98 protein-coding genes, 1 other RNA gene and 3 riboswitches (1 of these 102 cut by a window edge) are annotated in these 94,788 nt (G+C 32.8%); of the genes, 85 read left to right on the forward strand and 14 right to left on the reverse strand.

Annotated features, from left to right (window positions below; translation table 11 throughout):
• Positions 1-146, forward strand: an RNA gene (rnpB, locus tag J418_RS15870) — RNase P RNA component class A (it extends 198 nt beyond the left edge of the window).
• Positions 147-516: 370 nt separating this feature from the next.
• Here the strand turns inward: rnpB and J418_RS0104115 are convergent.
• Positions 517-1,125 carry a helix-turn-helix domain-containing protein gene (locus J418_RS0104115; RefSeq protein WP_017751301.1) on the reverse strand — a complete coding sequence of 203 codons (609 nt, stop codon included), beginning with the start codon at positions 1,123-1,125 and terminating at the stop codon, positions 517-519.
• Positions 1,126-1,281: 156 nt separating this feature from the next.
• On the opposite strand from J418_RS0104115, the gene J418_RS0104120 reads away from it, so the two are divergent.
• Together J418_RS0104120 and lgt are read left to right on the forward strand one after the other, a co-directional pair.
• Positions 1,282-2,589: an NRAMP family divalent metal transporter gene (locus J418_RS0104120; protein ID WP_023625426.1), complete on the forward strand. Its 1,308-nt coding sequence runs from the start codon at positions 1,282-1,284 to the stop codon at positions 2,587-2,589.
• 76 nt (positions 2,590-2,665) lie between these two features.
• Positions 2,666-3,448, forward strand: a complete 783-nt coding sequence (gene lgt / locus J418_RS0104125; RefSeq protein WP_017894849.1) for a prolipoprotein diacylglyceryl transferase — start codon at positions 2,666-2,668, stop codon at positions 3,446-3,448.
• Positions 3,449-3,470: 22 nt separating this feature from the next.
• Here the strand turns inward: lgt and J418_RS0104130 are convergent, their stop codons facing one another.
• Positions 3,471-4,664, reverse strand: a complete 1,194-nt coding sequence (locus tag J418_RS0104130; protein WP_017751304.1) for a S1C family serine protease — start codon at positions 4,662-4,664, stop codon at positions 3,471-3,473.
• A gap of 211 nt (positions 4,665-4,875) precedes the next feature.
• On the opposite strand from J418_RS0104130, the gene J418_RS0104135 reads away from it, so the two are divergent.
• The 5 genes from J418_RS0104135 to J418_RS0104155 all read left to right on the forward strand — a co-directional run bounded on the left by J418_RS0104135 (position 4,876) and on the right by J418_RS0104155 (position 11,507).
• The gene (locus J418_RS0104135) at positions 4,876-6,222 is read left to right on the forward strand and encodes an MATE family efflux transporter (RefSeq protein ID WP_023625427.1); all 1,347 of its coding nucleotides are present in this window, start codon (positions 4,876-4,878) and stop codon (positions 6,220-6,222) included.
• Between the two features lie 9 nt (positions 6,223-6,231).
• Positions 6,232-7,359: a metallophosphoesterase gene (locus J418_RS0104140; protein ID WP_017751306.1), complete on the forward strand. Its 1,128-nt coding sequence runs from the start codon at positions 6,232-6,234 to the stop codon at positions 7,357-7,359.
• Positions 7,360-7,383: 24 nt separating this feature from the next.
• Positions 7,384-9,039 (forward strand): TaqI-like C-terminal specificity domain-containing protein, encoded by a 1,656-nt coding sequence (locus J418_RS0104145; protein WP_017894851.1) that lies wholly within the window; start codon positions 7,384-7,386, stop codon positions 9,037-9,039.
• Between the two features lie 139 nt (positions 9,040-9,178).
• A riboswitch (purine riboswitch) is annotated at positions 9,179-9,278 on the forward strand.
• Between the two features lie 59 nt (positions 9,279-9,337).
• Entirely contained in the window at positions 9,338-10,774 is a 1,437-nt protein-coding gene (locus tag J418_RS0104150; RefSeq protein WP_023625430.1) for an NCS2 family permease, read from the forward strand.
• Positions 10,775-10,925: 151 nt separating this feature from the next.
• Positions 10,926-11,507 carry a YdcF family protein gene (locus J418_RS0104155; RefSeq protein ID WP_017751309.1) on the forward strand — a complete coding sequence of 194 codons (582 nt, stop codon included), beginning with the start codon at positions 10,926-10,928 and terminating at the stop codon, positions 11,505-11,507.
• Here J418_RS0104155 and J418_RS0104160 read toward each other — a convergent pair.
• Complete coding sequence (locus tag J418_RS0104160; protein ID WP_017894852.1) at positions 11,497-12,084, reverse strand: GDSL-type esterase/lipase family protein; 588 nt, start codon at positions 12,082-12,084, stop codon at positions 11,497-11,499. The two genes, J418_RS0104155 and J418_RS0104160, sit on opposite strands and share 11 nt — an antisense overlap.
• Before the next feature lie 251 nt (positions 12,085-12,335).
• Positions 12,336-12,436, forward strand: a riboswitch (purine riboswitch).
• Positions 12,437-12,574: 138 nt separating this feature from the next.
• Here J418_RS0104160 and purE point away from each other — a divergent pair.
• From purE to J418_RS0104205, 9 genes are all read left to right on the forward strand, one after another.
• Entirely contained in the window at positions 12,575-13,054 is a 480-nt protein-coding gene (purE, locus tag J418_RS0104165) for a 5-(carboxyamino)imidazole ribonucleotide mutase (RefSeq protein ID WP_017751311.1), read from the forward strand.
• Positions 13,055-13,762 (forward strand): phosphoribosylaminoimidazolesuccinocarboxamide synthase, encoded by a 708-nt coding sequence (gene purC, locus J418_RS0104170; RefSeq protein WP_017751312.1) that lies wholly within the window; start codon positions 13,055-13,057, stop codon positions 13,760-13,762. It abuts the gene before it with no gap.
• A 25-nt stretch (positions 13,763-13,787) separates the two neighbouring features.
• Complete coding sequence (gene purF / locus J418_RS0104175) at positions 13,788-15,194, forward strand: amidophosphoribosyltransferase (protein WP_017751313.1); 1,407 nt, start codon at positions 13,788-13,790, stop codon at positions 15,192-15,194.
• Positions 15,195-15,236: 42 nt separating this feature from the next.
• Complete coding sequence (gene purM, locus J418_RS0104180) at positions 15,237-16,232, forward strand: phosphoribosylformylglycinamidine cyclo-ligase (RefSeq protein ID WP_017751314.1); 996 nt, start codon at positions 15,237-15,239, stop codon at positions 16,230-16,232.
• The gene (purN, locus tag J418_RS0104185) at positions 16,220-16,834 is read left to right on the forward strand and encodes a phosphoribosylglycinamide formyltransferase (protein WP_017751315.1); all 615 of its coding nucleotides are present in this window, start codon (positions 16,220-16,222) and stop codon (positions 16,832-16,834) included. Before purM ends, purN begins: the two co-directional genes overlap by 13 nt.
• Positions 16,835-16,873: 39 nt before the next feature.
• On the forward strand, positions 16,874-18,373 hold the full coding sequence (gene purH / locus J418_RS0104190; protein WP_017751316.1) for a bifunctional phosphoribosylaminoimidazolecarboxamide formyltransferase/IMP cyclohydrolase: 1,500 nt from the start codon (positions 16,874-16,876) through the stop codon (positions 18,371-18,373).
• Between the two features lie 22 nt (positions 18,374-18,395).
• Positions 18,396-19,643, forward strand: a complete 1,248-nt coding sequence (gene purD, locus J418_RS0104195; protein ID WP_017894853.1) for a phosphoribosylamine--glycine ligase — start codon at positions 18,396-18,398, stop codon at positions 19,641-19,643.
• A 129-nt stretch (positions 19,644-19,772) separates the two neighbouring features.
• The gene (locus J418_RS0104200; RefSeq protein ID WP_017751318.1) at positions 19,773-20,789 is read left to right on the forward strand and encodes a phosphodiester glycosidase family protein; all 1,017 of its coding nucleotides are present in this window, start codon (positions 19,773-19,775) and stop codon (positions 20,787-20,789) included.
• 15 nt (positions 20,790-20,804) lie between these two features.
• Entirely contained in the window at positions 20,805-21,854 is a 1,050-nt protein-coding gene (locus J418_RS0104205) for a hypothetical protein (protein WP_017751319.1), read from the forward strand.
• Positions 21,855-21,882: 28 nt separating this feature from the next.
• Here the strand turns inward: J418_RS0104205 and J418_RS0104210 are convergent, their stop codons facing one another.
• The gene (locus tag J418_RS0104210) at positions 21,883-22,776 is read right to left on the reverse strand and encodes an MBL fold metallo-hydrolase (RefSeq protein WP_017894854.1); all 894 of its coding nucleotides are present in this window, start codon (positions 22,774-22,776) and stop codon (positions 21,883-21,885) included.
• Between the two features lies 1 nt (position 22,777).
• Positions 22,778-23,416, reverse strand: a complete 639-nt coding sequence (locus J418_RS0104215; RefSeq protein WP_017894855.1) for a hypothetical protein — start codon at positions 23,414-23,416, stop codon at positions 22,778-22,780.
• Positions 23,417-23,617: 201 nt separating this feature from the next.
• Here J418_RS0104215 and J418_RS0104220 point away from each other — a divergent pair, with 201 nt between their 5' ends.
• The gene (locus J418_RS0104220; RefSeq protein ID WP_017894856.1) at positions 23,618-24,397 is read left to right on the forward strand and encodes a DeoR/GlpR family DNA-binding transcription regulator; all 780 of its coding nucleotides are present in this window, start codon (positions 23,618-23,620) and stop codon (positions 24,395-24,397) included.
• Positions 24,398-24,780: 383 nt separating this feature from the next.
• Here the strand turns inward: J418_RS0104220 and tkt are convergent, their stop codons facing one another.
• Genes tkt through rpiB form a run of 3 tightly spaced genes read right to left on the reverse strand, consistent with a single transcriptional unit; the run spans position 24,781 to position 27,917 of the window.
• Complete coding sequence (gene tkt / locus J418_RS0104230; protein ID WP_017894857.1) at positions 24,781-26,769, reverse strand: transketolase; 1,989 nt, start codon at positions 26,767-26,769, stop codon at positions 24,781-24,783.
• A gap of 16 nt (positions 26,770-26,785) precedes the next feature.
• A complete protein-coding gene (gene fsa, locus J418_RS0104235) occupies positions 26,786-27,433 on the reverse strand; it encodes a fructose-6-phosphate aldolase (RefSeq protein WP_017752452.1) in 648 nt (215 codons plus the stop codon).
• A gap of 25 nt (positions 27,434-27,458) precedes the next feature.
• Positions 27,459-27,917 carry a ribose 5-phosphate isomerase B gene (gene rpiB / locus J418_RS0104240; RefSeq protein ID WP_017752453.1) on the reverse strand — a complete coding sequence of 153 codons (459 nt, stop codon included), beginning with the start codon at positions 27,915-27,917 and terminating at the stop codon, positions 27,459-27,461.
• A 391-nt stretch (positions 27,918-28,308) separates the two neighbouring features.
• Here rpiB and J418_RS0104245 point away from each other — a divergent pair, with 391 nt between their 5' ends.
• From J418_RS0104245 to ribH, 14 genes are all read left to right on the forward strand, one after another.
• The gene (locus J418_RS0104245; RefSeq protein WP_017894858.1) at positions 28,309-29,361 is read left to right on the forward strand and encodes an NAD(P)H-dependent glycerol-3-phosphate dehydrogenase; all 1,053 of its coding nucleotides are present in this window, start codon (positions 28,309-28,311) and stop codon (positions 29,359-29,361) included.
• 123 nt (positions 29,362-29,484) lie between these two features.
• A complete protein-coding gene (tpiA, locus tag J418_RS0104250) occupies positions 29,485-30,258 on the forward strand; it encodes a triose-phosphate isomerase (RefSeq protein ID WP_017894859.1) in 774 nt (257 codons plus the stop codon).
• 18 nt (positions 30,259-30,276) lie between these two features.
• Positions 30,277-31,215: a sugar phosphate isomerase/epimerase family protein gene (locus J418_RS0104255; protein ID WP_017752456.1), complete on the forward strand. Its 939-nt coding sequence runs from the start codon at positions 30,277-30,279 to the stop codon at positions 31,213-31,215.
• A 76-nt stretch (positions 31,216-31,291) separates the two neighbouring features.
• Positions 31,292-31,936: a class II aldolase/adducin family protein gene (locus tag J418_RS0104260; RefSeq protein ID WP_017752457.1), complete on the forward strand. Its 645-nt coding sequence runs from the start codon at positions 31,292-31,294 to the stop codon at positions 31,934-31,936.
• A 4-nt stretch (positions 31,937-31,940) separates the two neighbouring features.
• Positions 31,941-32,405 (forward strand): PTS sugar transporter subunit IIA, encoded by a 465-nt coding sequence (locus J418_RS0104265; RefSeq protein ID WP_235807087.1) that lies wholly within the window; start codon positions 31,941-31,943, stop codon positions 32,403-32,405.
• A gap of 26 nt (positions 32,406-32,431) precedes the next feature.
• On the forward strand, positions 32,432-32,740 hold the full coding sequence (locus tag J418_RS0104270; RefSeq protein ID WP_017752459.1) for a PTS sugar transporter subunit IIB: 309 nt from the start codon (positions 32,432-32,434) through the stop codon (positions 32,738-32,740).
• Between the two features lie 11 nt (positions 32,741-32,751).
• Positions 32,752-34,164 (forward strand): PTS galactitol transporter subunit IIC, encoded by a 1,413-nt coding sequence (locus J418_RS0104275; protein WP_017894860.1) that lies wholly within the window; start codon positions 32,752-32,754, stop codon positions 34,162-34,164.
• Between the two features lie 97 nt (positions 34,165-34,261).
• Positions 34,262-35,704: an NAD(P)/FAD-dependent oxidoreductase gene (locus J418_RS0104280; RefSeq protein WP_017894861.1), complete on the forward strand. Its 1,443-nt coding sequence runs from the start codon at positions 34,262-34,264 to the stop codon at positions 35,702-35,704.
• Between the two features lie 14 nt (positions 35,705-35,718).
• Complete coding sequence (locus tag J418_RS0104285; RefSeq protein ID WP_017752462.1) at positions 35,719-36,972, forward strand: NAD(P)/FAD-dependent oxidoreductase; 1,254 nt, start codon at positions 35,719-35,721, stop codon at positions 36,970-36,972.
• On the forward strand, positions 36,973-37,335 hold the full coding sequence (locus J418_RS0104290) for a DUF1667 domain-containing protein (protein WP_017752463.1): 363 nt from the start codon (positions 36,973-36,975) through the stop codon (positions 37,333-37,335).
• Positions 37,336-37,395: 60 nt separating this feature from the next.
• A riboswitch (FMN riboswitch) is annotated at positions 37,396-37,512 on the forward strand.
• 172 nt (positions 37,513-37,684) lie between these two features.
• A complete protein-coding gene (gene ribD, locus J418_RS0104295; protein ID WP_017752464.1) occupies positions 37,685-38,800 on the forward strand; it encodes a bifunctional diaminohydroxyphosphoribosylaminopyrimidine deaminase/5-amino-6-(5-phosphoribosylamino)uracil reductase RibD in 1,116 nt (371 codons plus the stop codon).
• Between the two features lie 65 nt (positions 38,801-38,865).
• Positions 38,866-39,519, forward strand: coding sequence for a riboflavin synthase (gene ribE, locus J418_RS0104300; RefSeq protein WP_017894863.1), 654 nt, complete (start codon positions 38,866-38,868; stop codon positions 39,517-39,519).
• 26 nt (positions 39,520-39,545) lie between these two features.
• Entirely contained in the window at positions 39,546-40,745 is a 1,200-nt protein-coding gene (locus tag J418_RS0104305) for a bifunctional 3,4-dihydroxy-2-butanone-4-phosphate synthase/GTP cyclohydrolase II (RefSeq protein ID WP_017752466.1), read from the forward strand.
• Positions 40,746-40,776: 31 nt separating this feature from the next.
• The gene (ribH, locus tag J418_RS0104310; protein ID WP_017752467.1) at positions 40,777-41,241 is read left to right on the forward strand and encodes a 6,7-dimethyl-8-ribityllumazine synthase; all 465 of its coding nucleotides are present in this window, start codon (positions 40,777-40,779) and stop codon (positions 41,239-41,241) included.
• 23 nt (positions 41,242-41,264) lie between these two features.
• On the opposite strand, the gene J418_RS0104315 is transcribed toward ribH, so the two are convergent.
• The gene (locus tag J418_RS0104315) at positions 41,265-42,017 is read right to left on the reverse strand and encodes a sulfite exporter TauE/SafE family protein (protein ID WP_017894864.1); all 753 of its coding nucleotides are present in this window, start codon (positions 42,015-42,017) and stop codon (positions 41,265-41,267) included.
• 14 nt (positions 42,018-42,031) lie between these two features.
• On the reverse strand, positions 42,032-43,846 hold the full coding sequence (locus J418_RS0104320) for an LTA synthase family protein (RefSeq protein ID WP_017894865.1): 1,815 nt from the start codon (positions 43,844-43,846) through the stop codon (positions 42,032-42,034).
• A 230-nt stretch (positions 43,847-44,076) separates the two neighbouring features.
• Here J418_RS0104320 and J418_RS0104325 point away from each other — a divergent pair, with 230 nt between their 5' ends.
• The 5 genes from J418_RS0104325 to J418_RS0104345 all read left to right on the forward strand — a co-directional run bounded on the left by J418_RS0104325 (position 44,077) and on the right by J418_RS0104345 (position 48,531).
• Positions 44,077-44,727: a hypothetical protein gene (locus J418_RS0104325; RefSeq protein WP_017894866.1), complete on the forward strand. Its 651-nt coding sequence runs from the start codon at positions 44,077-44,079 to the stop codon at positions 44,725-44,727.
• A 26-nt stretch (positions 44,728-44,753) separates the two neighbouring features.
• The gene (gene rlmD / locus J418_RS0104330) at positions 44,754-46,115 is read left to right on the forward strand and encodes a 23S rRNA (uracil(1939)-C(5))-methyltransferase RlmD (protein WP_017894867.1); all 1,362 of its coding nucleotides are present in this window, start codon (positions 44,754-44,756) and stop codon (positions 46,113-46,115) included.
• 290 nt (positions 46,116-46,405) lie between these two features.
• Entirely contained in the window at positions 46,406-46,627 is a 222-nt protein-coding gene (locus J418_RS0104335) for a hypothetical protein (protein ID WP_017894868.1), read from the forward strand.
• Complete coding sequence (locus J418_RS0104340; RefSeq protein ID WP_017894869.1) at positions 46,596-47,684, forward strand: DNA adenine methylase; 1,089 nt, start codon at positions 46,596-46,598, stop codon at positions 47,682-47,684. The genes J418_RS0104335 and J418_RS0104340 overlap by 32 nt, the downstream gene beginning before the upstream one ends.
• Entirely contained in the window at positions 47,674-48,531 is an 858-nt protein-coding gene (locus J418_RS0104345; protein ID WP_017894870.1) for a DNA-methyltransferase, read from the forward strand. Before J418_RS0104340 ends, J418_RS0104345 begins: the two co-directional genes overlap by 11 nt.
• A 39-nt stretch (positions 48,532-48,570) precedes the next feature.
• On the opposite strand, the gene J418_RS0104350 is transcribed toward J418_RS0104345, so the two are convergent.
• The 4 genes from J418_RS0104350 to J418_RS0104365 are packed head-to-tail and all read right to left on the reverse strand — an operon-like array spanning position 48,571 to position 51,550.
• Entirely contained in the window at positions 48,571-49,458 is an 888-nt protein-coding gene (locus tag J418_RS0104350; RefSeq protein ID WP_017894871.1) for a hypothetical protein, read from the reverse strand.
• Entirely contained in the window at positions 49,458-50,660 is a 1,203-nt protein-coding gene (locus tag J418_RS0104355) for a hypothetical protein (protein ID WP_017894872.1), read from the reverse strand. The genes J418_RS0104350 and J418_RS0104355 overlap by 1 nt, the downstream gene beginning before the upstream one ends.
• Positions 50,660-51,310, reverse strand: a complete 651-nt coding sequence (locus J418_RS0104360) for a hypothetical protein (RefSeq protein ID WP_017894873.1) — start codon at positions 51,308-51,310, stop codon at positions 50,660-50,662. Before J418_RS0104360 ends, J418_RS0104355 begins: the two co-directional genes overlap by 1 nt.
• A gap of 30 nt (positions 51,311-51,340) precedes the next feature.
• Positions 51,341-51,550 (reverse strand): helix-turn-helix domain-containing protein, encoded by a 210-nt coding sequence (locus tag J418_RS0104365; protein ID WP_017894874.1) that lies wholly within the window; start codon positions 51,548-51,550, stop codon positions 51,341-51,343.
• 200 nt (positions 51,551-51,750) lie between these two features.
• On the opposite strand from J418_RS0104365, the gene J418_RS0104370 reads away from it, so the two are divergent.
• The 48 genes from J418_RS0104370 to tnpA form a co-directional block, all read left to right on the forward strand.
• A complete protein-coding gene (locus J418_RS0104370; RefSeq protein WP_017894875.1) occupies positions 51,751-53,619 on the forward strand; it encodes an ImmA/IrrE family metallo-endopeptidase in 1,869 nt (622 codons plus the stop codon).
• 414 nt (positions 53,620-54,033) lie between these two features.
• Entirely contained in the window at positions 54,034-54,570 is a 537-nt protein-coding gene (locus J418_RS0104375; protein WP_235807089.1) for a sigma-70 family RNA polymerase sigma factor, read from the forward strand.
• 115 nt (positions 54,571-54,685) lie between these two features.
• Positions 54,686-54,892 (forward strand): hypothetical protein, encoded by a 207-nt coding sequence (locus J418_RS0104380; RefSeq protein ID WP_023625436.1) that lies wholly within the window; start codon positions 54,686-54,688, stop codon positions 54,890-54,892.
• The gene (locus J418_RS0104385; protein ID WP_017894878.1) at positions 54,885-55,226 is read left to right on the forward strand and encodes a hypothetical protein; all 342 of its coding nucleotides are present in this window, start codon (positions 54,885-54,887) and stop codon (positions 55,224-55,226) included. Before J418_RS0104380 ends, J418_RS0104385 begins: the two co-directional genes overlap by 8 nt.
• Complete coding sequence (locus J418_RS0104390; RefSeq protein WP_017894879.1) at positions 55,219-56,388, forward strand: DUF2800 domain-containing protein; 1,170 nt, start codon at positions 55,219-55,221, stop codon at positions 56,386-56,388. Before J418_RS0104385 ends, J418_RS0104390 begins: the two co-directional genes overlap by 8 nt.
• On the forward strand, positions 56,366-56,914 hold the full coding sequence (locus J418_RS0104395) for a DUF2815 family protein (protein WP_017894880.1): 549 nt from the start codon (positions 56,366-56,368) through the stop codon (positions 56,912-56,914). Before J418_RS0104390 ends, J418_RS0104395 begins: the two co-directional genes overlap by 23 nt.
• A gap of 76 nt (positions 56,915-56,990) precedes the next feature.
• The gene (locus tag J418_RS0104400) at positions 56,991-58,940 is read left to right on the forward strand and encodes a DNA polymerase (protein WP_017894881.1); all 1,950 of its coding nucleotides are present in this window, start codon (positions 56,991-56,993) and stop codon (positions 58,938-58,940) included.
• Positions 58,941-59,048: 108 nt separating this feature from the next.
• Positions 59,049-59,822 (forward strand): phage repressor protein/antirepressor Ant, encoded by a 774-nt coding sequence (locus tag J418_RS0104405; protein WP_017894882.1) that lies wholly within the window; start codon positions 59,049-59,051, stop codon positions 59,820-59,822.
• A 1-nt stretch (position 59,823) separates the two neighbouring features.
• Positions 59,824-60,258 carry a DUF7768 domain-containing protein gene (locus J418_RS0104410; protein WP_017894883.1) on the forward strand — a complete coding sequence of 145 codons (435 nt, stop codon included), beginning with the start codon at positions 59,824-59,826 and terminating at the stop codon, positions 60,256-60,258.
• Positions 60,255-62,618 carry a virulence-associated E family protein gene (locus tag J418_RS0104415; RefSeq protein WP_017894884.1) on the forward strand — a complete coding sequence of 788 codons (2,364 nt, stop codon included), beginning with the start codon at positions 60,255-60,257 and terminating at the stop codon, positions 62,616-62,618. Before J418_RS0104410 ends, J418_RS0104415 begins: the two co-directional genes overlap by 4 nt.
• A gap of 220 nt (positions 62,619-62,838) precedes the next feature.
• On the forward strand, positions 62,839-63,123 hold the full coding sequence (locus J418_RS0104420; RefSeq protein ID WP_017894885.1) for a VRR-NUC domain-containing protein: 285 nt from the start codon (positions 62,839-62,841) through the stop codon (positions 63,121-63,123).
• Positions 63,101-63,568, forward strand: a complete 468-nt coding sequence (locus J418_RS0104425) for an HNH endonuclease (RefSeq protein WP_017894886.1) — start codon at positions 63,101-63,103, stop codon at positions 63,566-63,568. The genes J418_RS0104420 and J418_RS0104425 overlap by 23 nt, the downstream gene beginning before the upstream one ends.
• Positions 63,546-64,922, forward strand: coding sequence for a DEAD/DEAH box helicase (locus J418_RS0104430; RefSeq protein WP_017894887.1), 1,377 nt, complete (start codon positions 63,546-63,548; stop codon positions 64,920-64,922). Before J418_RS0104425 ends, J418_RS0104430 begins: the two co-directional genes overlap by 23 nt.
• The gene (locus tag J418_RS0104435; RefSeq protein ID WP_017894888.1) at positions 64,915-65,136 is read left to right on the forward strand and encodes a hypothetical protein; all 222 of its coding nucleotides are present in this window, start codon (positions 64,915-64,917) and stop codon (positions 65,134-65,136) included. Before J418_RS0104430 ends, J418_RS0104435 begins: the two co-directional genes overlap by 8 nt.
• A gap of 1 nt (position 65,137) precedes the next feature.
• Complete coding sequence (locus J418_RS0104440) at positions 65,138-65,566, forward strand: DUF1492 domain-containing protein (RefSeq protein ID WP_017894889.1); 429 nt, start codon at positions 65,138-65,140, stop codon at positions 65,564-65,566.
• Between the two features lie 114 nt (positions 65,567-65,680).
• Positions 65,681-66,067, forward strand: a complete 387-nt coding sequence (locus J418_RS0104445; RefSeq protein WP_017894890.1) for an HNH endonuclease — start codon at positions 65,681-65,683, stop codon at positions 66,065-66,067.
• Entirely contained in the window at positions 66,054-66,221 is a 168-nt protein-coding gene (locus J418_RS16470; protein WP_017894891.1) for a hypothetical protein, read from the forward strand. Before J418_RS0104445 ends, J418_RS16470 begins: the two co-directional genes overlap by 14 nt.
• Positions 66,222-66,356: 135 nt before the next feature.
• Positions 66,357-67,601, forward strand: a complete 1,245-nt coding sequence (locus J418_RS0104455) for a site-specific DNA-methyltransferase (protein ID WP_023625437.1) — start codon at positions 66,357-66,359, stop codon at positions 67,599-67,601.
• A gap of 68 nt (positions 67,602-67,669) precedes the next feature.
• Positions 67,670-67,981, forward strand: coding sequence for a DUF6329 domain-containing protein (locus J418_RS0104460; protein WP_017894892.1), 312 nt, complete (start codon positions 67,670-67,672; stop codon positions 67,979-67,981).
• A 239-nt stretch (positions 67,982-68,220) separates the two neighbouring features.
• The gene (locus J418_RS0104470) at positions 68,221-68,949 is read left to right on the forward strand and encodes a hypothetical protein (RefSeq protein WP_017894894.1); all 729 of its coding nucleotides are present in this window, start codon (positions 68,221-68,223) and stop codon (positions 68,947-68,949) included.
• A gap of 99 nt (positions 68,950-69,048) precedes the next feature.
• Positions 69,049-70,110 (forward strand): hypothetical protein, encoded by a 1,062-nt coding sequence (locus tag J418_RS0104475; RefSeq protein ID WP_017894895.1) that lies wholly within the window; start codon positions 69,049-69,051, stop codon positions 70,108-70,110.
• Positions 70,111-70,224: 114 nt separating this feature from the next.
• A complete protein-coding gene (locus J418_RS0104480; protein ID WP_017894896.1) occupies positions 70,225-70,695 on the forward strand; it encodes a phage terminase small subunit P27 family in 471 nt (156 codons plus the stop codon).
• Positions 70,696-70,697: 2 nt separating this feature from the next.
• Positions 70,698-72,248, forward strand: a complete 1,551-nt coding sequence (locus J418_RS0104485; protein ID WP_017894897.1) for a terminase large subunit — start codon at positions 70,698-70,700, stop codon at positions 72,246-72,248.
• A gap of 11 nt (positions 72,249-72,259) precedes the next feature.
• The gene (locus J418_RS0104490; protein WP_017894898.1) at positions 72,260-73,540 is read left to right on the forward strand and encodes a phage portal protein; all 1,281 of its coding nucleotides are present in this window, start codon (positions 72,260-72,262) and stop codon (positions 73,538-73,540) included.
• Positions 73,533-74,372, forward strand: a complete 840-nt coding sequence (locus J418_RS0104495; protein WP_017894899.1) for a head maturation protease, ClpP-related — start codon at positions 73,533-73,535, stop codon at positions 74,370-74,372. The genes J418_RS0104490 and J418_RS0104495 overlap by 8 nt, the downstream gene beginning before the upstream one ends.
• Positions 74,369-75,652, forward strand: coding sequence for a phage major capsid protein (locus tag J418_RS0104500; protein ID WP_017894900.1), 1,284 nt, complete (start codon positions 74,369-74,371; stop codon positions 75,650-75,652). Before J418_RS0104495 ends, J418_RS0104500 begins: the two co-directional genes overlap by 4 nt.
• Before the next feature lie 91 nt (positions 75,653-75,743).
• Positions 75,744-76,679 carry a hypothetical protein gene (locus J418_RS0104505; RefSeq protein WP_017894901.1) on the forward strand — a complete coding sequence of 312 codons (936 nt, stop codon included), beginning with the start codon at positions 75,744-75,746 and terminating at the stop codon, positions 76,677-76,679.
• A gap of 23 nt (positions 76,680-76,702) precedes the next feature.
• A complete protein-coding gene (locus J418_RS0104510; protein WP_017894902.1) occupies positions 76,703-77,164 on the forward strand; it encodes a hypothetical protein in 462 nt (153 codons plus the stop codon).
• 59 nt (positions 77,165-77,223) lie between these two features.
• A complete protein-coding gene (locus J418_RS0104515) occupies positions 77,224-77,796 on the forward strand; it encodes a head-tail connector protein (RefSeq protein WP_017894903.1) in 573 nt (190 codons plus the stop codon).
• Positions 77,793-78,119, forward strand: a complete 327-nt coding sequence (locus J418_RS0104520; protein WP_017894904.1) for a phage head closure protein — start codon at positions 77,793-77,795, stop codon at positions 78,117-78,119. Before J418_RS0104515 ends, J418_RS0104520 begins: the two co-directional genes overlap by 4 nt.
• Complete coding sequence (locus tag J418_RS0104525) at positions 78,112-78,492, forward strand: HK97-gp10 family putative phage morphogenesis protein (RefSeq protein WP_017894905.1); 381 nt, start codon at positions 78,112-78,114, stop codon at positions 78,490-78,492. Before J418_RS0104520 ends, J418_RS0104525 begins: the two co-directional genes overlap by 8 nt.
• Entirely contained in the window at positions 78,489-78,821 is a 333-nt protein-coding gene (locus J418_RS0104530; RefSeq protein WP_017894906.1) for a hypothetical protein, read from the forward strand. The genes J418_RS0104525 and J418_RS0104530 overlap by 4 nt, the downstream gene beginning before the upstream one ends.
• A gap of 3 nt (positions 78,822-78,824) precedes the next feature.
• Complete coding sequence (locus tag J418_RS0104535) at positions 78,825-79,655, forward strand: major tail protein (RefSeq protein ID WP_017894907.1); 831 nt, start codon at positions 78,825-78,827, stop codon at positions 79,653-79,655.
• 42 nt (positions 79,656-79,697) lie between these two features.
• Positions 79,698-79,982 carry a phage tail assembly chaperone G gene (gene gpG / locus J418_RS0104540; RefSeq protein WP_017894908.1) on the forward strand — a complete coding sequence of 95 codons (285 nt, stop codon included), beginning with the start codon at positions 79,698-79,700 and terminating at the stop codon, positions 79,980-79,982.
• Positions 79,983-80,183: 201 nt separating this feature from the next.
• The gene (locus J418_RS16765; RefSeq protein WP_017894909.1) at positions 80,184-82,634 is read left to right on the forward strand and encodes a phage tail tape measure protein; all 2,451 of its coding nucleotides are present in this window, start codon (positions 80,184-80,186) and stop codon (positions 82,632-82,634) included.
• Between the two features lies 1 nt (position 82,635).
• Positions 82,636-83,343 (forward strand): distal tail protein Dit, encoded by a 708-nt coding sequence (locus J418_RS0104550; protein WP_017894910.1) that lies wholly within the window; start codon positions 82,636-82,638, stop codon positions 83,341-83,343.
• Positions 83,343-85,199, forward strand: a complete 1,857-nt coding sequence (locus J418_RS0104555; RefSeq protein WP_017894911.1) for a phage tail spike protein — start codon at positions 83,343-83,345, stop codon at positions 85,197-85,199. Before J418_RS0104550 ends, J418_RS0104555 begins: the two co-directional genes overlap by 1 nt.
• Positions 85,200-86,327: a hypothetical protein gene (locus tag J418_RS0104560; RefSeq protein ID WP_017894912.1), complete on the forward strand. Its 1,128-nt coding sequence runs from the start codon at positions 85,200-85,202 to the stop codon at positions 86,325-86,327.
• Between the two features lie 343 nt (positions 86,328-86,670).
• Positions 86,671-87,021, forward strand: coding sequence for an ASCH domain-containing protein (locus J418_RS0104565; RefSeq protein ID WP_017894913.1), 351 nt, complete (start codon positions 86,671-86,673; stop codon positions 87,019-87,021).
• Positions 87,022-87,063: 42 nt separating this feature from the next.
• Positions 87,064-88,113 (forward strand): hypothetical protein, encoded by a 1,050-nt coding sequence (locus J418_RS0104570; RefSeq protein ID WP_017894914.1) that lies wholly within the window; start codon positions 87,064-87,066, stop codon positions 88,111-88,113.
• A complete protein-coding gene (locus J418_RS0104575) occupies positions 88,091-88,465 on the forward strand; it encodes an ASCH domain-containing protein (protein ID WP_017894915.1) in 375 nt (124 codons plus the stop codon). Before J418_RS0104570 ends, J418_RS0104575 begins: the two co-directional genes overlap by 23 nt.
• Before the next feature lie 19 nt (positions 88,466-88,484).
• Entirely contained in the window at positions 88,485-89,033 is a 549-nt protein-coding gene (locus tag J418_RS0104580) for an ATP-binding protein (RefSeq protein WP_017894916.1), read from the forward strand.
• Between the two features lie 246 nt (positions 89,034-89,279).
• Entirely contained in the window at positions 89,280-90,632 is a 1,353-nt protein-coding gene (locus tag J418_RS0104585) for a hypothetical protein (protein ID WP_017894917.1), read from the forward strand.
• A gap of 20 nt (positions 90,633-90,652) precedes the next feature.
• The gene (locus J418_RS0104590; RefSeq protein WP_017894918.1) at positions 90,653-91,057 is read left to right on the forward strand and encodes a phage holin family protein; all 405 of its coding nucleotides are present in this window, start codon (positions 90,653-90,655) and stop codon (positions 91,055-91,057) included.
• Positions 91,057-91,758, forward strand: a complete 702-nt coding sequence (locus J418_RS0104595; protein ID WP_017894919.1) for an N-acetylmuramoyl-L-alanine amidase — start codon at positions 91,057-91,059, stop codon at positions 91,756-91,758. Before J418_RS0104590 ends, J418_RS0104595 begins: the two co-directional genes overlap by 1 nt.
• 85 nt (positions 91,759-91,843) lie before the next feature.
• Positions 91,844-93,124, forward strand: a complete 1,281-nt coding sequence (locus J418_RS15435; protein ID WP_017894920.1) for a recombinase family protein — start codon at positions 91,844-91,846, stop codon at positions 93,122-93,124.
• Positions 93,069-94,400: a recombinase family protein gene (locus J418_RS0104605; RefSeq protein ID WP_145915630.1), complete on the forward strand. Its 1,332-nt coding sequence runs from the start codon at positions 93,069-93,071 to the stop codon at positions 94,398-94,400. The genes J418_RS15435 and J418_RS0104605 overlap by 56 nt, the downstream gene beginning before the upstream one ends.
• 184 nt (positions 94,401-94,584) lie before the next feature.
• A partial coding sequence (gene tnpA / locus J418_RS0104610; protein WP_017894922.1) for an IS200/IS605 family transposase occupies positions 94,585-94,788 on the forward strand: 204 nt, incomplete at its 3' end.

The following is a 94,788-nucleotide window of genomic DNA, read 5'->3' on the forward strand; positions in this document are numbered from 1 at the left end:
ACCCCATCTGGAGCAAGATCGAATAGGAAAGCATAAAGAGGTGGCCCGCTTCGCTTTCGGGTAGTATCGCTTGAATCTATTGGTAACAATAGGTCTAGATAGATGATTGTCTAATACAGAACTCGGCTTATAGGTTTGGTCGTACATTGAAAACACTGGCTTTATGGCTTAGTGTTTTTAATTTTGCCACCGATTTGCCATACCAATCAAAATCATCAATTGATTTTGATATGATTTCAGTGGCTTTTTTATTTATATATCTTAAATTGTGGAATCTTGTATTTTTCTATATACTTACTTTAAGATGAAATTGATCATGTCTGAAAAAAGAAAAATAAAAGAGAGACATAATTATACAATAAAATTTAAAGATCAAATAGAGGTAATAACCAAGTTATATATATAAATTTATCCTATATATTGAAGTAAATTACATAGTCGTATATAATGTAAACGTAGCAATAATTCTTCGCTGAAAAACTTTTTTAATAAAGGTTCTAGTTAGCTCTAGGACCTTTAATTTTTTAGCCGCTTTTCAACTAATTTTAAAGCAGTAATGTCATCTATATATCCAATGGGAAATACATAATCTGGTATGATATCTGTAGAAAGTATAAAATATAGGAGAACACTGCCAATTATTGGACGTGTTTCTTCAGAAACATCATCACTTAAAAATTGATTGTACATATTTTTTAGCTTTTCTACGAAAAATCCACTTCCATTGATACTGGCTATTTTTTTATTGAAATTTTTATATATTATGTTTTTGCCTTCGTCTGTAAGGGCGTATTGTTCATATTTATTTAATTCTTCTTTTATTTTTTTTATATCACATTTATAATTCAATGAATTTATGGTTTTTAATATTTGAGAGGTGTTTTCTTCATTATTACCTATATCATATCCAGCAGACCTTAGTAAAATTTCCATAGGTATATTAAGATACTTTGAAAATTTTTCAATATGATTTATATTCGCAGATTGTTTACCATTTATGATTCTTGAAATTGTTGCAGTATCTATACCTGTGAGTTTGCCTAGTTTTCTCATTGACATTGAATTATCCTTTAAAAACACCTTTAAAGTATCTCCTAATTGAGATTTTTTGAAATTTTCATCCATAATGAACATCTCCATAAAATGTTATCAATATATTATATGCTTTATATATAAGAATATTGAGATAATTTCAATATTAATTTGATATATAAGAAACAATTTTGATGTTTTTGTATAGTATATATTAGCGATAAAACAAAAAACTTTTACTGAATGGAGATGGCAAAAGTGAGTGAGTTACAGGAAAATTTGGAAAAGAAAAATATTAAATTTGATGATATTGTTGATAATGATACAAAGGGTATGAAAAACAAATTATTGTTTTTATGGGCACTTATTGGCCCTGGTTTTTTGGCAGCTATAGGTGATAATGATGCAGGAGGACTAATTTCATATTCTGTAACAGGTATGAAATTTGGAATAAGCCTTTTTATACCTCTTTCAATTTGTCTGGTAATAATTACTTATACTGTTCAAGAAATGTCAATGCGACTTAGTGTTGTAACACAAACAGGTTTTACAAGTCTTATTAAAAAGTATTATGGAAATTTATGGATAAAGTATCACATTACAACCATATGCATGGAAAATATACTTATGCTGACTACAGAATTCATAGGTATGTCTGCAGGATTGGTTGTACTTGGACTTCCTATGTGGGTCAGTGTTTTAATAAGTCTTGTACTTGTGCTGTCAGTTATTACTATGGCAGGATATTGGACCAAGGAAAGGCTTACATTGTTTATTGGATTTTTTAATATCGTTTTTATTATAATTGCATTCATGACTCATCCCAGCATTAAAAATATAGCATATACATTTATAGCGTGGAATTATCCAAAGGAAAGCCAAAATCTGTTTTGGTATATAGTAGCTATAATAGGTAATGCAGTAGCTCCATGGATGATATTCTTTCAGGGAAATGCGTGTATAGATAAAGGAATTGTTAAAGACCATATTAGATTGGGACGTATAGATACAACTATAGGATGTATAGTACAGGTAGTAATTGCAGCTTGCGTTATTATTTCTGGCGCAGCACTTTTTGGACAAGTAAATAATATAGAGACACTTGGCCCTGCACAACTTATACTTACCTTTAGCAGTCATATGGGTAGGACGGCAGGCATTTTGTTTGGAATAGGTCTATTTAATGCGGGATTTATGGCAGCTATTACTATATCATTATCCACTACATGGTGTGTATCTGAAGCTTTTGGATGGAAACAAAGTCTGAATTCAAAATTGTCCGAAGCCCCAAAGTTTTATGGAGTATATATAGGAAGCGTAGTTATAGCAGCCTGCATAGTTTTAATACCTAATTTGCACTTGAACTATATTACACTTCTGGCTCAGGTCATAAGTGGATTTCTTATGGCTCCAATTCTTATATTTTTAGTAATGCTAACTAATAAAAAAGAGCTGATGGGAGAATATAAAAATAATTTATTTATAAATATAAGGGCTTGTATAGTTGCAGCAATACTTATAGTGATGGCAGTTCTTCTCATATTCAACTCCATTTAATTTCCAATGATGAATTGTAAATTGAATTGTGAATTGATATAATAAGGCTATGCTTTTAGTAGAGGATGTGACATATATGAATCCAATAGCCTTTTCTATTGGTAATTTTCAAGTTAGATGGTATGGAATAATCATAGCTATAGGAGTCATGGCAGCTTTGATTCTAGCTAATTTTAATTGTAAAAAGAAGAACTATAGTTTTGATTTGATCGTAGATATTTTTTTAATAGCTTTCCCATTTGGAATAGTAGGAGCAAGGCTTTATTATGTTATATTTCAATTTAGGGATTACATGTATAATCCTATTGATATATTTAATATAAGGCAGGGAGGTCTTGCAATACATGGTGGAGTTATATTGGGCCTTGCAGCCGTGTATATATATACCTTCTGTAAAAACAAGGACTTTATAAAAGTAGCGGATTTGGTTGCACCATCTATAATACTTGCCCAATCTATTGGAAGATGGGGAAACTTTTTTAATGGGGAAGCTCATGGCAGACAAGTAAGTTATGAATTTATAAGTAAATTTCCTGCATTTATACAGGAAGGTATGCATATAGGAGGTATTTATTATCATCCTACTTTTTTGTATGAATCCATATGGGATATGATAGTATGTGTTATACTGGTATATGTTTTTAGAAGAAATCATCCAAGGGGAACTGTTATATTTGGATATATAGGATTGTATTCTCTTGGAAGATTCTTTATTGAAGGGCTTAGAACGGATAGTCTGATGCTGGGTCCAATAAGAGTTGCCCAGCTTGTAAGCTTATTGGGCATATTATGCAGTATAATATTTTTTATAATAGTTATAAGAAATATAAGAAAAAATAGGAACTGTTCTATTGAATGATTCAATAGAACAGTTCCTATTTTTATTCTGTTAGTGTTAAACTCAATGTTTTTGTAGAATTGTTTCTTGATACTACTATGGAAATAATATCCCCTGATTTATGTTTGGATTTCAATGTATTTATATCATTTACCGAGCTTATACTTTTTCCATCAAATTTTTGTATTATATCTCCAACTTTTATACCGGCCTTCTCAGCAGAGCTGAATTCTTCAACTTCTACTACATACACACCTTTTGGAATACCATATTGTTGTGATAGTGTAGAATCAATCTCTCTGCCTGCAATCCCTAATTTAAGAAACGGTTTTAAAAGACCGCTTAATTTTGATTTTACTGTATTTATTGGAATTGCAAAACCTATACCTTCAACACCGCTTCCACCTATTTTAGCAGAATTTATACCAATTACCTGCCCCATTGAATTAACTAGTGCACCACCACTGTTACCTGGATTTATAGCCGCATCAGTTTGTAAAAAGCTTTGTTTAGTATTTCCTACTGAAATGGCTCTATTTGTAGCACTTATGATTCCACTTGTTACAGAACCAAGCAGTTCTGTACCTAAAGGATTTCCAATAGCTACAACAGGATCTCCTACCTCAACCTTAGAGGAATCTCCCAGTTCTGCTATAGCAGGCATTGTAGTTTTGGATGTAACCTTTATTACAGCTAAATCCTGATTTGAATCATAATTTACTAATTTTGCTGACACCTGTTTTTTATTGGTTAATATTACATTTATACTTTGAGCATTTTGTACTACATGGTAATTTGTAAGTATATATCCATCAGAATTTATTATTATTCCTGACCCCATTCCATCCTGTTCACTTGTTCCACTGTCATTATCATCTGAATATCCAAAAGAATTACTGAAAGAATCATTTTGAACTATGGATTTAACTGATACACCTACAACTGCGGGACTGACTTTTTTTGCTATTTCTGCTGTAGTGAGACCAGTTCCATTAGAAGTAGATATTGGAGAGGCCTGCTGTGATGATTTTGTAGTAGCTTGATTTGAAATAGTATTAGCTCTTATACTTTCATAAAGTGGTGTATTCTTGAAAAAATTTGTATTGGGAACAATATATAAAAATGCAGATGCACATATACTTCCTCCGATTAAACTTGCAATTATGGCTACTGCAATATAGGATAAAAACTTCTTACCTTTGAATTTGCCATCTAAAATATTATTTTTTGATTCCATGTAATTACCTCCTTTTTGATTATTAATGCACTTTATAGTTATATAATATCCATGTTTTGTTACATTATCATGTCAGAAATGTTAATTAGTTATGACAATTTTGTTTATTAGATGCTGCTGGTTAAAATCTTTTTAATAAATAATTAAATCTTTATGTTATAATTATTTGATGTGAAAGTGCTTTTTATTTATGATTAGGGGGTGTTTTTTGTTGGAACGTTCAATTAAATTGAAAGATGGAAAAGTGGGCAAACTACTTTTGGAATTTTCTATACCAGCTATAGTTGGTATGTTGGTTAACTCTTTGTATATTGTTATAGACAGGATGTTTATAGGAAGAGTGGTAGGAGCCATGGCGATATCAGGGGTTAGTTTGACTTTTCCTATAGTAATACTTATAATGGCATTTTCTATGTTGGTTGGGATCGGATCAGCAGCTACTATTTCTATAAGACTTGGGCAGAATAAAAAAAGTGAAGCAGAAAATATATTGGGAAATGCACTTATTCTCTTAATTATAGTTGGAATAATAGTAACATTTTTGGGACTTGTATTTTTAGAGCCTATGCTCATATCATTTGGAGCAACTAATAATACTATAGAATATGCTAAACAGTTTATTGTAATACTGCTTGCTGGTTCAATATTTCAAGTTATAGGATTTGGATTGAACAATATAATACGATCAGAAGGAAATCCTAAAAAGGCAATGTCTACTATGCTAGTAGGTGCAGTTTCAAATATAATATTGGATTTTATATTTATATATATTTTAAAGTTTGGTATAAGAGGTGCAGCTGTAGCTACTGTTATATCACAAGCCATAAATATGCTATGGGTGCTTTATTATTTTTTTAAGGGAAACAGTATGCTTAAAATAAGAAAGCATAATTTATTCCTTAAAAAAGATTTGGTTATGAGTATATTCTCCATAGGAATGGCACCTTTTGCTATGCAGATTGCGGCAAGTCTTGTGAATATAATACTAAATAGAAGTTTAGGTATATATGGAGGAGATTTAGCTATAGGAGCCATGGGCATAATTAATGGTATAGCTACTATAGTGCTGATGCCTATATTTGGAATTAATCAAGGCTCACAGCCTATAATTGGATTTAATTATGGGGCGAAGTTATATAGCCGTGTAAAGGAAGCATTAAAACTTGCCATTATAGCAGGAACAGTTATAGCTACGGCAGGAGCAGTAAGTGTTCATATTTTTCCATATCCATTGGTCTCGCTTTTTAATAAATTTGATATGAATTTGACCAAAATAACTGTAAATGGGATAAAGATATTTATGCTTATGTATCCTATAGTAGGATTTCAAATAGTAAGTTCCAATTATTTTCAGGCAATAGGAAAGGCTAAAATATCTATGTTTTTAGCATTGTTAAGGCAGGTTATAGTTCTCATTCCACTAATAATGCTGCTTCCGAAAATATTTGGACTTAATGGAGTGTGGATAGCTGCACCAGTATCGGATACAGTATCGTCTGTACTTACAGCAGTATTTTTATTTATTGAAGTTAAAAAACTAAATTTAAAAAAGCAGTAAGGTGATTTTATGTTAAATAGGAATGTATTCTTTGCAGTATATACTATTGTTAACTTATATTTAGGATTTAGAATCTTAAACATTGTTAAATATTTCATGCCTAATATTAATTTGTATTTATACTGGTTTATATTTATTGTAGTTGCTTTTTCTTTCGTAGTTGAAAGATACAAACCCAATATACCATTTAAGAGAATTAACAAGACTATTTATTTTATAGGATCTTATTGGATGGCCATATTATTATATGCTGTAATGGCTTCAATTATAATTGGAATTTTAAGAATATTAATCTTGATCAATATTATAAAATATTATGATTGTATAATAATTTCAGATTTAATAGCTGTAGGTGTAATATCATTTATTTTAATATTGGGGACATTCAATGCAAGGCGTATAAAAGTCACTAAGTATAATATAAATTTAAATAAAAGTATTAAGGAATTTGACAAACTGAATATTGTGATGGTGTCAGACATTCATCTTGGAAGGTTAATGGGAAAAAACAGATTGAAAGCAATGGTTGACAGAATCAATTCTATGAATTCAGATGTTTTAGTTTTAGCTGGAGATATAATTGATGATGATATGAATATGGATGATTGTTATGATATTCTAAGATACTTTAAAAATATAAAGAGTAGATATGGAATATATGCTGTATATGGAAATCATGAATATATTGGATCAAATACATATGATATAAGGCCAATTTATAAAAAATTGAAAATAAACTTATTAGAAGATACTGCAAAGAACATAGATGATAAATTTTATATAGTTGGAAGAAATGACAAATATAGTGAGATATGCAAACAGACTTCAAGGAAAACAGTGGAGGAACTACTGGAAACTTTGGACTTGAAAAAACCTGTAGTACTTGTTGATCATCAGCCTTTAGATCTGGAAAATTGCAAGAAATACGGGGTGGATATTCAATTATCAGGACATACACATAAAGGACAAATGTATCCTAATAATTTAATAACAAAAAAAGTATTTAAAATAGATTATGGACATTTGAAAGATGGCAGTTTTAACTGCATAGTATCTTGTGGCTTCGGGACATGGGGTCCGCCTATAAGGCTTGGAAGTAAATCTGAGATTGTCCAGATTTTAGTAAAGTTCTTATAAAATATTTTTAGGGAAGAGTTAGTAATGGATATAGATGATGTGGATTTATTGGGATATGAATATGAAAATTCATTAGATAAAAAAGGACGTAAAATCAAGGGGGCCTTTTATACGCCTCCATTTATCATAGATTATATATTAAAGTATACAATGGGTAATTTGGATGTTTTAAAAAATCCATTTGTAAAAATATTGGATCCTGCATGTGGATGTGGATATTTTTTAATAGGTACATATAAATTTTTATTTTCCAAGTTTAGTATAAGTTTAGAAAAACTTAGATTGAAATTTTCAAATAGACCTTATGTAATAGATACCTCATTTGGACAAAAAATTGTATATGGAAATGAATATTGGAATATTTGCAATTTAGAATATCATATACTTAAAAATTGTATATATGGAGCAGATATAGATCCTAAAGCTGTAGAGCTTACTATATACAATTTGACTTTAGTATCTAAAACGAGGATGAATTTAGATAACAACATAGTTTGCTGCAATAGTCTCATAAAGTTGGATAAATATTTTAACATTAATAATTCTTTTAGAATAAATAAATTTTGGAGAAGGAAATATGACTATGTAATTGGAAATCCACCGTGGGTTTCTTTAAGCAGAAGATTCAGAAATAATATAAAAAAAGATTTAATTGATTATTATATGAAGGAATACCAGGGAGGCAGATATCTTCCTAATTTATATGAATATTTTATAAAAAGATCATTTGAAGTTGTAAGTTTAAAAGGAAGGATTGGATTTATAATTCCTGATAGATTTGCAAATAATCTTCAGTATGTAAATCTTAGAAAGTATATATTGAGAAACTATAATATAATTAGATTGGGATTTAAGATAAAGTTTCCAAATATAAATACAGATACCATGATATTTATAGCAGAAAATAGTTATACTCCTGATAATAAATGTACCATTGAAATTAATAATATACGCAGCTATTTTGTAAATCAGATTGATTATATGAAAAATCCCAATTTGGAATTTTCATATGATTTAGAACCTGTAAATGAGTATATAAAAAGTATTATAGAAGATAATAGTATTAAATTGGGAAACTTATGTATAACTTTTACAGGATTTATCGGTATTAAAAGTTTAATTACTAAAATCAGAAAAAATAAGAATCAGATTAAAATAATAAAAGGCGAAAATATAAAAAAATATAGGATATTGAGCAATTATTATTATGAGTTTGTTGATGTCAACATAAAAGGAGGAACTAAAGATATAAAAAAACTCAAGAATAACAACAAGGTAATTGTGAGAAAAACCGGCAAGAGTATAATAGCTGCCTTGGATAATACGGGATATGCAATAGAGCAGTCATTATATGGCATAATACCTGATAGAGAGGAAATTTCCAGTGAATATATATTGGGAATATTGAATTCAAAATTAATACAATGGTACTATATGAATTTTTTAATTACGAATTCTAATTCAATGCCTCATGTAAAAAAATATAACCTGGATAAGATACCCATTAAAATATGTAGTAAAGCTCAACAGACGAATATAGAAAATTTAATTCAAAATATGATTAAATGTAGTAAATATGATAAAAGGCTTAATATCGAAACACAAATAAATAATCAAGTGTTTAGCATATACGGAATTGATGAAACACATAAGAAAATTATAGAAAGTGTTGTGAAATAGGTAAGCAAAATTTCAACTGAAACGAATTATACTGTAGAATATATGGTAATAGTATGGTATATACAAGAATAATAACAACTTTTTTTACAGCAATGTATTGACTTATACATAATATGATATTATACTTGATATTAATTATTAATATTCATTGATTATCATCTATATAATCTTGATAGTATGCTCAAGAGTTTCTACCAGAGAGCGAAAAATCTCTGACTATAGGTGAATCCGTTAACATGGATTCTAAGGGAAATTTATTTTTAAATTTCAACTTAGAAATTTTTATTTGGAGGTAAAATTGTATATGGAAAAACCTAATGGAACTAATCAAGAGAAGAAATCATTTTTAGAATCTTTTTTTAAGCTCTCAGAAAACAATACTACAGTTAAAACGGAAATTATAGCGGGTATAACGACTTTTATAACTATGGCCTATATAATTTTTGTAAATCCAAGCATATTGATGCAAGCGGGAATGAATGCCAGGGGACTTATGGGAGAAGCAGCCGTCAAAGCAGGGCTTTCTGCAATTAATGATCCGGTAGTTGCATCGGTATTTGCAGCAACATGTATAGCAGCAGCAATAGGAACTTTTATTATGGCATTTAATGCAAACCTTCCTTTTGCACAAGCACCTGGAATGGGGTTAAATGCATTTTTTACTTACAGTGTATGCCTTGGAATGGGATACAGATGGCAGCAGGCATTGGCTGCAGTACTTGTTTCAGGAATAATCTTCATAATAATTACGGTAACATCTATAAGAGAAAAAATTGTAGATGCACTTCCACATAATCTAAAGCTTGCCATATCAGGTGGTATTGGATTGTTTATAGCTCTTATAGGATTGAAAAATGCAGGAATAGTAGTGTCAGATGCTTCGACATTGGTGGCTTTTGGAAAATTTACAAGTCCTCATGTATTATTGGCCATTATAGGAATCTTAATTACATCGATACTTATGGCGAGAAAGATTAAAGGGTCCATACTTATAGGAATAATTCTTACTACTATAATTGGAATACCTTTTGGAGTAACCCACCTTTCAGGAATACATATAATAAGCAGGCCACCTTCTTTGGCACCTACATTTATGGCCTTTGATTTTAAGGACCTTTTGGGTATTGGAAAGGCAGGGGCTTTAGGAGCTGTCAGCAGTTTGATTATGGTAATAATAACATTTACTTTGGTAGATTTGTTTGATACCATAGGAACTTTAGTTGGAACAGCTGAAAAAGCTGGAATGGTTGATAAAAATGGAAGAGTCAAGAATATGCATAAAGCTCTTTTTTCAGACGCCATTGCAACTACTGTAGGTTCAATGCTTGGTACAAGTACTGTTAATACCTATGTTGAATCAACATCAGGGGTATCAGCAGGAGGAAGAACCGGGCTTACTTCTTGTACGGTTGGAATACTATTCATACTTTCATTATTCTTTTCAGGATTAGTTGGAATAGTTCCTACAGAGGCTACAGCACCAGCACTTATAATAGTCGGAGTACTTATGATGGGTGCAGTTACCAAAATAAATTTTGATGATTTTACAGAAGCTTTACCTGCTTTCTTCGCTATAGCATTTATGCCGTTTAGTTATAGTATAGCAAATGGTATAGCAGCAGCAATAATCTTTTATCCAATAGTTAAAGTAGTTACAGGAAGATATAAAGAGGTTCATCCTATAATATATATACTGGCGGCACTCTTTGTATTTAGATTTGCCATGCTTGGATGATTATGAAGTTGCAAATAACCGGTTAGAATTCTAATCGGTTATTCTTATATCTTCAGTAAATTAATAGTTTATTAAATATATGAGCATATGGTTGAAATTATAATTTCAATAAATTATGCTATTAGTAAGAATAAAGATAGGTGGTTTTTATATGAAAAAAAGTTTGAAACTATTAATATGTCTTACTACCATAGTATTTGTTGTAGTTTTAATAACTGAATTTCAGGTAGTATTTTTTGGAGAAGATGCTCAACCTAAAAAATCTGATTGCATAATTGTTCTAGGATGTAAGGTCTATGGAAGCACACCCAGCCCATTTTTGGCATGGAGATTGAACAAAAGTTTTGAACTCTATAATAGAGGATATGGAAATTATATTATTGTTTCAGGTGGCAAGGGGCAGGGAGAAAATATATCTGAAGCCCAGGCAATGAAAAATTATCTAGTATCCAGAGGTGCTAATTCATCAAGGATTATAATGGAAGATAAATCAGCTTCAACTATGGCAAATTTAATAAATTCCAAAAAGATAATGGAGGAAAATAATTTTAAGACAGCTGTAATAGTTTCAAATAAGTATCATTTGAAAAGAGCTTCGCTGATGTCTGAAAAGCAGCATATAGATGCTAGTTATGCAGGTGTTTTTGTATCTCAATATAAGACACATGAAATTATAGGATATGTTAGAGAGATACCAGCTATCTGGAAGTACTATTTAATATCTAAAGGTTAAGAATTTTATTTAACCTTGATATTGCTAAATTTGACATAAGTTCATGCCCTAGTTTTGATGGATGAACTCCGTCTATGTACAAGCTTTCGGGTTTTAATGATTTAAGCTTGCTTGAAAATAATTTAAAAAAATCTATATATTCTATAGTGTTTTTATTACAAATATCAATTATCCATTTTCTATATAAAATCTGATTTTTATTTATCAAATCGTAATTTGAGTCAGTTCCCCAATATAAAATAGCTAGTTCACCAATTACAGGAGGTTCTATGCCTAATATTGGAATTATGTTGTGATTTAAAGATTCCTTTATTATTTCATACAAGTTGTCTTCCACTATATTTAAGGAATAGTTGTTCATTATATCATTGCATCCACCCATTATAAAAGAATGGGTGGGATTTTTTTCTACAACATCCCTAAAGGACCTTGACAACATTCCTGCTGTAGTATCTCCATTAATGCCTTTATTTATTATATTTATTTTAAGTGAATTTTTTACTATTGATATCCATGAAACATCCATGGATACTCCATATCCTGTAGTTAAACTGTCACCTATACATACAAGTTTCATGCAAAACACATCTCCCTGAATAATAAATCTATTTTAATGGTAAAATATGCTTGTAGTATATCAAATAGTTATGGATATATCAAATATATGAATTATCATAAAATTTGAAAATATTTTCATCACATTTAATGTTCACAATGGTACGAATATTAAATATGATATTAATCATATAACAGGAAAATATACGAATATTAAATAATAAATTTTTATTAACGTATTGAATATTATATTATGATATGTTAATATTATCGTATCAAAACACATAGAGTATCCATATAATCCTAATAATGTGGTTTAGGAGTTTCTACCGGAAGCCGTAAATTTCCAGTCTATGGATAAACTCATTTGAAACCATTATTATATTATTAATGGGTTTTTAAATTAGTTTGCCAATTTTAGGGTTTCGTATAGATTCATAGTTATGGATTTAGCGGAACTTTTTATATTTTTAGAATAAAAATTAGTTTTATAAATTTTAAGGAGGATACATATGAAGGTAGCAATTATATTTGGCAGTAGTTCTGACACGGAAAAAATGAAGGGGGCAGCTAAAGCTTTAAAGGAATTTGATATTGAGTATAAAGCTTATATTTTATCAGCACATAGAGTACCTGAAAAATTATTGGAGACTATAAAGAAGGTAGAAAGTGAAGGCTGCGAATGTATAATTTCTGGTGCAGGACTTGCAGCTCATCTTCCAGGAGTAATTGCAGCAAATACTACTGTTCCGGTTATAGGAGTTCCACTTAATGCAGCTATATCAGGACTTGACTCTCTCTTTTCAATAGTTCAGATGCCAAAGTCAATACCTGTAGCTACAGTGGGAATAAATAATAGTTATAATGCAGGTATGTTGGCTGTAGAGATTTTGGCTCTCAAATATCCTGAAATTAAAGAAAAATTAATTGAATTCAGAAAAAATATGAAAGAAAAATTTATTAAAGAAAATGGAAACGGAGTTGAATTATAAATGGAAAAGGGAAAAATGATTTATGAAGGAAAAGCAAAAAAAGTATATGAAACAGATGACAAAGATAGAGTTATAATTTATTATAAAGATGATGCTACAGCTTTCAACGGAGAAAAAAAGGGTCAGATTTCAGATAAGGGAGTACTTAACAATACTATTACTTCCATGTTGTTTGAGTTGCTGGAAAAGCATGGCGTTGAAACTCATTTTGAAAAGAAATTGAGTGAAAGAGAACAACTCTGCAAAAGGGTTGATATAATTCCTCTTGAAGTAATAGTTAGAAATGTTGCAGCTGGAAGTATGGCTAAGAGGCTTGGATTGAAAGAGGGTACAGAGCTTAAGACAACTGTATATGAACTTAGCTATAAAGATGATGCCCTTGGAGATCCTCTTATAAACGACTATCATGCAGTTGGAATAGGAGCTGCAACTTTTGATGAGCTTAAAATTATATACAAGATGACAGCTACTGTAAATGATGTATTGAAAGAATTTTTCTTGAAACAGGGAATAAAGTTGATAGATTTTAAATTGGAATTCGGAAAATTTAACGGAAAGATAGTATTGGCTGATGAAATTTCGCCAGATACATGTAGGTTCTGGGATGCAAAGACAAATGAAAAGCTGGATAAGGATAGATTCAGAAGAGATATGGGTAATGTAAAAGAGGCTTATGAAGAAATACTTAGCAGAATAAGTGGAAAATAATTATTTATAGAAAGGAAATAATCTAATGCACATTTCAGATGATAAGTTCAAGGAAGAATGCGGAGTGTTTGGAATATTATGTACCAACAAAGATATAGATGTAGCTTCTATAACTTACTATGGTTTATATGCCCTTCAGCATAGAGGTCAGGAAAGTGCCGGAATAGTAGTATCTGATGGACAGAATTTAAACTGCTATAAAAATATGGGACTTGTTGCAGATGTATTCAATGAAAGTATATTAGGTGATCTCAAAGGAACCAGTGCTATAGGCCATGTTAGATATTCCACTGCAGGATCAAGCAATGTAGAGAATGCACAACCACTAGTAAAAAGATATAAATCTGGGAATATAGCTATGGCTCATAATGGAAATTTGGTAAATGCAGTACAGGTAAAGGAAGAACTCTGTAAATGTGGAAGTTCCTTTAAATGTGATTCAGATACGGAAGTTATATTAAATCTTATTGTTGACAACAATGATTCTGAGCTTAAGGATGCTATTTCAGGTGCAATGAACAATATCAGAGGATCTTATGCTCTTGTTATATTAACAGAGGATAAATTGATCGGAGTTAGAGATCCAAATGGGATAAGGCCTCTTTGCATTGGAGAAATAGAAGGTAATTATATACTTGCTTCTGAAAGTTGTGCATTAGATGCAGTTGGAGCAAACTTTGTAAGGGATGTACTTCCAGGTGAAATTGTTACTATAGATAAAGATGGAATAAAGTCTGACAGGTATGATGGAAAAATAGAGAACAAAACTTGTGCATTTGAATATGTATATTTTGCCAGACCAGACAGTACTATAGATGGAATAAATGTTTATGAATCAAGAGTAAAGGCAGGAAAAATATTATATAGAGAAAGTCCTGTAGATGCCGATATTGTAATTGGAGTTCCGGATTCCGGTATTCCAGCTGCAGTTGGATTTGCAGAAGCATCTGGTATACCTTATGGTATTGGATTTATAAAAAATAAATATATAGCTAGAACATTTATAGCTCCATCAAAAGAAATGCGAGAAAGAGCGGTATCTGTTAAATTGAATCCTCTTAAAATAAATGTATCAGGAAAAAGAGTAGTAATTGTAGATGACTCTATTGTAAGAGGAACTACGAGCAAAAGATTGGTAGAGATATTGAGAAGAGCAGGTGCAAAAGAAGTACACTTCAGAGTATCTTCACCTGTAGTCCAATATCCATGCTATTTTGGAATAGATACACCTTATAGAAAAGATCTTATTGGAGCAAATTATTCTGTAGATGAGATAAGAGAAAAAATAGGAGCAGACAGCTTGGCATATATAGATGTTCCAGGGATGATTGAATCTTTTGGGAAAAATAGAAAAAAGGATTATTGTCTTGGTTGTTTTGGAGGAGCTTATCCAATGCCTACCCCCGACAAGGAATCTGAAAGTTTAGTATAATTAATCGTGTAGAAACTAAAAATGTATTTATGAGGTGATATAGTGGCAACCTATAGAGATTCTGGTGTTAATATTGAAGAAGGATATAAATCTGTAAAACTTATGAAAGAGTATTCAGCATCTACTTTTATTCCAGGAGTATTAAATGGTCTTGGAAGTTTTGCTGGAATGTTTGAACTTGGAAAATATAAAAATCCTGTATTGGTATCAGGTACAGATGGAGTAGGCACCAAATTGAAAATAGCTTTTCACGAGAAAAAATACGATACTGTAGGTATTGACTGTGTGGCTATGTGCGTAAATGATATACTATGTCATGGGGCAAAGCCTATATTTTTTCTTGATTATGTGGCATGTGGAAAATTGGATTCAAAAACAGCATCTGATTTGGTAAAGGGAGTTTCACAAGGCTGTATTCAGTCAGATTGTGCATTGATCGGAGGAGAAACAGCAGAAATGCCAGGGTTTTATTCTGAAGGTGAATATGATATGGCAGGTTTTGCAGTAGGTGTTGCAGAAAAAGATGAAATAATAGACGGAAGTAAAGTAAAAAATGGAGATGTTCTTGTAGGAATAGCTTCAAGTGGGGTACATAGTAATGGCTATTCTCTTGTTAGAAAACTTATAACAGATTTGGATGCGGATTTTTCAGGAAAAACTTTTGGGGCTGAATTACTGACTCCTACAAAGATATATGTAAAGCCTGTACTTGAGCTTGTACGAAATTTTGATATTAAGGCTATGGCTCATATAACAGGAGGAGGATTTTTTGAAAACATACCTAGGATGTTTAAAGAAGATTTTACTGCATTTGTAAATAAAGACAGTTTTCCAAAGCCTGAAATATTTAATCATATAATGAAGCTTGGAGTATCTGAGGAAGAAATGTATAATACATATAATATGGGAATAGGGTTTGTATTATGTGTATCATCTCAAGATGCCAATAGAATAATAAATAAGCTTTCTGAAATGGGAGAAAAGGCTTATTTAATAGGAGAAGTAAGAACGGGAGATAAAAAAGTATGTTTAAAATAGCTGTTCTTGCATCGGGCGGGGGAACAGACCTCCAATCCGTGATAGATGCTGTCAATGAAGGTTATATAGAAAATTGCTCTATAGAGGCAGTTATATGTGATAGACCAGGAATATATGCATTGGATAGAGCAAAAAAAAATAATATTCCCACTTATGTATTCGATAGAAAAATATATAAAGAGAAAGTTTCAAATTGTATATTGGATATTTTAGATGGAAAAGTTGATCTTATAGTCTGTGCAGGTTGGCTTTCTATATTGAAGGGTGACTTGATTTCAAGGTTTAAAAATAGGATGATAAATATACATCCATCCTTGATACCAAGTTTTTGCGGACGGGGAATGTATGGTATTAAAGTTCATGAATCAGCTATTGAATATGGAGTAAAAGTTTCTGGCTGTACTGTTCATTTTGTAGACGATGGAACAGATAGCGGACCTATAATAGTTCAAAAAGTAGTGCCTGTATTGTTTGGTGATACACCAAAAACTCTTCAAAGTAGAATATTAGAAGAGGAACACAAAGCACTTCCGGAAGTTGTAAGACTTATTTCACTTGGAAAAGTAAAGATTTCTGGAAGAAAGGTCAATATTTTAGATTAAATATTTTATCCAGGGTAAATATGGAGGTTGTAAAATAATATGATAAAACGTGCATTGATAAGTGTATATAATAAAGACGGACTTTTAGAACTGGCAAAGTTCTTGGTAAATAAAGATGTGGAGATAATATCCACAGGAGGTACATACAAGTACCTGCAAGACAACAACATACCTGCAGTTGAAATATCAAAAATTACAGGTTTCGATGAAATACTGGATGGAAGAGTAAAAACACTTCATCCTATAATTCATGCAGGTATACTGGCTAGACGTGACAGTGAACAACATATGAATACATTAAAGGAGAAGAATATTACTCCAATAGACATGGTAGTAGTAAATCTATATCCTTTTTTTGATAAAGTAGAAAGCAATATAAGTTTTGATGAAAAAGTTGAGTTCATAGATATAGGCGGTCCTACCATGATAAGGGCGGCAGCTAAGAATTTTAAAGATGTTTTGGTTCTTACAGATGTAAATGACTATGCTGATATTATAGAAAATCTAGATAATAATGAAGAAGTGAATTTTAACACTAGAAAGAAATTGGCAGGTAAAGTATTTAATTTGATGTCTGCCTATGATGCATCTATTGCAAATTTCCTTTTAGATGAAGAATATCCTGAGTATTTATCTCTTTCCTACAAAAAATCTTCAAGTCTCAGATATGGTGAAAATCCTCATCAAAGTGCAGCTTATTATGTTTCCACTTCGGGAAATGCTCCTATGAAAAATTTTGAACAGCTTAATGGAAAAGAACTTTCCTACAATAATATAAAAGACATGGATATTGCGTGGAAGGCAGTAAATGAATTTGAGGAAATATGCTGTGTGGCTGTAAAACACAACAGCCCATGTGGAGCTGCAATTGGTGAATCCTTATTTGATGCTTACACAAAAACTTTCAACTGTGATTCCACTTCTATATTTGGAGGAATTGTAGCTGTAAATAAAAAACTTGACTTTAAGACTGCAGAAGAGATAAGCAAGATATTTCTTGAAATAGTAATAGCTCCAGATTTTGAAAAGGAAGCATTGGCACTATTACAGAAAAAGAAGAACCTTAGAATAATCAAATGTGATGTAAAACCAACTAATGGTTTCGAAATTGCAAAAGTTGATGGTGGAATGCTTCTTCAATCTTCAGACAATAAGCTTACTGCAAAAACGGAAGTAGTAACTGATAAAAAACCGACTGAGAATGAAATGAATAATTTGATATTTGCCATGAAAATTTGTAAATATGTCAAATCAAATGCCATTGTAGTGGTAAAAGACTTTATGGCTAAAGGAATTGGTGGAGGTCAGGTTAATAGAATATGGCCTACATGCCAGGCGCTTGACAGAGCTGGTGATGGTGTAGTACTGGCATCTGATGCATTTTTCCCATTTGATGATGTAGCTAAAGAGGCGGCAAAGCATGGAATAAAAGCTATAATGCAGCCAGGAGGATCTATAAGGGATAAGGACTCCATAAAGGCATGTAATGAAAATGGAATATCCATGGTATTTACTGGTATAAGACATTTTAAACATTAGAAATATGTAGGGAGGAAGTTCTGTGAAAATACTTGTAATTGGATCAGGTGGAAGAGAACATGCTATAGCTTGGAAAGCAGTACAAAATAAAGATGTGAATACTGTATTTTGTGCACCTGGAAATGGTGGCACGGCTTTAGAGAAAAAATGTAAAAATGTAAATATAAAAGATAATGACATAGATAATTTGACTGCATTTGCAGAAAAGGAAAACATTACTCTTACAATTGTCGGGCCTGAAGTTCCATTGGTAGGTGGAATAGTTGATAGATTTAAAAGCAGGGGACTTGCAATCTTTGGACCTGACGCCAAGGCTGCCCAGCTTGAAGGAAGCAAAACCTTTGCCAAGGACTTTATGAAAAAATATGGAGTCAAAACTGCGGAATATGGCAGTTTCAAGGATGCAGACAGCGCATTGAAGTACATAGAGAAATGCAGTTATCCACTAGTTGTAAAGGCAGATGGATTGGCAGCAGGAAAAGGGGTTGCAATATGTCAGAATTATGAAGAGGCATCTTCTAAAATAAGGGAATTTATGATTGATGACATATTTGAAGGATCTGGGGAGACAGTTGTTATAGAAGAGTTTTTAGAAGGAGTAGAGGCATCAATACTTTCAATTACCGATGGTAAATGTATAATTCCATTTATATCTGCCAAAGACCACAAACAGATATATGATGGAGGTAAAGGTCCAAATACTGGTGGAATGGGTGCTATTGCGCCAAACCCATACTGTAATGAAGCTGTACTTAAAGATTTTGAAGAGAATATAATGGCACCTACTTTAGAAGGTATAAAAAGTGAAAATATGGACTATAAAGGCATAATATTTTTTGGAGTAATGATAACTAAAAAAGGCAACTATCTTCTAGAGTACAATGTTAGAATGGGTGATCCTGAAACTCAAGCTGTACTTCCCCTTATGGACAGTGATTTAGTAGAACTTATAGATTCTACACTTAACGGAGAACTGTCAAATTTTAATCTCAAGTGGAAAAATGGAGCTTCCTGCTGCGTGGTTGCAACCTCAAAAGGTTATCCACTAGGGTATGAAACAGGTTTTAAAGTAGATGGAATAAAAGAGGCAGGAAGTGTTTTTGCTTCAGGTCTTAAAAATGAAGATGGAGTATTTAAAACAAGTGGTGGAAGAGTGCTCTGCACTTATGGAATAGGAGATACTCTTGATTCTGCTGTTAAAACTGCCTATGATAAGTTGGATAAAATAAAATTTTCAGGGAAATATTTTAGAACTGATATTGGAGAATAGCAGACCTCAGGGTCTGCTTGTTTTTTTATTATAAAGTTACAATTCTCTTAAATATCATCATATTAGTAGAAAAAAATTGCAGATAATAGTAAAATATGATTTGTAGTATTTTTTATGGAGGTAAATTATATGGGCAATCCAAAGAGGACTGTTAGAAAGAACAAAAAGAGTAGAAAACGAAGGCGCAGAAGATTGATTGGCTTTTTTTTAGTATATGAACTTGTAGTTATTGCTATAACTACACCTTTGTTGGTGTTTTATGGTCCTTTTACAGATGTTAGGAATATGATAGTGAATTCAGCCATGTTGACTTTCAGCCACCAGTACATAGCTACAGCTTTCTTGTCTAAAGACAAGATAAATCAAATAATGGCAGAAAGTAAAAGTGGGGAGATATCTGGAGACGAGACTGAAAATCAGAGTGGAGTTACTATAGAGCACCGTAATGATAAAGGAATAGAAAGATATGACATACCGGGAAGTAAATTTGACGGATATATTTTGGAGATAAAGGATCCAACAAGAATAAAAATTGGGTATACCAAGAAATTAGGTCAGGTTGGTGAGAAAACTAGTGAAATAGCCCAGGATCATAATGCCATTGCAGCCATTAATGGTGGAGGTTTTACTGATAGGGCATCTAATGGCGCCCAATGGGTAGGAACAGGCGGCATTCCTGAAGGAATTGTTATATCAGATGGCAAAAGTATAAATTCTGTTAATTCATCTGAAAAGATGTCTAGTGTAGCTGCTTTTACTGCAAGTGGGAAACTTATAGTAGGGAAACATAGTTTGAATGACTTGTTGAATCAAGGTGTTACAGAAGCACTTTCTTTTCAAGATCCACTTATAATAAATAGCAAAACCGTATCAGTGGATGCAGTAGGGCTGAATCCTAGAACAGCAATAGGACAAAAGGCTGATGGAACTGTTGTAATGCTGGTAATTGATGGAAGAAGAGGACTCAAACTTGGAGCTACATTAAAGCAGGTTCAAACTATACTTCTTCAAAGGGGTGTGGTAAATGCTACCAGTTTGGATGGCGGTTCATCATCCACAATGTATTTTGACGGTGATGTAATAAACAATCCCTGCGACTGGAACGGTGAGAGAACTGTAGCTACCGCAATATATGTAAAACCTTAGAGGAGTGTAGTTTTAATGAAATTACTTAAGAGAATAATTGTCTGGTCTCTAATACCTATAATTTTAGAGTTAACTGGTTTGTTTTTTATAGATAAATTCTATTTAGGAGATAATATGGATTTTAATATAAAGAAGGTTGATATATCTTCAAAAAAATCTCATGCAAAAATAAAAGTAAAAGTTCCTGAGGATGCTAAAAATATAAAAATATCTCATAATGGAAATTATATATCCTATTATGAAAATGAAACTATATATGTAGTAAATACAGATACTAATGCTAAAAAAGAAGTGGATATAGATGATGGTGCAAAACTGTCATATTATAGATGGGATCTCGATAGTGATGTAATTCTCATGGCGGAAAAGTTTTCCAGAGCCGGTTCAAGCTATTTGAAATTTGTAGCCTATGATGCAAAACGGGACTCTATAACTGAACGTAAAAATGATGAAAATCAGGTACTTGAAATATTGCTTCCAAATAGCAATTATGAAGTTAGAAACATTACTTTTTCCGGAGCAAGCAATGTCACCTATGTGACATCAGGATCAGAAGGTGAAAGGAGCAGGATATATAGAATAGATCGTATGACGAAAATGAACCTTATAAAATTTGGTGGAATTCAACTTGGAAATATATCAGCAATAAATAATAGTGATGGAGATCAAATTGTATATGAAGATAGAAGCAGCAACAGGATAAGAATAGGCAATTATCAGGATGTTATAGCTACAGGAGAAAATGCAATGCATTATTTATTGGGAACTGATAATAACGAGCAGGTATACATAGGTAATGGAGAAAATGATAAAATAAACAAGATATTTATTGTTGACTCAAATAAGATTATAAGGAAGACATACCAACTTCCCAATTATGTAAATAAAAATAATATATATATATTGAGAGATGGAAGAATATATATAAATGATTCTCAGAATAATACTGTAACTGAATTGTCCACAAAAAAGTCTGTAAAATATGATGGAACTTTAGCTGGAGTATATAATTATGGCGTTATAGGTAGAGATGGCAATAAGATTTTGGGAAGCCTATTTGAATAATAGATAAATCCGCAGTAATGCGGATTTATTATTTCGCCTTAAAATAATATAATTTCCCGTCTTCTATAGAACAGTCAATTAATCTATTGTTGTACAGATAAGATATAAAGGCTGATACTCCTGAAAGGTTGAGATAGTATTCATTGAAATTTAATTTCAAATTATTCAATATTGTTATATTTTCTAAAATGTCCTCTTTAGTTAAAGGTTGATCCAAAAGCTCCAAAAGTTGATTCTTATAATTGTTTATATTTTTAATGTTTTTGTCAACTAATTCTATTATTTCTTCTTTTGTAACTGGTTTTTGTGAGTGACTTATGAGAAAATAATCTGCATCAATTTCCTTTATTGTTTTAAGAGAATTCAATGTATTTGAAATATTATATAAATATGGGAAAGAATACTTTTCAAGTATTTCAGAACTGAATATAGAATCTCCTAAAAAGCAAACTTTATCAGAAGTTGTTATTCCTATGTGTTCAATGGAATGTCCAGGAAGAGGAATTATATTGAATTTCTCATCTCCTATTTTATTTATGCCATAGTCTAGTATATAATCTACTTCAATGGGCTTATTGCTCTTATTTATTGATTTTAGTGGATAAGACGAACATAAAATAGATGCATGGAGATCTTCATTTTCCATAAATAATTTTTCCATTTTAGAAGTATAAACCAGTACCCCCGGATAATTTTTTTGGAAGTATATATTACCACCACAGTGATCCAGATGACTGTGAGTATTTATTATATATTTGGGATGTAGTTTGTTTTCTATGATAATATCATCTATTTTTTTTGCTGCACTGTTGTTTAAACCTGTATCTATAATAAGGCAATTTTTATTTTTAAATGTAACTATACCTGAATTAGTAGGAGCATCTATATAATAAGTACTGCTGTTTATCTTGTTTAATTTCATTTCAAACCAAGTCCTTTCTCATATTACAAAATTCTTTGTTCTTGCAGTTTGCACAGTTATGATCAAATTTATTTAATTTTATGTTTTTATCAGCTCCATATATATAAGTCATGGAATGCATTGAGGTCAACATATAATTTTCTGTAATATTCAAATCTAAAATATTATCAATATTAAGTCTGTCCAATATATTTTTTTGATATTTAAGAGGCAGTTTATCATCCCCAGGAGATATTCTGCAGCTCAATCCAAGATTCATTTTAGATGTATTTTCGTATATACAATTAAAAAGCTGTGAACTTATTTCAAATAGATAAGAAGTACACATTGCATCTAATACTAGTCCTTCTTTTGGTCTGTTGTCTGAAAAATAGTTCTCTATTTTTTTATCTACTGTAGTTCCTGCAGTAATAATACATGGAACTATATATTGATATTTATCATCATATGTTGGGATTTCATTAGTACAAATATCAAATATAGCTGCAGGTTGTACTAATTGATATAAAATCGGAAGCATTGAGTTATAGAATAAAGTCAGTTCATTTTCGTTTAAAATTTCACCATAGCTTCTTAGTGCTTTTATAATTTGGTTCCTGTTTAATTTGAATTTAAAGTTTTTTACTATCTCTATTCTCATTACCTCATTTCAATTTTTAATTATAGGTTTAAACAGTTATATTATACACTATAATAATTTTATGTGAAGAAATTTTAAACTATAGTTTCTATATAGGGTATTGTTTGTTATAATTATTTAATAAGTGTTTACTTTCGTTTAATTTTTATATGTTTTTGTTTTAGTAAAATTAAGATTGATTTTAAAAGAGGAGGTTAAATTGTGCTTGCATTTGAAAGACATAATAAAATATTAGATTTATTATATAAGAATAAAAAAGTAACAAATGATAATTTGAGTAAATTAATTGGAGTTTCTGCCTGCACTATAAGAAATGATTTAAATAAATTAGAAAAAGATGGGCTCATAAAAAGAATCCATGGGGGAGCTGTATTACCTGAAATAATAAATAGAGATCTAAGTTTTCCAAGTAGGAAGAGTAAAAATCAAGTTGAAAAAAATGTAATAGGAAACAAAGCTTATGATTTTATAAAAGATGGTCAGTGCATTATAATAGATGCCAGTTCAACCTCAATATCTCTTGCTAGACGTCTAAGCAAGACCAACCTTAGAATTACTGTAGTAACTAATGGTATATATACTGCACTTGCACTTAAGGATAACAATAATATAAATGTAATACTTGTTGGGGGGGTTGTAAGGCCGAAATCTGGAGCACTGGAAGGATTATTAGGAAAAAACTTAGTTTCCCAGATTAATGCAGAAATAGCTTTTATATCTGCAAGAGGATTTACTGTTGAGCAAGGGCTTACAGAATTTAATATATATGAAGGAGAATTAAAAAAATTTCTTATTTCAAGAGCTAAGAAGATTGTAGCTATGCTGGACTTTTCTAAACTAGAAGTAAATTCAATTTCAAGTTTTGCAGACCCTAAAAGAGTAGATACTATAATTACTGATTTTAATTCATCAAAGGAATTGTTAGAAAAGTATAAGAAATATGGAATAGATGTTATAGTCGCTGAAAAAGATAATGGATAGGCTATTATAATAAATAGAACAACTTTTTTAAGAACATAATATAATAAAATAATTATAGAAAAGGGGAAATTAGTTATGTCTGAAAAAAAGGAAACAAAAAAGAGGCATAATTATACAACGAAATCTAAAAATCAAATATTGAATGGGAATGTTGGTTGACGTTTTGTGTTTAACTCAAATCTATCCATGTCGACTAATTAAACCTATCATAAAAAAGTAAGCATAGATATCTACTAATAATTTGATAGTTATCTATGCTTATATTGTACAGATCTATTGGCATTCTCTATTTTTACTAAAACAGGATCTTTCTTGATTCTCAAATGATCATTTAATGCTTGTACGATAAAAACGCCAGCAGCAATACTACAAAATGATTAAGTTTATGACTGTATAAGTTTCAATGCCTTAGATACAACATTTTCAACAGTAAAACCATAGTTGTTGAACAGTTCTTTAGCTGGTGCAGAAGCTCCAAAATGATCTATGGATATTATATTTCCCTCTAAACCGATGTATTTATACCAGCCAAAAGATGTAGCAGCTTCTACAGCTAATCTCTTTTTTACAGATTTCGGAAGTATACTTTCTTTGTATTTATTATCTTGATTTTCAAATACCTCGAAAGAAGGGAAACTTACAACTCTTGCATCTATACCTCTTTTTTCTAATTTTTTTTCAGCTTCGTATATAAGTTCTACTTCAGAACCAGAAGCCATCAAGATTAAATCTGGTACTTCTTTCTTACTGTCTTTTAAGATATAAGCACCTCTTAGAGCATCTTTTCCTGTCTCATCATATAGCGGCACATCTTGTCTTGTTAGTACTATTGAAGTAGGACTATTTTTATTCGTAAGAGAGTAGTACCATGCAGCGGCAGTTTCTTTTGCATCAGCAGGTCTATACACTGTCATATTTGGTATACTTCTCAGAGAAGCCAGTTGTTCTATTGGTTCGTGAGTTGGACCATCTTCGCCAACCCCTATGCTGTCATGAGTCAGTACATAGATTATAGGAAGTTTCATAAGAGCAGATAGTCTCATAGAAGCTTTCATGTAGTCACTAAATACTAGAAAAGTAGAAACGTAAGGTATTAGCCCTCCATGAAGATATATTCCATTAGCTATGGCTGACATGGCATGTTCTCTTATTCCAAAATGCAGATTTCTGCCTGCTCTGTTTTCTTTGGTAAAGTCTCCCTCATTTTTCATTCTGGTTTTATTTGAAGGAGCAAGATCTGCAGAGCCACCTATTAAATTTGTCAATTTATCTGCAAGTCTATTAATTACTTTACCTGAAGCATTTTTAGTAGACATTTCATGTTGAAATGACCAAAAATTTTTATTCCCAAGAAGATTTATAGGAAGATCTTTAGAATGGTATATTTCCCATTCTTTAGCCAACTCAGGAAATTCAAGATTATATTTAGTTTTTAACTTATTCCACTTATTTTCTTCAATTTCTAGGTTCTTTATTAATTTATTCATATGATCTTTTACTTCTTCTGGAACAAAAAAGCTTTCCTTATGCTCCCAATTAAGGAATCTCTTCGTACACTTTATATTCTCCTCACCTAGAGGTTCACCGTGAGCAGAAGCTTTTCCTTGTTTTTCTGGACAACCATATCCTATTTGAGTCTTTACTATTATGATGGTAGGTTTATTAAATTCTTTCTTAGCTACATCAAGTGATGTTTCTAAGATTTTAATATCATTTCCATCGTTGATATTTAATACTTGCCATCCATAGGATTCAAATCTTTTGCCTACATTTTCAGTAAATGCGATATTTGTATTACCTTCTATAGTTATATTATTTGAATCATAAAATACAATTAATTTACCAAGTCCTAGAGTACCAGCTAAGGATGCTGCTTCTGATGATATACCTTCCATCATACATCCGTCGCCAGCCAGACAGTAGGTATTGTGATCTACTACAGGATATCCAGGTTTATTGAATTTTTTTGCCAGGTAAGCTTCAGCAATAGCCATACCGACACCATTGGCTATACCTTGTCCAAGAGGACCGGTTGTGGTTTCTATTCCAATGGTGTGTCCATATTCAGGATGACCTGGAGTTTTGCTTCCCCATTGACGAAATTGTTTTAAATCATCAATTGTTAATTCATATCCAAACAAATATAAAATGGAGTATAGAAGTGCAGAACCGTGTCCTGCAGACAATATAAATCTGTCTCTGTTTGACCAATTTGGATTTTTAGGATTATGCTTCAGTCCTTTTGCCCACAGAGTATATGCAATAGGTGCAGATCCAAGAGGAAGTCCCGGATGTCCTGATTTAGCTTTTTCAATAGCTTCTACAGATAATATCCTTATGGTATTTATAGTTAATTCATCGATATCTTTCATCAAAAACACATCCTTATTATTTTTTTGGAACCGTTTTCCAGTCATCTAAAAATCTCTGTATACCTATGTCTGTCAAAGGATGTTTGGACATTTGTACTAAAACTTTATATGGAACTGTAGCAATATCAGAGCCTGATCTTGCAGCATTTATAACATGAAGAGAACTTCTTACACTTGCAGATATGATTTCTGTTTTTATATCATAAATTTTAAATATTTCAGATATCTGCTTGACAAGCTCTATACCATTCATGCCTATATCATCAAGTCTTCCAAGAAATGGACTTACGTAGGAAGCACCAGATCTTGCGGCAAGAAGAGCCTGGGCAGCTGAAAATATCAATGTAACATTAGTTTTTATTCCCAATTTAGAAAGGATCTTTACAGCTTTTAATCCTTCTATAGTCATAGGAATTTTTATTACAATGTTTTTGTGTATTTTTACAAGTTCTTTAGCCTCAGATACCATCTTTTCAGATTCCAAACTTACAACTTCAGCACTTATTGGACCATCAACTATAGTAGTTATTTCACTTACAACATCTTTGAAAATTCTTCCTTCCTTTGCGATAAGAGAGGGATTAGTAGTAACCCCGCAGATTACTCCCATTTCATTGGCTTTTCTAATTTCCTCTACATTAGCAGTGTCTATAAAAAGTTTCATATGATTACCTCCAATATAAATAATTTTATGATATTTCTTTTCTGAAATTTTTGTCTATTTCGTTTATTAATTTTACTTTTGGAGTAGATCTACCATCTACAAATTTTGAATTCAACCATATATCCAGTAGATATTTTGCAAGAGATGGACCAACTATTTCTGCACCAAAAGTGGCAATTTGAGCATTATTGCTTTTTTGAGCTCTTTCAGCAGAGTAGATATCATGACACACAGCAGCTCGTACACCAGGTACCTTATTAGCTGTTATTGCCATACCTATTCCAGTACCACAGATTAGTATTCCTCTATCGAAGTTTCCACTTGCTATTTCCTTACCGACTTTTAATGCTATATTAGGATAGTATACTGATTCCCCCTCGTTTGATCCGAAGTCTACATATTTGATATTTTTTTCTTGTAGAAATTTTATTAATTGTGATTTCAGAGCATAACCATTCTGGTCACAGCCTATAGCAATTTTCATAATATATCATTCCTTTATATAATTTTTTATATTCTTTTATTATAGTATCATTTAGAAAATATATATCCAAATGCACTATTTAGTGGATAAGCCTGTTTATTTTAATAAAAGTTTATATTTTCGTTAACTATCGTTTATTATCGTTTATTTTTATTTAATTATAATTTTATAAGTTAATTCAACAAAACCCTGGAATAATATAATTAAGTCTTGGCTGTAAGAAGTGTATCATCAATTTTTTTAGTTTTAGCAGCAAAAATAAAAGAAAACACAAGTAAATAAAAGAAAATAATAATAAACATTAATATAAATAAAGTATAAAAGAAAATTACAGATTTGGAAATTAATAATATTGATGATACTATGATTACAAGGGATGGTGATATTAGATATGAGTACGGTAACAATTATTGGTGCAGGGGCAATGGGAAGTGCTCTAACGGTTCCTTTGATTCATAATGGACATAGAGTAAACTTATGGGGTACAGAATTGGATGGTAAAATAATTAAAAATCTTAGAGAAGGTAAGGAGCATCCAAAACATAAATGTAAGTTGCCTGACGGTATAAATGCTTATTATGTTGATGAACTTGAAAAAGCCCTTAAAGATACAGATCTAATAATTATGGCTATCACATCTGATGCAATTAAAAAGATATTTAAAAGAATTATACCTTATATAAATGGCAAAACTATAGTTGGAAGTGTATCAAAGGGATTGGAATTCAATAAAAATAAAAGAATAGTTATTTTGCCAGAAGTTCTTAAGGAAAGTTTGCCTGAAAAGTTAAAGGATGAAGTTGATTTTGTAGTAGTTGGAGGTCCCTGTAAAGCTATAGAAGTTATTTTTCAATCTCCTACTTCTGTTGTATACTCTTCCCAAAACATAGAAAGTGCTAAATATATGCAAAGTTTGTTAATGACAGATGCTTATAGAGTTAATGTGAACAAAGATGTTGTGGGTACAGAAATCTGTGCGGCCATGAAAAATGCATATTCCGTAGGTTTAGGGATAGCAGAAGGATTTGAAAATATAAATGGACATGTTCATAATAATACTAAATCTGCATTGTTTACATTTGCCTTAAAAGAAATGATTAAGCTAACAGACTCAATGGGAGGAAAAATAAAATCTGCAATAGGATTATCAGGAACTGGAGATCTTGAAGTTACGGGTGAAGCTGGTAGAAATAGAATGTTTGGAAAATTAATTGGTGGAGGTTATACTCCTAGCCAAGCAGTAGAAAAAATGAGAAACGAAAATATAACGGTAGAAGGATATTCAGCAATAAAGTTTGGATATGATTTGGTTATACAATTAGAAGAAGATAAAAAATTATCATTGTCAGATATGAAGTTCTTAAATAACTTATATGAAATTGTTTACGGAAATAAACCAGCTTATAAATTAATAAAAAAAATATTACACCATTATTCAAATTAGTTTAAATAATAAGTAATATTAATAAGAATATAATAATACAGTTTAATTAATATTGAAATCGTCATATTGTAGACGTTTACCATAGTTATTATAAATATAATATTTAAAAAAGGAGTATCTAATATGAGAAAACCAATAGTAGCCTCAAGCTGGAAAATGCATATAAATTCACTTAATATTGGAATGGAGACAGCGAGAAAAATAAGAAATTATGTGGGAAATGAAGAAAAAGTTGAAATGTTTATTTTACCCACATTTCCGTTAATATCATATGTAGCTAAAATATTCGAAGACTCGAATATTGGTTATGGCGGGCAAAATATGTGTTATGAAGAAAGGGGAGCTTTTACAGGAGAAGTACCACCATTAATATTAAAAGAATTGGGAAGTTCTTATGTAGAGATTGGACATGCTGAGAGAAGGGCTTATTTTAATGAAACAAATGAAGATGTTAACAAAAAGGTAAGACTTGCGTTTAAATATAATATGATGCCAGTGGTATGTATTGGCGAAAATGAAAACGATAAAATTAAAAAAATTTCAAGTATAAAGTTAAAAGATCAAGTTCTATGGGCCTTAGATAAGTTGAATGAAGAAAATATGAAAAATGTGATACTTGCTTATGAACCTGTATGGGCCATAGGTAAGCAGGAATCAGCGGATAGTAATTATGTTGAACACGTGCACAGCTTTATAAGAAACGAAATTCAAAAAAATTATGGAAGAAATGTATCTGAAAATATAAGAATAATTTATGGAGGATCAGTAAGTATAAATAATATTGAAAAATTAGCTATAAAAGAAAATATAGATGGATTTTTTATCGGAAGATTCGGACTAAAACCTGAGAATTTTAGGAATATGGTAGAAAAGGTTGTCAATTTAAATAATTTATAAGATGGAAAGGTGATTTTAATGACTGACATTAGGCTTGGAATGAATACTAGTTTTGCCCTTAACAGATATCCTCTTACTAAAGAGTGGATGGATATAATAGCTGATGATTTAAAAATAAAGTATGTACAGTTCTATTTTGATTTATTGGATCCCGTAATAATTGAACAAAAAGTGAGAGATGAAAAATGTTATGAAATAAGAGAATATTCTAAGAAAAAAGGAATTATAATTCAAAGTACAGCAACAGGAGCTATATCTCATCAATCTAATTTCTTGTTGCATCCAGATAAAAAAATAAGAAAATCGTTTATATCCTGGTACAAAAAAGGAATATATGAAACATCATTAATTGGATCTGAATCGATGGGTGTATATGTAGGTGCATTTAGTATGGCAGACATAAAAAATGAAAAAAGGAAGAATCAACTTCTAGATGAGTATGTAGATATTATGTCAGAGCTTTCTGTTTATGCCAAACAAAATGGGCTTAAATATTTACTTATAGAACCTATGTCTATACCTAGAGAATATCCAAGTACTATTGAAGAAACAAAATATATTTATAATAAATTAAATGCTTCATCAGATATTCCAATATACTTAAATTTGGATGTAGGACATTTAAACATCAATTCATCGGATCCTGCCGATGGTGATACTTATGCATGGATCAGGGAACTTCTTAAATATTCGAAAGTCCTTCATTTACAGCAAACTAAAAAAGGAGCTAGTTTACATGCTGCATTTACTAAGGAAAATAATAATGATGGAATTATAGATGGAAAAAAGGTTATAGATGAAGTAGTAAAAACCAACATAAGAGAAATTTATCTTACAATGGAGTTATTTTTTAAGCCAATTGGATTAAATGACAATATAATTATTTCCTCGCTAAAGGAGAGTATTGATTATTGGAAAGATATCATAGATACCTATAAAAGTATTAATCAGAAATGATGAGATATAAACATTAATAGCAAGGATTTAGGAAGGTGGTAGTTATAAAAAATAATTATGATAAGGGGGATTGCTAATGTTATTAGAAGACAATAGGAAGAAAGTAATAGAAATAGCATTGAAGGTGCAAGAAAAAGAGCTTGTCACATTGACTTTCGGAAATTTTAGCATTAGAGATAAAGAGACAGATTATATATGTATTACTCCAAGTGGAATAAATTATGAGGACTTAAAACCTGAAGATATTGTGGTTGCTAATTTACATGGAGAAGTAATTGATGGAAATAAAAAACCATCTACAGAGATATTAATGCATTGTGCAATCTATAAAAAACGACAAGATGTATTTGGCATAATCCATACTCATTCAACTATGGCTACATCATGGGCTTGCTGTGGCATGGATATACCATGTATTTCTTCAGAACTTTCATCTCTTATAGGTGGACCAATAAGATGTGCTCCTTATAAAACTCAGGAAACTAGAGAATTAGGGGAAGTAGCTGCTGCAACACTAAAAGATAGCAATGCTATATTGTTAAAAAATCATGGCACCATTTCAGTCGGAAAGGATATAAATGAAGCATTTATTAATTCAATAATAGTAGAGGAAAGTGCTAAAAAAGCATTTTATGCAAAACAGATAGGTGTTTTGAGTATAATCTCGGAAGATGAATGTAATCTTATTAAAAAAAATGTTAAAAAAAAATATGGACAGTAAGGTGATGAATGTGGATATACTTAATAAAGAATTGGTAAAGATTAGTTTAGATGCTGAAAAATTTAGTGATGTAATAGAAACATTAGGAAGTTTAATGTATAAACAGAAAAGTGTAAAAGATACTTATATAAATGCTGTTATAGAACGAGAAAAAGTATTTCCAACAGGACTTCCAAGTGAAGGTATGTGTGTTGCAATTCCTCATACTGATAGCATACATGTTAATAAATCATGTATGGCCATAGCTACGCTGAAAAATCCAGTAGAATTTAGTATGATGGGGAATATAAATAAAAAATTGAGCGTAAATGTTGTATTCCTTTTGGCTATAAAAGACCCTAATAATCAGCTTATGTTATTAAAAAACTTAATGCTTTTAATTCAAAATGGAGAATTGCTTAATAGGTTAAAAGATGCGGAATCTGTAGATAAAGTTCTAGAAGTATTACAGTTTTGCGCTATTAGTTAAAAAATTAAAAATAAGGAGTGTTAGTAATGAGGCAAATAAAAATTATTACAGTATGTGGCTCAGGAGTTGTAAGTTCAACAATGGTGGCAAATAAATTAAAAAATCAAATTGAAGATGAAAAGGGTTATCAGGTAGAAGCAACAGAGGCTAATCCAGGGCAACTTGAGGGAATTATGAGTTCAGGCAGTTATGATTTTATAGTGGCACTTACACCAGTTACCCAGAGTTACGATATTCCAATAATTGATGGAATAGGCTATTTGACAGGATTTGGTGAAGATGAAGTTATGGAGGAGATATATAAAGTCATAGATGGGTTAGATTCAAATAATTAGGAGGAGATCTTATGTTTTTTGAAGCATTGAAAAGAGTTTTTGATTCATTTGGTGCATATATTTTTGTTCCAATAATGTTATATATAATTGCAAGGGTTATGAAATGTAACAGGAAAAGAGCTTTTCAATCTGCATTATTTGCAGGAGTAGGACTTGAAGGATTTAGTTTATTAATTAACTCATTTATACCCATTATTACTCCTTTGGTTAGATCCATGGTATCAAGCACAGGAATACACCTTCCTGCTATTGATATGGGTTGGCAGACTACTTCAATAGTTGCTTATTCCACTAATGTTGGAATGATTTATTTAGGACTCTGTATATTATTGCAAGTTATATTATTTTTGGTGAAATGGACAGATGTATTTCAAGCGGCAGATCTATGGAATAATTATTCTTATATGGTTTGGGGATCCATAATATATCTACTAACTAAAAATATGTTTCTTGCACTTGGATGCATGATTATACTTACGCTTTATACTTTGCTTTGTACTGAATTGACACAGAAGAGATGGTCGACTTACTATCACTATCCAAGATGTACAATTTCTGCATTACACACAATAGGAGCGGCACCCTTTGCAATAGTTTTAGATATATTACTGGACAAACTTCATTTAAATAAAATTAAGGCGGATCCTCAGACTATTCAAAAAAAACTAGGATTTTTAGGTGATCCAACTACATTAGGATTCTTACTTGGCATGCTATTAGGAGTAATTGGAAATATTAAAAGATTAAATACCTTGGGGGCCTGGGGGAATATAGCACTTATTGGTGTTGCAACTGCTGCAGTTATGACCATATTCCCTAAAATAGCAAGCATATTTGCTTCAGCTTTTACTATAATAACTGATGCTTCTAAAAAGGCTACTAAAGGTAAGAAGGATACGAGGGTTTGGTATATAGCTATTAATGATGCCGCAGGGTATGGTGAAACTGCAACTCTTATTTCTGGTTTACTTTTAATTCCTATTTTGCTTATAATATCATTTATTTTGCCTGGAAATAGAGTATTACCTATGGTTGACCTAATAGCAATACCTTATGGAATACAGGCAATGGTATGTGTTTCAAATGGGAATATAGTAAAGACAATTATTAGTGGAGCTATATGGTTTACACTAGGATTATTATTAGCGTCTTTTACAGCACCTGTATTTACAGAAGTTGCAAAGCAGGTAGGTGTAAGTATTCCTTCTACTGGTCTCTTTATAACAAGCCTTCTTATTTTAGCACAGCCGCTGGCAGGAGTAATATTTTTGGCATTTTTATCACAGAATCCAGTGTTAATTGGATTAGTTGTTGTGGCTTACTTACTCGGATATGTAATTTTCAGAAAAAATAAAGTAAAATTACAGGATTTCCTAGAAGAAAGAGTTAAAAAGAATAAAGAGTTAATTCAAAATAATGTCTAATATAAAATTGGGAATAGATAGTTTAATTCTATCTATTCTTCATTTTAAATATAGTATTGAAACTATACTGAATTTTGTATAGAGAGGAGTGGTTTATGTGGAAAAATATGATTTGATAATTATTGGGGGCGGAATAGTCGGATGTGCTGTAGCTAGAGAATTATCTAGGTATAGGCTTAAAAGTGCTCTCCTAGAAGCAAATCAAGATATAGCTTGTGGTACTACAAAAGCAAATGGTGGTATAATCCATGCAGGATATGATCCAAATCCATCATCTTTAAAAGGGAAGTTGAATGTAAAGGGAAGTTTAATGTATCCGAAATTGAAGGAAGAATTAAATTTTAAATATGAAAACAAAGGGTCAATGGTTTTGGGATATAACGAAAAGGATCTTGAATTTTTAAATAAGCTTTTAAAAAATGGCAAAAAAATCGGAGTACCTAATCTAAAAATATTAAAAAGTCATGAAATAAAGGATATGGAACCAGGAATAAATAAAGATGTAAAGTATGCTCTATTTGCTCCTACAGCAGGTGAAGTAGATTCTTTTGAAATCGCAATTGCTTTTGCTGAAAATGCAGCCCAAAATGGAGTAAATATTTATAGAAATCAAAAGGTAATAAATATTAAATATGATAATCATTTATTTTATATAAATACAGAGAATAAAGAATATGTATCCAATTATGTAGTAAATTGTGCAGGGCTTTATGCTGACAGAATAGCAAATATGGTTGGAATATATGACTATAAAATAAAACCAAGAAAAGGGGAACTGTTAATTCTTGACAAATCTTCTAAAGCTAAGGTAAATAGAATACTTTTCCCTATTCCTGGAGAACACACTAAAGGTATAGTTGTTATTCCAACTGTTTCAGGAAATATCTTAATTGGGTCAACTGCGGAAGAAATAGAAGATAAAGAAGATACCACCACCAGTGCAATAGGTATAGATTCACTGTTAAATGGAGCTATAAAATCGGTACCATCAATTTCCCAAAAGGATGTAATAAGGACTTTTGCTGGATCTCGTGCTGTAACTATTAATAACTCGAATGATTTCTATATAGAAGCTTCAAAAGTTATAAAAGGATTCGTCAGTGTTGCAGGTATACAGTCTCCTGGTATAGCTTCATCACCTGCAATTGCCGAGTATGTAAGAGATATATTAGCTAATGAGGGTGTTGAACTTAAGGTTAATGACAATTTTGACCCTTATAGAAGAGATATATTACGCATGAGTGAAATTGATAATAAAGTTAAAGATCAACTAATTAAAGAGAATTCAAAATATGGACATATAATATGTAGATGCGAACAGGTTTCAGAAGGTGAAATCATTGATTGCATCAAAAGACCTGTTGGTGCAACAACTGTTGACGGAGTGAAAAAAAGGACTAGAGCCGGAATGGGACGTTGTCAAGGAGGATTTTGTCAAGATAGAATTATTTCAATTCTATCTCGTGAATTAAATAAATCAGAACTTGATATTTTAAAAGAAAATACAGGTTCAAAAATTATTTATACAAACTTAAAGTAAAGGAGACGTTTTTTATGGATACATTCTATTATGATGTGGTAGTTGTAGGTGGTGGGCCAGCGGGATTAGCAGCTGCTTTGAAAGCATGGGAACATGGAGCAGAAGTGGCAATCTTTGAAAGAAATGATGAACTTGGCGGAATACTTAATCAATGCATACACAGTGGATTTGGATTAAGTTATTTTAAAAAGGAATTGACAGGACCTGAATATGCTCAAAGATTTATAGACAAGTTGAGTGAGTCAAAAGTAAAAGTCTATTTGAATACTATGGTAATAGATATAGATGAAAATAAAAACATTATTGCAGTTAATGAAAATGGAGTAATAAATGTAGAAGCGAAATCAATAGTGTTGTCTATGGGATGTAGAGAAAGGACAGCAGGTGCCATAAAAATACCAGGGTACAGACCATCTGGAGTAATGACGGCAGGTCAGGCACAGCGGTATATAAATATAAGGAATTTAAAACCTGGAACAAAAGCTGTAATTTTAGGATCTGGAGATATAGGATTAATAATGGCAAGAAGATTAACATTAGAGGGAATAAAGGTTTTAGGAGTTTATGAAGTAATGCCATATCCTAATGGACTCTACAGAAATATAAGGCAGTGTCTTGAGGATTTTAATATTCCATTATATCTTTCTACAACTGTGACAAAAATATTTGGAAAAGATAGAATAGATGGGATCATGGTTTCAAAAGTTGATAAATTAATGAGGCCTATTAAAGAAACTGAGAAATTTATAAATTGTGATTCTTTATTACTATCAGTTGGATTAATACCGGAAAATGAGCTTTCTGAAAAAGCTGGAATAAGAATAAATCCTATAACAAATGGACCTATTGTTGATAATAAACTTCAAACTAATATACCTGGGATATTTGCCTGTGGAAATGTATTACATGTACATGACCTTGTAGATAATGTGACATTAGAATCAGAAGAGGCAGGTTTAAGATCAGTTAAGTATGCTAAATCTGAAGAAGAATCAAATGTTTATAATAGAAAAATAATATCGATTAAGAATGTAAGATACACTGTACCTAATCTTATAGCAAAGGAGATAGATTTACCTGTTAAAGTTAAGTTTAGGGTAGGAAAACCATTGAAGGGTAAAATAGTTTTAAAGTCAGATGATAAAAAAATATTTGAAACTAAAATTCTAAATTTAAAACCAAGCAAAATGGAACAGATTATATTAACTAAAGATATTGCAAACAAATATCAAAATGATATAGAAATTGACGTAGAGGAGGTTTTATAATTGGAGGTAAATGATCTATATTGCATAGTATGTCCAAATGGATGTAAGTTAACTGTAACATTACAAAATAATAAGATAGCAGAAATAAAAGGTCAAAAATGTAATAGAGGAGAGAGTTATGCATTACAGGAAATAAAAGATCCTAAAAGAATCTTAACTTCAACAGTAAAAATTAATAACAGCAATAGGATCTTATTGCCTGTTCGTTCAGATATAAGCATATCGAAAGATCTATTGTTTGAAGCAATGAAAGAAATTAATAAAGTTAGGGCTACTCCTCCAATTGAATGTGGCGATATAATAATCAAGAATATTTTGAATACAGATGTAAATATTATAGCCGAGAAAAGTATAAAATTTTAAATTTATTGTTGACAATATAAAGAAAAAGGTTTATATTGAAAACATAAACAAAACTTAATAAATAACTTTCGGGGCAGGGTGAAATTCCCGATCGGCGGTATAGTCCGCAAGCTTTTAGAAGCATGAACTGGTTTAATTCCAGTACCGACAGTAAAGTCTGGATGAAAGAAAGTAAGGATTGAATTTGATTTATTAAATTCGAATATTATTATCCCCTGAAGGTTTTTACTTCAGGGGATTTTTGAATTCAACCATTAAATAATAGAAAATGTATATAATTTTACATATATACTGTTATATTTTTATAGAAATTCAAGAAAATTCATCAAACAGAGTGGAAGTGAATTTAATGGAAAATAAAGAAATGGATGAGCACTATATGAAAATAGCACTTAAACTAGCTTCAAGAGGCAGTGGATTTGTAAATCCCAATCCACTTGTTGGAGCTGTAGTCGTAAATAATGGTGAGATTATAGGAGCTGGCTATCATAAATTTTTTGGAGGACCTCATGCTGAAGTTTATGCATTAAAAGAGGCAGGGGAAAAGGCAAAAGGTGCAGACATATATGTAACTTTAGAGCCATGTTCCCACTATGGAAAAACTCCCCCTTGTGCAAAAGCTATAGTAAAAGCAGGTATAAAGAGGGTTGTAATAGGAGCAATAGACCCTAATCCTTTAGTATCCGGCAAAGGAGTAAAAATTCTGAAGGATGCAAATGTTGAAGTTGTAACAGGAGTTATGGCTGACAAGGTTATCAAGATGAATGAAATATTTATAAATTATATAATCAACAAGACACCATTTGTAATTTTGAAATCTGCAGTTAGTTTGGACGGAAAAATAGCTACTTCAGCAGGAAAGTCGAAGTGGATAACTGGAGAAGAGTCCAGGTTGAAAGTTCATGAGATAAGAAACAGAGTTATGGCAATTATGGTTGGAATAGGCACAGTAATTGCAGATAATCCACTTTTAACTACAAGACTAAAGGAAAATTGCAAGAGTCCAAAAGCTGTAATTGTAGATTCCAAGCTTAGAATTCCAGTTGCTTCTAAAATATTTACTACTATAAAAGATAGGGAAATTATAGTTGCATGTACCGAGGATTTCGATAGGGAAAAATCAAAGCAGTTGTTGAGTATGGGTGTAAATGTACTTATATGTTCCAAAGATGGATATGGAAGGGTTGACTTGAAATATCTTATCAGAAAATTAGGCGAGCATGGTATAGATAGTATACTTCTGGAAGGTGGAGGAAGTTTAAATTTTTCAGCATTGCAGTGTCAAGTTGTGGACAAGGTATTTTATTTTATAGCACCAAAATTAATTGGAGGAAGAAATGCTAAAACATCTGTAGAAGGTGATGGATTTGAAGAATTAAATGAGTCTGTAAAAGTGAAAGAAGTGACTGTAGAAAATATTGGGCAGGATATTATGATTAAAGCTTATATAGACAAGCAACAGTAATTGTTATTTGATATTTGTTATTTGATATTTGTTATTTATTATTTATAAAAAGGGGGGTAATGATTTTGTTTACTGGCTTAGTAGAGGAAATTGGTAAAGTTCTGAAAATATCAAAGGGGACAAATTCCTCACAGATTACCATAAAAGCTGAAAAAGTGCTGGATGATGCAAAATTAGGTGACAGCATTGCTGTAAATGGAACTTGTGTTACTGCAATAGATTTTAAAGAAGATTGCTTTACAGTAGATGTAATGGCAGAAACTCTTAGGATGAGCAATCTTGGAAATGCAAAAATGGGGAGTATGGTAAATCTTGAAAGAGCGCTTAGAATAGGGGATAGACTTGGAGGACATATAGTGAGCGGCCATATAGATGGAACTGGAAGTATAGTCAACATACATGATGAAGACATATCCACATGGCTTGAAATTGAAACTTCATCTGATTTATTGAAGTATATAGTATTAAAAGGATCAGTGGCATTAGATGGGGTTAGTCTTACTGTAGCAGATTTAAGTGAAAAGAGTTTTAGCGTATCTTTGATTCCACACACTAAAGGAGAAACCATTTTACATTATAAAAAAGTAGGGGATGTAATAAATATAGAATGTGATTTGATAGGTAAATTTGTTGAAAAGATGATCTCAAATTCAAATGAACAAGTCAAGAATAAATCAAATATAGATTCAAATATGTTAACTAAATATGGGTTTATGTAAAATAATATTTTGAGGGAGGAAAAAACATGAGTTATAAATTTAGTCCTATAGAGGATGCAATAGAGGATATTAAAAATGGGAAAATGGTTATAGTTGTAGATGACGAGGGAAGGGAAAATGAAGGAGACCTGGTTATACCTGCTGAAAATGCAACTGGAGAAAATATTAACTTCATGATCAAATATGCAAAAGGACTTTTGTGTGCTCCAGTTGAAGAAGAAATAGCAGTAAAACTTGGGTTGAATCCTATGGTTGAAAAGAATACAGACAACCATGAAACTGCATTTACAGTAAGTGTAGATTATAAAGATACTACAACTGGAATATCAGCATTTGAAAGAGCTCATACTATTAATATGATTGCTTCATCAGATTGCAGTGATGATTTTAGAAGACCTGGACATGTATTCCCTTTAATAGCAAAGAAAAATGGAGTATTTGATAGAACTGGTCATACTGAAGCTTCAGTTGACTTGGCTAAACTTTCAGGCTTTAAAGGTGCGGCTGCAATATGTGAAATAATAAAAGATGATGGAACTATGGCGAGAAGAGACGACTTGATGGACTTTTCAAAGGAGCATGATATAAAGATAATTACTATAGTGGACTTAATAGCATATAGAAAAAAACATGAAAAACTGGTGAAGAGAGTTGCTTCAGCCAAACTCCCAACTGAATTTGGAGAATTTAAAATAATAGGTTATGAGAACATATTGAATGGTGAACAGCATGTGTGCCTTGTAAAAGGTGAAAATTTTGAAAATGAAAATACTCTTGTAAGAGTACATTCAGAATGTCTTACAGGCGATGTATTCCATTCGCTTAGATGCGATTGCGGTGATCAGCTTAAAGCTTCCCTAAAACAAATTGAAAAAGAAGGTAAGGGAGTTCTCCTATATATGAATCAGGAAGGCAGGGGAATAGGAATTTTGAATAAAATAAAAGCTTACAATCTTCAAGACGGTGGAATGGATACTGTAGAAGCAAATTTAGCTCTTGGTTTTCCAGCAGACATGAGGGAATATTATATAGGCGCTCAGATACTTCAGGATATTGGTATAAGAAAAATGAGACTTTTAACTAATAATCCTAAAAAGATAGAGGGACTTTCAGATTATGGTCTCCAGATAGTTGAAAGAGTACCTATTGAAATGAATTGTTCAAAAGAAAATCATAAATACATGGAAACCAAAAAAGAAAAAATGGGGCATCTATTGAAATTATAGAAGCTAAAATATAAAAATGGAGGATTTATACATGAAAACTTATGAAGGAAAGTTAACTGCAGAGAATTTAAAGATTGGAATAGTAATTGCAAGATTTAATGAATTTATAAGTGGTAAATTACTTGAAGGGGCACTTGACTGCCTAAGGCGTCATGGAGCAGATGATGAAAATATAAATATCAGCTGGGTTCCAGGAGCATTTGAGATACCTTTGATTTCAAAGAAAATGGCTCTATCAGGAAAATATGATGCAGTTATTTGTCTTGGAGCAGTAATAAGAGGTGCCACCCCTCACTTTGACTATGTATCAAATGAAGTTTCAAAAGGTGTAGCAAGTGTTTCACTTGAAGCAAATATGCCGGTTATATTTAGTGTTCTTACTACTGATAATATAGAACAAGCTATAGAAAGAGCAGGAACTAAGTCAGGAAATAAAGGCTATGATGGAGCTATGGCTGCCATTGAAATGGCAAATTTAATTAAACAATTGGATTAAATTATAAAGTCTATGGAATTATACTAGTATATAATTCCATAGACTATTTTTACAGCAAGGCATAATGATACTGTTATAAATATTGGCTTTATAATTTTTGAACCTTTTACAAGTGCTAATTTGGTACCAAATCTTGCGCCTATAATCATACAAATTGCTACAGGTATTCCAAGTTTATAATCAATCTGTCTGTTTACTATAAATACAATAAGAGCGGTTATATTACTTATAAAGTTTAGAAATTTTGCATTACCAGCAGAGCGTAGGAAATCAAATTTATATATGGATATAAGTCCAAATATTAAAAAAGAGCCTGTCCCAGGTCCAAGAAAACCATCATAAAAACCTAAGGCAGCAGCAAATAGCATCCCAATAAACAATGTTTTTCTAGTAGTGGATTTGAAATTATCCTTTAAACCTACATTTTTTGAAAATAAACTGTATATGCTTACTATAAGAAGGAGTATAAGTACTATGGAGTTTAAATATTTGGCATTTATACTAAGGACTGTTCTGGCTCCTGCCGCTGCACCTATAAGAGTAAATGGTACTAAAAATTTTAATATTTTAAAATCAACTTTCCCTGACCTTGCAAATTTTAATGAACTTGTAAATGATGCACAGGATGAAGAGAATTTGTTTGTTCCAAGGGCTAGATGAGGTGGTATACCTGCGAATATGAAAGCCGGCAGACTTATTATACCGCCGCCTCCTGCAATAGAATCTACAAAAGCTGCAATGAAACCAGCTGCACATAAAAAGACTAATGTTGTCATGTAATAATCATCCTTTATTTTTCGTCTAATTTTTTAATAAGATTGTGTTTTAATATACTGTCCGAGTACTCAAGTTCATCGAGTACAGACTGCCTTTTCTCCAACAGTGTTTTGGTTTCAGGAATTTTAGAGCCTGTTTTCATGTTGTAATAGGTGTTGTTTTCTGACATATAATAATAGTTTCCATCTATAAAAGAACCATTTCTGTAAATTATTTTTCCTTGAGTGCTATTGAATAAATCTTTTCCCATCATATATTTTTGAGGTAGATTGAATAGATTTGCCATGGTTGGGTAAATATCCATTTCACCTGAGTTTGTATGATTTATTCCCTTTAATGCACCATCAGGAAAGTGAATTATAAGTGGAACTTTCTGCAGCTTTATCCAGTCGACATCTGAAATTGAACTCTTGTTATAAAATTTTAAAAATAAATTCTCTTTATTTTTAGGGATTGCATAATGGTCTCCATAAAGTACAATTACAGAATTATTTAATAGCCCACTTTTGTTTAATTTATCCAAGAACATTCCAAGTTGTTCATCTGTATAATGTATGGATTTTATGTAATTTCCCATAAGAGTATCTTCTAAATTGCCAACGTCAAAATTACCATATTGGTTTACATCATCATAGGGAAAATGACTGCTTAATGTAATTAAAAAAGCATAAAATGGACTTTTTAAATTATCTAATTTATCTATGGATTGATTTAAAAATGATCTGTCGCTTAAGCCAAGTCCTATAATTTCATCTTTTTTAAAACTTTTTTCACCATAGAAGTGTTTAAAGTCAAAATTTTTATACATTACGTCCCTATTCCAGAAATTTTCTCTGAATCCGTGAAGTGCAGCAGTGTCATATCCCTTATTATAGAAAGCTTTTGGCATGGAGTCAAATGTATTTCCAGAGTATAAAAAATATACTGCACCCGATTGAGCTGGATATAGTGAATTATTGGTCATGAATTCTGCATCAGAAGTTCCTCCTGCAGCAACTTGATAATAAAAATTGTCAAAGTATTCAGAGCTTTTTATTAACTTATTTAGATTTGGAGTTATTTCTCTTCCATTAATAGAACTGTTTATAACAAAGCCCTGTAGAGCTTCAACTTGTATCATGATTAAATTTTTACCTTCATAGCTTCCATGAAAATTTTTCTCAGAAGCTTTATTGTTGTTTATAAAATTCTGTATATCAGATATTTTATTTTTTGAAATAGGTGCCAGTCTGTTTATCCTGTTGTATGCTGTATTGTATATGTCTATATAATGATAGTTTAAAACACCTAAAGAGTTTGTTATATACACTTTATTGTACATAGTTGTTAAAAGTCTTGGCTGTTCTCTGGACAATTTATAAAAGTATTTGAAATTTATTAAAACGCATATAATCAATAAAATTACAGATGGAAATTTGCTTATCTTTTTTGTATTGTTCATGTATCTGTTTATAAACGGAATTATTGCCAAGTCTGCTAAATATAAAAAATCACTGTATTTAATCAAACTTTTTACACTGGAACCAACTGCCCCTAATTCCACACTGTTTATAATTACTGGAATTGATATTATATCCTTAAAATATCTGAAATAATTCAAGTCACATATGATTAAAATGCTTATTATTAAATTGCATATATATAGAAACTTAAAACGATGAGCTGCTTTTAACAAAAGTCCTATAGCTAGGAAAACAAGTACTGAAGCAATTATAGGCATTAAAAGGGATTTGACAGAGAAAGAGTTTGAATTTATCTGATGAGCATATATTAATAATTTACATGGCAGTATTATAATAAAAATAATTACATCTATAAAGCTTCTCATATATATCCTCCAAAATATAATATCAATTTAAATTACAAAATATACATGATATAGATTATAAGTCTTATATATACAGTTGTAAATGAATTGTTAATAAAATGAAAGGATTTCTTCATATCTATTTACATAAATGTTCTAGTGTAGCATAATATATGTGGTATAGAACTTTTTACTATGATAAATTCATATTTCATATAGAATTGGATAAAATAACTATTAGGAGGTATATTATGGCAGAGGATAGTGAAAATAAGGATAAGATTATAATAGATGAAAAAGAAGCTAAAAAACAGTTCTTTGAAGAATTGAAAAACAAAAACTTAAAAGAAAAGAAAAAACTTGAAGAAACCAAAAAGGCAAAGATAGAAGAGGAAAAGCAGTCAGAAGATAATAAAGAGGAAGTTAAAAAGCAAGAAGTTAAAAAGCAAGAAGTTAAGAAGGAAGAAACAAAAAAGGAAGAAAACAAGAAACAACAAGTTAAAAAACAAGCGGTAAATAATATTACTAAACAACAGAAAAAAGAAAAAGATAAAATTAAAGATATCCCTCAAAATCAGAAGAATGAAAAAAAAGAAAGCACTGTAAAAAAAGATGACTTTTCTAAAATAAGTAAAGTGGATAGTCAAGATATGGATCAAAATAAATCTGGATTTTTTAATAAAAGATTAAAGTGGTCAATTATAGATACTATAGTTACAGGTGTTGTGTCTATAGCAATAGTGTATCTGATTGACCTTATTTTAAGACTTGCAGCTGGATACTATATTGCGGATATGAAATCTATGTTTATAATAGTATTTATCATAGTTTTGATACTTTATCCATTTGTAATGAGCAAAACCAAATTTAGAGCTACTTTAGGAGAAAAATTCAGTAAATAGAATAACATAAGAGAGGAAACAGAAAATTGAAAATTGGAAGTGTACATGAATTTGATATAGAGTATGCTTCTTTTCCTTCTACAGGTATAGCACAGTTAGATGGGAAAGAGGTGTTTATAAAGAATACCTTTCCAGGCCAAAAAGTTCTGGCAAGGCTTACCAAGAAAAAGAGAGACCATCTGGAGGCAAAATCTATAAAAATTTTGGAAAATATGGATTGTGCAATAGAAGTGCCATGTCCCCATTTTGAACTATGTGGAGGATGCAATTCACAGTTTATACCCCATGATCTTCAGCTGGAATTGAAAGAGAAAGAGGTTATGGATCTATTTAAAAGAACAGGTATAGCTGAATTTGAATTTTCAGGTATAGAAAAGGCACCGGAGCAATTTGAATATAGAAATAAAATGGAGTTTACATTTGGAGATGCGGAAAAAGCTGGACCTCTAAATCTTGGCATGCATATAAAGGGGAAAAGCTTTGGAATTGTAAACGTAGAACAATGCAAATTGGTAGATGATGATTTTAGAATGATACTAAATGCTGTAGTGGAATATTTTCGTGGAAAAGAGCTTCCTTATTATAAGGTAAAGAGTAGAAAAGGATACTTGAGAAATCTGGTTATAAGGAAGGCAAAGAATACGGGAGAAATTCTCGTAAATCTGGTTACCACATCACAAATAGATTTTGACCTGCGGGAATTTAAAGAAAAACTTTTGAATTTGAGTTTTGAAGGCAAATTGGTTGGAATACTTCATACTTTAAATGATGCTATTTCAGATATAGTTAAAATAGAAAAGTTAAATGTACTCTATGGAAGAGATTATATAATAGAAGAAATTTTAGGACTTAAATTTAAAATATCACCAGGAGCTTTTTTTCAGACTAATTCAAGAGGAGCAGAAAAGCTCTACAGTATAGTAAAAGAATTTCTTGGAGATGTATCATCTAAAACAGTATTTGATCTGTATTGTGGAACTGGAACTATAGGACAAATAGTAGCATCCGATGCAAATAAGGTAGTAGGTGTTGAGCTCATTGAAGATGCAGTAAAGGCTGCCAGTGAAAATGCCAAACTAAATGGGATTGAAAATTGTGAGTTTATTGCTGGTGATGTAGCGAAAGTTGTAGAGACACTGGTAGATAAACCAGATGTTATAATACTCGATCCTCCAAGACCTGGAGTCCATCCAAAGGCATTAAAGCATGTTATAGATTTTGGTGCAAAGTCAATAGTGTATGTTTCCTGTAATCCAAAGACACTGGTAAAGGATTTGGAGGCTCTCAAGTATTATGGATATAAGGTTGACAAGGTAGAGCTTATGGATATGTTCCCACATACGGGGCATGTGGAGTGCGTGGTATTGATGTCGAGGGTGGAGAAATAAGGATTACTTAAAGCACTGATAAATAAAGGATTTTTGAGTTTGGAAGGTTTTCTTCCAGTTGCTGGGCAGATACTTTTAACCTCCAAAATCTTTATTTTTATTTATTGGGGAAACAAGTCGACCGTAAAAATGTGTGAGAGGTGGAGGAGATAGATTAGATAACTTCATAGGGTTGTGGAGATAGGATAGATGCGAAACAATATTATTATGTTATTATCATGTGAATGTTGACATTAGACTAAAAAAATGCTAAAATCAGTCTAAAATTAGATCGATTAAGGAGTTCAAAAATGCCAAATGAAAAGTATATTTATTTAGATACTTACGTTCTTCAAAAAGATATGCGTATACGTTTGCCTAAGCAGGTACTTACTAATCTTGATGTTAAGAAGGGTGAAACATTATTTGATGTTTATGTTGATCTAAAAACAAAAGAAATAATTTTACGTATATCGAATAAAAACCAGGACGGAGGTAGAGATGAGAGAAATGAATCCAATTATACATTTTGAAAAGATAGACAGTGTTAATAATCCAAATTCAATGCATGGAATTTATCCATACAGAGGAAAAATTTCAGCTATAGATGCGCAGAATATTATTAAACAGTTACCATCAAAAGGAACAATTTTGGATCCGTTTTGTGGTTCAGGAACTATAGTGTATGAGGGACAAAAGCATGGCTTGAAGGCTATAGGTGTTGATAACAATCCACTTGCGGTTCAGTTAGCTAAAGCAAAAGTACATAAAGAAGTAGGAAGTAGTGTTGAAGAATGTAAGAAATTGATTGAAATGGCTAAGAAAGATTACGACTCTAAAAATTACGAAAAAATGTCTGAAGGGCCTTTAAAATCTTTTCATGAACAGACAGCTGCAGAAATCATGTGTATGAAAAACTACTATGAGTCAATGAACGATTACCTTAAAGGTGTATTTTTTGGTGCAATTGCACTCGCTGCAAGAGGCTGTAATGGCTATGTTTGGACTTCAAGTACAGTAGGAAAAAATATTGAACCAAAACGCTATATTGATTTCTTTGAGAAGATGTTATCAAAGACAAAGAAACATTCTAAATATTTTAATACCCTTGATTGCGAAGCTGCTAAAATTATTCATGGTGATAGTAGAAAATTATCAGAAATGATAGAATCACATAGTATTGATTTTGTTTTTACAAGCCCACCATATTTTGATGGATTGGACTATACTGCATATTATGGAAAGCTTGTGTATGAAATTTTTGAGATAGATAGGGTAGAGATAAAGAAAAATCTGATTCAATACGTTGATACATATGAAACTAGTATGAGAGCTGTTATTGAAGAATTAGAGAAAGTTACAACTGAGAATGCGTTAATTATATTTGTAGTTGGTGATAAAAGGGTTAAAGGTGAAGTTATTAACGGCGGAGACTTTTTTAGAAATATAAGAGAGGCTTCATATATTGAAGAACGAAGTTATAGCGGTAGCTCAAGTCAAGTATTTGATGTTTTAAATAAGACTAAGAGAAAAGAGCAAATTGTTGTTTGGGATAAATATAAAGGAGAAATAGTAAAACATGAATTTTAAACCAAAAGCTGATATATACATAGGTGATAGTAGAAATATGAAAGAAGTTGCGGATGGAAGTGTACAATTAATTATTACAAGTCCTCCATATGGCGATTTAAAAGATTATGATAATGAAGGCCAGATTGGCCTAAACCAATCATATGAAGATTATATTAATGATTTAAATGAAGTTTGGAAAGAATGCATAAGAGTCCTGGGACCAGATGGAAAGTTATGTATAAATATAATGCCTTTGTTTGAATCTGGGAAAGCAACCACTTTTAATAGAAGGGTTACACATACAGTAATTTCAGATATTGAAAAGTTCATGGATTCAACAGGTAAAATGTTCACGTTAGCCCTCTATATTTGGGATAAAAGAAAGATTGTAAGATTTAGCTCTTTTGGAAGTTATCCATATCCGACTAATATTTTTTCAACATTTCCATATGAATGGATTATTGTATTTTGCAAAAAGGGGAAACGTGATAAAGTAAGTGAACAAATTAAAGAAAAGTCAAAGTTAACACATAAGGAATGGGCCGATTGGGCAGTTGATTCATTTTGGGAAATGCAACCGGCAAAGGCAAAGTCTGAAGGACATCCAGCTCCATTCCCGAAAGAACTTCCACATAGGTTAATCAAATTGTACAGTTTTTATGGAGATACTGTATTAGATCCATTTATGGGAACTGGTACAACAGCAGAGGCGGCATTAGAATTAGGTAGAAATGCTATAGGATATGAAATAAATCCTGAATATAAACAGCTTATTGAGGTAAAGTTAGAAAGAACAAAGAATGCTTGTCAGCAAATGTCGCTTTCAGATATGCTTGTTGAAGAGGAAAAACAAGATAATAAATAGGATTGTCAGTACCATTCAATACTTGGCAATCCTATTTATTTAAAAGGACTCTATGGAAATGATTTCGTTATTACTTACGACTTTTCCAGCAGATAATAATCCTATGCAATTTAAATCGGAGAATAGTTGACTCAAAAAGATATCCCAAGAATATTTATTACCGCGTTCAAGGTAGCGGCAACATAAGCACCAAAGGGCGTTTGCAGAGATGAACTTGATGTTATTTGTAGTAACAATATCATAAAAGCGTTTAGATTTTGAGCCGATTTTTCCGGTACAGTATGGGCTAGTGGCGGGGTATAAATCAGTCTCTTTACCGCCGAAGAGTGTAATATAATTATAGTTTTTTATTGATTTTTCAATTTCTGTTGTGTATTTATAATTTTGTTCAATAAATCGTTCATCTTTTAATGCATCATCTAAGGAAATTTTTGTTTCAATTGCAATCAACTTATCTGAAGTCATAGAACATACATCCAACCGGCCATTGCGGTCATAATCGTTATTAAAAACTGGGATTTCCATACCTACTCGATTAAAAGAGGAACACATGTGATTAACTATACCTGAAGTCCAGGGTTGTATATTTGAAGTTTCGTCTACTCCGGTAAATTCTTCAAGGTTTTTGATTGGATTTTTTAAGGCTTTTTTTGCATTTGGCATAGGAATAGGATTTCCCTGGAACGATTCATTTGAATACTTATTAATGAAGTCATCTCCCCAAAATTCTTTAAAAGATTTAAACACCTCATCATTATCAAAAATGCAGAAAAGACAACCAAAGCATTTTTGTGTAAATGGATTAGATTTTGAAAAATCTAATCCATTACATTTATAGACAATTGTATATTCCTCATCCCTCTTAGTTTTTGGGATATTTTTGACAAAAAAATCAATATCTTTGTATTTTCTAAATTTATATATCATTAGTTAGCCTCCATTTCTTTTATTACTTTTTTAGCCAATGCTATTGATTCCTTGGGTGCATCTTCACTAAGGATATCATCATTAATAGTTGTTTTAGGAATTAACATACCATGATCATCTATATCAAATGGTATTCCTGCAATATCAGCGATATCACTTTCGGATTCCATTAGAGTAGTAGGATCATTATCCTCTGAAAAAAATTCATCTGAGTATTTACTCATTGCAGTTACGAGCTTTTCAAAGTCTAGAGCTTTATTTAATTTACTATAGTAGTTTAATGTGTATACAAAAACAAAACGTCTATTTAATATATTATTGTTATATTCCAGTGTAGCATTTCTTAAATCTTCGCCTCCATTTTCTCTTAAAGAAGCGACATTTTTGTGTAATCTCGAATAAGAAAGTGGATTGCTAACATAGGGTTTTGAGTTGAAAAGATTTATATAATGATCAGTTTTTTTATAATTACGTACGGTAAGTATTTCGGAATTTACGAAATCTCTATATTTTATATGAGCAAGCGGCGAATCGTTAGTAGAAACGTCTTGGGGCTCAATTAGTCCTACAGTGACGCACCAGCCAATTAATCGAGACATGGTTCGCGTATTACTATCACGTTGGCTATCTGTGGAAATATCAATATATACTGTATTACCAGAACTATCAATATATTTTACTATTTCTGTAGTATGAGGATAGCTTAAATAAATGCCTGAATAGGAAAAGTTTATAGGTAGTTTTGCTATTTTATTTAGGAGTCCAATTGTAACCCCATATGATAACACACCTTTTCTTGCGATATCTTCCCATTCAGATGAATAAAAATCGCTATTAACCCACTTTTCACCCTCTGAAGAAATTTTATATTTTCTTTTATTACGGGAAATAAAGCCAAGAGCTTCAAGTGAACCGCCAATATCGCTTACAGCTTTTGATTTTGTAGAATCACTAGCAACAGACTGAGTAGCATAACATTTGGATAAATTGAGGGGATTGATTAAATAGGGGCAACATTGCCTACCAACAATATTTTTCAAGAGGTTACAATAGTTATGAACATTGTATACATCATTTGGATCAAATTTTAAATTTTTAAGATTAAACTCTTTTGTAACGCCATACTTTTTGTAGCATGATGTCAAAATGTAATAAAGGCATTCAAGACGACTACCATATTTTCTATTTAGTAATAATGCCATTAGAGATTACCTCCTACTTTAAGATATAATTGTTCTAAATTGTATACTTGAGCATCAAAAGGTAACTTGATTCTCAGTTTAGAAGCTGGAATTAAATTCCCATAAATAAAGTTTATATTAGGGTAAATTTCCTTATATGTATCAATCACTTCACCATATGAACGAGAATAAAACGGTATCTTATCTAAGTTTTTTATCAACTTTATAAGGTAAGCCGTGTCATTTAAAAAGATTACTAAATCAATACGTTTCGTTCGAAAATTCCCTTTGACTTGTACTTCAGATGCTACAATTGCAGACGGAATCAAAGATTGAAATAGAATGCTTGCTTTTCCTAGGTCACGGAAAAGGACATCTTCTAATTTTTTAGTAAACAAACTAGTAACTGATGCTGGATTTTTTTTGCAACATGCAATTTGGCATAATCCACATTCATCGCATGCTGTTAAAACAACAAGTTTATGGTTTTCAAAGCTCTGAGCGAACTTGTGACAGACAAAATATTCGGAGCATTTTAACTTTGAATTTGTGATAATATCTTCTATGTAACTATTGCTAGGTATATTTTGAATAATACATTTAGGTATATCTTTTACTTCAGGACAACCGATACAAAAATTTTTATCCATTGATATCATTTCTTTTGACAATTTGCTACCTCCTTAGTGAACAAAATCCCATTAGTCCTTATTATCAACAATTTCCATAATATCTGAAATATCACAGTTAAGAGCCTTACATACTTTTATTAAAATGTCAGTATTAACATTTTCATTTTTGCCAAGCTTGGCCATTGAAGCCGTACTAATACCAGCTGCTTCCCTCAAGTCTTTCTTTTTCATGCCTCTATCTATAAGAAGTTTCCAAAGCTTTTTATAACTTATGGACATAATGTCACCTCGCCTTAGTTACTCATTTTAGTTACAAAATAAAGTTTATCACAAAATTAGCGATGTAACAATTAAAATTCATGAATGCAAAATAAACATTGAGATAGGTGTAACATATGCTATAATTTACCTATGGATTAGTATTCATAACTAAAGAAATCTATTAAAATATATTTTTAAATGGGTGAGGGGGGAGTGCCTTGTCGGGTAATCGTTCATTTAAAGAGTATGTGGCAGAAAGATTCTATAATGAGATGTTTGCTACCGTACAAAGTTACACTGGGGATAACTACGATGACTTAGACTTAAGGCTATATAGAATTAGAAATATCGGTGGCATAGAATTGTCAGATATAGAAATAAAGTATGTGTCTGTTAATGATTTACCAGACATGAAAATAGAATTTGATGTTGCTGTGGAAGCTGAATTTGAAGTCCGAGAGTCAGATTATCACTATGATGAATCAGAAAATTGCCGGCAATGGTTTATGGTGGAATGCTCAGGAGATTTAGATTGTAATTTGGATGATCTTGCCATCTCCAGTATAACTGAGTATACCAGCAAAAATAAGCAGCCCAAACCTATGTCGGACTCCCTTGTCCCTATCATTCATAAGGAACAACTAGAATCTGTTGCTACAGACTTCCTTAGAAGACATTACCCTGAAGCATTAAAAACCCCGATTGCAGTTGAACCACAAGTGTTAGCAGAAAAAATGGGTCTTGTCGTGGAAATGAGAGAGATTACAAAGGATTTCTCTGTTTTTGGACAGATATACTTTCATGACTGTGATGCAGAATTTTATGATAAAAACAGCGATGAAATGGTACAAACTCATGTCGATGCCCGTACTATATTCGTAGATCCTAAAGCGTACTTTCTTCGTAATCTTGGGTCAGTCAATAACACCATTGTGCACGAGTGCGTTCATTGGGACAAACATAGGAAAGCATTTGAATTGGAGCGATTATATAACAGCAGTGCTAGTAAAATTAAGTGTCAAGTAGTAGGCGGTATAAAAGATAACATTAGAGATGCAGCTGACTGGATGGAGTGGCAGGCAAATGCACTTGCACCAAGGATTCAAATGCCGTTGATTATGTTTAAGACCAAGGCATTTGAATTTATCAAGCAGTTTAGAACTGAACTTGGAACATCTAAACTTATAGATGTAATGGAACCAGTTATTGATGCATTGGCAGCATTCTTCTGTGTGTCAAGGTTAGCAGCTAAAATTCGTATGATTGATGCCGGATATGAAGAGGCTATTGGGACTTTCACCTACATAGATGGTCATTATGTTAAGCCGCATAGATTTAAAAAAGGTACATTGCAAAGAAATCAAACTTTTTCAATAGGTGTAATAGATGCTGCGATTGAAAGCATAATTAATCCTCAACTGAGAGATATTGGGGTAAAAGGGATTTATCAATATGTGGATTCACATTTTGTTTTAAATCATCCCAAATATTTAACACAAGATGAGAATGGTTTTGCAGTATTAACCAATTATGCGCTAAATCATATGGATGAGTGCTGCTTGGTATTCGTTTTATCAGTTAAAGCTGGTTGTAGAGAAAAATATAATAGTGAGTGTTTTCTTAACAGGGATGAATCATCTGCTATTGATTTTGAGATAAAATACTGTAATGGCTACGAGAACTCAACCAAGGAAAAGCAGAATAAGTATTTAGAAGAATTAATGGCAGAGAATGCAAAAATGTATGATTTGCTCTCCAATAACTACCTTGATTGTTTAGATAAATTAAGAAAATGGAGGAAAATTACTTTTGTGAAACTAAACAAGAAAGTTCTTATGGACGAACGCCAGCTAAGACGAATTTTTAAGGGTGAATCTAAGGGCTCATTAAATGCTTTGTTATCAATTTGTCTAGCAATGCATTTACCACCAGAGATTAGTTTTCACATTATTGAAAAATCTCCATTTACGTTATCTATGGGGGATGAAAATCATAGATGGTATAGATTTGTACTTATATATTATTATGGTAAATCCATGGATGAAATAAGGTGCTTTTTAGCTGAGCACAATGTAGAGCCTTTATAATTTTTTTAGGAGGAACGGACATATGGATGTCCGTTTTTTCTATTTTAAATCATGACCGTATATACAGTTACTTATTATTGTAGTTGTGTATACGGTCTTTTTTTTTATGCACTTTTTTCATTAAATCATAGCTTTTTTATGGCAATAAACGGGCATAGAAGTGTCCGTTTTTAGAAACTAATTATAACTTACAATAACAATAGATGGAGGAAAGGTTCTTCGTAAGTAGCTAAATTCAACCGCTTCCCGTCTACAAAAAAATATTAAATGCCTGATTTGCAATAAGGGCAAAGGATACATCATATTGTCTCGATCCAGTCCGCAAGGACTGTGGTGGTGCAATAGAAGTACCTTCCCTTGTTGCGCTCATTTTCAGGATAAAAGGGTCTGTGTACTTCTGGCACAGACTTATTTTTGTATCCTTTGTTGCCAATGCAGTTCGGCGGAAAGGATGCGCTTATGTTAAGAAATTACAAAACAAGCAAAAAGAACAGAACAAATTATATTTATTACTCAGCTAATGGAGAGGCAATAAAAATTGTACCAAATGAGAATGGAGTCACAGATGCTATAATTGCTACTCTACATAGCTTTGACGATGAAGAATACAATGGGGGTAGACGTGAGAAGTACCATGTGCCAGTGCATATGGATGCTTATTGTGACGAAAAAGAAGAAAATTCAGCTGACCGCAATCCATATTTAGTTGATAATGATTCAAATCCATTGGAAAGTATTATTCAATCTATTGAGAAAACAGAGCATAAAGAAAAGATAGACAGGCTAAGAGCTGCAATTGAAACCCTAAAGCCTAAGCAGAAGGAATTAATACAAAAAGTATTTTATGAAAAACAAACTAACGTTTCTATTGCAGCTAAAGCAGGTGTTACGGAAGCAGCTATTAGAAATCGTTTAAAAAAGATTTATGATAATCTTCGTAAAAAGATCTAAAAATGGGGGGTAAAATCCCCCTAAATAAAGTTTTCAAAAAAGGGGTTCGATTCCCTTAAGATTTTTGCATATGGACAGATGGGTAAATAAAACCCTTCAGAAAGGAGCAAAAGCTATGAGTTTAAAACATAAAGTATGTATCAACATTGCGCAACCAAGTGGTAACCCTAATCCTGTTATTGAGAGTTGTACAAAGCAAATCCGCAAAAGATTATTAAATTTTCTTTTCGGTGAAAAAGTGAATGTACTTGTGCTTACACCGGGTGACTCGGTTGAAACTGTGGAAATCCATGAACTTAAAGGAGGTGAAAGCCGTGAGTAAAATCAAATTGTTACTTGATGTGGTTTCAGATATTCGCTCTTTGGCAGACAGCCTGCAGGCTGTTTGTGATGCAATGGCAGAAAGCGAACCTGCAGATAAAAATAAGAAGCCTACTCCAGTTAAAGAGTCAGAGCCAAAGAAAACAGCAAAGTCAGCTAATAAGAAAATTAAGCTTGAGGATGTAAGGGCTGTTCTTGCAGAAAAGAGTCAAGCTGGAATGACTGCAGGGGTGCGTGAAATTATTCAGAAATACGGTGCGGCAAAGCTAAGTAAGGTTGACCCTAAGCATTATGCTGATATTTTGAAAGATGCGGAGGGACTTATAGATGGGTAGTCATGCGATACTTTCTGCATCAGGATCACATAGGTGGCTCAACTGCCTGCCATCGGCAAGACTGGAACTTGAATTTGAAGATAAAGATAAAGAAAGCACAGCAGCTGCTGAAGGTACTGCTGCCCATGCTCTTTGTGAGCATAAACTTCGTAAAGCACTTAGGATGAGGAGTAAAAGACCAGTATCAAGTTATGACACTGATGAAATGGAAGAACACAGCGATGCTTATGTAGATTTTGTAATGGAGCAGTTGGAAATAGCAAAACAAAGCTGCAGTGATCCACTGGTACTTATTGAACAGAAGCTGGATTTTTCTTCTTATGTACCACAGGGATTTGGCACAGCTGACTGCATTATTATTGGTGATGAGAAACTCCATATTATTGATTTTAAATATGGCATGGGAGTTTTGGTAGATGCAGTAGACAACCCTCAAATGAAACTATATGCACTAGGTTCTTTAGAGATTTTTGATAGTCTTTATGATATTAAGGAAGTATCCATGACCATATTTCAACCACGCAGGGAAAATATTAGTACATGGACAATTTTAGTGGAAGAATTAAAGGATTGGGCAGAAAATGAACTAAAGCCAAAGGCTCAGATGGCTATAAATGGTGAGGGAGAATACCTACCTGGAGAATGGTGTACTTTTTGTAAAGCATCAGTAAAATGTCGTGCAAGAGCAGAGGCAAAATTGGAACTTGCAAAGGCTGAATTCATGCTTCCACCACTTTTAACGGATATGGAGGTAGAAGAAATTCTTCATAAGATACCTGACTTAACTAAATGGGCAAATGAAATTATGGCATATGTCACAGATGCCGCCATCAACCATGGTAAACAGTGGAGTGGATTTAAAGTAGTAGAAGGTCGATCTAATCGCAAGTATAAAGATGAAAATGCTGTAGCAGATGCAGCTAAGGCAAATGGATATAAAGATATCTACCATCAAAGACTTATCACCATTACTGAAATGCAGAAACTTATGGGTAAGAAGCAATTTGAGAAAATTCTCGGTTACCTCATATATAAACCACCGGGAAAGCCGATACTGGTTCCAATTACAGATAAAAGAACGTCTATAAATACATCAAACGCAAAAAATGAATTTAATGAAATTATGGAGGATGAAAATTATGATAAATCAAAGCAAAACTAAGGTTGTTACAAGTGTAAATACACGTCTAAGCTACTTTCACGGCTGGGAGCCGGCATCAATTAATGGAAGTTCTGAAAAATACAGTGTATCAGTACTTATCCCAAAGTCAGATAAGGAAACTATAAACGCTGTTAATGCAGCAATAGATGCAGCAATTGAAGAGGGTATTGCAAAGTTCGGTGGTAAAAAGCCAAATAAAGCTGCTATTAAACTGCCTTTAAGGGATGGAGACATTGAGCGTGATGATGAGGCATACAAAGGACATTATTTTGTAAATGCAAATAGTATAACTGCACCTCAGATTGTGGATAAGGCAGTAAGACCTATCCTTGACCGCAATGAAGTGTATAGTGGCTGCTATGCAAGAGTGTCTTTAAATTTCTATGCTTTCAACAGTAATGGCAACAAGGGTGTTGCCTGTGGACTTGGCAATATTCAAAAGATTAAGGATGGCGAGCTTTTAGGCGGCAGAACAAATGCAGCTGATGATTTCACTGCTGTGGAAGACGATGATTTTTTAGCATAAGAACTAAATAACTATGGAGATGAGGTGGCGGAGGATATTTTCTGCTGCCTTGTTTGCTTTTGAAAGGATGGTATATATGAAACATATTTCAATAGATATTGAAACTTTTTCCAGTGTCAATCTTCAAAAGTCAGGTGTATATCATTATGCCGAGAGCGAGGATTTTGATATTCTTCTGTTTGGATATTCGGTGGATAGTGGTGAGGTACAGGTGGTTGACATTGCTAAGGGTGAGAAAATTCCACAGGAAATCATATCAGCACTTACGGATGATTCAATAATTAAATCTGCATTCAATGCACAGTTTGAAAGAATATGCTTATCAAAGTGGCTTGGTATGCCAACAGGTACTTACCTTTCACCAAAGTCATGGCACTGCACCATGGTATGGTCAGCAACTCTAGGACTTCCATTATCCCTTGAGGGTGTTGGAGCGGTATTAGGTCTTGAAAAACAAAAATTATCAGAAGGTAAAAATTTAATAAAGTATTTTTGCATTCCCTGCACCCCAACAAAATCTAACGGGGGTCGTACTCGTAATTTACCACAGCATGACATAGAAAAATGGGAAACTTTCATCTCCTATAACAAGCGTGATGTGGAAACAGAAATGGCGATACAAAATAAATTATCTAAATTTCCTGTATCAAAGAGCGAGCGGAAGAATTACCACTTAGACCAGATAATCAATGACCGTGGTATTAATCTTGATATGGATTTTGTAAAACAGGCAATTTCCTGCGATGAAAAATTCAAAGCAGAAAATATGGAAAAAGCAAAGAAGTTGACAGGTCTTGAAAACCCTAATTCTCCTGCACAATTAAAGGATTGGCTTCTTGAGCAAGGTATGAAAACAGATTCTCTTTCCAAGGCAGTAGTTTCGGAGTTACTTGAAGATACAGATGGAGAAATACATGAGGTGCTTTCAATTAGACAGCAGCTTGCAAAAAGCAGCGTAAATAAATATACAGCAATGGAAAATGTGGTTTGCAGTGACAGCAGAGCCAGAGGTTTAATTCAGTTTTATGGTGCAAATCGGACTGGAAGATATTCTGGCAGGCTAATCCAAGTGCAAAACCTGCCTCAAAATCATCTTCCAGATTTAAAGCAGGCTCGTTCTTTAGTGAAATCCGGAAACTTTACAGCTTTAAATTTACTATATGACAGCATTCCAAATGTATTATCAGAATTAATTAGAACAGCGTTTATACCAAGGCATGGGAGTAGATTTATTGTAGCAGATTTTTCAGCAATTGAGGCTCGTGTTATTGCATGGCTTGCTAGTGAGAGATGGAGAATGGATATATTTGCAGGTGGTGGAGATATCTATTGTGCCTCAGCATCACAGATGTTTAATGTTCCTGTTGAGAAAAATGGTATTAACGGGCATTTAAGGCAGAAAGGTAAAATAGCAGAATTAGCCTTAGGCTATGGCGGATCAGTAGGAGCACTTAAAGCTATGGGCGCAGTTCAAATGGGACTTGCTGAAGATGAGTTAAAACCTATCGTCAATGCGTGGAGAAATTCTAATCCTAATATAACTTCTCTTTGGTGGGGGATAGACCGTGCAGTAAAAACTGTAGTAAAAACGAAACAACCAATTGGGATATATGGTATCGGAATTTTTTATCAAAGCGGAATTCTATTTATTAAGCTGCCAAGTGGAAGAAGGCTTGCCTATGTGAAACCTCTTATTGGAGAGAACAGATTTGGTGGTGAGTCTGTTACCTATGAAGGTGTTGGTGGTACGAAAAAATGGGAACGAATAGAAAGTTATGGTCCTAAGTTTGTAGAGAATATTGTTCAGGCAATTAGCCGTGATATTTTAGCTGAGGCAATGCTTAGATTATCTGCTCATGGATTTCAAATTGTAATGCACGTTCATGATGAAGTGGTTCTTGAAGTTCCAGTAGGGAAATCTTCTGCAGAAGAAGTATGTAGGATTATGAGTGAAACACCAGCATGGGCAAAAGGACTGATTCTTAATACTGATGGCTATGAATGTGGATTTTATAAAAAGGAATAAGGAACAAGAGAAATAAAAAGTTTTCAATATTTAGGGGTTCGATTATGTTTAGTTTTTCGCTTATAGGCAGAGGAATATTTCCTCAATAAATTTAACGGAGGTATTCGTATGAGCGAAATACAAATTTTTAAAAATCCAGAGTTTGGTACAGTTAGAACCATTGAAGAAAATGGAAAGGTAATATTTTGTGGAACTGATATTGCAGCATCATTAGGTTACACAAATCCCCAAAAAGCAATTAAAGATCACTGCCGTGAAGATGGGGTAACGTTTCGTTCGGTCATCGACAATATTGGAAGAACTCAGCAGGCTAAGTTTATAGATGAAGGAAATCTATACCGTCTTATAACTCACAGCAAATTACCTGCTGCAGACCGTTTTGAAGGATGGGTTTTTGATGAAGTTTTACCTTCTATTCGTAAGCATGGTGCTTATATCACAACACAGAAGATGGAAGAAATTATGAATGATCCAGATTCATGGATAAAGCTATTGACTGCACTTAAGGCTGAAAGAGAAGAAAAAGAGTGCTTAAAAGTACAAGCAACAGAGGATAAGCCTAAGGTTGTCTTTGCTGATGCAGTATCGGTATCAGATGGAACAATGCTTATAGGGGAACTTGCTAAAATTCTTAAAGGCAATGGCCTTGATATTGGACAAAACCGTTTGTTTGAACGCTTGCGTCAAGAAGGATACCTTATAAAACGTAAAGGAACAGATTATAATGCTCCAACGCAAATGGCTATGGAATTAGGTTTATTTAAAGTTAAAGAAACAGCAATTACACATTCGGATGGTCATGTAACAATTTCAAAAACAACAAAAGTTACAGGCAAAGGTCAGCAGTATTTTATTAATCGATACTTAGGGGAGGTTAAGTAGTATGGGAGTTAATAAATTTAATTCCGAAGGTTATTATGACCCAACTCCTTATGCTGCAATTACAAATGTTATCAAAGGTTTAAAGACAGAAAAAAACTCTGTTTTTAAGCCTCTTGTATATATTTGCTCGACCTATTCAGGGAATATTGAAATTAATGTAAAAAAGGCACGTGCTTTCTGCAGGTTTGCATTGGAGATGAATCGTATCCCACTTGCTCCACATTTGCTTTTTCCTCAGTTTATGAATGATGACATTCCACAGGAGAGGGAATTAGCTATGTTCATGAATATGGTTTTACTTGGCAAATGCAATGAACTATGGGTATTTGGAAATACTATATCAAATGGGATGGCACAAGAAATTGAAAGGGCAAAGAAACGCAAACAGTTAATTAGATATTTCAATGAGAAGTTACAGGAGGTGGACAGCTTATGAAAATTGCAGTTGGTAATAGCCGTATGGATAAAAAGTGGAAAAACACAGATATTTCATGGAAGGATTTTTGCTCCCGTGTAAAGACCACGCAAAAAACAACAGAAACCATAGAAGAATACCGCAAACTAAAAAGAGGACAGCAAGATGATATTAAAGATGTGGGTGGATTTGTGGGTGGCTATTTAAGGGAGGGCAGACGTAAGAAAGGGCATGTGCTTTGCCGTTCTATTTTAACATTAGATATGGATTATGCAGCAGCAGATATATGGGAGCAAATTATAATGCTTTTTGATTTTAAATGCTGTATGCATTCAACCCATAAACATACACTAGAAAATCCAAGACTTCGTCTAATCATTCCACTTGCTCGTGAAATTAGTGAGGAGGAGTATGCAGCTGTTGCTCGTATGGTGGCAAAAGAAATAGGCATTGACCTTTTTGATGATACAACCTATGAGGCAGAACGTCTTATGTACTGGCCTTCCACATCTTCAAATGGTGTATTTGTATATAAAGAAAATGATGGAGCATTACTTGATCCAGATTTATATCTTGCCAAATATGATAATTGGCAAGATACCACTACCTGGCCAGTATCTTCACGTCAATCTGAAATTATTAAAAGAAGTTTAAAAGAACAAGCAGATCCTCTTTTAAAGGAAGGTGTAGTAGGAACATTCTGCCGTACTTATTCAATTCGTGATGTAATTGAAAAATTCTTAAATGATGTTTATGCGCCATCTGCAATTGAAGGCCGCTATGATTATATTCCTGCTGACAGCAGTGCAGGTGTAATTATTTATGATGATAAATTTGCATACAGCCATCATGCTACAGACCCTGCAAGTGGTTTACTTCTAAATGCATTTGACCTTGTACGTATCCATAAATTTGGTTCTCTTGATGATAAGGCGGCTGTAAATACAGCTGCAAGTAAACTACCGTCTTATGTGTCAATGTGTGATTTTGCAATTAAGGATACTGCAGTAAAAGCAGAATTTGCAAAAGAAAGACAAGCACAGGCAGAAGAGGAATTTTCAGAGGATGATTGGCAGACTGCTTTAGAACTTGATAAGCAAGGTAAAGTAAAGGGCGCTCTGGATAATATTGTGCTGATTTTGCGTAATGATGACGGATTAAAGTCACTTGCTTTTAACTGCCATCGTGATGGTATAGATGCCAAAGGTGGTTTACCTTGGAAGCAAATTAAGTACGGCTGGAATGATTCAGATAACGCATCTTTAAAGGTGTATCTAAGTAGTAAATATGGAATTTATGCTCCTACTAAAACAAAAGATGCTGTGCTGGCAGTTGCTGCGGAAAGAGCTTATCATCCCATCAAGGAGTATCTTGATAATTTGCCCAAATGGGATGGTGTGGCCCGTGTAGAAACTCTTTTGATAGATTATTTTGGAGCAGCTGACAGCACATATACAAAAGCAGTAATTAGGAAAACAATGGTGGCGGCAGTTGCACGCATTTATCAACCAGGAATAAAATTTGACAGCGTACTTATATTAAATGGGCCACAAGGTATAGGTAAATCTACATTCTTTGCAAAACTAGCTGGAGAATGGTTTTCAGATAGTTTAACCATTACAGATATGAAAGATAAGGCAGGTCCAGAAAAGCTGCAGGGATATTGGATGCTTGAACTTGGTGAACTTGCTGGAATGCGTAAGACAGATGTTGAAATTGTTAAATCTTTTATTTCAAGAGTAGATGATAAATATAGAGCAAGCTATGGAGTAAATGTAGAAAACCATCCAAGACAGTGCGTTATTGTTGGTTCTACTAATGCTGAAAATGGCTTTTTACGAGATATTTCAGGCAACCGCAGATTTTGGCCAGTTCGTATCAGTGGCAATTCTGTTAAAAAGTCATGGCAAATTACTACTGAAGAAGTGCAGCAGATTTGGGCAGAGGCTATTTATCTATATGAACAAGGTGAAAAACTCTATCTCGAAGGTGATGATGCTATTCTTGCCAGTGGTGAACAAGCTGATGCCATGGAAACCGATGAGCGCGAAGGCTTGGTGCGTACTTATCTTGATATTCTTTTGCCAGAGGATTGGGGCACAATGTCTTTATACGAACGTAGAAATTTCCTTGGGGGCAGCGAATTTGGTGGCGGCACCCGTGTAGGTACTGTAAAACGAAATCTTGTCTGCAACATGGAAATTTGGTGTGAGTGTTTTGGCAAAGATGCATCTTCTATGAAAACAGCAGATTCTTATTCTATTGGAGCCATTATGAGAAAAATTAGTGATTGGAACAAGTACTGTGGGAACAAAAACGGAACAAGTAATTTCCCTATCTATGGAAAGCAGCGTGCTTATTCCAGAGTAAAGGAACGTTAGTAGGGTTGTACTATACTTTGTTTCTAAATTGGTTCACTTAAAAAAGCTAGTGAATTAAAGAAAAATAAGCTATTTAGAATAGGTGGAACAAGTTGAAACCTATATAAACAAAAAATAATAAAAAAGAAAGAGTGAGCGTGTGCAGGTGTATGTATACGCGCGTATAGGAAATTAGTTCAAATTTGTTTTCCTGTTCTAATTTAAAAATTGGGAGGCATTTATGCTTGAAAAATATATTGAAAATAAACTTGTAACAGCAGTTAAAAAGATGGGCGGCATTTCTCCTAAGTTTGTATCCCCTGGATTTGATGGAGTGCCAGACCGACTAGTACTTTTACCACAGGGCAGGTTCGCCTTTGTTGAATTAAAGGCAAAAGGTAAGAAAATGAGACCACTGCAAGTAAATAGAAAAATGCAGCTGGAGCAGTTAGGCTTTTTGGTTTACTGCATAGATGATGCAGAACAGATTGGAGGGGTTTTAAGTGAAATTAAAAATTCAATGTGATTGGTGTGGAAACGTAATAATGCATAGAATGAGCCATAAAAATAGAAATAAACATTTTTTCTGCTGTAAAGAGTGCAGCTACCAATTCAAGAGCAAAAAGGTGCTTGTCAAATGTGACTGGTGTGAGAAGGAATTCTTAAAAAAGGAATCTGATATAAAGAGAACTAAGCATGATTTTTGCTCACATAAATGTAGTGTAGATTTTTATAGATGGACTGGTTTAAATGAAAAAAATGCAAAAGTTGATGGTAAGGAAATTCATAGAAAAATCGTGGAAGAAGCTACTGGTAGAGAATTACTTCCAAATGAAGAAGTCCACCATATTGATTTTAATCATCATAACAATAATTTAGATAATTTAGAAGTTTTATCAAAAAGTAAACATGCCAAAATTCATGCAGCTAGAAAGGGGCGTGGAAAAGATGGCAGATTTATTAAAACGTGATTTTATGCATGACTATCAAGATTATGCAAGTGAATTTATTTTAGAGCATTCTGTGGCAGCAGTGTTTTTAGAATGTGGATTAGGAAAAACGGTTATTTCATTGACTGCTATTAATGATCTGCTATATGACAGCTTTGAAGTTCAAAAAGTGCTTGTCATATGCCCTTTGAGAATAGGCCTTAATGTTTGGAAACAGGAGTGCGATAAATGGGAGCATTTAAATAATCTAAGATGTTCTATTGCAATTGGTAATAAGGAGGAACGAATTAGAGCCTTGCATAAGAAAGCTGGTATTTACATCATTAATCGTGAAAATGTGGACTGGCTGATAAATGAGAGTGGCATCCCATTTGACTATGATATGGTTGTAATTGATGAGTTATCATCATTTAAGTCTTATCAGGCAAAAAGATTTAAAAGCCTATTAAAGGTAAGACCTAAAGTAAAACGTATTGTAGGACTTACAGGAACCCCAAGCAGTAACGGATTAATGGATTTATGGGCAGAGTTTAGGCTTCTTGATATGGGTGAAAGATTGGGAAGATTCATAACTCATTACCGTAATAACTTCTTTGATCCAGATAAAAGAAATCAGCAGATGGTGTTTAGTTATAAACCAAAAGCTGGTGCTGAAGATGCAATATACCGTCTCATTTCTGATATTACCATTTCTATGAAAAGCACAGATTATTTGAAAATGCCGGAATGTGTTATAAATGAGGTTGTTGTAACACTTTCAGAAAAAGAACGCAAAGCTTATGATGGCATGAAGCAAGATTTGGTTTTATCCCTTAAAGGTGAAGAAATAGATGCTGTAAATGCTGCAGCTTTATCAAATAAACTTTGTCAGATGGCAAATGGTGCTGTGTATGGTGAGGACAAGCGAGTTTTTACGATACATGATAAAAAACTTGATGCACTGGAAGATTTAATTGAATCAGCAAATGGAAAGCCGGTGCTTGTGGCTTATTGGTTTAGTCATGATTTAGAAAGAATTAAAAAGAGGTTTAAGGTTCGTGAAATAAAAACTTCAAAAGATATTAAGGATTGGAATAATGGTGAAATAGAAGCAGCAGTAATTCATCCAGCATCAGCAGGACATGGACTAAACCTTCAAGCAGGAGGTTCAACTCTTATATGGTTTGGGCTTACTTGGAGCTTAGAGTTCTATCAGCAAACCAATGCAAGACTGTGGAGACAAGGACAAAATGAAACAGTTGTTATCCACCATATTATTACTAAAGGGACTATTGATGAGGATATAATAAGAGCTTTAAAACGAAAAGAAAAAGTACAATCAGATTTAATAGCTGCAGTAAAGGCTAAGTTAAAGGAGGGCAAAACTTATGAATAAAAATTGCTTTGCAAATAAAAACAATAGGTGTAAAATCCTTAACGATATACAGTGTGCTAATAATAGTTGTTCATTCTTCAAAACTGAAGAGGAGCAAGAGGAAAGTATTAATAGAGCAAATGCTCGTATTGCTTCACTAGATAAGGCAGTTCAAAAAAGCATTTCTGATACTTATTACAATGGCAAAATGCCTTGGCTAGAGGGGGACAAGTAAAATGACAGCGAAACAATATTTATCACAGGCATATAGAATTGACCAAAGGATAAATAGTAAACTTGAGCAGATAGTATCCTTAAGGGCATTAGCTGCAAAAGCTACATCCACATTAAGTGATACACTACCTAGTGGAACACGTAATGTGCATTCTATGGAGGACATAATAGCTAAAATGGTGGATTTAGAGAATGAAATAAATGCGGATATAGACACATTAGTTGATTTAAAAAGGGAATTCGTATTTATTATAAAAAAGATTAGCAACCCTGAATACCAAACATTGTTAGAACTTAGATATCTTTGCTTTAAGACCTGGGAACAGATAGCAGTAGAGATGGGGTATGGCTTACGTTATATTCATAAACTTCATGGGAAGGCATTGGAAAATTGTGAGATGAATTTAAAAGAGGACACTAAAAGACACTGAAAGACACCCTAGAAAAATGATAAAGTTATAATAGAAAAGTAGAAAGAAAATGCAAAAAGTCATCGCAGACCAACTGTGGTGACTTTTTATTTTGATAAAAATGAGGTGAATCAATTGCCAAGAAAACCAGCTAAACCTTGCAGTTATCCAGGCTGTCCTGAAGTTACTAATGAAAGGTACTGCAGCAAGCATCAAAAAGAAGTTGAAAGTAAATACGACAAGACAAGCAGACCTTTTAAGAAACTTTATAATAGTAGATGGTACAAGTTAAGGAAACAGTTTCTTTTGAAGCATCCTCTTTGTGAAGAATGTAAAAGAGAAGGTATAGTTACTGCTGCAGAAGTAGTTGACCATATTATACCTCATAAAGGTAATGAAGAACTCTTTTGGGATGAAAGTAACTGGCAGTCTTTATGTAAGTCCTGTCATGATAGAAAGACTGCTAAGGAGGATGGCAGATGGGAAAAGAAAGGAAGAGTTTACGCTTATGACTTTAAGTAAAAATGTTATCAACAGATTGTTTAAAATATCTGTGGGCAAGTTGTGGATAACCTGTGAACAAAAAGTGCCTGGGGTAGGGGGGCGTAAATCCTCCAGTCCTTGCGACAGAAGGCCGGGCGGTCCCCTTCGTGTTAAAAATCGCAAAATTCCATAAGGGGGTATGGGCAAAAAATTAAATATGGAAAATGCTGAATTTTAAAGGAATTACAGAAAGTTTTGCACCTTAAGAAGTTAAATGAAAAATATACTTTTTAAGGTGCTTTCTATTGCTTTTAAGGAAGGTGAAAAAGTGGACATTCAGAAGATAGCTGTTGAGAAACTTAATCCAGCTAAATATAATCCAAGAAAAGATTTAAAGCCAGGAGATCCTGAATATGAAAAACTTAAAAGATCAATTGAAACCTTCGGATATGTAGAACCTGTAATTTGGAATAAGAAAACAGGAAATATTGTGGGGGGACATCAAAGGTTTAAGGTTTTAAAGCAGGAAGGTACGAAGGAAATTGAATGCGTAGTTGTTGATATAAGTTCAGATGAGGAGAAGGCATTGAATGTAGCTCTTAATAAAGTAAGTGGAGAATGGGATATGCCAAAGTTAGTTGATATTTTAGATGAACTTGATAAATCTATGTTTGATATCTCACTTACAGGATTTGATGCCGCAGAGATAGAAGATTTATTTTCTAAAGTTCATGATAAAGAAGTTAAGGATGATGACTTTGATGCAGATAAAACTCTTGAAGAAATAGAAGAACCTATAACAAGAGCAGGCGATCTGTGGATATTAGGAAAACACAGGTTAATATGTGGTGACAGCACTAAAGCTTCTGATGTTGAAAAGCTTATGAATGGGAAAAAAGCTAATCTATGTGTTACTGATCCACCTTATAACGTTAACTATTCAGCAGGAAAAGAAAATGAAAGAGTTATAAAAAATGACAGCATGGATGATAAGAGTTTTCATGAATTTCTACTAGCTGCCTTTAAAAATATATTTGCAGCACTTGATGATGGGGCGGGGGCTTATATTTTTCATGCGGATACAGAAGGATTGAACTTTAGAAAAGCTTTTAAAGAAGCTGGCTTTCATCTTTCAAGCGTATGTGTTTGGGTAAAGCAGTCATTGGTTTTAGGAAGAAGTGATTATCAATTCCAGCATGAGCCTGTACTTTATGGATGGAAACCAACAGGGAAGCATAGATGGTATTCAGATAGAAAACAGACAACTGTATGGAATTTTGATAGACCGAGCAAAAGTCCGGATCATCCAACAATGAAGCCGGTACCATTAATAGCATATCCAATTAAAAATAGCAGCATGACAAACTGTATAGTATTTGAACCTTTTGCTGGAAGTGGATCTACTTTAATTGCCTGTGAACAAACAGATAGGATATGTTATGCAGTAGAGCTTGATGAAAAATATTGTGATGTTATTGTAAAAAGATATATAGAAACTTCTGGAAATGAGGAAGTATTCCTAATAAGAGATGGTGAAAAAATAGATTATAAAAATGTGCTTAAAGTTGAATAAAGCCCTTGCTATTACTGTGTTTTAGAGTGATATATAGTATAACAAAAAAACACATGGAGGGAAACAAAATGATAGTATTATTTGGAAGAAAGATTTTAAATTTAAAGGAACTTAAGGAGTTTACAAAAGAAGCTGAAAAGGATGGAATGAGAGGAACATCTTATGAAGTTATAAAAGAAATTGAATTGAGTGATGATGAATTTGAACAGTTTGGAAAGGAACTTTGGAAGGATCAAACATGGATATCAGAAGAAGATGGTGGCTGCAATGAAAAAGGCGAGTTGAGATGCATAAGGGTAAAAAATACAAAAACAAATAAAAGTATCTTGGTAGATTCAGAAGGATATACATACCCAAGATACACAGCCATAGAAAAATAAAAAGCCTGAAGGGACTTTTTTTAGTGCATAAATTTAACTGTTGCTAATATAAAAATCATAATTGCTGAAATAGTTACAAGGGTATCTATTCTTATGAAACTTGATTTTTTCATTGATATCACCGCCTTGGTACTCATATTAGCCTTTATTTAAAGAAAATAAACCTTCATAAATAACTTGATATATCTGTGCTTTAGAGTGATATATGTAATAACAAAAAAGCACAGGAGGTAATTGATTTGGATAGAAAAGAAACTGTAAAAATATTAGGTGAGCATTTTGGGATGAAACCTGAATATATGGGGACACCAAGTTTTGCATACCAAATTAAATCGCCACAAGGAATTATAACTATCGATAAAGATGGTAAAATTAAAAATTCAAAAGGCGTAGAAGTGGAAATTGAAGAATTATTAAATGATTTTCAAGAAGAAAGTGTAAAAGTAGAGGTTGGGAATTCAGAAATTATATTCTCAATGGCTGGACATACAGGGATTACCTTAAGAAATCTAATAAATATGATAAACAGTAAGCAGAGTCTTATAAAAAAGGCACTAGGCATTGAAACAGACATTATTACAAAAGAATTTGTAGAAGGTATAAATAACATAAGGATTTCAAGCATTGAAGATTTTAAAACAGCAGCTTTAGAAATTGGAGAGGAAAAGTGTCCGGGTATTAGCTTTGATTTTGAAAAGGAAACTTTAAAATTTAAATTTATAAAAGGTCTTGAGAATACTGAAATTGCTGCCCAATTTGCTGGGGCACTTAATGAAAGCTCAAAGAAGTTTAAACATTCTTCTCCAAAGGAAAGGCAAACGGATAATGAAAAATATACATTTAGAACCTGGCTTTTAAGGCTTGGATTTATAGGAGATGGGTATAAAAGGGCAAGAAAAGAATTACTTAAAAACCTAAGTGGTAACAGTGCCTTTAGAAGTAAGAAATTTAAAAGCAAAACAAAATAGATTGAAGAACATAATTTTTCTCTCAATATTAATTTTTTGTTTTTAATTATTATGGTACAATTTAACTTATAAAGAATAATAATATGGGTGGGGGATAATATGGAACTTCATATAATGGATAATGGGATTAATTCATTAAAAGTGGGATTAGATTTTTACAACAAATTTTTAGATAATCTTAATAGTTTAGATATTTCTGTAGATCACTATGGTAATCTTAAATTTTCAGTAATAGCAATACATAATTCAATAGAACTATTTACTAAAAAAATTCTTTCAGACATTAATGAATTTTTGATATTTAAGGTAGATATTGAAAGTGACGAAGCCGTTTGTAGGATGCTTCATAATCAGTATATTAAAGGAAGAAAAAAAGCAGGACTATCATACCATGCTACTTTTAGGGAAAATGATTATAAAACAATAGATTATAATAAGTGTATCAGCTTAATTAATAAAATATTTAAAGAAAATATTACAAATAGGCAGTATAAAACATTGGATAAATTAGCACAATACAGAAATACACTCACTCATTTAGGATATACATCAGTTTATGAGTGGTACAAGATTTTAATTACTCTTAATGACACTTTATATATTATAAAAGAGTTTTACGTAAAAAATATACTTAATGCAGATAGATATTTTGACGATTCTATTATGAGTATCATGGATAAAATTTTAGAAAAGGCTAAAAAGGAAACACATGAGCAGTGGTTAGCTAGTAATGAATTAATTATAACTTGGGTGAATGAGATTATAGATAAATGTTTGGAAAATAAAAGTATTGAAAATGTAGAATATAAACTAGATAAGGAATATGAGTTTTATCAAACTATAAAGTTTCAAGTTATTAGAAAATCAGGGAAAGAAGTTATTAAGTTAAACTTCATTTATTCTGAAATAAATGAAGCAATTATATTAACCAATGAAGAAGGAGATATTATATCTATTATTAGTATACATGATGAAAATATTAAATTTTTTGAAGAGTCAGATGGTATTGAAAGGATATATAGTTTTTATCCTAAGAAACATATATTATATAAAAGTGATGAGGTATATAATATTTCAAACCAAAATGAATATGGAAAGTTAGAGCTTAATGAACAAAAATTTGATGTAATAATATCTAAATACATGAAGACAAAAATGTAATCAGATAATTTAACTAAGATAGCTTTGAATGTAGAATTAATTATAAACATTATACTTTGTGGAGTGAGCTTATTTAAGTATAAGCTTTATTTTTTTAAAATTAGAGGTGAAACCATGGCGACAAGGGGAAGAAAACCAAAACCAACAGCTCTAAAGGTTCTTGAAGGAAATCCAGGAAAAAGACCTTTAAATTTAAATGAACCAAAACCTGAAAAGAAAGCTCCAAAATGTCCGTCATGGCTTGAACCAGAAGCTAAAAAAGAATGGAGAAGGATGACAAAGACATTAGAACAAGTAGGTGTACTTACCAAGGTTGATGCAGCTGCTTTTGCTGGATACTGCCAAGCTTATGCAAGGTGGAAGGAAGCAGAAGAATTTTTAACAAAACATGGTACTATTTTTAAAACACCATCAGGATATATTCAACAGGTGCCGCAAGTTTCTATTGCTCAAACCTATCTTAAAATTATGAAGGACTTTTGCTCTGAATTTGGATTAACACCATCATCCCGTACTAGGATTAGAGTAGGTACAGAAACAGGTAAAACTGATGATCCTATGGAAGACATTCTAAGGATGGTGTAAAGATGTTTGATGAAAAGAAAGCTGAAAAAGTAGTAAAGTTCATAAATAATTTAAGGCACACAAAGGGCGTGTGGCATGGAGTTCCATTTGATTTATTACCCTGGCAGGATAAAATTATTAAAGATATATTTGGAAATATTAAAGAAAATGGGTTCAGACAGTATAATACTGCATACGTAGAAATTCCAAAGAAAAATGGGAAAAGTGAAATCGCCGCAGCTATAGCTCTTTATCTTACCTGTGCAGATAATGAATGGGGAGCTGAAGTTTATGGCTGTGCTGCGGACAGGCAGCAGGCATCTATTGTATTTGATGTTGCAGTAGATATGGTGGATCAATGTCCGGCACTTAAGAAAAGAATAAAGCCTGTAATATCTCAAAAGAGATTAGTGTATATGCCTCTTGGAAGCTTTTATCAAGTTTTATCTTCAGAGGCATTTAGTAAACATGGACTTAATGTTCATGGAGTAATTTTTGATGAGTTACATGCACAACCTAATAGAGAATTATATGATGTTATGACAAAGGGCAGTGGTGATGCAAGAATGCAGCCGCTGTTCTTTTTAATTACAACCGCTGGAACAGATAGAAATTCTATATGCTATGAGGTACATCAAAAGGCAGGAGACATTTTAAGAGGTAAGAAAATTGATAAAACTTTTTATCCTGTGATATATGGAATTAAAGATGAAGATGATTGGAGTTTAGAAGAAAATTGGTATAAAGTAAATCCTTCTCTTGGGCATACTATACCTATTGAAAAGGTTAGAGATGCTTTTAATAGTGCAAAGGAAAATCCAGCTGAAGAAAATATATTCAGGCAGCTTAGACTTAATCAATGGGTTAAACAATCTGTAAGATGGATGCCTATGGATGTTTGGAACAAGTGCTCTTTTGAAGTTAATATTGAAAAACTTAAAGGCAGAGAATGTTATGGCGGCTTGGATCTTTCAAGTACAAATGATATTACTGCCTTTGTTTTAGTTTTTCCACAAATAACTGAGGATGATAAATATTATGTTTTACCTTTCTTCTGGATACCGGAAGATAATTTGAAACTTAGAGTAAAAAGAGATCATGTTCCCTATGATGTGTGGAAAAAACAAGGCTTTCTTGAAACTACAGAAGGAAATGTTATTCACTATGGCTTTATTGAAAACTTCATAGATGAACTTGGAACAAAATTTAATATAAAAGAAATAGCCTTTGACCGCTGGGGAGCTGTGCAGATGGTTCAGAACTTAGATGGCTTAGGTTTTACTGTAGTTCCTTTTGGACAAGGATATAAGGATATGAGCCCACCAACAAAAGAACTTATGAAAATAACTCTAGAACAGAAAATAGCTCATGGGGGACATCCTGTATTAAGCTGGATGATGGATAACATATTTGTAAGAACAGATCCAGCAGGAAACATAAAGCCGGATAAAGAAAAGTCCACTGAAAAAATAGATGGAGCTGTTGCTTTAATAATGGCTCTTGATAGGGGAATAAGACATGAATCTAAAGAATCAGTTTATGAAAAAAGAGGAATGAGAAGTTTACTTGATTAGGAAGTGATGTTTTGAAATTTATAGATAGATGTAAGCTTTTTCTTACTTCACAGAATGCATTGTTTGAAGTCCTGAAGAAATATTCTCAGGATTTTTTAGCTGGCGAAGATGTTCCTACAGCAGATAATTCAACCATAGATGCTAATACAGCTATGAGTTTTACAGCAGTTTTTGCTTGTAATAGGGTGCTTTCAGAAACTCTTGCTAGTTGTCCTATATTTTTATATGAGAAAGACAGTAAAGGCAATAGAGTCCAAGTTACAGATGCTCCAGAATATCAGCTAATGCATTATACACCCAATCCAGAAATGACACCGGGGCAGTTTAAGGAAACAGGAATGAGTAATATGAACTTAGGCGGAAACTTTATAGCCCAGAAGGTATTCAATCTCCATGGTGATTTGTTAGAACTCAGACCTATTTTATGGAATAGAGTAAGGATTGATATAGATAAAAATACAGGCAGGCTACTTTACTTTATTGATGGTAAAACTGAGCCAAAAACAAGAGATGAAATATTACATATTCCAGGTTTAACTTTGGATGGTTATATAGGAGTAACACCTCTAACTTATGCGGCATTAACTATTGATATTGGATTATCCCAAGACAAATTTGAAAGAAATTTTTATCTTAACAGGGCATCAACAAGTGGAATATTTCAGTATCCTAATGAGCTGGGAGACGAAGCTTTTAAGAGATTAAAAAAGGACATAAAGAAAAATTATACGGGCCTTTCCAATGCAGGAGTACCAATGATTCTTGAGGGTGGCGGTCAGTTTAAAGAAGTTACTATGAAACTTACTGATGCACAGTTTTTAGAATCCAAGAGATTTAGGATAGAAGATGTATGTAGGATATTTAGGATACCACTTCATTTGGTACAGGATTTAACAAGATCAACCAACAATAACATAGAACACCAGAGCCTAGAGTTTATTGTTTATACAATGCTCCCCTGGTTTAAAAGATGGGAAGAAAATTTGAATTTGCAACTGCTTTCAAATGAATCAAAAATGAAAAATAGATACTTCGAGTTCAAGGTAGATGCACTTTTAAGAGGAGATGCCCAGACTAGAGCTTCAGCTTATGCACAGGGCAGACAGTGGGGATGGCTTAGTGTAAATGATATAAGAAGACTTGAAAATATGGACCCAATTGAAAATGGAGATATATATTTACAGCCTTTAAATATGAGTGAAGCAGATTCTACTGATACACAAAATAAGAACAAAGAGGTGGCAGAGCAAATATATGAAATGATTTCAAAGGGCGGTGAAAAACATGAGTAAAGGTAAGAAGTTCTGGACATTTAATGCAAAAGAAAATAGTAATGAAGGAGAACTGCTTTTATATGGGGATATAAGTGACTCCACTTGGTGGGGAGATGAAGTTACACCTAAAAATTTTAAGGAAGAATTAGATTTACTTGGAGATATTAAAACTTTAAATGTTTATATAAACAGCGGCGGCGGTGATGTGTTTGCAGGACAGGCGATATATTCAATGCTAAAAAGGCATAGTGCAGCAGTTAATGTTTATGTGGATGGACTTGCAGCGAGTATAGCTTCAATAATTGCTATGGCAGGAGATAACGTTAAAATGCCTAAAAATGCAATGATTATGGTTCACAATCCTTGGTCTTTTGCTATGGGGAATGCAAAAGATTTTAGAAAATTAGCTGATGATCTGGATAAAGTAAGAGAAAGCATGATTTCAGTATATGAAGATAAGACTGGAATGGAGAAAGAAAGTATAGTTGAACTGCTGGATGCAGAAACATGGATGACAGCAGAAGAAGCAGTAGAATTTGGCTTTGCAGATGAAATTGAAGAAGAAAAACAAGTAGCAGCTTCGTTAAATAATAGAATATTTGATATTAATGGATTAGAGGTTGATATTACTAGATATAAAAATCTTCAAGTAAGTAAAATTCAATTTAGAGAACCGATGTTGCATGAAAACCAAGCTAACAAACCGAAAGAAAATCATGTTGATATAGAAGAGGTTAAAGAAAAAGACATAAATGATAATAAAATTCCAACAGCTAAGGATGAAAAGCAAGTTCCAATAGATTTATACAAAAAACTAAATGAAATTCATGAGAGGAGATTTAATATATGAGTTTAAAAGAAATATTAAAACAAAAACTTGACTCACAAGCAGCTATAGTACAAGGGGCAATTGATGCAGCAAGAGCAATGAATGAAGAGGAGCAAAAGTTATATGATGATTTAGAGGCAGAAATTAAAAATCTTGAAAAAACAATAGAGGCGGAAGATAAGCTAAAAGAAAGAGAAAAGCTTAATAAGACACCAGTCAATGAACCTATATATGCTAAACCTAAAAACCCTAATGAGAAGAAATGGAAAGGCGGCATAGGAGAATTTCTTCAAGCTGTGGCAAAGGCATCTTCACCTGGGGGAAGAATGGACAACAGGCTTGTATATCAAAATTCAGCTTCCGGTTTAAATGAAAGTGTAAGTTCTGAAGGTGGATTTATGCTGGAAAATGATTTTATACAGGATATGTTTGATGTTATGATGTCCGAAAGTCAGGTTGCAAACAGAATAAGGATGATTCCAATTGGTGCAAATACAAATAGATTAAGAACTCTTGGTATTGATGAAACCAGCAGGGCTAATGGAAGCAGATGGGGCGGTGTTCAAGCTTACTGGATAGCTGAAGCAGAAACTGTTACAAAGTCAAAGCCTAAGTTTAGAGAAATTGATATGGCACTTCAGAAATTACTGGCACTTTGCTATGTTACAGATGATTTGCTCCAGGATGCAACAGCTCTTGAGGCAATAGTAAAACAAGCATATGCTGATGAAATGTCTTTTAAAATTGATGATGCAATAATAAATGGTACAGGTGTTGGTATGCCGCTTGGAATACTTAATTCAGATGCACTTGTATCAGTACCAAAAGAATCAAATCAAGCTGCAGGAACTATAAAGTACGAAAATATACTTAAAATGTGGAGTTCAGTGCCTGCAAGGCTTAGAGCAAATGCCGTGTGGTATATTAATCAAGAAATAGAACCACAGCTTTACACAATGGCACTTAATATAGGAACAGGAGGAGCACCAGTATTTCTACCATCTGGAGGAGCTTCAAGTTCACAGTACAGCACTTTGTTAAATAGACCAATAGTTCCTATAGAGCAGTGTTCTGTGCTTGGTAAAAAAGGAGATATTATACTTGCAGATCCTACGCAGTATATAGGAATAGATAAAAAAGCACCAACAGCAGATGTGTCCATACATGTAAGATTTTTATACGATGAGCAGGTGTTTAGATTTATCTATAAGTTTAATGGTGCTCCTTATAGAAATAAACCAATCACACCTTATAAGGGAGCTAATGCTTTGAGTCCATTTGTTACTTTAGCTGATAGATAGCAATATATTTTAAAATATTGGGATAAGATGGATGTTTCTATTATAATGATGGTAGAGGATTTTTATATAAAAATAGATGGGAGTAGATGAAATGAGATATCCATTTTCTAAAGAACAATATTTAAGCGTTCAAGATAAATTATATGATGCTATGACAGATATATGTAAGGAAGATAAAATTGCTAATGTAGAGTACAAATTAGTAGAGAAAGATTTGTTATATACGCCTAGTGGGGATATTATTATGCATAGAAAATATACAGCTAATGTTCATAATTGGCTTGAAGAAATAGAATGGCTAAAATGTAATATAGTTGAAGAATTATTGTTATGCTTATCATACGATAGGATATGTAATGAATTTGATAGTCCATTAAAAGGTACATTAAGGTATGTGAATAGAGAAAGATATTTAAAACTAATAATTTATGATTTATTTACTTTCAGAGAAAAATTTTCATTTTTAATTTATGAATTATTTAATAGACAAATTAAGATATATGTTGATAAGAAGGTATGTAGTAATAATAGAGTAAAAGTAATAAAAACCCTAAAGAATTTAAAAAACACTGAAGTTAGTTTTAAAAAAATAAGTGCGGGATTAAAAATATTTGATATCTTTAAGGAAAATGTTAGTTGGATTGATGAAAAAGAGTATAAATTAATATGTTCTGTTGTTAATGAATTTGATACTAATGTTCATGTTAAAAATTTGAAAAATATACGAAATGCATTTACGCATAGGAGCAATCCTGGAATTGATTGTTCACCATTAAGAAGTTATGAGTATGATGAAGTTGATCAGGAAACTAAGCAGATGCTTTCATATTTTGATAAAAGTATAGGAATTAAAAACTCAAAGAAATCAAGATATATAGTTAAGTCAAGTAAACCACTTGAGAAAGAAGAAAAATTTGGGGAAATTATACATGATGTCTTAGAAGTATGGAAATTATTTATGAATAGCTTAAAGGAATTACTTGATAATGTATCTATATTAAAAAGTGAGGTAGACAAATTTTACTAGTATGAAAGAGAGGAAAATAAATTATGGCATTAATTGAAAAATATAAATTAATACAAGCATTTGAACCTAAAACAACAAATGCTGCAATAACAAGTAATTATGTAACTTTAAAGAATGCTATTACAGCAACAGTTGTTGTAAATTTAGCTCAAACTGTGGGACATACAACTCAAGTATCTTTATATCAGGCACAGGATATAGAAGGAACTGCTGAAAAGCCTTTAGCAAATGATGTTCCTATACTTGCAAATGAAGATGTTGGGGCAAGTGATACATTAGTAAGGCAAGCAGATGGAGTAAGTTATACTGTAGTAAATACAGCAAAGAATAAGCAGGTAATATTTCACATTGATCCAGCTAAACTTGATATAAATAATGGTTTTACTTGTTTAAATGTGAGACTTGGAGCTAGTTCACAGGCTACAAATTTTGCAAGTGGTGAATTTATATTGGAAAACAAATATGCTGGGGATGAAAAAAATTAGATATTAGTTAATTGAATTTGGGGAGCTGTTTAGGCTCTTTTGTTTTTTGGGGTGATTTTATGGCATTAAAAATTATAACACCACCAGCAGTTGAACCTATAACTTTGGAGGAAGCAAAACAGCATTTAAGAGTAACCGGAAGTGATGATGATATTATTTTACTCAGCATGATCAAGCAGGCTAGAGAATTTTGCGAGGACTTTCAAAATAGAAAGTATATTACTCAAACTTTAGAAATGGTGCGGGATTATTTCCCGGAGGATAATTGTATTTCATTTAAAAACTGTTCACCAGTTCAAAGTGTAGAAAGTGTAAAATACTATGATGCAGGTGGACAGGAGTATATATTTGATTCAAGTAATTATATTGTTGATACAGATAGTTTTGTTAATAGAATTGTACTTGGATACTGTAAATTATGGCCAACAATAGCATTACAAACTGTTAATGCTGTAAGGATTAGATTTATAGCTGGTTTTGGAGATAAAGAAGCAGATATTCCAGAAACAGTTAAATGGGCAATGATTCTTCATATGAGGCTTCTCTATGATGATTATAAGCCTGATGAAAGAACTAAAATTGAAGAAGCAAGAAATTCATTATTAAGTTTGAATAGAGTGATACCAGTATGAGAACGGAAGAATTGAAACACAAAATAATCTTTCAAAAACTTACAGCAACTACAAATGAAAATGGATTTGAAGTTGAGGTATGGGAGGATTATTCAACTGTTTGGGCAGAGGTATCAAATTTGATGGGAAGAGAATATTTTGCAGCTGCAGCTGGGCAGGCAGAGAAAACTGTTAAATTTACTATAAGGTATTTGCAGGGTATAACAGATGATATGAGGATATTATTTGAAGATAAACAGTACAATATAACTTTCATAGATAACATTAAATATAGAAACAAATATATAGAAATAAAAGCTTTGGAGGTTGAGAATAGTGGCTAATATAGAGCTTACGGGTGTTGATGAAATATTAAACAAACTTCAACAGATAGGTGCAAATGTAGGAAGACTTGAAAATAAAGCACTAAAAAATGCAGCAGAACCTGTACTTGAAGATGCAAAGGCAAATGTTCCTGTGAGGACTGGGAAACTTAAAAAAGGTCTTAAGATAACCAATGTAAAAAAGAAAGAGGGAATTAAATACATCCTTGTGGGTGTAGATAAGGGAGACAATTCAGAAATATTTTATGGAAAATTTATTGAGTTTGGAACCAGTAAAAGAGCTGCACATCCTTTCCTGCAACCTGCTTATGAAAAAAATATAGATGATATAAAAGGAATTATAGCTGAAACTCTAAAGGAAGGATTAAAGTGATAAACAAATTAGTAGTAGAAGCTTTAAAACCTCTTAATGTACCTGTTTCATTTCAAAAATATAAAGGGAAAGAAAATACCTATATAACCTTTTTTAATTATTTAGAACAGGGTGAGCAGTATGCTGATAATGAAGAAAAAGCTACGGGATATTATATTCAAATAGATGTATGGAGCAAAAACGATTATACAGAGCTTGTAGAAAAAGTAAAAAATAATATGAAGGCCGCAGGGTTTATGAGAACTTCTGCGGCTGATTTATTTGAGGATGATATTAAAGTATATCATAAGGCAATAAGATTTTTTATTCAGATGGAAGGAGAAATATAAATAATGTCAGAAATAGTAAACAGTGCTCCTATAGGAGTAGAAAATTTAGTTTATGCTGTTTTAACAGATGAAATTACTTCAGTTTATGGTACGCCGGCTTTAATTTCACCAGCAATAAATGTAAAAATAAGTCCAAAGAGCAATTCGGATACGCTGTATGCTGATAATAAAGCTGTAGAAACAGCTACATCATTAGGTGAAATAGATGTTGAAATTGAAACACAGGATTTACCACTTGAAGTACAGGCGGCACTTCTTGGACATACGATTGATTCAACAACTAAAGTTATGTGTTCTGATGTTCAAGATTCAGCACCATATGTTGCTGTAGGCTTTAAAATTAAAAAAGCTAATGCCAAGTATAGATATGTATGGCTTCTTAAAGGCAAATTTAGTGAACCTGAAGAAGAACATTCATCACAGGAAGACAAAACAAAATTTCAGACACCTAAAATTAAAGGTACATTTGTTACAAGAACAGATGGTAAGTGGAAATATACAGCTGACGAAGATAGTGGATTTACAGGTGGAGCCGCATGGTTTGCTAGTGTGTATAAATCAATGATTATACCAGCAGCACCAACTAACCCAGTACAGGATGATACAGCTAATACTTTTGGATGGACTAATGTTAGTGGATATGATAATGCATCAGATTATGAGTACAGTACAGATGGAGGAGCAACATGGTCAGCGGTAACAGAAAATCCACAAAATGTTGGAAATAGTGCTTATGATTTAGGAAAAATACAGGTAAGGGTAAAGGCAGATGCGGAAGCTGGCAGATCACCGGGATTAGTATTAAGTTCAACTTTAGCATATACTGCAGGTTAATTTATCCGATAAGTAAGATTCATTGATAGGGGGGTAAAGTCTATGGAGATAGCATTGAACAATAAGACTTATGTAATGCCTAAAGTTAAAACAAGAATGCTTAGAAAGGCTATTGAAATTAACGAAAATATAGATTTTAGCAATATGAAGACAAAAGATTTAGATGGACTTGTGGATTTTATAGTGGAGCTATATGGTAATAAATTTACCAGAGATGATTTTTATGACGGACTGGATGCAGATAAACTGATAGAAACTCTTAACAGCAGCATAAACGGAATAGTGGGAAACCTAGGAAATAAATTAAATGAATTCCCAAACAAGTAGGCGGAGAAGCAGATGAAAAGCTTTCTCCGCTTGATTTTATAAAGGAGATCTATTCTAAGCTTTTAGAGCAGGAATGGACACTAAATGATGTTGATGAAATGGATATATTTTTTTACTTTGATATCTTAATTTACAGGGCAAATAAGAAATATAAGCAAAACTTAGATGCCATTTTAAATATATTGTAAAGAAGGTGAGAGAGTGGCTGAAGAACTGGGAAGTCTGGCTGTGAAGATAGGACTGGATTCAAGCGGGTTTCAAAATGGCATAAGCAGTATCAACAGAAATCTAAGAGTGCTTGACAGTGAATTTAAGGCAAACACTGCGGCACTTGGAGAAAATGGGAAAGGTCTTGAGGGACTTAAGCTGAAATCAGAAAGTCTATCCAAGCAATTGGAGCTTCAAAAGCAAAAAGTAAGCACTCTTGAAAATGTCTATACCAAAAGTGCTGAAACTAAAGGTAAAGACAGCAAAGCCACCCAAGACCTTGAGATAAAATTAAATAAGGCAAGACAAACCCTGTCACAGATGGAAAATGAACTTTCGAAGACCAATAAACAAATAGAGACCCAGAGCAGCAGGTGGACTTCCTTAAGTAAAAGTTTTGAAAATATAGGGAGTAAAATGAAATCCATAGGTGACGGACTGGCAGGTGCAGGATCTAAACTTTCACTTGCAGTAACCGCCCCCATTGCCGCCGCAGGAGCTGCAAGTGTAAGGCTTGCCTCAGACACAGCGGAGAGCATGAACAAAGTGGAGGTTGCATTTGGAAACGTCAGTCAAAAGGTAAAAGACTGGTCGGATACCACTTTAAAAAGCTACGGCGTAGCAAAGGGGACAGCACTTGATATGTCTGCCCTCTACGGAGATATGGCAACAAGCATGGGATTAAGCCAGGAAGAAGCCGCAAAAATGTCCATGTCTCTTGTTGGACTTGCAGGTGATCTGTCCAGTTTTAAAAATATAGATATAAAACAGGCTGAAGAAGCTTTAAACGGTATATTTACTGGTGAAACAGAGAGTCTGAAAATGCTTGGTATAGTTATGACAGATACGAATCTGCAGCAGTATGCCTATTCAAAAGGCATACAGAAAAAAACACAGGATATGACTGAAGCGGAAAAGGTACAGCTTAGATATAACTATGTCATGGATAAGACAAAAAATTCACATGGAGATTTTGAACGTACCAGTGCAGGTACTGCCAACCAGATGAGAGTATTTCAGGAGAGTTTAAAAGAACTGGGTGCTACAATGGGACAGAATATACTCCCTATAATAACTCCTATAATTGCCAGGTTAAATGAATGGATACAGGCATTTGGAAAACTGGATCAGGGTTCTCAGAGAATAATACTTGTCATAGGGGCAGTGATTGCTGCAATAGGTCCGGCTCTGGTTGGAATAGGAAGTGTGGTAAGAGCTGTAGGGGATATATCTACAGCCATTTCTAAGGTATCAGTTGCCGCAGGCAATTTGAGCGGTATGTCTAAAATACTTGGAATGGTATTTAACCCCTGGGTTATCGGCATAGGACTTGCCATACTTGCAGGTTATGAAATTTATAAGCACTGGGATACCATTAAGCAGGGGGCAAATGATTTATGGCTTAAACTTACAACTATTTTTCAAGGAATCAAAACATCTATTACTAATGCCTGGGAAAATGTAAAAACTGCAACACTAACTGCCTGGGAAAACTTAAAAAGTACTATAAGCAGTGGCCTTAATAGTATAAAGAGCTTTCTAGAGCCAGCTTTAAATTTTTATAAGACCATATTTAAAAATGCCTGGGACATTATAAAAAATGTTGTTTCAGGAGCAGTTCTTATAATCCTTGATATAGTTACCGGAAACTTTACAAAGCTGAAATCTGATACGGAGCATATATGGACAAATATAAAAACGGCTTTAACAAATATATGGGAAACCATAAAAAATACAGCTGTAAATGCCTGGACTAAATTAAAGGAAACTGTAATAAATCTTTGTAGTAACATAAAAGAAACAGCACTTAACATATGGAATTCTATTTTAACTTGGTTTTCAGAACTTCCGGGCAAGCTTTATAATTATGGATCAAGTATGTTCACAAGAATGAAGGATGGAGTAAATAGTACTATAGGAAGTGTAAGAAGTTCCATAGAAAGTGGTATTAATAATGCATTAAATTATCTGGCAAGTTTGCCGGGCAGGGCATGGAGCTATGGAGCAGACTTTGTAAATGGAATTGTAAATGGTATAAGATCTGCTGTAGGCAGAGTTGAAGATGCAGTAAGTGCATTAGCTGCCAAAATAAGAAGCTATCTTCACTTTTCAGTTCCGGACGAAGGCCCTCTTACTGACTACGAAAGCTGGATGCCGGACTTTATGGAAGGTCTTGCTGAAGGGATAAATGAAAGCAGATATCTTGTCTCTGATGCTGTAAGCAGACTGTCGCTTGACATGAAGGTAAGTACCGGGGTGTCAGAAATACCGATATCCCGTAATTATAACAGTAACTCAGAAGAAAACAGGAATATGGGCAGCAGAAACGGACTTACACTGCACATAGAAAACTTTAATAATTATACTGAAAAAGATATAGAGCAGCTTGCATATGAATTAGAGTTTTACAGAAGGAAAATTTCTATGGGAAAGGGAGGAATTTAGAATGCTTAGCTTTAATTTTGGCGGTAGAAACAGTTACGATGATTTTGGAATTTTAATAGCAAAAAGACCAGACCTCCCTTCTCCTAAACGCAGAGTAAATATAATAAATATTCCCGGAAGAAATTCTAATTTAAGGTTTGATGAAAAAACCTATGATGATATAACACTAACGGTTGAGTGTTCAGTAAAGGATACGCAGAATCTTGCAGATAAAATTGATGATATAGCAGTTTGGCTTTTTGAAGCAGGTGAAGGTGATTTGACATTCAGTTTTCAACCAGATAAAAAATATATTGCTCAAGTGGTAAATGCTATTGATTTTAAACAGGTTTATAAATATTTTAGCGAGTTTCCAATAATATTTAACTGCAGGCCTTTTAAATATGCAGTGGAAAACAATATAGTAATCATAAATACTTCATGTGCAAAAGTAACTAATCCGGGAACTATTGAAAGTGAGCCTGTAATAAGTATTTATGGTTCTGGTGATATAGTTTTTAAAATAAATGGACAGCAGATAAGTCTTAAAGGTGTATCTGAAAAAATCATAGTGGATTCAGTTATACAGGACTGCTATGATAATGCCGGAAATAACCTGAACGGAAAGATGACAGGGGAGTTTCCAAAACTGAAACCCGGGGAAAATATAATGGAATGGAGCGGGGATGTTGTTAAAGCTGAACTTCTGCCAAACTGGCGGTGGCTGTAATGATATGTGTTTATGATAAAAAGACTGCCAAAGGGAACTTTGATAATAATGGCCTTGGAATCTTAAGTGAAGCCATAAGCTGTTATATTACTGAAGAACTAAATGGAGATTATTCCTTAGAGCTAGAGTATCCTTCTAATTCTAAAAAATCAAAGTATCTGGTTGAATGGAATATTATCAGGGCAAAGGATCAGCTCTTTAGAATATATAAGGTAGAGAAAAGCAGTGATAGCAAAAATGTAATTAAGGTATGGGCAAAGCATATATTCTATGACCTCTCTTATTATTTTATAGAAAATATGAAAGCCGAAAACTGCAGTGTAAAAACAGCTTTGGAAAAATCTTTAGTAGGAGATTTGATAACCATATATTCTGCAGACAGCGATATTATAATTTCAAACTCCATAAGCGTTACGGAGAAAAATCCTGTGGAAGCCATATTTTCAATAATTGATATATGGGGATGCGGAGAACTTAAAAGAGACAATTTTGATATCAAGATATTAAAAACTATAGGTAGTGATGCAGGAGTTCTCATTGCCCAGGGTAAGAATATAACAGGATTGAAGTTTAATATAGATACAACAAGTGTTGTGACGAAACTCTATCCCTTAGGTAAAAATGGTGTAAAGCTTACTGAAAAATATATAAGCGTGCCTAACTGGAACAGTGACGATTATCCGCCTTTTCCCATAATAAAAAAGGTGGAATTCAAGGATGCAGAAGATGAGGTCACATTAAGGCTGCTGGCACAGGAGGCGGCAGAGGTAATAGGTTTAAGCAGGGTTAACATTGATGTGGATTTTGTTGAACTCAGCAGGACAAAGGAGTATGAAAATTATAAACATCTCCAGACAGTAAGCATAGGAGATCTGGTTATAGTAAGGCACAAAGATTTTGGTATTGATGTGAAAGTACCTGTAATTAAAATAAAGAAGGATGTCTTAACAGGTGTAAATGCTGAAGTTGAACTGGGACAGCCCAAGGACAGCATATTTAACAAGCTTGATACGGCAAATATTAAAACAACCCTGGATGAACTGGGAAATAAGGTGGCCGCATCTTTCAGCTCAATGCTTTATTATGCCAATCCTGTGCCGCTGACTGTAGGTACGTCGCCTGTCGAGCCGGTTTATCTTGGGATAACGGCAGTGGCGGATACAAATCTGTCAATGAATTTCAGCATGTACTGCACAGCAGAAAGTTCATGCACAATAACAATTCAGATTCAGCTGGACAATGAGGATATTGTATTTACACCCAGGCAGAAATTGCAGCAGGGGGATAATGTTATAGGTATGCCTCTTGGAATACCTCAGGTTCAGCAGGGAGCACATTATATAGCGGTGTTTTTAAAGGTGGATACAAGTACAGTAAATATACCAATGTTCAATCTTCAGTGTATGATTGACGGAAGAAATCTCCAGGGTGGATTAAGTGCCCAACACCCGCATGCAGAATGTCTTGAGAGTCAGAAACTTGTGAATATAAACAGCTTGTATTTAAGCAAAGTAAAAAGTAAATGTATAAAAACAGAAATGCAAATACCTGTTATTTCTACATTGAGTGTTTACAAAACAGCAGATATATCAGCAATTACTAGTGGAAAGCAGATGAGTACAAATCATGACATTTCAATTAAAAAGTATGGGGATATTCTGTATTTTACCCAACAGTACAAGTACAGATATTCAATAGATGAAAATGTATTAATACTGGATAGTGATGGACTTTATTTCAGAACAGTTTATGAAGAAGTGGCAGCTGATGAAACAATAGACTCAGGTAAAATGTACAGCTTTGAACTTCTGGACAGCGGTAATTTTAAAGGAATTGAAAAACTGGAGGTGAAATAATTGGGCATATACACTGCAGCTGTGATTTCTCCAAAGGGAAACAGCGGCATGACTTTGTTGAGTTCTCATAATGATGACAGCACAGTTAGTTTCCCGGACATTGGTTTCGATTTTTTCTATAATGGAACAAACTGCAGAACTGCAATCAGCATAAGCGGAAATTCCTGGGTTGGTTTCACCGGTGCAGCTGAACAGCTTAAAATAAACAGGAGAGATGCCGGGGCAGATAATATCTACTATGCAAAAGAAACAGTGAACGGCAGACCAACATTCAGAATCAGGTGGGAAGGACATCAGAGCTACAGCAGCTGGGGCATTCTTGATCTTGTGTGGGAACTTATACTGTTTGATGACAGTGCCATGGTGCTTGTCATTGATAAAATACCTAATACAGGTACTAACTCCTTTGCAAATCCTGTGCTTGGGACTACTGCTTTAACTCTTGAAAACAGTAAATCCTATGCTTTTATCCCCGGGCAGGAACAGGGAAAAGCATATACTGTCAAGGAAGGTTCCTATATTCAAACCGATATAAAATATCTTATAGCTGACGGAAGTGATATCAAGCACTGGGATAGTGTAAGCGAAAGCTATGTCAAAGTTTCAGAACTTCCGCTGACAGCAGAGAAATTTCAAACCTATGGCGATGATGTCTGCCGCAAAGAAAGAACAGGACTTGTATATTCATCTCCGGTCTTAAAAATATGGTCGCCTTCAGAAGAACTGCCTGCGCCAAAAATAATCCAGACAATTGTTCCTAAACCTGTAATAGTAAGAATGCTGGAGGATATTTCATTTAGTGAAGCCTATATACAGGATATCACAAATGTTGTATTGACTGTTGACAGCACGGGCAGTGGAATTATAGCTTTTATAGTGAGTACAGACAGTGGAGTTTCGTGGAAAGTATGGGACGGAAGTTCGTGGATACTGGTGGATATAACAAATATGCAGGATGTAAAATCAAAAGGAATGTCTGCTGCAGTTCTTCAGGGAATTAGTGAAGCACAGTGGACATCTCTTGGACTTTCAGATAAGAGGATAAGATTTGCCTGGTATATGGAAGTTAGTTCAAGTACGGATATTTTAAAATTAAAAGAATTGAGGATTAATTATAGTCTTCTGTAGTAGAAGACATATAGCGCCTACTATGATGAATGTAAAGAATGGCTAATGTAATATTAGAAAGTCAAAATATTTACTTTTTATGAATATAATGATGTGAAAATATGATAAAATGTTAATAATGGTTATGCTAAGGACATAAAAAATAGACTTAATTGCATGGATCGTGTAAAGATGTAAACGCAATTATTTACACTAAATCGAACATATGTTACTATAAATAATAGAATAACTGATGTAGTTTATTTTTCAAAAATCTAAATTTCATGAAAAGGGATATATTCAAATTAAAATTATTAAATTTAAACATAATAGAACAAAAGAACAAATTAGGTGGTTTATTGTTGTGTTACATGAAATGAAATTAAGATCCGAAGAGTTTAGTAGCGTAAAATATAATAATAAGATAATGGAAGTTCGGCTTAATGATGAGAAAAGAAGAAAAATTAATGTGGGAGATAAAATAATATTTTATAGGCTTCCAGAACTAACTGAGTCAGTCTTGGTAAAGGTTAAAAGAATATATAAATTTTTAACTTTCAAAGAATTATATGATAGGTTTCCTTCTTCATATTTTGGATATGGTAATTTAGATATATATCAAATATTAAATAAAATCTATAGTATATATTCACCAAGACAGGAAAAAGAAAAGGGGGTAGTTGCAATAATGTTTCAAGTCGAAAAATATAAATAATATGTTAAAATAGTATTATTTATGATAATGGGGGAAGAAGATATGGACGTTATTGAGAGAAAAAAGTTTAGTGAAATTAATTTAGAAGATGATTTCTTTAATAGTTTGAAGGATGATTATCCTGGTTTTGACATATGGTTTAATAAAAAATCCAAAAAAGATGAGAGTGCGTTTATTTTAGATGACAATGGTATTCAGGGCTTTTTATATTTAAAAGAAGAGAATGATGATGATACTTCGATTATACCGAATTTAAGAAAGCAGAGAAGATTGAAAGTTGGAACGTTTAAAATTAATGCACATGGTACTAAGCTCGGTGAAAGATTTATAAAAATAATAATTGATGAAATGTTCAAGAAAAGTTATAAAGAAGCATATGTTACGATTTTTAAAAAACATGATTCTTTAATAAGTCTATTATTAAAATATGGATTTGAACATTATGGAATTAAGAATAGTAAGGCGGGCATTGAAGACGTATATTTTAAGTATTCACAAAAAGTATATGAAGATATTTTTTTAGATTATCCAAAAATTAATATTAAAAATAATAAAAAATTTATGCTATCGATATTCCCAAAATATCATACTAGAATGTTTCCAAACTCTCAACTTAAAACCGAGAAAGATCATGTTGTAGAAGATACGGCATTTACAAATAGTATACAAAAAATATATCTTTCTGGTGCTAATCTAAGTGCGTATGAGAAAGGTGATATAATAGTTATTTATAGAACAGCTGATAAAGGGAAAAAAGCAGAGTATTCCTCTGTAGCTACTTCTATATGTGTTATTAATCAAATTAAACATATAAGTGAATTTAAAGATTACAATGAGTTCTATAAATATTGTGCTAAACATAGTGTTTTTGATGAGAGTGAATTAAAATGTTTTTGGAAGACTAAAAAGTATAAGTATTTAGTAAAGATGTTATATAGTATAGCTTTAAATAAAAGGATTATTAGACGAAAATTAATAGAAGAGGTTGGAATAGATAGAGAACAACGCTGGGTAGCGGTACAATTAAGTGATAAAAAATTTCAAAAAATATTAGAATTAGGTGAGGTAGATGAAAGTTTTATTATCGATTAAGCCACAATATGCGGAAAAAATTTTTATGGGAGAAAAAAAGTATGAGTATAGAAGAAACTTATTTAAAAGGGAAGGTATAAAAACAATTGTAGTATATGCTACAAAACCAGTAGGTAAAGTTATAGGTGAATTTGAAATTGATGATATATTAAGAGGAAATCCAAATTCGATATGGGAACAAACTAAGCTGTATTCCGGAATCGATGAGAATTCGTACATGAAATATTTTTCAAAAAGAGAAAATGGATTTGCGATTGCAATAAAAAAAACTAAAGTATATAAAAAACCATTAGAATTAGAAGAATTAAATCCAAAGATAAAATATCCGCCACAATCATTTATGTACCTTTAGATGGGGAGGGCTTTGATTAATGAATAGTGATTTTGATAAAAAGGTTATTTTTGTTGGAGGTATACATGGTGTTGGAAAAACTACTTTATGCGAGGAAATATCTAAAAAGATATCATTAAAACATTATTCGGCAAGTGAATTAATATCAAATTTAAAATCTGAAAATATAACAAAAAATAAAGAAGTTAGCAATGTGAGAGAAAATCAAAATATTTTGCTTGAATCTGTTGACAGATATCTTAATAATGAAGAATACTATTTATTAGATGGACATTTTTGCTTATTAAATCGTGATGAAAATATAGTTGAGGTTCCTTTTAATACATTTAGGTTATTAGGATTAAAGGCTATAATAGTTTTGGTAGATCACGAATCACAAATATTAAAAAGGTTAGTTGATAGAGATGCAAAAAGTTACTCTATTGATTTTATGAAAGAATTTCAGAAAAAAGAGATATATTATGCAAAAGAGGTTGCTATACGCATTGGAGTTAGATATAAAGTTATTAATAAAACATCTGATGTTAATGAGACATTAGAATTTATTACCAGTATTATAAATAAGTAGGTAAGTGATTTGAAGATGTAAAATGAATGTCTTTTATAACTAGTTCTTAGGGAAACAGTGTAATATGTAAGTTTTCTATTGTAGTTAATGAAAAAATAATAAATCTGGAAGATATAAGAACCAAGTATATTTGTTAATTTATAAGGGATTTTTATTGACAATCTACAAATTTATTAGGATACCGTATTATTCATAGTTGAATCTTACGGTATTTTTATATTTAAAATATCAGAGAGGGGGAATTCTATGCCATATAAGCAAAGCTTGGCATACAGCAAAGACCTAATAAAAGGTACTAAAATAGAAGTATTGAAGAAAAAACTGATACTGCCTTTCACAGGAACGGCTACAGTAAAGCTGTATGATTCACTTACTGGAAAACAGACATATGAAGCTGAAAGTGAAAACAGGATATCCGCCGTATTTGGCAATATAGCTTATATTGATGGCTTCTATTATCCTATGCTGGATAATAATCAGGATAATCTGCTCACCCGAATATATACAACTTATCCGTTCAGGATAATGGTTCTTACTACGGGAGATATCGCAGAAGATCCTTATGATTATTTCACCTGGGGAAATATTATAGGTTATGCTGACAGCATATATAAGTACAGCAGCAGTGACAGCTTAAAGGGTAATGTAAATAATGTTGAAACAACAAGAAATGAAAACACAAAACATTATGTTATGGATTTTCCAACAAATGCAGCCAACGGAACTTTTAAAAGCATATACTGGACCGGCGGAGCAGGAGTTGGAAGCAGTGCTCAAAGTCCGAAGATAAATTCACTGTATACCAAGAGAACTTTAGAAGCAGGCAGCAGTGGAAACTACCTTCCTGACCATAATCTGTGTACAGATGAAACAAATCTTTATGCATTGAAGATTAACTCAGTAACACTATATGTATATGACAAGATTACAGGTGACAAGAAAAGTGATATAACTCTCCCTGCAGCTGCTAAAGCTATAGCGTATGACGGTACAAATTTCTGGATACTTATAAGTGACGGTTCTTTTAAAAAGCTGGATAAAAATTTTACTGTAGTAGAATCATATCCTAAAAGTGCTGCAATTCCAGGTGAACTTGTATCAGGTGTGCATTATTATGATATAGCAGTAAATGCTGCCAATGTGTATATAACGTACAATGGCTGCACGGATTCCTCAGGTTCAAGTTCCAAATATAAAAGCTGTATAGCAAAATATAATAAAGATGGAACTTTTTCAAGCAAAGCTGAAATATACACAGGAAGTTCAGGCAATATTATTTTAACTAAAATACCCAATAATAAATTTTGGGTAATGATAAATTATGGCACTTGTCTTCAGCTTAACAGCGATATGAGCATTTACGGCACTTCAAATTTTACATCTACTGATTACGATAGTATTGCATGGGATGAAGATACATCAACCTTGTTTACAGCTGGCGATAGTAATTATGGAGAGTTAAAGCAGCAGTATATCGTTCCGGCTTCAGCACATACACTACTTCCGGAGGCAATAACCAAAACCCCGACAAATACTATGAAAATACAATATGATTTTACCTGTGACTATGTATATCCGCTGGATATGTCGCAGCATTAATAACATGTGGAGGAGATAAAGTGAAAAATTTAATTAATAGTTTTCAATTAATATTTGCGGTCATTGGAGCATATACCGGGTGGTTTCTGGGAGGCTTCGATGGCTTTTTGTATGCACTGGTTACTTTTGTGGCAGTTGATTATATAACAGGACTTATGTCAGCAGTTCTTGAGAAAAAGCTTTCAAGTGAAATTGGCTTCAGGGGAATATTTAAAAAGATACTTATATTTGTACTCGTGGGAATAGGAAATATAATAGACGTGCATTTGGTTAAAAACGGTAGTGCAATACGCACTGCTGTTATTTTTTTCTACATTTCCAATGAAGGTATCAGTATAATGGAAAATTCAGCTAAGGTTGGACTTCCTGTACCTGAAAAACTGAAGAATATTTTAGAACAGATAAATGAGAGGAGAGATAAATAATGGCAAGATTATGTTTTGATTATGGACACGGCGGTTCGGACAGCGGTGCCTGCTATAAAGGCAGAAAAGAAAGTGCTGATGTATTGAGTATAGGAAAAGCTATAGCGGCGGAAGTCAGAAAATACGGAATAACTGTTGATGAAACAAGAATTTCAGATGTCACAGTGAGTCTTGGAGCGAGGAGCAGTTTTGAAAACAGAAGTACTTATGATTATTTCATATCTTTTCACAGGAATGCATACCAGCCTGAAAAAGCCAGAGGAGTGGAAACTTATACCTATCTAAACGCAGGAACAAAGGCTAAAGCACTGGCACAAAGCATACAGACCTTCCTTGCAGCTTTAGGTTTTATAAACAGGGGAGTTAAAACTGCGAACTTCCATGTTCTCAGGGAGACCAAGGCACCTGCTGTTTTAATTGAGGTTGGCTTTATTGACAATAGTGTAGATAATAATCTGTTTGATGTAAAGAGAAATGAAATAATAAGGGTGATAGCCAAAGCTATATTATCCCAGCTAGGAATCAGTTATACAGAAAAAATACCGGCAAAGACTTCAATGCCTCCAAAGCAGATATCCACTGGAAAAACTGCTTATAGAGTTATGGCAGGTTCTTTTTCATCAAGACAAAATGCCGAAGTTCAACTAAAGAAACTTAAGACCGCCGGCTTTGATGCTGTGATTATGACATTCAGTAAATAGTCCTTTTACATTCATATGACTTGACTTCTATCAGGTTCAGAGTGATGTATAGTAATACAAATTTGACAGAAAGGAGTGGAAGCCTGTGAGAGTCAGAATTATACAGCCTGTAAAGGAAGTAAATAAAAAGAAACGGGTTTGCGCCTATGCAAGGGTGTCAACAGGAAGTGAAAAACAAGGTGAATCCCTGGAAAACCAGATAACTTACTATAAAAAGCTTATATCAGATAATCCGAATTATGAGTATGCAGGTATATTTGCTGACAGGGGCATTACGGGAACTGTTGATAAAAGACCGGAGTTTCAGAAAATGATGGAACTCTGCAGGGAAGGAAAAATTGATTTAATCATAACAAAATCCATTTCGAGATTTGCACGAAATACGGTGATAACGCTGCAGATAGCGAGAGAGTTAAAAAACATGGATGTTGAAATCAGGTTTGAAAAAGAAAATATAAATACTTTATCAGGGGATGGAGAGCTGAAGCTTGCCATCCTCTCTTCTTTTGCCCAGGAGGAAAGCAAAAATGTAAGTGACAATTTAAAATGGAGAGTCAGGAAAAAGTTTCAGCAGGGAGAACTTATTATAAATACAGCAAGGTTCCTGGGATACGATAAAAATGAGTATGGAGAGTTAGTTATAAATCTGAAAGAGGCAGAAATAGTAAAGAGGATTTTCAGTGAGTACTTAAGTGGCAGTGGAAGTTTTACTATAGCAAAAGGACTCAATAGAGATAGTATTCCCACCGTAGGAAATAAAAAATGGCACGACAACACCGTGCGTGAGATATTGAAAAATGAGAAATATAAGGGAGATGCCATTTTACAGAAATATTGCATTTTAGACCATCTGAAAAAGAAAAAAATAAGAAATAACGGAGAAGTTGACAGTTACTACATTGAAGATAACCATTCTCCCATAATTTCAAGAGATGTGTGGGAGAAAGTTCAGAAGGAAATAAGAATAAGAGCTGAAGCCAAGGGTAATTTTAAGGGAGACAAATATAAAAGAAGATATGCTCTGACAGGGAAGATGTACTGCAGTAAATGCGGGGCTGTTTTAAGGAGAAGAACCTGGAACAGTAAATTCAGCTGCAGAAAAATAGTATGGCAGTGCAGTAATTATATTGAAAATGGAAAGAATGCCTGCCGGGGAACTGTAATCGATGACGAAACAGCGGTCAGGCTTAATATAAAAGAAGAAATTGTTGTGAGGGAGGAATTTATAGATGGCAAGAAACATTACAGTTATTCCTGCAAGAACAAGCAGAAGCAATTCATCACAGAATACAAAGCCCCAGAAAAAGAAAATGGCAGCTTACTGCAGAGTGTCTACAGACCAATTAGAACAGTTATCAAGCTATGAAGCACAGGTTAATTATTATACTGCATTTATAAATGGCCATCCTGACTATGAACTTGCCGGTATTTATGCTGATGAGGGAATTACGGGAACTAATACTAAAAAGAGAGAACAGTTTAATAAAATGATTGAGGACTGCAGAACCGGTAAAATAGATATGATAATTACAAAATCCATATCAAGATTTGCAAGAAATACTCTGGATACACTGAATTATGTAAGACAGCTTAAAGACCTTGGAATCGGAGTCATATTTGAAAAGGAAAATATAAACACTCTGGATTCAAAAGGAGAAGTGCTGCTTACCATATTAAGTTCACTTGCTCAGGATGAGTCAAGAAATATTTCAGAAAACAGTACATGGGGAATAAGAAGAAGGTTTGAGCAGGGAAAACTTCATATAAATCATAAAAAGTTTTTAGGCTATGACAAAGATAAAAATGGAAATCTTATAATAAATGAAAAACAGGCTAAAACTGTAAGAAGAATATACAGAGAATTTCTTGACGGAAAAGGGATAAACAGTATAGCTAGGGATCTTGAGAAGGATAAGGTTCCTAAATGGAACGGAACTTTCAAATGGTATGAAAGCACCATAAGAAAAATGTTAGGCAATGAAAAGTATAAAGGAGATGCACTTCTTCAGAAAACTTACACAGTTGATTTTCTCACAAAGAAAAGGGCAGAGAATAAAGGGCAGGTTCCAAAGTACTATGTGGAAGAAAACCATCCTGCAATAATAGACAAGGAGATGTGGGAGGCAGTACAGCTTGAAATAGAGAGAAGGAGAGCATTTGCTGAAAAATATAATCTGAAAAAATCTAATTATGCGACAACGGATAATCCCTTTGCAGCCAAGATTATATGTGGAAAATGTGGTAGTTACTTTGGAAGAAAGACCTGGCGTTCCACTAAGGAAACACCTAGAGTAAAGGTCTGGATATGCAGCAGTAGATATAGAATAAAAGGTAAAAAGGGGTGTGACAACAAACATATATATGAAAGGGTTTTGTATCAGGCTTTTATAAATACCTTTAATGCTATGATTGAAAATAGGGATTACTTCATGCAAAAGTGGAAAGAGCATTTGAAAAGTGAGAATGCTTTAGTGAGGTATAAGGCAGGGCAGTTTATAAAAATCATAGGAGATGCAGAGCCTATAAAAAAATTTGATATGAACTTGTTTTGTAAGATAACAGAGAAGATGACGGTGTTTGAAGGAAAGGAGATTATAGTAAGCTTGCTTGATGGGACTGAGGTAGAGGTTGTAATTGAATAAGGTATTTTAAAGAGCCAGTTAAGATGAAGTATCATCTTAATTGGCTTTTTTTGTCCAAAAGAAAACCACCTGCTGTGCAGGTGAGTTCAGAAAAGCTTAAGCGGTGAACAAAAAACCTCACTTTGATAAAATAGAAATGGTCTCGTCAGCCAAATCTATAATTCAAAGGAGGTTTGTGCCCTAAATGGACAACAACAGTTTAGCACATACTAAATGGAGATGTAAATATCATGTAGTATTTGCACCAAAGTATAGAAGAAAAGAAATATATGGAGAAAGAAAAAAAGAGATAGGAAAAATATTAAGGGAATTATGTAATTGGAAGGGAGTAGAAATAATAGAAGCAAATGCATGTGAAGATCATATACATATGCTTTTATCAATACCA

Source organism: Clostridium tyrobutyricum DSM 2637 = ATCC 25755 = JCM 11008, assembly GCF_000359585.1.
GTDB classification, from domain to species: domain Bacteria; phylum Bacillota; class Clostridia; order Clostridiales; family Clostridiaceae; genus Clostridium_B; species Clostridium_B tyrobutyricum.

What these genes read in the sequence shown, in the direction of transcription:
- J418_RS0104305 (WP_017752466.1), top strand. Translation starts at nt 39,546, where the DNA reads ATGAGTTATAAATTTAGTCCTATAGAGGATGCAATAGAGGATATTAAA.
- J418_RS0104260 (WP_017752457.1), top strand. Translation starts at nt 31,292, where the DNA reads ATGTTATTAGAAGACAATAGGAAGAAAGTAATAGAAATAGCATTGAAG.
- J418_RS0104440 (WP_017894889.1), top strand. Translation starts at nt 65,138, where the DNA reads ATGACAGCGAAACAATATTTATCACAGGCATATAGAATTGACCAAAGG.
- gpG (WP_017894908.1), top strand. Translation starts at nt 79,698, where the DNA reads ATGGAGATAGCATTGAACAATAAGACTTATGTAATGCCTAAAGTTAAA.
- J418_RS16470 (WP_017894891.1), top strand. Translation starts at nt 66,054, where the DNA reads ATGACTTTAAGTAAAAATGTTATCAACAGATTGTTTAAAATATCTGTG.
- J418_RS0104575 (WP_017894915.1), top strand. Translation starts at nt 88,091, where the DNA reads ATGAAAGTTTTATTATCGATTAAGCCACAATATGCGGAAAAAATTTTT.
- tpiA (WP_017894859.1), top strand. Translation starts at nt 29,485, where the DNA reads ATGAGAAAACCAATAGTAGCCTCAAGCTGGAAAATGCATATAAATTCA.
- J418_RS0104570 (WP_017894914.1), top strand. Translation starts at nt 87,064, where the DNA reads ATGGACGTTATTGAGAGAAAAAAGTTTAGTGAAATTAATTTAGAAGAT.
- J418_RS0104580 (WP_017894916.1), top strand. Translation starts at nt 88,485, where the DNA reads ATGAATAGTGATTTTGATAAAAAGGTTATTTTTGTTGGAGGTATACAT.
- J418_RS0104275 (WP_017894860.1), top strand. Translation starts at nt 32,752, where the DNA reads ATGTTTTTTGAAGCATTGAAAAGAGTTTTTGATTCATTTGGTGCATAT.
- J418_RS0104415 (WP_017894884.1), top strand. Translation starts at nt 60,255, where the DNA reads ATGAAAATTGCAGTTGGTAATAGCCGTATGGATAAAAAGTGGAAAAAC.
- J418_RS0104555 (WP_017894911.1), top strand. Translation starts at nt 83,343, where the DNA reads ATGATATGTGTTTATGATAAAAAGACTGCCAAAGGGAACTTTGATAAT.
- J418_RS0104500 (WP_017894900.1), top strand. Translation starts at nt 74,369, where the DNA reads ATGAGTTTAAAAGAAATATTAAAACAAAAACTTGACTCACAAGCAGCT.
- J418_RS0104420 (WP_017894885.1), top strand. Translation starts at nt 62,839, where the DNA reads ATGCTTGAAAAATATATTGAAAATAAACTTGTAACAGCAGTTAAAAAG.
- J418_RS0104145 (WP_017894851.1), top strand. Translation starts at nt 7,384, where the DNA reads ATGGATATAGATGATGTGGATTTATTGGGATATGAATATGAAAATTCA.
- purC (WP_017751312.1), top strand. Translation starts at nt 13,055, where the DNA reads ATGGAAAAGGGAAAAATGATTTATGAAGGAAAAGCAAAAAAAGTATAT.
- J418_RS0104390 (WP_017894879.1), top strand. Translation starts at nt 55,219, where the DNA reads ATGGGTAGTCATGCGATACTTTCTGCATCAGGATCACATAGGTGGCTC.
- J418_RS0104115 (WP_017751301.1), bottom strand. Translation starts at nt 1,125, where the DNA reads ATGGATGAAAATTTCAAAAAATCTCAATTAGGAGATACTTTAAAGGTG.
- J418_RS0104130 (WP_017751304.1), bottom strand. Translation starts at nt 4,664, where the DNA reads ATGGAATCAAAAAATAATATTTTAGATGGCAAATTCAAAGGTAAGAAG.
- purE (WP_017751311.1), top strand. Translation starts at nt 12,575, where the DNA reads ATGAAGGTAGCAATTATATTTGGCAGTAGTTCTGACACGGAAAAAATG.
- J418_RS0104340 (WP_017894869.1), top strand. Translation starts at nt 46,596, where the DNA reads ATGAGAGAAATGAATCCAATTATACATTTTGAAAAGATAGACAGTGTT.
- J418_RS0104210 (WP_017894854.1), bottom strand. Translation starts at nt 22,776, where the DNA reads ATGAAATTAAACAAGATAAACAGCAGTACTTATTATATAGATGCTCCT.
- J418_RS0104510 (WP_017894902.1), top strand. Translation starts at nt 76,703, where the DNA reads ATGGCATTAATTGAAAAATATAAATTAATACAAGCATTTGAACCTAAA.
- J418_RS0104155 (WP_017751309.1), top strand. Translation starts at nt 10,926, where the DNA reads ATGAAAAAAAGTTTGAAACTATTAATATGTCTTACTACCATAGTATTT.
- J418_RS0104400 (WP_017894881.1), top strand. Translation starts at nt 56,991, where the DNA reads ATGAAACATATTTCAATAGATATTGAAACTTTTTCCAGTGTCAATCTT.
- tkt (WP_017894857.1), bottom strand. Translation starts at nt 26,769, where the DNA reads ATGAAAGATATCGATGAATTAACTATAAATACCATAAGGATATTATCT.
- J418_RS0104405 (WP_017894882.1), top strand. Translation starts at nt 59,049, where the DNA reads ATGAGCGAAATACAAATTTTTAAAAATCCAGAGTTTGGTACAGTTAGA.
- J418_RS0104485 (WP_017894897.1), top strand. Translation starts at nt 70,698, where the DNA reads ATGTTTGATGAAAAGAAAGCTGAAAAAGTAGTAAAGTTCATAAATAAT.
- lgt (WP_017894849.1), top strand. Translation starts at nt 2,666, where the DNA reads ATGAATCCAATAGCCTTTTCTATTGGTAATTTTCAAGTTAGATGGTAT.
- J418_RS0104120 (WP_023625426.1), top strand. Translation starts at nt 1,282, where the DNA reads ATGGCAAAAGTGAGTGAGTTACAGGAAAATTTGGAAAAGAAAAATATT.
- J418_RS0104480 (WP_017894896.1), top strand. Translation starts at nt 70,225, where the DNA reads ATGGCGACAAGGGGAAGAAAACCAAAACCAACAGCTCTAAAGGTTCTT.
- purN (WP_017751315.1), top strand. Translation starts at nt 16,220, where the DNA reads ATGTTTAAAATAGCTGTTCTTGCATCGGGCGGGGGAACAGACCTCCAA.
- J418_RS0104355 (WP_017894872.1), bottom strand. Translation starts at nt 50,660, where the DNA reads ATGGCATTATTACTAAATAGAAAATATGGTAGTCGTCTTGAATGCCTT.
- J418_RS0104350 (WP_017894871.1), bottom strand. Translation starts at nt 49,458, where the DNA reads ATGATATATAAATTTAGAAAATACAAAGATATTGATTTTTTTGTCAAA.
- J418_RS0104605 (WP_145915630.1), top strand. Translation starts at nt 93,069, where the DNA reads ATGGCAGCTTACTGCAGAGTGTCTACAGACCAATTAGAACAGTTATCA.
- J418_RS0104335 (WP_017894868.1), top strand. Translation starts at nt 46,406, where the DNA reads ATGCCAAATGAAAAGTATATTTATTTAGATACTTACGTTCTTCAAAAA.
- ribD (WP_017752464.1), top strand. Translation starts at nt 37,685, where the DNA reads ATGGAAAATAAAGAAATGGATGAGCACTATATGAAAATAGCACTTAAA.
- J418_RS0104140 (WP_017751306.1), top strand. Translation starts at nt 6,232, where the DNA reads ATGTTAAATAGGAATGTATTCTTTGCAGTATATACTATTGTTAACTTA.
- J418_RS0104585 (WP_017894917.1), top strand. Translation starts at nt 89,280, where the DNA reads ATGCCATATAAGCAAAGCTTGGCATACAGCAAAGACCTAATAAAAGGT.
- J418_RS0104365 (WP_017894874.1), bottom strand. Translation starts at nt 51,550, where the DNA reads ATGTCCATAAGTTATAAAAAGCTTTGGAAACTTCTTATAGATAGAGGC.
- J418_RS0104245 (WP_017894858.1), top strand. Translation starts at nt 28,309, where the DNA reads ATGAGTACGGTAACAATTATTGGTGCAGGGGCAATGGGAAGTGCTCTA.
- J418_RS0104205 (WP_017751319.1), top strand. Translation starts at nt 20,805, where the DNA reads ATGAAATTACTTAAGAGAATAATTGTCTGGTCTCTAATACCTATAATT.
- purF (WP_017751313.1), top strand. Translation starts at nt 13,788, where the DNA reads ATGCACATTTCAGATGATAAGTTCAAGGAAGAATGCGGAGTGTTTGGA.
- J418_RS0104520 (WP_017894904.1), top strand. Translation starts at nt 77,793, where the DNA reads ATGAGAACGGAAGAATTGAAACACAAAATAATCTTTCAAAAACTTACA.
- J418_RS0104215 (WP_017894855.1), bottom strand. Translation starts at nt 23,416, where the DNA reads ATGAGAATAGAGATAGTAAAAAACTTTAAATTCAAATTAAACAGGAAC.
- J418_RS0104380 (WP_023625436.1), top strand. Translation starts at nt 54,686, where the DNA reads ATGAGTTTAAAACATAAAGTATGTATCAACATTGCGCAACCAAGTGGT.
- J418_RS0104200 (WP_017751318.1), top strand. Translation starts at nt 19,773, where the DNA reads ATGGGCAATCCAAAGAGGACTGTTAGAAAGAACAAAAAGAGTAGAAAA.
- J418_RS0104315 (WP_017894864.1), bottom strand. Translation starts at nt 42,017, where the DNA reads ATGACAACATTAGTCTTTTTATGTGCAGCTGGTTTCATTGCAGCTTTT.
- J418_RS0104595 (WP_017894919.1), top strand. Translation starts at nt 91,057, where the DNA reads ATGGCAAGATTATGTTTTGATTATGGACACGGCGGTTCGGACAGCGGT.
- purH (WP_017751316.1), top strand. Translation starts at nt 16,874, where the DNA reads ATGATAAAACGTGCATTGATAAGTGTATATAATAAAGACGGACTTTTA.
- J418_RS0104255 (WP_017752456.1), top strand. Translation starts at nt 30,277, where the DNA reads ATGACTGACATTAGGCTTGGAATGAATACTAGTTTTGCCCTTAACAGA.
- J418_RS0104410 (WP_017894883.1), top strand. Translation starts at nt 59,824, where the DNA reads ATGGGAGTTAATAAATTTAATTCCGAAGGTTATTATGACCCAACTCCT.
- J418_RS0104345 (WP_017894870.1), top strand. Translation starts at nt 47,674, where the DNA reads ATGAATTTTAAACCAAAAGCTGATATATACATAGGTGATAGTAGAAAT.
- ribH (WP_017752467.1), top strand. Translation starts at nt 40,777, where the DNA reads ATGAAAACTTATGAAGGAAAGTTAACTGCAGAGAATTTAAAGATTGGA.
- J418_RS0104265 (WP_235807087.1), top strand. Translation starts at nt 31,941, where the DNA reads ATGAATGTGGATATACTTAATAAAGAATTGGTAAAGATTAGTTTAGAT.
- J418_RS0104515 (WP_017894903.1), top strand. Translation starts at nt 77,224, where the DNA reads ATGGCATTAAAAATTATAACACCACCAGCAGTTGAACCTATAACTTTG.
- J418_RS0104160 (WP_017894852.1), bottom strand. Translation starts at nt 12,084, where the DNA reads ATGAAACTTGTATGTATAGGTGACAGTTTAACTACAGGATATGGAGTA.
- J418_RS0104535 (WP_017894907.1), top strand. Translation starts at nt 78,825, where the DNA reads ATGTCAGAAATAGTAAACAGTGCTCCTATAGGAGTAGAAAATTTAGTT.
- rpiB (WP_017752453.1), bottom strand. Translation starts at nt 27,917, where the DNA reads ATGAAAATTGCTATAGGCTGTGACCAGAATGGTTATGCTCTGAAATCA.
- J418_RS0104475 (WP_017894895.1), top strand. Translation starts at nt 69,049, where the DNA reads ATGGAACTTCATATAATGGATAATGGGATTAATTCATTAAAAGTGGGA.
- J418_RS0104495 (WP_017894899.1), top strand. Translation starts at nt 73,533, where the DNA reads ATGAGTAAAGGTAAGAAGTTCTGGACATTTAATGCAAAAGAAAATAGT.
- J418_RS0104550 (WP_017894910.1), top strand. Translation starts at nt 82,636, where the DNA reads ATGCTTAGCTTTAATTTTGGCGGTAGAAACAGTTACGATGATTTTGGA.
- J418_RS0104435 (WP_017894888.1), top strand. Translation starts at nt 64,915, where the DNA reads ATGAATAAAAATTGCTTTGCAAATAAAAACAATAGGTGTAAAATCCTT.
- J418_RS0104285 (WP_017752462.1), top strand. Translation starts at nt 35,719, where the DNA reads ATGGATACATTCTATTATGATGTGGTAGTTGTAGGTGGTGGGCCAGCG.
- J418_RS0104325 (WP_017894866.1), top strand. Translation starts at nt 44,077, where the DNA reads ATGGCAGAGGATAGTGAAAATAAGGATAAGATTATAATAGATGAAAAA.
- J418_RS0104430 (WP_017894887.1), top strand. Translation starts at nt 63,546, where the DNA reads ATGGCAGATTTATTAAAACGTGATTTTATGCATGACTATCAAGATTAT.
- J418_RS0104395 (WP_017894880.1), top strand. Translation starts at nt 56,366, where the DNA reads ATGATAAATCAAAGCAAAACTAAGGTTGTTACAAGTGTAAATACACGT.
- J418_RS0104320 (WP_017894865.1), bottom strand. Translation starts at nt 43,846, where the DNA reads ATGAGAAGCTTTATAGATGTAATTATTTTTATTATAATACTGCCATGT.
- J418_RS0104460 (WP_017894892.1), top strand. Translation starts at nt 67,670, where the DNA reads ATGATAGTATTATTTGGAAGAAAGATTTTAAATTTAAAGGAACTTAAG.
- J418_RS0104505 (WP_017894901.1), top strand. Translation starts at nt 75,744, where the DNA reads ATGAGATATCCATTTTCTAAAGAACAATATTTAAGCGTTCAAGATAAA.
- fsa (WP_017752452.1), bottom strand. Translation starts at nt 27,433, where the DNA reads ATGAAACTTTTTATAGACACTGCTAATGTAGAGGAAATTAGAAAAGCC.
- J418_RS0104270 (WP_017752459.1), top strand. Translation starts at nt 32,432, where the DNA reads ATGAGGCAAATAAAAATTATTACAGTATGTGGCTCAGGAGTTGTAAGT.